The organism is Pseudoalteromonas sp. R86517 (genome assembly GCF_042466295.1).
GTDB lineage: Bacteria > Pseudomonadota > Gammaproteobacteria > Enterobacterales > Alteromonadaceae > Pseudoalteromonas > Pseudoalteromonas atlantica.
In genome coordinates this window covers 1,506,784-1,622,126 of record NZ_JAXHCB010000001.1, presented here as the reverse complement: position 1 = coordinate 1,622,126, position 115,343 = coordinate 1,506,784, and the positions used below count along the sequence as shown (strand labels likewise).

The window sequence follows — 115,343 nt, the reverse complement described above, 5'->3', positions numbered from 1 at the left end:
GCAAACGATGCTATTAAGTCAACTGGTCTTGATTGGCAACGCATAATGAATAGCGTAGAGCCAGATAAAATTGGTACTTATTCAGCCTCGGTTATTGGCCAAATGGACGACAAAGGATTAGGCGGTTTAGTTAAAGCACGCCAGCAGGGCGATCGTGTTAGTACAAAACAATTAGCACTTGGCTTAAACACGATGTCGACTGATTTTATAAACGCCTACGTTACAGGTAATGTAGGTACTACGTTTTCTACCTCGGGTGCATGTGCCACATTTTTATATAACTTACGCGCTGCAGTAAACGATATTCAAGCAGGGCGCACACGTGTTGCGGTGGTAGCAAGTGTTGAATGCGCTATTACGCCTGAAGTAGTAGAAGGCTTTGGTAATATGAGCGCCCTTGCTAATGTTGAAGGTCTGCGCCGTTTAGATAATTTAAGCAGTGAACAAGAGCCAAATTACCGTAAAAGTAGCCGTCCATTTGGCGAAAACTGTGGTTTTACATTAGGTGAAGGCGCACAAGTGGCCATTTTAATGGACGATGCGTTAGCACTTGAACTAGGTGCAGACATTATGGGCTCAGTACCGGATGTATTTGTAAATGCCGATGGTATAAAAAAATCAATCACCTCACCGGGCCCTGGTAACTACATTACAATGGCCAAATCTGCAGCGCTTGCAACAAGTTTATTAGGTAAAGAGGCGTTACAAAAGCGCAGCTTTATTTTAGCGCATGGTTCTAGCACGCCGCAAAATAGAGTAACAGAGTCACTTATTTACCATAAAGTGGCACAAACGTTTGCCATTGATAGCTGGAAAGTGACGGCGCCAAAAGCTTATGTAGGGCATACAATTGCCCCCGCCAGTGGCGATCAGCTCGCTATTGCGCTGGGTGTATTTAGCCATAATATTATGCCGGGTATTACTACCATAGATAAAGTTGCCGACGATGTTTATGCTGATCACTTAGATATACGTAACAGTCATTACGATTGTGGCGAGATGGACATAGCCTTTATAAACTCAAAAGGTTTTGGCGGTAATAACGCCACTGCTACTGTACTTAGCGCTAAAGTAACACTACAAATGCTTGCTAAGCGTCATGGTGAAAAAGCGATGAGTGATTACGCTGATAAAAACACATCCGTTGTTGCTGCGCAAAACACCTATAAAGCGCAAGCTGACCTTGGTAAGTACGAATTAGTATATCGTTTTGGTGATGGCGCCATTGACGATAACGACATTGTAATTGGCGAGGACGGCATAGAGCTTCCTGGTTTTGATAAAGCAATTTCGTTTAATGCAACCAACTCCTATCAAGATATGTTTTAAGCACACATACTTGAATCCAAAGGCGCTGTTTAAGGCGCCTTTTTTTATGCCTATGATTTTTTATTATAAAAGCCATAATAATACCAATCCGTAATACTGAATCATTTTGCGCGGCTAAACATGTCACTACCTGCGTTAAAATTCTCAATTAGAATAATTAAATAGCGAATTTTTTACCTAGCTACAAACACGTTTTCCAACCTTAAAATAGATCACTTAATGAAGCGGATTGGTATAAAGTTGATTAAAAAATGACGTGTTTTTTATGGATTAACTTGCATTTATGGAGTACCTTTGTTTTTATAATAGAAACATAATCTAGGATGGATATATCGATGAAAAAACTTTTACTAGCACTTTCTCTCGCTTCAACCTTTACTCACTTATCAGTATCAGCAGATGATTTTGTAGCTGCTGAAATTATTAATAAAAACTACGACCAGCTTACTAATACCTCGCCGCGTGCATCGAGGTTAGAAGGGATTAATTTAAGTAGCTACGTGGTTGATGAAAACGGCCAGGTGAGTGATATCGAAATTGTGGCTTCGCTTGGTCAAAAAAAATATCAACGAGAAGTTCTCGATTATGTTTCTAAGCTTAATTATAAAAGTGCACAGATAAATGGCAGTGCCGTGCCTACGGCGAAAACTATTACGGTAAGCTCGCAAAATGTACATGCTAGTTTTTCTAACGATCAGGCATCCCCGGCGTTTTTTGACGATTATGAGAAAGCCAGCCAGCTTATTGATGATAAAAAGTACGATGAAGCTAAAACGTATATTACTGAGCTTGAAAACGAACACACTAAAAACACAGTCGAAATAGTTTTACTGGCTTGGCTTAAAAGCCAACATAGCTACTTTGTGCAAGATTGGAAAAGCTTTGATAAGTCTATTTATGAAGCCTTTTTGTTTAGAGATAACTTACCGGATCAAATAAAAAAACGCGTTATTAAAAATGCCTTACAATGGTTTATTTCAAAACAAGACTACGTACGTGCTTACGATGCAATTGATGCATTAGGCGATATTGAATCAATAACGTTTAGCGAGGAAAATAGAGCGCAATTACTTGCACAAGTGAATGACATTTATAAAAATTCTGGCGCTATAAATCAGCAAATAACGCTTGAGTCTGAAAAAGCGGTTTTACCTTTACTTTCTAAAGGTACGGTTGAACTTAGTGCGAGTAAACCGTTATCTAAAGTACAACTTCGCTGTGAAAACAAAGTCGTTGATTATAATACCAACGAGATTGATAAAATATTAATTTCAAAAAATGATATTCGTTGTGGGCTATTAATTAAAAGTGCACAGGCGCAAACGGTTACTTTAAAACAAACTGGTGAAAGCTTTTTATAAAAAGTATTTTATTGGTAATAAACACTTAAATAAAAACCCCACATTATTATGTGGGGTTTTTGTTATATATATTTAGCAATTAGGGTGTGCTTATTATTGCGCTTCCAGCCTAAATAGCATTTTGCAAGTAAAGTGGTTAAGCCTATAACCACAGCTATAAATAACAAAGTTGCGCCATAACTCATACCGTAACCCGGTGGAAGGCCTACTAATGTGTCGCCGTAAGTCATATCGCTAAAACTAAGCCCTAAAACAGGGATAAGCAACCAAGCGACAGCGTGCAATAAATACAAATGTGCAAGGTATGAGAACATACTGGTTTTACCAAGCACTTGTAAAAAGTTGCGAGAAAAGTCGGCTTTAACATGGCTTAAAAGTTTAAGCGCAATTAGCCCAAGGCCCACGGTTAGCAACATAAATTGTAATGAGAGTGGGTATTTAGTCGGGTTTAAAAACGACATAACAGTATTAATAGTATTGGTATGAATAGTAAATACTGAAGTGTCGCCGTATAAATTAAAACCGCGCAGCACAGTATATAAAGCAAGGCAGCTTGCACCTAATATAGCTGCATAATTCATCACCTGAGCTTTGTACTGGTGTTTTTTATAATATACCCCCGCGCAGTAAGCTAAAGCCATTAAACCTACAATGGGCGCAACTGGGTAAGTTGTTCTCATTTTTATGCCCAAAGGTAGTTCAAGTACATTTTTTTGATGTGCAATAGACCAAAGAGTATGTGCAAACGTATTTGGCTCAAAGCTTACGCCATCAAATAGGTTATGGCCAAACACCAACAATAAAGCACTTATTAGCACTGCATAAATGCCTAATAAACGTAATAAGCCTAATATGACAAATCCCCAGCCTATTGCCCAAATGACCTGTGCGTACAACATTGGAAAAGCGGGGTTAAAGCTCCATGACCACGAAACAATGGTAAATTCAAAAATGATGAGCACCAAACCACGGATAATTAAATTGTAAGAAAATGCTTTAGTTGAAGCGTATTTATGCTCGGTAACAGCTGCTGAAAGGCCTGCTAAAAAAACAAATAAAGGGGCACAAAAGTGCGAAATAAAGCGGGTGAAAAAAGTAACAGGGCTGGTACCCGGAACCGCCATAGGATCGGTTACTGAGTAATTAAGACAATAATACATACCATGGTCAATCACCATAAATATAATGATAATGCCACGCAATAAATCAATATGATGTAACCGAGGGGCTGTAGAGTGAGACGACATCATTAAGCTCAAATACGTTGTATAAATTTGCCGATATTATATGTTATATAGTATCGTCATGCGAGCTTGAGCGCTTTTAAGCGCCTTGATTTATTACATTAATTTAGGTTGCAGTAGTTACTCACAATTTATCTTCTTTTTAGTAATTTCATAATGGTACACCTTAGCATTACTTAAACTTTTTAATGTACCTCAGTGTTATAAAATTAATGATAGCTAATAAAATAGCAATTTCGTAACGGCTGTAGGCAACCGCTATACCAATTAAACCCATATTCCATATGCTTGCTGCTGTTGCGGTACCCGATGTAGATTTATTATTTTTTAAAATTGCACCACCGCCAATAAAGCCTATGCCGGTAATAATCCCTTGTAGCATTTTAGATTGCGCTTCTGCACCTTCTAGCACTGACATAGCAATTACCGCATAGCCGCATGAGGCAACTGCCACAAGTGGAAAAGTCCTTAACCCTGCGCCATGGTGGCTTCGCTCCCTGTCGTAAGCCATAGGCAGTGCGAGTATGTAGGCAATGCCAAGGTGTACTAAATTATCGATGATTTCGTTCCACTGTAAATCAATTTCCATAATGGTCTCTATTGGTTAAGGGTGTAAACTAATAGCAACCTATAGGCCAGCTTATTTTATTATATAAATTCAATGTGTTAAATCTAAATGTGAGATGCATTCATTAATTAATTGGTAACATTTACATAGTTAATTTACGCTTTTACAGATAAACCCTGCCTATGCGTTTAATTAATTATGCAAAGTGCGTATTATTTTATTATTAAACATAAATAAACAGTATTTCACTTGCCTTTACATACAACCAAGCTTGAAAAAACAGCGTTATTACTTTGCCTTACTCTTTGTGCTATTGCATTTTTGGCGCCTCAATTACTCACCAATCATTTGCAACCGCTTATAAATAACGCTTTAAGTTTTTTAGGGGCGCCGTTTTTTTTATTAGTAAATTTTTTATTACTTGCAGTTATCGTTATTGCCATAAGCCCGCTTGGGAGGCGAAAAGTAGGCGGTGACAATGCCCATATTGAATTTGGCTTATTTGGTTGGCTTTCTATGCTTTTTGCCGCAGGGATGGGGTCGGGTTTAATTTTTTGGGGAGTTGCAGAGCCTGCGTTGAATGTAGTCAACTCTCCTTTAAAACATACACTTTACCCTGACAAAGTAAGTAGTGCTTTAGCGCTGACGTTGGTTAACTGGGGGGCGCATGCGTGGGCTCTTTATGCAGTATTTGGGCTTGTGTTAGGTGGCTTAACAAAAAACAGTCATTGCAGTGGTGATATTAGCGCACCGGTAATCAGTGCATTAAAAGGCGCAATAAATATAAAATACCAAAACAGGCTTACCTTTATTGTTAAATTAGTGGCCGTGCTCGCCATTTTTTTTGGTGTGGTTGGGACAATTGCAAACTCTACGTTATTGCTACGCAAGGGAATTGAAATAAACCTAGGGATAGAGTCCGCGCTTGTATCTGGTTTTATCATAATCAGCTTAATTGTATTGCTGTATACAATATCGGCCAAGCTTGGGCTTAAAAAAGGTATTCAAACGCTGAGTAAGTTTAATGTTTGGCTAGCTTTTTTACTTTTATTGTGGCTGCTTTTGTTAATGCCCATACAGCCTATAATGGCTATTGCCATTGAGGGTACTAGGGATTACCTACGGCTTATTTTTACAGGGGCATGGCAATTACAAAGCCAACTTAATAACCCCGAGTGGGCAAATGGCTGGACCTACAATTATTATTTTTGGTGGTTAGCGTGGGGACCTTTTGTTGGCGTGTTTTTAGCTAAAATTAGCCAAGGTCGACCAGTGTGGCAATATATATTGAGCGTAGTGTTGCTACCTACGCTTGTGACTATTGTGTGGTTTAGTGTGTTTTCGGGCTCAGCTATCGCATGGGATAAAACCTACCATGCCGGTATTTTAGATGCCATTAAAGCCGACTATACCCAAGGGCTATTTATATTTTTTCAGCAGTTAGGCTGGCAAGGCGCCGTACTTATTTGGTCAAGCTTGTTATTGTTACTTATTTTTGTGGTTACCTCAGCCGATTCGGCGATATTAGTAATACGTGATTTAACAAATAGCAAAAAGGCAAAAGCATGGAGTATTTATGGTTGGTCACTCGCGCTTGGGCTTTGTGCCTTTATATTACTGGTACAAAATAATGAGCCACTAAACAGAACTATTGCTATTATTGGCGCTTTACCGTTTTTAGTTATTTTTATTTTACAGCTGGTGGGCTTTATAAAAGAGTGTATAAGTGAATTTAAGTATTAGGGCTTAAACCCATTTTATTAATAAAAGGATGACGCACTGTATTAAATTGTACGCTCACGCCGTTCAAAATTAAGTATATAGAATAGGTATACATATTTTTACAATACTATTTTTAAAGATGTTTATAATTTAGGTAATATTTTTGATCAGGATGAGCCATGAGAGCGCTAACTTTATGTTTATGTGTTATTTACCTAAGTGGCTGTACAGTCGCTGGTGTTATAATTGATGGGCAGGCACAGTCAAATGCACGCGCCAATAAATATAGTAATAGCCCTGCTCGTTCAGATCCTTATAAAAATCCACTCGAACCTGTACCGAAAGACAAAAATGGGTTTAGTTTTACCGATATAGGGTTAAAAATAGATTCATTGCTGATCAATTTAGTAAAAGGTGAGGGCAATACGGTACAAGTGTGTAGGCAAGTGAGTAAAGTATTGAAAGAGTGTGTAGAAGTAGATAAATCTGATCTACACACTAATGAGATTACACAGTTAAAAACTGATTATGAAATGATAAGTGTTGGTCAATAAAGCTGCTTATAAAAAAGTAACTATGATCGTAGCCAGCTTGCATTTCAATACTAAGCGGGTAACCTTTATTTTTAGCAACAGCCGCTAAATTTTGTGGCTTAAGTTGCTCCTCTAAAAACCCATCGGCATCGCCTTGTGTAACAAGCATAGGGAGAAAATCAGCTTGCTGCGCTTTTTTCATCAACTCGCACGAATCGTATTGAGCCCAAAGCTCTTTGTCAGTACCTAAGTAACCCGTAAATGCTTTCACGCCCCATGGGCAGTCAATTGGATTAACAATAGGGCTAAAGGCCGAAGCGCTAACAAACGCTTTAGGGTTTTTAAGTGCCACCATTAAAGCGCCGTGCCCGCCCATAGAGTGACCGCTAATTGCTTTAGTACTGGTTACTGGGAAGTGTTGCTCAATAAGCATAGGTAGTTCATCAACTACATAGTCATACATATTAAAATGTGTATTGAACGGTGCTTGTGTTGCGTTTACGTAGAAGCCTGCGCCTTGGCCAAAGTCGTAGCTGTCATCATCAGAGACATTATCACCACGTGGGCTTGTATCAGGCGCTACAATTGCAATACCCAGCTCAGCCGCTTTTTTAAATGCGCCGGCTTTTTGCATAAAGTTTTCGTCTGTACAGGTTAAACCCGATAGCCAATAAAGTACCGGCACTTTGTTTGTTTCGCTTGCGCCAGGGGGTAAAAATACCGCAAAACGCATTGTGCAATGGGTACTTGTTGCAGTGTGGGTATATTGTTTGTGCCAACCACCTGCTACTTTTGTACTTGAGATATTTTCTAACATAAAAATCCTTAAAAGCCGCAAACAATTAAGTATTACGGCTTTTTAATACATAGGTTACCAATAACGTATTAGTAGTGAATTACTGTACGAATACTTTTACCTTCGTGCATTAAATCAAACGCATCGTTAATTTCTTCAAGGCTCATGGTATGCGTAATAAAGTCGTTAAGAGCAAATTCGCCTGCCATGTAACGCTCAACTATTTCAGGTAATTGTGAACGGCCTTTAACGCCACCAAATGCGCTACCACGCCATACACGCCCTGTTACTAGTTGGAAAGGACGGGTTGAAATTTCTTGGCCAGCACCGGCTACACCAATAATTACCGACTCACCCCAACCTTTATGACAACACTCAAGTGCTGAGCGCATTACATCAACGTTACCAATACACTCAAACGAGTAATCAACACCGCCATCGGTCATATCAACAATCACTTCTTGGATAGGCTTGTCGAAGTCTTTAGGGTTTACTAAATCTGTTGCGCCAAGTTTTGTTGCAAGGTCAAATTTGCTGGTATTAATATCAACACCAATAATGCGACCCGCGCCTGCCATTTTTGCACCAATAATAGCCGATAAACCAATGCCACCTAAGCCAAAAATAGCCACGGTATCGCCAGGTTTTACGTTTGCAGTGTTTGTTACCGCGCCCATACCTGTGGTTACGCCACAGCCTAATAAACAAATTTCTTCAAGCGATGCTTCTTTGTTTACTTTTGCGAGTGAAATTTCTGGAAGTACTGTGTACTCAGAAAAAGTAGACGTACCCATGTAGTGATAAATTGGTTGGCCGTCTTTAAAAAAGCGTGTAGTGCCATCTGGCATTAGGCCTTTACCTTGTGTTTCGCGCACTGCTGAACACAGGTTAGTTTTGCCTGAAGTACACATTTTACATACGCCACATTCAGCGGTGTAAAGTGGAATTACGTGATCGCCTACTTCAACACTGGTTACGCCTTCGCCCACTGCATACACAACGCCTGCACCTTCGTGGCCTAAAATTGCTGGGAAAATACCTTCAGGATCTTCACCTGATAAAGTAAATGCATCAGTGTGACAAACACCAGTAGCGGTAATTTTTACCATTACTTCGCCTTTTTTAGGCATCATCACATCAACTTCTTCAACGCTTAATGGTTGGTTTGGACCCCACGCAATAGCTGCTTTTGATTTTATAAATTCAGACATGTGTTTATCCTTTGTAGTGGTTTTAAATAACAGTTGTAGACCCAATTTGTTTGGGTGATGGCTCTATTGTATTTGTTTCTCAAATAATGATAATCTCCGATTTATTAAAACACTTTTACAGTATGGTAATAATGGCTCGTTGGGATGGCATAGACGAATTTATAGCAGTGGGTGAAGAGGGTAGTTTTACAGCAGCGGCTAATGTACTTGGGTTGTCGGTTGCTCATATAAGTCGCCATGTAACGGCGCTGGAGCAGCGTTTAAATACCCAGTTACTCACCCGTACCACCCGCAAAGTGGTATTAACCAAAGAAGGTGAAGCCTTTTTACATCAAACTAAGCAATTACAACATGCTATGGACGATGCCACGCAAAGCTTAGCAACGCAGCAAACAACGCCTAAAGGTAAAATTAAATTAACAGCACCAGTTATGTATGGTGAAACTTTTATTATGCCCATTGTGCACAATTTTATGCACGCTCATCCTGAGGTCGAAGTAATTGCTACGCTTTCTAACGAGCAAGAAAATTTACTCGAAGGCGGGTTTGATTTAGCCATTCGGTTAGGGCATTTAAAAGATTCAAGCCACAGAGCACGGCGTTTAAGTGCTAGGCGCTTTATAATGTGTGCCTCCCCAGATTATTTATCCCGAGTAGGTGAGCCCCATACCCTAGGCGAGCTAAACCAACATCAATGTTTAATTGGTAACAGCAGTTACTGGCGAGTAAACGAAAATGGCCGCGATAAACATATTAAAATTGCGGGGCGCTTGCGCTGTAATAGTGGTTGGGCATTAGTTGATGGTGCAAAAAAAGGCCTAGGAATAGTGCAGCTGCCTAATTATTACATTGAAAATGAGCTACGAACGGGCGAGCTTGTGCCAGTATTAACTTCTTATCAGCCGGATCAAGAAGGCGTGTGGGGAATTTACCCACCGCGTCAGTTTGTTGCCACTAACGTAAGAGTATTACTTGATTATTTAGTGACTGGGCTTGAATAAAGCGCGTTTAAAATATAGCCAAGTATAAGATTTATAAATTATTTCTTACATTTATGGTCATATTCAATTCATCTTAGTTCGTGCTACTATAGCCGCACACTTTTAGCATAAATGTTTTAAATAATATGTTTCAACCGGTTAGCTTATTTATAGGGCTCAGATATAGCCGCTCCTCCAAAGGAAATGCGTTTATATCGTTTATCTCGTTTTTTTCTATTGCCGGAATAGCCATAGGGCTAATGGCCTTGTTCACTGTAAGCAGTGTAATGAATGGCTTTGAAAACAGTTTAAAAACAAATATGTTAGGGCTCATTCCCCACGTAGAAGTACAAGCCAATAAACACACCAGCGAACAAATGACAGCGTTAAAAGCCGATTTAGAGCGCTCAGATTATGTAGATCACGTAAGCCTTTACCGCCACGGCGAAGCCATTTTGCAAACCAATAAAGATTTACACGGCGTATTACTGCAAGGCTTGTATGGCGATAACGGATCGCTATATAAAATTACTGATAAAGTTGTGCAGGGCAATTGGCAAAACGTTTTAAATAATAGCTACAACATAGCTATTAGCCGTTACTTAAGCCGAAAACTTGGCGTTGGTATGGGAGAAAAACTGCGCGTAATTATGCCTAATGCCTCTACTTACACGCCACTTGGGCGCATACCTAGTCAGCGTTTATTTAAAATAGCCGCAATATACGAAACCGGCTCAGAGATAGATATGAGCCTTGCATTTACCAGCGGTGCTTCTTTACAGCGGGTATTAAAGCTTAGCAAAAATACCGCGCCTAACTTAAGTGTGTCGTTACATGAACCCTTTGAATTAGCGCAATTTACAACGGACAGCCAGCGCATTTTACGCGATTACCAAGTAAGTGACTGGCGCAGTAGCCAAGGTACTTTATTTGCCGCGGTTGCCATGGAAAAACGTATTATGTCTATGTTGTTAGGGCTGATTGTATTAGTGGCTGTATTTAATATTGTTTCGGCACTGACTATGATGGTGAGTGAAAAACAAGGCGAAGTGGCTATATTACAAACCTTAGGTTTAACGCCTTCACAAGTACAAAAAGTGTTTATGGTGCAAGGCTTGTATAACGGGGTTATTGGCACCGCGATAGGGGCACTTTTAGGTGTATTGTTTAGCTTATATATTAATGAACTACTCGCTGCTGTGGGGCTAAACCTACTTGCAGGTGTAGAGCTTCCGGTAAAATTTGATGTGTTAAGCCTCGTTATTATTGCGCTTAGCAGTATTGCAATGAGCTTTTTAGCCACTTTATATCCTGCGCGCAAAGCCGCAAAAGTAAAACCAGCAGAGGTATTGCGTTATGAATGATTTAGTTATTAGCTGTCAAAACTTAAGTAAAGTTTATCAAGATGGCCAAAACAAAGTAGAAGTATTAAAAGGGGTGGACTTATCTCTTAACCAAGGGGATATGCTGGCTATAGTAGGCAGCTCAGGCTCAGGGAAAAGTACCTTATTGCATATTTTAGGAACCCTTGATACGGCTACATCGGGTAGCGCTAAAATAAAAAATCAAGACGTTGCTAAATTATCGCGAACAGAGCAAGCGGCGTTTAGAAATAAAAACTTGGGCTTTATTTATCAGTTTCACCATTTATTAATGGAATTTAGTGCGGTTGAAAACGTGGCTATGCCGCTGCTAATTAAAGGGCTCAACGCAAAAGAGGCAAAAGAGCAAGCCTTGCAAATGCTAGATAAAGTAGGCCTAGCGCATCGCAGTGAGCATAAACCTTCGGCACTCTCTGGTGGAGAGCGCCAGCGTGTTGCTATTGCTCGAGCGCTGGTGACTAAACCCGCATTAGTGTTAGCCGACGAACCTACCGGTAACCTTGATAAGCAAAACGCGATTAAAATTTACGATTTAATTAATGAGCTAAATAAAAGCTTAAATACTAGTTTTGTGGTGGTTACTCACGACTTAGAGCTTGCAGACAAACTAGGAAAAATTGCGTATTTAGATGATGGGAAACTTGCCATTAAAGAGTCGCACCATGTTGCTTAGTTTATTTTTAAGTGAACGCTTTAGAGCGTATTCTGGCCATAAAGACGAAAAAAACGCATTTGTAAGCTTTATTGCCAAAGCCTCTACCGTTGGTATTTTATTAGGGGTGGCGGTGTTAATTGTTGCGCTTTCGGTTATTAATGGCTTTGAGCAGCAATTAGTGCATCGTTTATTAAGTGTGGTACCGCAAGTTGAATACGTAGCGCCTAGCCGCCCCATTGCTGATTGGCCTAACAAAGTAGAAAAACTTAAAGCAGAGCCTCATGTTACAGGTGCTGCGCCATTTATAGCAGTAAATGGTATGGCGCAATTTAAAAGCCAGCTTAAAGCGGTAGAAATACGCGGCGTTGAACCTAGCTATGAAGGGAATGTATCGGCCATAAATCAATTTACCAAAGGCACACTGGTTAGTCAGCTGCGCACGGATGACGTTATTTTAGGCAAGCAAATTGTAAAGCAATTAGGCGCTAATATAGGCGATAACATTACTTTACTCATTCCTAAAATTAGCGAGCAAGGCAAGTCTCTATTAGCCCCTAAACGCGTAACGTTAACACTTGCGGGCATTATAGAAATGGGTGGGCCAATTGACAGTAGCGCTGCATTTATTCACTTAAATAAAGCACAGTCAGTTTTAGGTTACGACGCCAGCCAAGTGACAGGTTTACGTTTGAGCGTAGATGATGTGTTTGCTGCACATCAAATTGCACTGCGAGTAGGGCAAACTATTAGTGATTATGTGTATGTCTCTAGCTGGTTTAGAACGCAAGGTAGCCTGTATCAAGATATTCAAATGGTACGCACAATTGTGTACATTGTGGTGTTTTTAATTATAGCGGTAGCTAGTTTTAACATTGTATCGTCGCTTGTAATGGAAGTGCGCGAAAAACAAGGCAACATAGCTATTTTAAAAACCATGGGCGCTAAAGACAGTACTATTTTAGCTACCTTTGTCATGCAAGGTTTAACGCAAGCCTTTGTTGGCGTGTTACTTGGCACACTAGTTGGGGTTATATTAGCGCTTAACATTAGTGAGCTGTTTACATGGGTTAGCCAGTTATTTGCAGCTAATCCGCTTGAAGGTGTTTATTTTATTGAGTTTTTACCCAGTAAATTAGTACTCAGTGATATTGGAATAACAGTTATTGTTACCTTTGTTTTAGCTGTACTTGCTACTATTTACCCGGCGTGGCAAGCAACTCGAGTCGACCCTGCCAAGGTGCTGGGTAATTAACAACTCTTTATAGTGTAAATATCAATAGGGCAGCGTGCCTTAAGCTGCTAAACTGCGCGCTCATTTAACGTGGGCGCTGTAATTTAGCCTCGCTCTCTACTCAGGAAATTACTTTGACAAATAACGATATTTTACGCCGTGTTCGCTATACCTTTAATTTAACCGATACTGCCATGGTCGGTATTTTTGCCGCCGCAGAGGCTACAGTTACCACTGAGCAAGTCGTTGCATGGTTAACAAAAGAGGGTGAGCAAGGGTTTGTTAAAATGTCAGACACTGAGTTTGCTACGTTTTTAAATGGCTTTATTAATACAAAGCGTGGCAAGCGCGAAGGCCCACAGCCTGTGCCAGAGGCTAAGTTAAATAATAATATTATTTTTATGAAGCTACGTATTGCTTTAAACATGAAAGCAGAAGATGTAATAGCAACACTTGCACAGGTTGACTTTGAATTAAGTAAACATGAGCTCAGTGCGTTTTCTCGCAAAGTAGAAAATAAACATTACCGTGTGTGTAACGACCAGGTTTTGCGCTTGTTTTTAACAGGTGTTCAGCAGCAGTATCGCCCTGCAGAGTAAGTAAATTATTTAACGCTAAAAGCTCAGCAATTGCTGAGCTTTTTTGTAATTAATGTTTGCGGTTAAGAAAAGGCCTTATCAGTAAGTGATTGCTGCATTTGCTCTCGCATTTTAAACTTTTGCAGTTTGCCTGTTACTGTCATTGGGTAACTCTCTACAAAGCGAATATAACGGGGCATTTTAAAATAGGCGAGTTTGTCTTTTAAAAATGCACGTATTGCTTGCTCATCAAGTACTGCATCTTCTTTTGGCTGGATCCACGCACACACTTCTTCGCCGTACTTCTCATCACTAATACCAAATATAGCGGCATCTTGAATACCTGGGTAAGTGTAAAGAACCTCTTCAATTTCGCGTGGGTATATGTTTTCGCCACCTCGAATGATCATGTCTTTAATGCGGCCAACAATACTCACAAACCCTTCGCTGTCCATTACCCCTAAATCACCAGAGTGTAACCAGCCTTCGTCATCTATAGTGGCTTTTGTTTTTTCTTCGTCATTCCAATAGCAGCGCATTATACCGGCGCCCTTACTGCAGACCTCACCAGGTACACCTATTTTTTGAATGTTACCCAGTTCGTCAATAATTTTAACTTCAGTGTGAGCAAGGGCTCGGCCAACGGTTGTTACTTGGCGCTCTATTGATGAGTCGGTTTCGGTTATATTGTTGATTGGGCTGCACTCAGTTTGCCCATACGCAATTAATACTTGATGCATGTTCATTTGTGTTTGGACTTTACGCATGACTTGCTCAGGGCACGTTGAGCCCGCCATTACACCAGTGCGTAAAGTGCTGAGGTTATAATTGGTAAAATTAGGCAGCTCTAGTTGGCTAATAAACATAGTCGGCACACCATGCAGCGCGGTACAGCCCTCTTGCTGGACAACATCAAGCGTGGTTTTTGCATCAAACGCATCGCTTGGGTATATAGCTGCGGCGCCTTTACTTACACATAACAGGCTGCCAAGCACCATCGCAAAACAATGATACAGAGGCACAGGTATGCACAGCTTATCTTGCGCTGTAAAATGCATAGCCTCTGCAACAAATAGCGCATTATTTAGTATGTTTTTATGGGTGAGTGTAGCGCCTTTAGGGTTGCCCGTGGTGCCAGAGGTAAACTGTATATTTATGTCTTGATCCGCGTTTAAATTTGCTGCAATCGCATTTAATTCAAGCTTGTGGGCTGGGGTGGAAAACTTCATCACATCAGCAAACGTAAACATACCAGGGCTTTTTTCATTGCCAATGCGTATTACATTTTTAAGGCTAGGTAGGGCATGTGCATTTAGCTCACCGGGTTCACATTGGGTAAGTTCAGGCGCCAAGCTGTTAAGCATATCTATATAATTGCTGCCTTTAAAATGTGACGCGGTAATTAACGTGCTGCATTCTACCGAGTTCAAAGCATAGGCTAACTCGTTTGGCCTGTAGGCAGGGTTAATGCAGACCATAATGGCACCTATTTTGGCGCTCGCAAATTGGGTTAAACACCACTCAATGTTATTAGGTGACCATATTCCTACTCTATCTCCTGGTTTAACGCCTATTGCTAGTAGCCCCATAGCGAGTTGATTAACTTTATTTTGAAATGCTTTATACGTTAAGCGTACATTTTGATGGCTAACAACGACAGCGAGCGAATCAGGGTGTTTGTCGACAATAAAATCAAAGTACTCGCCAATTGTTTTATCCGTTAGCGGCGTGCTTTGCGCACCTTTAAAATAGCTTTTTGTGAGCGGTAGTGTGTTTATTTGTTCTACTTCTTTTACCGAGCGCGATGGTGTGTGCATGTGCTTCTCCGTATTAATGTGTGTCAGTTACTTATATCAATCCGTGCTGATAAGTCAGTATTCATTTACTTAGCCACGAATAGCTGTGTAGCAAAATAAAAAATAGTTAAGCGAATTGTTTTAGGTTGTAGTTAAAATAAACACAAAATGTCGACAAAGAAAGGGTGGTTAGACTAATGTACTAAGCATAAAGAAAAGTTAAATGAAACGTTTTACAGATGGGCAATAAAAACTAACTTTAATAAAGGCATAAAAAAACGCCACTAAATGGCGTTTTTATAGTTTATTTTAATCGCTTTGTGACTTATAGCTCGTCACTGCGGTAGGTTTTTTTCATAATGTATACATAGGCATTAACAAAAGCGTTTTCTTGGTACTTTTTAAGGCCTGTGTCTTCAAACGCAATAGGTATAGGGTTGCGTTTAAGCTGCTCTTTAATTTCGGTCGTTGAGAACACGCGAACGTCTAACTCTTCAATTAATTGAATCGCTGTTTCCATTTTAAAGCCCTTTGCACTGCCTGCAAATTTACCTTTAGGTTGGCGCTCACGAATGGCAACAGAATCAATTTGGTAATCTTGCATTAGTTTTGCAAAATCAAATTGAAATTTACGCATTATTTCAGTGTCGTTACCGTTACCTAAGGTAAAGCGTGTTTGGCGCACATCGCGAATATCAAATACGTCGTTATCTTTACTTAAAATACAAAGTAGTACATCACTACCGGTAATTTCTACACCACATGTTCTCATTGCTGTTCTCTAATATAACTTAATTGCTTGGTATTATACTCAACATCTAATAAATTGCGAGAGCAAGGCGGTGCAGGTGCATTTTAATAATCAATAAACTCAAGTTGTCACATGCTTAATTTAAATTAGCGAACGAAAAACAAAAAAATGACAATTTTAGGTAAAATTTCAAGTAATGAGCGCGCTTTAAACTTGTAATTGATACTCTATCACGCGACAATATCTTTTTTGTAGTTGAGCAGACTCAGCATCTACATTAGTCATTTATGGCGAAAAATAGTCAATGCTTATTCGTAAAAGCGTTGTCGAGTCATTCTCATTTAATTTATTTAAAAATACACGTGATACATTGTAGGTGTCACCACTGTATGTAAGGATTTATAATGCCAGTTATTACTCTTCCTGACGGCAGTCAGCGTAGTTTTGAAAACCCTGTAAGTACTCTTGATGTAGCTAACGATATTGGTCCTGGTCTTGCTAAAGCAACCATTGCTGGTCGCGTTAATGGCGAGCGTGTTGATGCGTGCGATATGATCAACGAAGATTCGCGCCTTGAGATCATCACCGCAAAAGATGACGATGGCCTAGAGATTATTCGCCACTCGTGTGCTCACTTAATCGGTCACGCAGTTAAGCAGCTTTTCCCAGACGCTAAAATGGCTATTGGTCCAACTATTGATAACGGTTTTTACTACGATATTGATATGGAACACTCTTTGTCTCAAGAAGACTTAGACGCCATTGAAAAGCGTATGTTGCAACTTGCAAAAACAAACTACGACGTAGTGAAAAAAAATGTAAGCTGGCAAGAAGCACGCGATACGTTTGAAGCGCGTCGCGAAACATACAAAATGGAAATTTTGGACGAAAACATCGCAAAAGATGATCGCCCAGGATTATACCACCACGAAGAATACGTAGACATGTGTCGTGGTCCGCACGTACCAAACATGAAATTCTGCCAAAACTTCAAAATAATGAAAGTAGCTGGTGCTTACTGGCGTGGCGACTCTGAAAACAAAATGCTACAGCGTATTTACGGCACAGCGTGGGGCGATAAAAAGCAACTTAAAGCGTACCTTAAACGCTTAGAAGAGGCTGAAAAACGCGATCACCGCCGTATTGGTAAAGCGCTTGATTTATGGCACTGGCAAGAAGAAGCGCCAGGCATGGTATTTTGGCACAACGATGGTTGGAGCATTTACCGCGAGCTTGAAGAATTTGTTCGTGAAAAACTGCGTGAGTACAGCTACGAAGAAGTTAAAGGTCCAATGATGATGGACCGCTCTTTGTGGGAAAAATCAGGTCACTGGGAAAAATACTCAGACGCCATGTTTACCACAGAGTCAGAAAAACGCGAATACGCTATAAAACCAATGAACTGCCCAGGTCACGTGCAAATTTTTAACCAAGGTTTAAAATCGTACCGTGATTTACCACTGCGTATGGCTGAGTTTGGTTGTTGTCACCGTAACGAACCATCAGGCGCTTTACACGGCTTAATGCGTGTACGTGGCTTTACACAAGATGATGCTCACGTGTTCTGTACAGAAGAGCAAGTAATGGACGAAGTTTCAGCGTGTATTAAGATGGTTTATGATACATATGAGACATTCGGTTTTGACAAAATTGTAGTTAAGCTTTCTACGCGTCCTGAAAAACGCATCGGCGACGATGAAATTTGGGACAAAGCAGAGGTTGCATTAGCCGATGCACTTAAAGCAAACGACATTGAATTTGATTACCTACCAGGTGAAGGTGCCTTTTACGGACCTAAAATTGAATTTACTTTGTACGATTGTTTAGACAGAGCGTGGCAATGTGGTACAGTGCAACTCGACTTTGCATTACCGGGTCGTTTAGGCGCTACTTATGTAGCAGAAAACAACGAACGACGCACTCCAGTTATGATACACCGTGCTATTTTAGGCTCAATTGAGCGCTTTATCGGTATTTTAACTGAAGAATACGCTGGTTTATTCCCAACGTGGCTTGCTCCAAAGCAAGTGGTAATTATGAACATTACCGATAAACAAGCAGATTACGTGCACGAAATTGTACAAAAATTAAATAAACTTGGAATTAGAGCCGCTGCTGACTTGAGAAATGAGAAGATTGGCTTTAAAATCCGAGAACATACACTTAAGCGTATTCCTTACTTACTCGTTGTCGGCGATAAAGAAGTTGAACAACAGGAAGTAGCAGTACGTACCCGCACAGGTGAAGACCTAGGCAAATTTAATGTTGATGATTTTGTAGCTAAAATTAGCGAAGAAATTAAAAATCGACAGTAAAGATCGAGCGTGTAGGGCAATCACAAATAGCCAACTACACGCTTATATTATTGATATTCTTGGAGGAACGTACCATTAGAGGCGGCAAGAAAGGGCAACAAACAGCTCAAAAAAATCGTATTAACGAAGAAATTACAGCTCAAGAAGTTCGTTTAATCGACATCGAAGGCGAACAAGCTGGAATTCAGTCATTAAAAGACGCACAAGCTATGGCTGATGCAGCGGGTGTTGATCTTGTAGAGATTAGCCCAAACGCTGAGCCGCCTGTTTGTAAGGTTATGGACTACGGTAAGTTCATCTTTGAAAAAAGCAAAGAACTAAAAGAGCAGAAGAAGAAGCAAAAGCAAATCCAGATTAAAGAAATCAAATTCCGTCCTGGCACGGATGAAGGTGACTATCAGGTTAAGCTGCGCAACTTACGTAAGTTCTTAGAAGCTGGCGATAAAGCTAAGATTACTATCCGCTTCCGTGGCCGCGAAATGGCTCACCAAGAAATTGGTATTGAATTATTAAACCGTGTTAAGGCTGATTTAGAAGAACTTGCAGTAGTTGAGTCTTTCCCAAATCGTGTTGAAGGCCGCCAAATGGTTATGATGATGGCGCCTGTTGCTAAAAAATAATTTTTAAGCGATAATACGCACCGAATTTAGCTCAGGTACCCAAGTAATATGCAAATATTCACCTGTGCTAACCGGTTTTAAAGTAAAATTGCGGCATTTTTGCTGGGTTTTCACCGGAATATGGCAGTAAGTTAGGCCTAAAAGTGGAGCTATAGAAATATATCTCACGCCTGCTTACTAATTTTTAAGCAATACATTTGGAGTTATTGCAATGGCTTATAAGCTAAAAAGTCACAGAGGCGCTGCTAAGCGTTTCAAGAAAACTGCTTCTGGCGGTTTCAAGCGTAAACAAGCGCATCTTCGTCACATTCTGACTAAGAAAACTTCTAAGCGTAAGTTACACCTACGTCCTAAGATGATGGTTCATAAAAATGACCATGGTCTAGTTTCACGTATGTTACCATTCGCTTAATAGGGGTTTTTAGAAATGGCAAGAGTTAAACGCGGCGTTGTCGCACGTGCACGTCACAAAAAAGTTTTAAAGCAAGCTAAAGGTTACTACGGAGCACGTTCACGTGTTTACCGCGTAGCTTTCCAGGCAGTTACTAAAGCGGGTCAATACGCTTACCGTGACCGTCGTGCTAAGAAACGTACTTTCCGTCAATTATGGATTGCACGTATCAATGCAGCTTCACGTCAAAATGGTCTGTCTTACAGCCGTTTTATCAATGGTCTTAAAAAGACTTCTGTTGAAATCGATCGTAAGATCCTTGCAGATATCGCTGTTTACGACCAAGTTGCATTTGCAGCGCTTGTTGAAAAAGCAAAAGAAGGCCTAGCGGCAGCTTAAGCTTTTTTAAATAAGTAATAAAGAGGAGCCCTAGGCTCCTTTTTTTGTGCCTGTAATTTAAGACTCACTGAATAATATCCCCCCGCAATGATACTTTATTATTTTGATGGCTAAATGTGTCGCTATCTGCGTTAAAAAACTCTCGTTTAGAACAACTAAATAGCGAAGTTTTTCCTAGCTATCAACACGTTTATCAATTCTGTAAATAGATAACTTAATTAAGCGGATTGGTATAAACAACGAATTGCTTGCTAAGCTATTGACACTTTTCCCCAGCCTTAAAATTAACTACTTTAATAATCACTTTATTAAGTCCATGGGTATAAACGGGCTTTCTTTTTTGTTGAATCACCGCACTTTTATAATATCGCTATGTTTACTTGGTATAATTTATTTTATTAAAGCGTTTGTTAGAGAAAACTATGTTTGCAAGCCTGTTATTTTTATCTGCAATTGTGGCAGATAACAGTCATTTACCGCCTCTTATTCCTTGGCAAGGTGATAGCGTTTCGTTATTACAGCAGCAAGGCCCGTTAACCACTGATTTTGAGTTATCACAGGGCAAAGCCTCGCCAAACTATGCCGATACTATGGCGTTTGTAGATAGGCTTGTAGCGGCAAATCCCACGCAGTTTCAGTCTCAAATAATAGGCTACAGTAATAGTAATCGCGCTATTAAAATGGTGGTTGCCAGTGAACAAGGTTTTTTTGAAGCGGGGCAAATGGCCAACAGCACTAAGCCAACCGTTTTTATCCAAGCCGGTATTCATGCAGGTGAGATAGATGGTAAAGATGCCATGTTTATGTTGCTGCGCGATATTGCAACCGGTAAGCGCCGTGACATTTTAAAAAAGGTAAACATACTTTTTATTCCTATTTTAAACGTAGATGGGCATGAACGCAGCAGCGCATTTAATCGCATAAATCAGCGCGGCCCTGAAAAAATGGGCTTTAGAACCAATGCAAATAATCTAAACCTTAATCGCGATTTCACTAAGTTAGATACACCAGAGGTGAGAAGTGTTTTAAACGTTATTAATGATTACAACCCAAACTTATACATTGATGTGCATGTTACCGATGGCGCCGATTATCAGTACGATGTGACCTATGGTTATAACCCTGTATTTGCAAGCGAATCGCCTGCTATATCTGATGCATTAGATCAGTATATAAAGCCGGTTATTGACGAAACATTACAAAAGCAAGGGCATATACCTGGGCCATTGGTATTTGTTATGGATAAACGCGACTTTAAAAAAGGCCTTGCAGGTTGGGTGGCTACACCGCGTTTTTCAAACGGGTGGGGGGATTTAAAATCATTACCAACAATTTTAGTCGAAAACCATTCTTTAAAACCTTATCAACAACGCGTATTAGGCACCTATGTATTTTTAGATGGGGCAATAAACGCGCTTTCTCAATACAGTCATGAGCTTTCGAACGCCGTTAAAAAAGAGCAAGAATTTGTGCCTGAGAAACTAATTGTTAAACGAGGTTATGCTAAACAAGCAGACACAATCAGTGAGTTTAAAGGGGTAGAATACACATCAAGTGCAAGTGCGCTTTCGGGGCAAACTGAGGTTAAATATTTAGGTAAAGCCTATACCTATACTGATTTACCGATTTATTGGCAGAAAGAGGTTGAGCGAGTTGTTGATGTGCCAGAAGCGTTTTTTGTTCCGCCTGTGTATAGCGATATAATAGAAAAGCTTAAGTTACATGGGGTGTCAGTAAACAAACTTAAAGGCGCGAATACGCAACCTTTAAAGCTTGCCAAAGTACTTGATTACTCGTTCGATAAAGCCCCATTTGAAGGGCGCTTTAGAGTCTCTGCAAGTTTTGATTATGTACCAGCAATAAATGTTGATTTAGACGGATGGTATCAAGTAAATACGCAGCAAAAAGCAGGGGAGTTAGCGGTTCATTTATTACACCCAGAGGCTCCTGATTCATTTTTTGCGTGGGGTGAGTTTAATACAATTTTTCAACGAACAGAGTACATGGAAAACTACGCGTTAATCCCTTACGCAAGGAAAATGCTTAAAGACAACCCAAAACTTGCTCTCGAGTTTGATAAAAAACTTCAAGATAAAGCATTTGCGCAAGATGCCAATGCACGTTTGCACTGGTTATATTCACACACGCCATTTTATGACGAAGCGTATTTGAAATACCCAATTTTAATGTCGTATGAGCAAGTAGCCGTTATTCCCGATCAAAAAGATAAAGAAATTTAATATGCACGTTATTACGATACCCGTGACTGCTTTTTCTCAAAATTGCAGAATTATTAGCTGTACAGAAACAAAGCAAGCTGTGGTGATAGACCCAGGTGGTGATACACAAAAAATTATAGCCACGCTTAGTGAGCACAAATTAGTACTGAGCGCTATTTGGCTTACACACGGGCATTTAGACCACGTAGGTGCGGCCGATGAATTACGCTCACACTACAATGTGCAAGTTATTGGCCCGCAAAAAGATGAGTCATTTTGGTTTGATAACCTGCCTATGCAAGCACAAATGTTTGGTTTTTCAGCTATTGATGCTTTTTACCCTGACATTTGGCTTAATCATAATGATGTATTAACGCTTGGTAAACTTAGCTTTAGTGTTAAGCATTGCCCTGGGCACACACCTGGTCATATTGTGTTTTATGAGCCTAATCAGCAATGCGTTATTGTTGGTGATGTTATTTTTAAAGGTGCTGTAGGGCGTACAGATTTCCCTAAAGGCAATACTGAGCAGCTCATTGAGTCTATTAAAAGCCATATTTTAACACTTGATGACAACACGCGTATTTTAGCTGGCCATGGTGAAGATACCACTGTAGGCCACGAAAAACGCACTAATCCATTTGTAAGTGGCCAATTTGGTTAATTAAAATCCATGGAAATGCAAAATTATTGCAGACGGAATTTTAAATTGGCTGTATAATTTAACCAGTTTATTAGATAAATAAGAAATAAAATGTCTCTAAATCACGTAGATCGCCAAATTTTGGCACTTTTACAACAGGACGCAAGTCTTTCAACTGCTGAAATTGCAGACAAAGTAGGCTTATCTCAATCACCTTGTTGGCGACGCATTGCAAAGCTTGAACAAGATGGCTATATCAAAAGTAAAGTTGCGCTTTTAGATGAGAAAAAGCTTGGTTTTGACATGCTTGTATACGCACATGTGCGCTTATCAAATCATGGCAAGAAAAACTTAGCTGAATTTGAAAAGCTAATTATGAGCTATGACGAAGTGACTGAATGTTACACAATGGCCGGCACCATGGACTTTATGCTGCGTATAATCTCACAAGGTATAGAAGGCTATGAGCACTTTGTACGTGACAATTTACTCAGCTTAGAATACGTTCAAGAGGTACACTCTAACGTAACCATGACATGTGTAAAACGCAGTACATCTCTTCCTCTATAAAATAAACGACACAAAGTTAAGCTATACTAAGAAAGCTAATAACGGTGTGTGGGAATTGTTAAATGAGCGCTAATTTGGTAACATTTAGCGCTTTTTCGATCCTAACCTAATAACCCCCTGAGGAACTCAATGTTTAACTTACTCAGCAAAGCGCCTAGCTCTGCTAAAAACGATATTTTATCTGGCTTAACTGTAGCACTTGCTTTAGTTCCAGAAGCTGTTGCGTTTGCTTTTGTAGCAAATGTCGAACCTTTAGTTGGTCTCTACGCCGCGTTTATCGTTGGTTTAATTACGGCTATTTTTGGTGGCCGCCCTGGTATGATTTCGGGCGCAACCGGTGCATTAGCTGTTGTAATGGTAAGTTTGGTACTTGATCACGGTGTTGAGTATTTATTTGCCACGGTGTTGCTGATGGGGATACTGCAAATACTCGCGGGGATATTTAAGCTCGGTAAGTTTATTCGCATGGTCCCCCATCCTGTTATGCTCGGCTTTGTTAATGGATTAGCGATAGTAATATTTTTAGCGCAACTAGGGCAGTTTAAAGTGCCAGATGGCGCAGGTGGCCAGCAATGGATGACGGGTAACCCGCTTTACATCATGTTAGGTTTAGTTGCATTAACCATGGCTATCATTCACTTTTTACCTAAGCTCACCACTGCAGTGCCTTCTTCTTTAGTGGCTATTGTAACGGTAACCGCGTTAGTAATAGGCCTTGATTTAGACTCGCGCACTGTACTTGATTTCCTAAAAGGGATGACAGGTAATGAAGCGGCTACCATTGCTGGCGGCTTACCTGAATTTCACATCCCTATGGTTCCATTTACCCTGGAAACTTTTTATATAATTTTTCCGTATGCATTAATTTTAGCGGCTATTGGTTTAATTGAGTCGTTATTAACGCTTAGCTTGATTGATGAAATTACAGAAACCCGTGGTCACTCGAATAAAGAGTGTATTGGCCAAGGTGCTGCTAATGTAACCTGTGGTTTTTTTGGCGCAATGGGTGGCTGTGCCATGATTGGGCAATCAATGATCAACATTAATTCGGGCGGGCGCTCGCGCTTGTCGGGTATAAGTGCTGCACTAATGCTGCTTGCATTTATTATATTTGCTTCAAGTTTAATTGAAATGATCCCACTGGCTGCGCTTGTAGGTGTTATGTTTATGGTTGTACTTGGTACGTTTGAATGGGCAAGCTTTAAAATGATGAAGCGTGTACCACTGTCTGATGCCTTTGTAATTGTATTGGTATCTGGCGTAACCGTAGTAACCGATTTAGCAATTGCCGTGTGTGTTGGTGTTATTGTTTCTGCCTTGGTATTTGCTTGGAATCATGCAAAACATATCTACACAACTAATTACATTGATGAGCAAGGTGCTAAAGTTTACGAGCTTCACGGCCCGCTATTTTTTGGCTCAGTTAAAAACTTTTCTGAGTTATTCGATGTTAAAAACGACCCTAAAGATGTAATTATCGAATTTGAACACAGCCGTGTTGCGGATCACAGTGCCATAGAAGCCATCGACAGCTTAGCAGATAAGTACACTAAAGCAGGTAAACAGCTTCACTTACGTCATTTAAGTAAAGATTGTAAGCAGCTGTTACACAAAGCGCGTGACTTAGTTGAGGTAAACGTAATTGAAGACCCAACTTATAAAGTGGCGTCAGATAAACTTGCCTAGTTTATAAGGTGGCTTTGCCCATACGAGCTGATTGAATCGGCATTTTAAAAGCGAAAGGTTAAAGCCTTTCGCTTTTTTATTGGCGTAACTTTGCGGTAAGGCTCTTAAAAATTAAGACAGTTGGTACTGCTAACACTTTGTAATAATCGATATAATAACCAAACCAGTGGTTAAATTAGCTAACGTAATTTTAACTTATTGGCTAACTTATACGGAGTTGTATTTTATTTTGAATTGGCAATCTTTAGTTGATAACAGGCAACGCTTTTTTTGGCTATTGCAAATTGCAGGCTGGATTGGTTATGCGCTTGTAAATTATATCGGCTCTAAAGTATTTGAAATGCGTGATATTTACGTGTTCGTTATATTATTAAATGCCTATGCGGGCTGTTTAATGACAGTCCCACTTCGTTATATTTATAGAAAAACCTGGAATGCATCGCCTTGGATATTAATGGTGGTTGTATTTGGTGCCTCGTACATTACAGGTACATTGTGGGCAATTGTACAAAAATTTAATTTATGGGAAATATACCGCCATGGTTATCGCCCAGAAGATTGGTTTTACTATTTACAGCATGGCTTAGACTCTGTTTACATAATTTTATGTTGGAGTGGCTTATACTTTGGCATAAAGTATTACCAGCTATTACAAAGTGAGCGACAAAAAGCGCTTAAAGCAACTACAATGGCCCATGAAGCGCAATTAAAAATGCTCAGATATCAACTTAACCCGCATTTTTTATTTAATACGCTTAATGCTATTTCTACATTAGTTTTGGTAAAAGAAAACAAAGATGCTAACTTAATGGTGGCAAGGTTAAGCGACTTTTTGCGTTATACACTAAATACCGATCCCATTAAAAAAGTGCCTTTAGAGCAAGAGCTACACGCATTAATGCTGTATTTAGAAATAGAGCGGGTTAGATTTGATGAGCGCTTAAAAGTAAATGTAGATGTAAGCGAGCAAGCAAAAGAGGCACTTGTGCCAAGCTTAATTCTGCAACCGATAATTGAGAACGCAATTAAATACGCCATTGCGCATATGTCACAAGGCGGTGTGATAGACATAAAAGCACAGGTTTTTGCCAACGAGCTACTACTTGAAGTAGGTGATAATGGCCCCGGTACCGAACTAATAGACGGACAACTTGTAAATGCACAAGGGGTAGGGGTGGCAAATACCAAAGACAGATTAAAAACGCTCTATGAAAATAATTATTCGTTTGTATTATCACATAATACGCCAAGTGGATTGAAAGTTAATCTGCGAGTACCGTTTGAGAAGGCTGTGAAGAAATGACTAAAATTAAAACCATCATTGTTGATGATGAACCATTAGCAAGAAAGGGCTTAGCAGTAAGACTTGAAGAATATACTGATATAGAAGTAATTAAACTGTGTAGTTCAGGCTCTGAAGCAATAGAAGCATGTAAAGAGCACCCTATAGACTTAGTTTTTTTAGATATACAAATGCCAGGAATGAATGGCTTTGAAGTTGCCCGTGCCTTAAGCGAAAGCACTAAAGCGTTACCCGCGATTGTGTTTGTTACTGCATTTGATCAATTTGCAGTAAAGGCATTTGAAATACATGCTTTGGATTACATTTTAAAACCCGTTGACGATAACAGACTAAAACAGGCGGTAGAAAAAGTGCATAGTTACTTAAAAACACAGCAAGACAACGCCCATAAGAAAAAACTAGCGAGTTTTGTTGCCGGTATTACAGGTAATAACTGTGAAGAAATACTTAAAAAATTAGCCACAGGCGATACCCTAACCGACAAACGTTACCCAGAATCACTGGCGGTAAAAGAGCAGGGTGAAATTATTCGTGTCCCGGTTGCGACAATTCAGTGGGTTGATGCCGCCGGCGATTATATGTGTTTACATTGCCAAGATGGGCAAACACATATTTTGCGCAAAACAATGAAAGAGCTTGAGCAAGAGCTCGACCCACATTTGTTTGTGCGCGTTCATCGCAGTGCAATTGTAAATACAAAACAAATAAGCAAGCTGGTTACACAAGTAAGCGGTGAGTATTTATTAGTGCTTGAAAACGGACAAGAGCTTAAAGTAAGCCGAAGCTACCGCGATAAAGTAAAAGCAGCGCTAGCCAGCTAGTTTGATATTTTACAGGCACAAAAAATGCGAGCTTAGCTCGCATTTTTTATATAAGGCAGAAATTACGCAACAGTTACAATTTTCATTGTGTTCGTTGCGCCCACAGTTTCCATTGAGTCACCGTGAGTAATAATTACTGTATCGCCAGAGTGTAATGAACCTTGTGCTACAAGGGTATCAAGTGCGGCTTTAACCATTCCGTCTTTTTCAGTTTTTGTAGAATCAAAAAACACAGGGTAAACACCACGATAAAGCGCTGTTTGGCCTAGCGTGCTTGCATGGCGTGAAAGCGAGTAAATAGGTAAACCAGAGCTGATACGCGACATAAGTTTAGCGGTGCTACCTGACTCAGTTAAGGTAACAATGGCTTTAACCGAATCTAAGTGGTTAGCAGCGTACATAGCTGAAAGCGCGATAGATTCTGCATTGTTAGAAAAACGGCTGTCTAAACGGTGCTTAGATACATGGGTTTCTTTTTGCGATTCTGCACCTAAACAAACACGTGCCATTGTAGCGACCGTTTCTTCAGGGTAATCACCGGCAGCGGTTTCTGCTGAAAGCATAACTGCATCAGTACCATCAAGTACCGCATTTGCCACATCCATAACTTCTGCGCGTGTTGGCATAGGGTTATCGATCATCGATTCCATCATTTGTGTTGCAGTTACAACAGTACGGTTTAATGAACGAGCGCGACGAATAATGAGTTTTTGTTTACCCATTAGCGCAGCATCACCAATTTCAACACCTAAATCGCCACGAGCAACCATTACAGCGTCTGATGCTAAAACAATGTCATCTACGGCTTCTTGTGTTTCTACGGCTTCTGCACGTTCAATTTTTGCAAGTAGTTGTGCTTTAGAACCTGCAGCTTCTGCTAAAGAGCGTACATAACGCATATCATCGCCACTGCGTGGGAACGATACTGCAATGTAATCAACATCTATTTCAGCTGCAGTGATTAAATCTTCTTTGTCTTTTTCTGTAAACGCAGGGGCTGTTAAACCACCGCCTAAACGGTTAATGCCTTTATTATTTGATAATACACCACCTACGGTAACCGAGCAGTGCACTAAGTGACCTTCTACTTGCTCAACGGTTAGTTGAATAAGGCCATCGTTTAATAGTAATAAATCGCCAGGGCTTACATCTTGTGGTAATTCTTTGTAATCAATACCTACCGCGTTTACGTCGCCTTCACCTTTTTCCATTTTTGCATCTAGGGTGAATTTAGCGCCTACTTCAAGGTTTACTTTACCTTCTTTAAACGTTGAAACACGAATTTTAGGACCTTGAAGGTCTGCAAGGATAGCAACATGTTTACCTAATTTTGTGGCTATCTCGCGTACAGCTTGTGCACGGTCTTTATGATCTTGTGCAACACCATGTGAGAAGTTTAAACGTACTACATTAGCGCCAGCGCGAATAATTTTTTCTAGATTGTTATCTCGATCTGTTGCAGGCCCAAGTGTAGCGACTATTTTTGTGCGTCTTAGCATCAAATTCTCCTGTGTGCTTAGATGTGTAAGCAGGTTGACGGTTATTTTGTGACTTCAAAATACTTATAACTTATGTATAAACATTTTTAGTTATAGGCAAACTAGTTAGTATTGCCACTATTTTATACAAAACGAATATGTCATCATTATGACACCGGTGTCAAAATCCGTCAATGATCTTAAATTCAAAATACGCAGAGTATTTGTAACCGCACAGCACTTATATTTGATACAATTGCAGTGCTTTTTAATAGCGTAATAAAAAAGCATGCTGTATTAGCTCAACGTTCGCATTTTATGACGGTATGAGTATAATGCACGCGGTATTATTTAATGAATTACTTAGTTTACTAACCAAATAGTTGTTACCGAGGAGGACACTAAATGCAAGTTGCATTAGTCGGGTTAGGCGTTATGGGCAAAAATATTGCCTTAAACATGATTGAAAAAGGCATAACGTTAGTCGCATATGATAAAAACCCACATGCGGGTGAAGAGTTATTAAGTTGTGCTAAATCGCAAGGCATGGCCGATAGACTTCATATTGTTTCTGATTTAGGAGACATGGTAAGGCGTTTAGAAGCACCTCGCTCTATTTTATTATTAGTGCCTGCAGGCGAACTGGTTGATGCTGTGTGTAATGAGCTTGTTGAAGCTGGCGTACAGTGTAACGATATGATTGTAGATTGTGGTAACAGTAACTACAAAGACGGTATTAATCGTAAACTTAAGTATCAAAACAAATTTGAATTTGCCACCATGGGTATTTCTGGCGGTGCCGAAGGCGCTCGTCATGGTCCTGCAATGATGGCAAGTGGCTCAGAAGGCGGTTGGGAGCGTATCGAACCGTGGTTTGAAAAAGTAGCCGCTAGCTACAATGGCGAGTCGTGTTTTGCACGCGTTGGTCAATCGGCCAGTGGCCATTTTGTAAAAATGGTTCACAACGGCATCGAATACGCAATTATGCAGCTTATTGCTGAAGTGTATCAACTACTTCGTATTGGTACAGGTCGCTCACCAAAAGAAGTGGCTGAAATTTTTGATGACTGGTCTACCGGTCATTTAAATAGCTACTTACTTGCTATTTCTAGCCATATTTTATCTCTTGTAAACACCAAGCAAGAACCGCTTGTTGATTTAATTGATAATAAAGTAGGCGCAAAAGGCACAGGCCTGTGGACTGCGCAAAATGCACTTGAACTGGGTATTGCTGTTCCTTCACTGGTTGCCGCGGTGCAAGCTCGCCACTTAACCAATGTATGTGACACCACCGCTGCACAAGAAATGACGTATGCCGCTAAAGCTACAAACAAGGTTGATATTGACCTTGAAGAGCTAAAAGATGCATTTACATTGGCGAGCTTATTAGCGTATCGCCAAGGTTTAGCGTTAATTAAAGGGGCTTCTCGTACCCATCAGTGGAAAGTAGACTTGTCTAAAACGCTGCAAACATGGCGTGCCGGTTGTATTATTCGTGCTGACTACCTAGATAGCGTAGCGCAAGGCGTTGAATACATTGATACGCTTGAAAATGAATCTAATGCGCTTCGCAAAGTAACTGGGCAAGCTGTAATGACTGGCTTAGCGTTCCCTGTACTTGCATCAACACAAACGTATTTAGCCACATTAACCACACCAAGTAATGGGCATTTAGTACAAGCTCAGCGTGATTACTTTGGTGAGCATGGTATTAAAACTCACTCAGGTGAAGTGTGTCACTTAACTGACTTAGTGGGTATAGACGCGAAAGTAAGATAATTAACGCGTTTATAAATTAATAAAGGCACGCTATTTAGCGTGCCTTTTTCGTTTTGGTCACTAAAATTAGCGGCTTAATTCACCGCGTAAATTGTCTTGCATTAAATGGCGAATCGTTTCAATTTCTAGGTTTTGGCTAAACAAATAATGCAGCTTTGTTAAACACGCCTCTAGTGTCATATCGTAGCCACTTATTACACCAATATTTAATAACGCGTTACCCGTAGCATAGCCGCCCATATTTACATGGCCTTTTAAACACTGCGTTAAATTAACAATAACCATGCCGCGTTTACTTGCCTCACTTAGCACGTCTAAAAAGTCGGGGTCTTGTGGGGCATTACCTACGCCAAAGCTAAGCAATACCAGTGCTTTTATATTGTCATTCACCAAACTTTTAACCACGTCTTTACTAATGCCTGGGTATAAATAAAGTACACCAATTGGCTGAGGTGTAATGGTGGTTACCTGTAGTTCGTTTTCTACATAAGGGCTTAGCTGGCCTTTAATTAGCTGAATATTAATACCAGATAACGCTAAAGGCTCTAGGTTAGGAGATGCAAAAGCATTAAAACCATCGGCATGTGCTTTAGTGGCTCGGTTACCTCTAAATAATTGGTTATTAAAAAATAAGCTCACTTCAGCAATGGGGTAATTAGCCGCTAAAAACATGGCGTTTAATAAGTTAACTTGACCGTCAGAGCGTAATTGCGATAAAGGAATTTGTGAGCCAGTAACAATAACGGGTTTAGTTAAGTTTTCGAACATGAACGACAGGGCAGAGGCTGTGTAAGCCATTGTATCGGTGCCATGAAGGACCACAAAACCATCGTAATCGTGGTATTTGCTTTTAATGTCATCAGCTATTAGTTGCCAATGCGCTGGCGACATATCTGATGAATCGATTAAAGGGCAGTACTCGTGAATATCAAAAAGGGGCATTTCTTCACGGTTAAATTCTGCGTTATTAACCACTGTTTCTGTTAAAAAACCTTCAGCCGGAATGTAGCCACGGCTCGATTTTTTCATACCTATGGTACCGCCAGTGTATGCGATATAAATGCGTTTACGTTTCATAAAAAAAGCCCAGTAAAAAAACTGGGCTTAGTATAACGTTAAGTTGTTTTAAATACAGCTGCTTGAGTAAATACGTGCACTTTTATTGTGCAACGCTACACTCTAAACAACGTGCGTATACACCCTGCGGATCGTTATAATCTTTCAGATCAGCTACTTCACTACTTAGGCGCTTTATCACCGTATTAATATTAGCTTGAGTGGCTAAAACAGAGGCTGTATCTGTATTTAAGCCAAGCATAGATTTAACGGATGCACTACCAAAAATATCTTGTAGCATTTTTTCTTGCGGGCTTAGATCTTGCTTAATTGTTTTCACTTCGTAGTGATTAAGTTTGGCAAGCGCCGCTGCTGCATCAATCGCATCTTGTTTATCACCAAGCTTATCAACTAGGCCAAGCTCTTGTGCTTGTGAAGCAATCCACACACGCCCTTGTGCAATTTTATCAACTTGCTCTGGTGTCATATTGCGCGCATCAGCAACCACATCTATAAAGCGGCTATAAGCTTCTTCAACACTCATTTGAATAACTTGCGCCATTTTTTCATTAAGCGGGCGAGTAATAGAAAATCCAGCCATTTCTGACGTTGCAACACCATCTGAGTACACACCAATTTCAGATAAAGTATCTTCAAAAGTCATAAATGTACCAAACACACCAATAGAACCGGTGATAGTACTTGGTGCTGCCCAAATTTCGTTAGCTGCTGAGGCAATCCAATAACCGCCAGATGCGGCAACTGAGCTCATTGATGCTATTACAGGTTTGCCTGCAGCTTTAAGTGCTAATACTTCAGCACGAATAACCTCTGAGGCAAACATGCTGCCGCCACCTGAATCAATACGTAAAACAACCGCTTTTACTTTATCATCAAGGCGTGCTTTGCGAAGTAATGCTGCGGTAGAATCGCCGCCAATTTCACCTGCTTTGCGCTCACCATCAACAATCGTACCTTTAGCAACAACTACAGCAACTTTTTCTGTAATTGGGTTATCAAATTCGATAGGGGGCTTAACTAAGCTTAAGTATTCACGAAAAGACACTTGCTTAAATGTTTTACCGTCTTCTTGTGCGCCAACTAAATCAATGAGTTGTTGGCGAATTTGCTGAGTTGTTTTAAGCGAGTCGACCCATTGATGGTCAAGTGCATATTTACCTGAATCGCCATTTGCCGCCTTCATTTTAGCAAGGTAAGCATCCATGGTTTCGTCAAAGTTCGATTCATCAAAAGGGCGTACCGCAGCAACATCTTGCTTATATTCGCTCCATAATGCACCAAGCCAAACTCGGTTTGCTTCTTTAGCAGCATCAGACATATCGTTACGAATAAACGGCTCTACCGCCGACTTAAACGTACCTACACGGAAAATATGCTGCGTTACTTTAAGTTTTTCTAGTGCTTCTTTAAAGTAAAGTGGATACATTCCATAGCCTTCAATGGCTACCGAACCATAAGGATGCATTGCAATTTCATCGGCATGCGAAGCAATATAATATTGCGATTGAGTGTAATAGTAGCCCGATGCAATCACTTTTTTACCCGCTTGCTTAAAGGCATCTAACGATTTAGTAATACGTTTTAGCTTATTTAGGTGGGCTTTTGGCATTTCTTGCAAATCTAGTAAGATAACGCTGATGCGCTCGTCATTAGTGGCTTCATCAATCACTTTGACTACATCATCAAGTAAAATTTCACTAGGTGCTTCTGAATTAGACGTAGCATCGTTAATAGCTGCTTCAACAGGGTCTATATATGTTTTTTCTTCCACAATAGGCCCATTAAGATTAAGCCTAAGTACAGAGCCATCTTCTATTATTATTGTATCGTCATCGCTTGATAGCGACATAAAAAATACAACAACCAGTAATAAAAACAAAATGTTGAGTATTAAACGACGAGAAAAGTTTATTCCAGCCCAAATACCTCTAAATACCTTTGCTATCAAAATAGCTCCTTAATTTGGTACAGCTAATACATTAGTTCCATCTTAGCCTAGAATAAAAATAATTTTAACTGCTAAATCGTAACGAAGTGTTTATGAGGTTACATAAATATACGTTTTTAATAGTATTTTTAATTAAATGCAGGCACATATTGCTTATTACTTGCCATTAAAGCAGAATTAGCTAATGTATACAGGTTAGACCAGTTAACGGGGCACAGGATGTTAGAACAACAATTACAATTAAAACACACACAATTACGAAACCGCTTGGTAATGGGCTCAATGCACACAGGCCTTGAAGAGGGCTGGCACAACCGCAAAAGGTTAAGCGCTTTTTACGAGGCGCGCGCTAAAGGCGGCACGGCCATGATCATTACCGGGGGATACAGCCCTAACTTGCGCGGTAAATTAACGCCTATTTCTTCATCATTTAACAGTTATTATGATGTATTTAAACACCGTGCATACACAGGCGCCGTTCATAAACATGGCGGAAAAATATGTTTGCAGCTTTTACATGCTGGTCGATACGCTTATCATCCGTTTAACCAAGCCCCGAGCGCTATTCAAGCGCCTATAAATCCATACAAACCTAAACAAATGTCGTTAGGCTCGATTAAAAAAACCATTAAAGACTTTGCGCACTCTGCCTATATGGCAGAAAAAGCAGGTTACGATGGTGTTGAAGTAATGGGCTCTGAAGGTTACTTAATTAATGAATTTATGGCGCCACACACCAATAAACGCGATGACGAATTTGGTGGCAGCCTAGAAAATAGAATGCGATTAGCGCTTGAAATAGTTAAAGCCGTAAGGGCTAAAGTATCTGATACGTTTTTAATTATTTTTAGATTATCTGTTATGGACCTAATCCCGAATGGCTCAACCCCTGATGAAGTCACTATTCAGGCAAAAGCACTTGAGCAGGCCGGTGTTGATATTTTTAATACTGGCATTGGGTGGCATGAAGCACGCGTGCCAACAATCGCCAGTATGGTGCCTCCTGGAGCATTTAAAGAAGCTTCAAAACGATTAAAGTCAGTGGTGAATGTACCTGTTATAGCTGTAAACCGTATTAATACGCCGGATATAGCCAACCAAATCCTTAACGATAATGAAGCCGATTTAATTTCAATGGCGCGCCCTTTATTGGCCGATCCTGAGTTTTTTAACAAATATCAAAATCAGCAAACTAAACAAATAAACATTTGTATTGGCTGTAACCAAGGCTGTTTAGACCACGTATTTAAAAATAAACGTGCAACCTGTTTAGTTAACCCACAAGCCGCCTTTGAACTTGATTACCCGTTAGATAAAGCTTCTAACGCTAAAAATGTATTAGTTGTTGGCGCGGGCCCTGCTGGGCTTTCGGCAAGTTGTTATTTGGCTGAAAAAGGGCACACAGTAACGCTTATCGATCAAAAAACACAAATGGGTGGCCAATTTAATCTAGCCATGCAAATTCCAGGTAAAGAAGACTTTAACCATACGCTTAGCTACTTTACTAATGAACTTGAAAGGCTCAACGTAAATGTAGAGCTTGGTAAAGCCTACGATGATGCAATGTTACAAAAATACGATGACATCGTATTTGCCACAGGTGTACGCCCGCGTGAAGCTGCAATTGAATGCGCAGACTCTAAGCGTGTATTTGCTTATGATGAAGTTATACGCGGTGAGGTCGAACTCGGTAAATCAATAGCCATTTTAGGGGCCGGCGGTATTGGCTTTGATATGGTTGCTTTTTTAAGTGAGCATAAATCGCAATCTATTCCTGAGTTTAAAAAGCAGTGGGGTATTGAGTGCGAGGCAGAGCCGCACAAAGATGAGCGAGAATTATACATGCTAAAACGCAGTGCAGGGCGCTTTGGTAGCGGGCTTGGAAAAACCACAGGCTGGATACATCGTCAAGTTGCTAAGCAACATGGTGTTAAACAAATTGCTGATTGCCAGTACCACAGTTTTGATAAAAACGGCCTTACAGTTACTGTTGCCGGAGAAAAACAAGTACTGCCGGTTGATACGGTTATTGCGTGTATAGGGCAGGTTTCTAATAATGAAGTGCTTGAGCAACACCTCGAAAATGCAAAGGTACATGTTATTGGTGGCGCTAAATTAGCAGCAGCAATTGATGCAAAGCGTGCAATTTTTGAAGCGCTTCAAGTGGCCAGAGCTATTTAACAGTGTTAATAAAATGAAATAATTTACAGTACCCTCAGGTCTTGTGTGTATAGAGTCCATAACTTAAAACACTGACAAAGCAGGCCACACATGAGTAAATTATTTCGTTTGTATAATAAAATCATGGGTAATCTATCGTATGCCGACGGATTACCTGCGTTACTTTTTCGCTTAATTTTAGCCCCCGTAATGATTATTGCGGGCTTTAATAAATTAGCCCTAAGTGGAGAAACCGACGGCTTTTTTAGCTATTTTCTTGCTGATGCAAGCGTTGTGCAATGGTTTGGCAATAGTGAATGGGGTTTAGGTTTACCATTTCCAGACTTACTTGCCTTTTTAGCAGGCTGGAGTGAATTTTTAGGCGGGTGGTTTTTACTCTTTGGGCTATTTACCCGCTTAGTAAGCATTCCGCTGATGTTTACAATGGTTGTGGCAGCAACAACAGTACATTGGCATAATGGTTGGTTTGCTATAGCGCCATCAAACCCTACAACCAGTTCAGCTCAAGTACTTGATTGGTTATCAATTCCAGGGGCTAAAGAAAGCCTTGAAAACTCACTAGAAGTACAAGAACGTATAGGTAAAATTAGGGGTATAGTTGAAGAGCACGGATTTACTGATTACTTATATGAAAAAGGGAAACCTTCCATAATAAATAACGGTATTGAATTTTCTGCTATTTATTTTGCCATGTTACTTAGCTTGTTTTTTGTAGGTGGCGGTCGCTTTGTTAGTGTTGATTATTGGCTCAGGCGTGCAGTAGTAAAAGAGTAGCAAACAAATTGGTTTAAAAAGGGCGTATAAATATTTTTTATACGCCCTTTTTGTTTGTAACGTGTGTTAAACGCATCGCGCCTCTCTCGGATTTATACAGTGGTATATGAATATTGTTTACGCAGTAATGGCGCTGTAATACGAAAGAATAAGTAGGGTTTTAATAAAATTGATAATTACGCAGAGTTTATTTTTTAAAGGCATAAATGGTACTCTAACGTTTTGAATTATGAGAGTACGCTATGGATGCTATTGAGCTTTTACTAACCCGCCAATCTGACGCTAAATTAACCGCCCCAGGGCCAAATTCAGAGCAGCTCGATATAATAAAGCAAGCCGCGTTACGGGTGCCTGATCACGGATGTATTGCGCCTTGGCAGTTTATTGTTGTTCAAGGTGATGCCCGCCATAAATTAGGTGAGATATACCATCAAAGCGCCGTTGCTGAGCAGCAAGAAGAAAAAGTGATTAAACGCGCAAAAGAGCTTGTGCTGCGCGCACCGATGATCATTATTGCTATTGCTAAGTATCAAGCCCATCCAAAAGTGCCGCGTATTGAGCAAGTACAAAGCGCCGGTTGCAGTGTACTTGCCATGCAACAAGCCGCATTTGCACAAGGTTTAGGTGGTGTATGGCGTACAGGGTATTTTGCACAAAGCACAGCAGTCAAAAATGCCCTTAATTTAGACGAGCAAGATGAAATTGTTGGGTATTTATATTTAGGCACCCCAGAGATTGAGTGCAAAAAGGCAGCTAAGCATAAACCAGATGATTACTTCACTTATTTATAATAAATAATGAACTATTGCAGTTCTGCGCAGTCATATAGCATTAAGGTTGCTGCTGTTAGGCTCGTCCTTTTTTGATTTAGCTGTGAGAAGCGCACGGAAGCAATATAGGTTAACTTTTTCTTCTTCAGTTTGTTTTTTAATCGGTTGTTTTTTGTTAAAGTATGGAAAGTCTTAATAAAAATAACGATAAAGAAGACGAAAACGATGGGAAATTTATTTTTACAAGAAAAAGAGAATTGGCTGGCATGGTCAATTTGGGGAATAGTGGGTGCTTTTATTACACTTTATGTGGCAATGAGCACGAATACTGCACATTTTATAGCTGGCTCTGCTATGGGAATGCTTGTTTTATTAACCTGGTGGATGCAGCAGTCTAAAAGGTTTGATTTTGGTCGGGCCTTTAAAATTTGTTTTTATGTGTTATTGCTTAGTGTATTACCAGCATTTTTATTTGTGGTTGTACCAAGTGATGATTTAAACCGTTTTGATTTAATATTTCAAAGCGTTACATTTTTAGCACTTAGTTTATTACTGTGCTTAATTTGTTCGTGGATTGCACGTAGGCCAAAGCAATATTATTAATAGGGCAATGAGCAATGTAGGTTTTTAGCTATTTGTGGTGGTTTTTTGAACCAAATGCTGTTTTTAGCTAATTATTTACATTTAGGTCTTTACAAGTTGCTCAATACCCCCTATTATTCGCGCCGTACGGAGAGATGGCAGAGTGGTCGAATGCACCGGTCTTGAAAACCGGCATAGGTTTGTAGCCTATCTAGGGTTCAAATCCCTATCTCTCCACCATTATTTAAAAAAACCGCCTTATGGGCGGTTTTTTGCTTTGTGGAGTTTAATAAATGTCAAAAGAAGCAAACCTTACAACATCGCAACGCTTAGTAAAGCATGTACTACTGTGGATTGTATTTGGCTACTGTTATCAAAGCGCGATTAATTTATTAATAAAAATGGCAGCAGATGCACAACCAGACGCAACGCTTATCACCGCCTTTGTGTATGGCATTGGCTTTAACGTATTAACTGCGCATCTTATTACTAAGTACGATACGCATTGGCCTGTCATTGGCGCAGCTTTTATTGCTTTAGTTGGTTTAGTATTAGTGCCATTGGTGCTGTTTGGCAGTGGCGGTTTACTAGCGTGGCCATTGCTTGTTGGATTTTTATTCAGTTTACCCCTTTGTAGCTACATAGTTGGCAAAATTAAGGTAAAACACAGTAAAAACTAGCCCCAAACCGGTTTTATTTTATGTTAGCATGTACGCGTCTTTTAACTAACAAAACGTGAAAAACACATTATGTCAGATAATTTTACTACAGATGCTGAAAAAGCAAGTTACGGTATTGGCTTACAAATGGGTGAGCAACTTAAGTCTAACCCTTTTGAAGGCTTAAACCTAAATTCAGTATTTGAAGGCATGAAAGATGCGTACGCTGGTAGCGCTTTTCAAGTTGAGATCCCTGAGATCCAAGCTGCATTTGAAAAAATTAACGAAGAGATCCAAGCGCGTCGTGAAGAAGAAGCAAAAGTACTTTCTGCTGAAGGTATTGCATTCTTAGAAGAAAACGCTAAGCGTCCTGAAATCACTGTTACCGAGTCTGGTTTACAATACGAAGTACTAGCAACAGGCGAAGGCGAAAAGCCAACTGCTGAGTCTACAGTACGTGTTGATTACCACGGTACATTAATTAACGGTACAGTATTTGATAGCTCTTACGAGCGCGGTCAACCAGCTGAATTCCCAGTAGGTGGCGTGATCAAAGGTTGGACTGAAGCTTTACAAATGATGCCAGTTGGCACTAAATGGCGTATTTACGTTCCTCATGAGCTTGCTTATGGTGAACGTGGTGCAGGTGCTGCAATTGCACCTTTCTCAACGCTTGTATTTGACGTTGAGCTACACGAAATCCTTTCTTAATTTAGTTATTAAGTCAGTATTTAAAAAGCCGTGGTCTTGACCGCGGCTTTTTTGTGTCTTGTGGTTTTATAGCAAGCTTTAAAAACGTTAAGAATTTAGGACAATCCGCATAATTAAGTGAGTTATTTTAGGGATAGATAAACGTGTTGCTACCTGCGCTACAAAGGCCTATTACAACAAGTAAATAACCTAGTTAATTAAATGAGTAGGCATAAAAAAACCGCATATAAAATGCGGCTTTAAAAGTAACTAAATAAATGCCAAAGCGTTATTAAAAATAACCTCTAATACCAAAGCGGAAGTTTCTACCTGGTAGTGGGGCTTTATCTTTTATAAACGAGCTGTGAACAAAGCCAAGTTCGTCTGTAATGTTATCTATATTTAAGTATAACTGCGTATCTATAGCGCCTAAACTTAACTGATAATTAGCTTGAGCATCAACAATTGTGTAGCCATCGGTTTTAGTTTCATAGGCGCTAATATTATCTTGCTCAAAGTAGTGCGTACCTGTGAGTGTTAGTTGTAAATCGCCTACATTGTATTGTAATTCAGATCCTAATTTATTTGCTGGTATGCGCGGCAAGTTACCTTCGTCGTCTTTTAGCTTAGCGCGTGTTGAATCACCAAATACTTTAACCATGGCATTAGGGTCAATTTGATAGTGTACATCAAATTCTACACCATAGAGTTCAGCATCTTTACTGGCAAACTGATATACGGCAACCGCATCATCGTGAGCGCCAATTGCAGACTCTAAACCATCTTCTTCGTCATAAACTAATCCAGTGTTTTGTTGATAATAAAAGTTTTTAATATCGTTATAGAAAAAGTTAACTGTGTAACCAAAGTCACCGCTAAAACGTCTAAAGCTAAAATCTAAATTGGTCGATTTTTCTTGTTTAATGTCTTCTGGCTCAAAGTGAACCTCGTTATCTTCAATATGATAGCCAAGGCCTAGCTCGTAAGTACCTGTAGCAATGTGTAATCCGTTTGATAAAAGCTCAGCAGAAAGGGGCGCACGCTCAGAGTGAGATAAGCTAAGTGCTACGCTTTGCCCTGGTGTGTATTGCCAAATAGCACCGGCAGAGGCGCTTACATTAGTAAAGCTTTCGCTGTATGCAATGCTTTCTTCTTCGCCTTCGTCATGATCTTCTTCTTCATCGTGATCATGTGCGTGCTCGCTGTCGGTAATTGTGCTTGTTATTTCATAATCTTCAATACGCGCACCAAGCTCTAGTGTAACATCACCAAATTCACGTTCTTCAAGTAGATATAACGCATGTGTAGTGGTCACACTTGCAGGAGTAAATGCTTCTTCGCCAATTGCGTCGTAGTCCGATTCGCTATAATGATAGCCCATCATACCGTGCCACTGAGCTAACTTGTGCTCTACATTTAAGCGTGCTTCGGTTGTTTCATTTTTAAAGGTGGTGCCAATTTCACCGTCTTCAATTTCACTGTGTTTGTAATCAGTGTAGCCAACACGAAGATTAATATTTTCAATCCAGTTGTTATCGAGCGCATAGCTTATAAGGCCTTGCCAACGATCTTGCTCTAGATGTGCATAAACAGACTCTTCTTCCTCTTCATCTGCGTGCTCATCGTGTTCTTCTTCGGTTTCACCTTCATGGTCATGATCATGATGCTCATGCCCAGGAATACCGTAATCGGTTTCAATGCTACCGTAAGAAAAGCCAACCGTTAAATGATCGCCCACATAACTCGTACCCACATTAAATGTGTCGCTATCAATAAAAGTGTTTTCTACAGAGTTATGAGTTTCAACATCACCATCTTCATCTGTAATGTTAAATGTAGGCGTTTCATAGTCATCGCCGCTGCGTTTAGTCCCATCAAAATGAAAGTTAAATCCGTCATTTCCGGTTTCTAGTTTTGCAGCCACGGTATTTGAGTTAGAAACCGTGTCATGGCTGTATTCAGCAGCACCGGTTAAATCATCTAAATTGCTCGTTGGAATACGGTTATCAACCACATTTACCACACCACCTATTGCGCCTGAGCCGTAAAGTAGGGTGCTTGGTCCGCGCAATACTTCAATTTGTTCCGCTGCTAAGCTGTCGCTTGAGGTTGCATGGTCAGGACCAATGCGCGATGCATCGCTGGCATCTAAACCGTTTTGGGTAATTTTAACGCGAGGGCCATCTAAACCACGGATAATAGGGCTTGATGATACCGGACCAAAGTAACTGGCATTAACACCTGGTAAGCCCTTTAGTGTTTCGCCAAGGGTCGCCTTTGATTTGTTTTTAAGCTCATCACCTGATAAAACGCTCACCGGCGAAATCATTTCTAAGCTATTTTTATGCAGTGCAGAGGCATATACAACGACGGTTTCTACCGAGGTAGGGGTAAGCGACACCGTCACATTGTTTGAGTTTTCATTTACCGCAATACGCGAGTCTATAAAGTTGTCTTTACTTACATGCAATTGACTTTGAGAGTCTACATCAATAGAAAATTCGCCCTGTGCGTTGGTTTTTACACCTTGGTCTTTACCATGTACGTGTACAGCTGCGTTTTCAATAGGTTGGTTTTTATCGTCTGTTATTTTACCGGTAACGGTAGCAGCAAGTGCTGAATGAGAACATAAAACAGAAAAAACTGCAGAGGAAATTAATGTTAACTTTGTCATTATCTTAAAGGTTCGCGGTTACTATGTTGTGATATAATATAACACCGCGTTTTTGACTTATCAACAATGTTATACTATAGCTTAACGTTTTTCGATGAATAAACACGCAAATAAGATAAGCTGATTAAGAGCGGCTATCAAGCATAATTATATTAAGCTTATGTTGTGCTCTAGTTTGGTTTTTTACATCGATAGGTTCTATCATTTCGCATTCATCACGTATCATTTCTGACACTAGGCTTGGATAATGGCGGCAATCTTCTGGCCTATCTAGGTAAATGCTACAGGTATACATTGTTTTATGGGAGGGCTCTTTTTTGGGCGCTATTTCTAAAAAGGGGCAAGTGGAGAGTCGCATTTGCGTTTTTGGATCAAACCAAATTTCATCATCTTTAACATATTGATAAATCTCTGGGTTAAACAGTGCCCACATTTCAATTTCTTGTACGGTTGCACTTAAATCGCCCCCACCGTATTTAATACAGCATTTACCGCATTGGTTGCACTCTTTCATTTTTAGCCAGTATATTAGGTAACGATTAGTTTCTCAGTGTATCACTGTAATTAACGTGGATTACTTTTTTATATATAATTTTAAAACCGCACTTTTAATTCCAACCCGCTATCTATTATTAATGTATTATTACACCTAAATAATTAGCCGTTCTAATAAGATTAGGACGCCTCTAAATAGTTAGTTTAGTGACCAGTTAAGGATAGTTCCTGATGATGAACACCAAAGTATATAAAGCAGTACATGATTTAGCAGAGCAACTGATGGAAGCTGCAAATAGAAACGACCGTAAAAGGTTTGAATTATTATTTTCTAGGCTCAAAGCTATTTGTGAAGAAAACGAGAATACTTCAAAAGATCACCCTGTACAGTGGGAAACCTTAGCCGACTTTACCGAAGAACTTGAAGAGGCAATTACCACATATGAAAAAGCGCTACAGAAGTCGGTTGCAATCAATAATAAAGATCATATGTCGTCGGTTGCTTATTCAATGGCAACTCTACAAATAGAGCTTGGACAAAAAAACGAAGCGATTAAAAACTTAAAAAATGCCAAGGTTAGTGCTAATAAAATTGAAGATAAAGCGCTTAAAGCCGAAATTCATGATTTACTTGAGTCACTGACTGAAGAAGAAGGTTAATTAAGCCTAGTTAGTCGCGATTGTAATGAGGTTTGGAATATGGATATATTAACCGCAATCGAGCAATGGATTGATGAGGTAAATCATAAATATAAATACAAACGGGTGTGCTGTACTCAATTTGCAGCACAGTTTGCAGGTTTTTACCCAACTGAATTTTTGGAAAATGCCTTTTATGTTGTGATCGATGAAATACCCAAGCCCGATTTTGCTGCTTTACGTGCCATGGGGCTGGGTGATTTTATTGATATGAAAGTCAGCGGCATAACTTATAAAAATACTTACTACTTGTTGCCGACAAGTGTTGATAACTTGCGCGTACATTTTCATGAATTAGTGCATGTATTGCAGTGGCAAAATCTTGGTGCTTTAGCCTTTATAGCGCGCTATATGAATGAAATTAAGCACTTTGGTTATCACAATGCACCGCTTGAAATTATGGCTTATTCGCTCGATACTCACTTTATAAATTCAGGCGAGGAAATAAATGTGCCTGAGTATGTACTGGATGCATTATAAATTTTTTTACAAGGAACAGAATATGGCTAATGTATGGTTATATTTTAGTGTATTAGCGCCTTTTAGTGCGTTAGCAAATTCATTTGAAGAAGACATAACTGCTGCATTAATACAGCGAACAACACACCAAGTTACGTATGATGGGAGTTATCGTTCAATAAGTTACCCAGGTGGTGACGTGCCAAGTAATATTGGGGTGTGTACCGATGTGATTATTCGTGCTTATCGCCAGTTAGGTATAGATTTACAACAGTTAGTACACGAAGACATGCGTGACAATTTTACTCTATACCCCTCAAAGCGTATTTGGGGACTGAGCAAACCCGATAAAAATATAGACCACCGCAGAGTGCCTAACTTACAAACCTACTTTAAAAGACAGGGTCGTGCGTTAGTATTATCTGATAGCCCTGAAGAATATAAAACAGGTGATATAGTGACTTGGATGTTACCGGGTAACCTGCCACATATAGGGATGGTAGTTAATGAGCGTTCAGTACAAACTGGCAATCCATTAATTGTACATAACATTGGCCGCGGGGCAGAAAAAACCGATATGCTTTTTGATTATAAAATCACGGGGCACTACCGGTTTGAACCACAGCATTTGAATAAAACGCAGTAAATTTATTTTAAATTAATACTTATATTGCCGTTTGGCTTACAGCAACACAGCAGTATTTCCCCCTCGCGTACAAACGCTAAAGGCTCTTCGTTATAGTGCACTTGGCCTGAAACTAACGTGGCTCTGCACGCGCCACAATAGCCTTCGCGGCATTGATACGCTACGTCTATTTTTTGGTTTTCTAAGCAATGTAAAACAGAAGGGCAGCCAGTGCTAAATTCTATACACTGGCTGTTATCTGCAAGCGTTATACTTGCAGTGGGTTTGTCACTCATTATAAATCAAAGTCACCAAATTCTGAGGCATCTACTTGTGAGTCAATTTGACCTACAAGGTATGAGCTAATTTCTGCTTCTTGCGGTGCAACTTGCACGTTGTCAGACACAAGCCATGAGTTGATCCATGGAATTGGGTTACTGTTGTTTTCAAATTGTGCAGGCAGGCCAATGGCGGTCATACGTGCGTTGGTGATGTATTCAACATACTGACATAAAATGTGTTTGTTTAAGCCAATCATAGAGCCATCTTTGAATAAGTATTCTGCCCATTCTTTTTCTTGCTCTGCGGCTTCAACAAACATTTTAATGGCTTCTTCACGGCACTGCGCGGCAACAATCGCCATTTCAGGGTCGTCTTTACCATCTTGCATAATGTTTAAAATATGCTGCGTACCCGATAGGTGAAGCGCTTCATCACGTGCGATTAGCTTGATGATTTTAGCGTTACCTTCCATTAATTCACGTTCAGCAAAGGCAAACGAACACGCAAAGCTGACATAAAAACGAATGGCTTCAAGAATATTTACCGACATCATGGCAAGGTAAAGTTTCTTTTTAAGATCAAATAAGCTAATTACAACGGTTTGACCGTTAATTTCGTGCTTGCCTTCGCCATACAGGTTATAAAGCGACACGCCATTGATTAAATCATCGTAGTAGGTGGTTACCGCATCAGCACGTTCGCTAATTTTTTCGTTACTTACTATGTCATCAAAAATAAGTTCTGGTGACTGTGTAACGTTACGAATAATGTGGGTGTAAGAGCGACTGTGAATAGTTTCACTAAATGCCCATGTTTCTATCCATGTTTCTAGCTCAGGAATAGATACAATGGGGAGTAGGGCAACGTTTGGTGAGCGGCCTTGTACACTATCAAGCAGCGTTTGATATTTTAAGTTACTTAAAAATATGTGCTTTTCGTGCTCTGGTAATGCTTGAAAGTCTAAACGGTCTTTACTTACGTCTACTTCTTCTGGACGCCAAAAAAACGAAAGTTGCTTTTCAATCAATTTTTCAAAAATAGGGTATTTTTGTTGATCGTAACGCGAAACGTTAACGGTTTGGCCAAAAAACATTGGCTCTTGCATTTGATCATTATGGTTACGACTAAAAGTAGTATAAGACATGTCTATCACTCAAAAAACTATCACTAAAACTATCAGGACAAAGCGGGCAAAGAGCCCGCTTTAAGTTTAACTATTAAATTTTACACGCGCCGCCTGCACAATCATCATCTTCCACTTCTGGAGTGTCGTCTTGTGCATCTGATGCGCCATCACGGGTGTTATGGTAGTAAAGTGTTTTAACACCAAGCTTGTATGCACCTAGTAAGTCTTTTAATAAGACTTTCATAGGTACTTTACCGCCTTCGTATTTGTTTGGATCATAATTAGTATTGGCCGAAATAGTTTGGTCAATAAACTTTTGCATTATGCCCACTAACTGTAAGTAACCATCGTTTGATGGAATATCCCACAGCAGCTCGTAGTTATCTTTTAAGCGTTCGTACTCAGGAACTACTTGTTTTAAAATACCGTCTTTACTTGCTTTAACGCTAATGTGACCACGTGGTGGCTCAATACCGTTAGTTGCGTTAGAGATTTGCGACGATGTTTCTGAAGGCATTAATGCGCTAAGTGTTGAGTTACGCATGCCGTGCTCTTTAATGCTGGCACGTAACGAATCCCAGTCTAAGTGCAGTGGCTCATCACAAATTTTATCTAGGTCACGTTTGTACGTATCAGTTGGCATAATACCTTGAGAGTACGTTGTTTCGTTAAACTTAGGACACGCGCCACGCTCTTTAGCCAGCTCGTTTGATGCCTTCATTAAGTAGTATTGAATTGCTTCAAACGTTTTGTGAGTCAGTGCATTAGCACTGCCATCAGAGTAACGCTTACCATTTTTAGCAAGGTAGTACGCGTAGTTAATTACGCCTATTCCTAACGTACGACGGCCCATAGTGGCATTACGTGCAGCCGGTACTGGGTAGTCTTGGAAATCAAGTAGGTTATCAAGTGCACGTACTGCAAGCTCAGCAAGCTCTTCAAGTTCATCAAGTGACTCAATAGCGCCTAGGTTAAATGCAGATAGCGTACAAAGTGCAATTTCGCCTTCTTCATCGTTTACGTTATTTAACGGCTTAGTTGGCAATGCAATTTCTAAACATAAGTTAGATTGGCGAATTGGCGCCACTTTAGAAATAAACGGGCTGTGCGTATTACAGTGATCCACGTTTTGTAAATAAATACGACCTGTGCTGGCACGCTCTTGTGCGAACATTGAGAAAAGCTCAATCGCTTTAATACGCTTTTTACGAATAGACTCGTCTTGTTCGTATTTTACGTATAACGCATCAAACTCGTCTTGGTCTTCAAAGAATGCATCGTAAAGGCCAGGCACATCTGATGGGCTAAATAACGTAATGTAGTCGTCTTTAATTAAACGAGAATACATTAGTTTATTAAACTGTACGCCGTAATCTAAATGACGAACACGGTTATCATCAACACCACGGTTATTTTTAAGTACCAGTAGGTTTTCTACTTCTAAATGCCAAAGCGGGTAGAATAACGTTGCAGCACCGCCACGTACACCACCTTGCGAGCAGCTTTTAACCGCTGTTTGAAAGTGCTTATAAAAAGGAATACAACCAGTGTGGTACGCCTCGCCATTACGGATATGGCTACCTAATGCACGAATACGGCCGGCGTTAATACCAATACCTGCACGTTGTGAAACGTACTTAACAATGGCAGATGATGTGGCGTTAATTGAATCAAGGCTGTCGCCACATTCAATAAGTACACACGAGCTAAACTGACGCGTAGGGGTACGCACACCCGACATAATTGGCGTAGGTAAAGAGATTTTAAACGTTGATACTGCATCGTAAAAACGTTTGATGTAGTCAGTACGTGTTTCGCGCGGGTAGTCAGAGAATAAACTCGCAGCCACTAAGATATATAAAAACTGGGCGCTTTCGTAAATCTCACCCGTTACGCGGTTTTGTACTAGGTATTTACCTTCAAGCTGCTTTACTGCTGCGTAGCTAAAGTTAAGATCGCGCGAATGATCAAGATAAGCATCTAGCTCATCAAGCTCTTGCTCTGTGTAATCAACGAGTAAATGAGCGTCGTAGCGTTTGTCTTCAACCATTTTTGTAACATGATCAAATAAACGTGGTGGCTCAAACTGGCCATACGCTTTTTTACGTAAGTGGAATACAGCTAAGCGGGCAGCTAAGTACTGGTAGTCAGGCGACTCTTTTGAAATTTGATCGGCTGCTGCTTTAATGATGGTTTCGTGAATGTCTTTTGTACGAATACCGTCGTAAAATTGAATGTGTGACTTTAATTCAACCTGTGAAACCGATACGTTGTTTAAACCTTCGGCGGCCCATTCAATAACGCGATGGATCTTATCAAGATCTAAAGGCTCTTTACGCCCGTCACGCTTGCTTACAGATAACTGTTGGTTCATAGCTTTGCCTGTATTCCTTGGAAATTGTGTATTTTGACCAATGCTTTATACCTCGCTAAAGCAAGGTACGTATTCATTTATTATAAGTTTCACCGTATTGGCGAATTTAATTGAATAACATTTGGCCACAATATCTGGTGTTGTTCAATTTAGAGATCACAAGATAGTGTGGTCTGAGCTGATTTGCAAGGGACATAATTGCCCCTATTTGTGGATAACTTTGGGATAACGTATTTGTGTTAGTAGTCACTCACCTTCGAACAATCATTTAAGTTGAAATAGCTAAAAATCAACTAATGATCTGCTAAATTTATGCATTTTGAAAATAAATTTCGACTGCTTTTTTTATCAACAAGCTTTGCATAAAAACTAACACAATCACAATATATAGTGTTTAATAATTTACATGGCACTATATATGGTTAAAAGCATCAATAGGGCTGTGCCAGTTAAAATCGGCTTCCCAGCCCTTGGCCTCATCAATACTTGGTATATAGCCCCAAAGCGCTGTTGCTGTGTGCATACCTGCGGCTTTACCTGCTTCTATATCACGTTGAGCATCACCTATGTATAAACAACGCTTAGGATCTACGTTCATCAGTTTTGTACAGTGTAGTAAGGGTAAAGGTGATGGTTTAGCCTCGGTGAGGGTATCGCCACTGACCACAACGTGTGCATTTTTTAAAGCGGGTATAGCAGCCACTAATGGATCGGTTAAAAACCCGGGCTTATTAGTCATTATTCCCCATTTTATACCTTGGTTATCAAGGGCTATGAGTAATGATTCTATGCCTTCAAAGCAGCGGGTGTGTGTAGCTAGGTTTTGGCTGTAGTGGCTGACTAACTGTTTTATTCGTTCAGTTTGTGGTTGCGATGCCCATTGCGCTTTAAAGCCAAGTTCAAGCAATGCGCCGGCGCCATTAGACGCTACTTTTCTATAAGCCTCAGGCGTAACTTGCGCAACACCTTCACTTTTAAGTACGGCATTTAAAGCAGCACCTAAATCGTCTGCTGTATCAAGCAAGGTGCCATCTAAATCAAATAAGAAAGCGTCGTACTCAAAAGGAGTTAAGGGGGTATGAGAGCTAGCCATTATGCTAACTTCTCAAAATGAAGAATGTAATTAACACTCACATCTGTATTTAATGAATACTGCTTAGAAAGCGGGTTGTAGCCTAGGCCAGCACTGGCACGTACTTTTAAACCGGCTTGTTCAGCCCATGCAATAAGTTGTGCAGGTTTGATAAATTTGTTGTGATCGTGTGTGCCCTCAGGCACCATTTTTAACAGCTTTTCAGCACCTACAATAGCAAACAAGTAAGCTTTAGGCGTTTTATTTAGGGTTGAGAAAAAAACATCAGCCCCTGGCTTGGCAAGCTCTGCGACTGCATGAATAATAGAAGCAGGGTCAGGTACGTGCTCTAGCATTTCCATACAGGTTATTACATCAAAGCGAGCAGGGTGCTGGGTTGCAAATTCTTCTGCAGGTACTTTTATATAGTCAACATTTACACCGGTTTCTAGGCTATGAAGCTTTGCTACGGTGAGTGGCTCTTGGCCCATGTCTATACCGGTTACGTGTGCGCCCATGCGTGCCATGCTTTCGCTAAGAATGCCGCCACCACAGCCTACATCGAGTGTTTCTTTATCAAATAAGCCTTGGGTTTTGTTAGCCACAAAGTCTAATCGTAATGGGTTAATTTCGTGAAGAGGTTTAAACTCTCCGTCTTGGTCCCACCATCGCTCTGCAATGGCTTCAAATTTTGCTATTTCTGCGTTATCTACATTTTGATGTTCGGTCATAAAATACTTCCTCGTCAATCTGAGGCCATTATATAGGGCTAAATTGATAAATCGCAAAGTTTTGCGCCTGTAAATTTAAATTAATTGTGATAGCATGGTCGCTTAGAAATAATAACAAATACTCTTGGCGCCTAATACCGGGTTGCTAAGAGCTGATACTGAAGGAATGTGATATCAAATGACTGATCTCGCCAATGAAATTCTGCCAGTCAATATTGAAGACGAGTTAAAAAACTCCTACCTTGATTACGCAATGAGCGTAATTGTAGGACGTGCATTACCAGACGTACGTGATGGTTTAAAACCTGTTCACCGCCGCGTTTTGTTTGCAATGAACGAGCTTAGTAATGACTGGAATAAGCCTTACAAAAAATCGGCCCGTGTGGTCGGTGACGTAATCGGTAAATACCACCCACACGGCGACAGTGCAGTTTATGACACCATCGTGCGTATGGCACAGCCATTCTCACTACGTTATATGCTTGTAGATGGCCAAGGTAACTTCGGTTCGGTTGATGGTGATTCAGCAGCGGCAATGCGTTATACAGAAGTACGTATGGCAAAAATGTCGCATGAGTTATTAGCCGATCTTGAAAAAGAAACGGTTGATTTCGTTCCTAACTACGACGGTACCGAACAAATTCCTGACGTTTTACCAACCAAAGTGCCTAACTTACTTGTTAACGGTTCATCGGGTATTGCGGTAGGTATGGCAACAAACATTCCACCTCATAACTTAACTGAAGTGGTTAATGGTTGTTTAGCGCTTATTCAAAACCCTGATTTAACGATTCATGAATTAATGGATTACATTCCGGGTCCTGATTTCCCAACGGCTGCCATTATCAATGGTAAAAAAGGCATTGAAGATGCTTATTTAACCGGCCGTGGTAAAGTGTACATGCGTGCACGCGCCGACATCGAAACCGATGAAAAAACAGGCCGCGAAACCATTATCGTGCACGAAATTCCTTATCAGGTTAACAAAGCACGCTTAATTGAAAAAATTGCTGAGCTTGTTAAAGATAAAAAAATTGAAGGCATTAGCGCACTACGTGATGAATCAGATAAAGACGGTATGCGTATCGTTATTGAGATCAAACGTGGTGATGTAGGTGAAGTTATCCTCAACAACTTATATTCACAAACTCAGTTACAAACTGTGTTTGGTATGAATATGGTTGCATTAATTAACAACCAACCTAAGTGTTTCAACTTAAAAGAAATGCTTGAAGAGTTTGTTATTCACCGCCGTGAAGTGGTTACACGCCGTACCGTATTTGATTTACGTAAAGCGCGCGACCGTGCTCATACCCTTGAAGGTTTAGCAATTGCGCTTGCCAACATCGACCCAATTATTGAGTTAATTCGTAAATCGCCAACCCCAGCTGAGGCTAAAGTAGCCTTAACAGCTCGCCCATGGGATTTAGGTAACGTACAAGCTATGCTTGAAAAAGCAGGCGAAGACAATGTAGCACGCCCAGATTGGCTGGCAAGTGAGCTGGGTATTCGCGATGGTCAGTACTATATTTCTGAGCAGCAAGCACAAGCAATTCTTGATTTACGTTTACACAAACTAACCGGCCTTGAGCATGAAAAAATCTTAGCAGAGTACCAATCGCTGTTAGATTTAATTGCTGAGCTACTACACATTTTAGGTAGCCCTGAGCGTTTAATGGAAGTTATTCGTGATGAGTTAGTTGAAATTAAAGAGCAATATGGTGATGAGCGTCGTACAGAAATTAACGCTGCAGCGCACGATATTAGCCTTGAAGATTTAATTAACGAAGAAGATGTTGTTGTGACCTTGTCGCACGAAGGTTACGTTAAGTATCAGGCATTGTCTGATTACGAAGCGCAGCGCCGTGGTGGTAAAGGTAAGTCAGCAACGAAGATGAAAGATGAAGATTTCATTGAGCGTCTTTTAGTGGCTAATACCCACGATACCATTTTATGTTTCTCTACTGCGGGTCGTTTGTACTGGCTTAAAGTATACCAGTTACCACTGGCTAGTCGCGCCGCTCGCGGTAAGCCAATTGTTAACTTACTGCCACTTGAAGATGATGAGCGCATTACTGCTATCTTACCTGTACGCGAGTACGAAGAAGATAAATACATTTTCATGGCAACAGCATTTGGTACTGTGAAGAAAACACCACTAACGGCATACAGCCGTCAACGTGCAAGCGGTATTATTGCGGTAAACCTTAACGAAGGCGATAGCCTAATTGGGGTTGATATTACCGACGGTAGTAACGAAATTATGTTGTTTACTGATGCAGGTAAAGTGGTACGCTTTAAAGAAGCGGAAGAGTCTGCTGTTGTTGATGAAAACGGCAACCCGGTACTCGACGAAGAAGGCAACCCTGAAATTCGTTTCAAAGGTGTTCGCCCTATGGGTCGTACTGCTACCGGTGTTCGTGGTATTAAGATGGCCGACGACCAACGCGTAGTGTCGTTAATTGTGCCTAAGTCTGATGGTGCTATTTTAACTGTGACTGAAAATGGTTACGGTAAACGTACTCAACTTGAAGATTACCCATCTAAGAGCCGTGCAACACAAGGTGTTGTATCTATTAAGGTGAGTGAGCGTAATGGCGCAGTAGTTGGCGCTGTACAAGTTGACGACAACGACGAAATAATGATTATTTCAAACCGTGGTACGCTAGTACGTACCCGCGTTAATGAAGTATCGACGGTTGGACGTAACACCCAAGGTGTTATTTTGATCAGAACTATTGACGAAGAGCAAGTAGTTGGTTTACAACGTATCGAAGAGATTGAAGTTACAGACAGTGACTTAGTTGATATTGAAGACGTTGAAACGGTTGATACAGTAAATGAAGAAGCAACGGATGATAATCCACCTTCTGAATAACTGAAATTGAAAAAGCGGCTAAGGCCGCTTTTTTTAATCATGTTGAAAAAAATTAATAATCCTCTTTTGTTTATCAAAAGAGTTTAAATTACTGGAATGAGGCAAAGGTAATGAGTAAATATAATTTTTGTGCGGGGCCAGCTATGCTTCCACAAGCTGTTATGCAAAAAGCACAAAAAGAATTTTTAGACTGGCAAGACTTAGGCGTATCTGTGATGGAAATAAGCCATCGTAGTAAAGATTTTTTAGCGCTTACTGCAAAATGCGAAGCCAGCCTTCGTCGTTTAATGAACATTAGCGATGAATTTGAAGTGTTATTTATGCACGGTGGTGGCCGCGGTCAATTTAGCGCTGTGCCATTAAATTTACATCAAAATGGTAAAACGGCGGTTTACTGCGAGAACGGCGTTTGGTCTAAAAGTGCCACTGATGAAGCTAATAAATTTACTCAAACCCACTCAATCAACGTTAGAAATGACGCAAACGGGCTGTTTTCTATAAAAGAAGTGGCGCAGTGGGAGTTACCTGCAGATGCATCTTACATTCACTACTGCCCAAATGAAACAGTAGACGGCTTAGAGATTTTTGATGTGCCGAGCCACCCAACGGCACCTATTATTGCTGATATGTCATCGACTATTTTGTCGCGTGAAATTGACGTAAATAAATTTGATTTAATTTATGCCGGTGCACAAAAAAATATAGGTCCATCAGGTATAGCTATTGTTATTGTGCGCAAAACATTACTTGAGCGTGAAGGTTTAGCTAAACCTGGCATTTTAGATTACGCACTTGAAGCAAAACAAGGCAGCATGTTTAATACACCGCCTACTTTTGCATGGTATTTAGCGGCTGAAGTGTTTGAATGGCTAGAGCAAAACGGTGGCGTTAAGGCAATGGAAGCACAAAATATTGCTAAAGCTAAGCTGCTTTATGACTTTATTGATGAATCGCCTTTTTATACTAATAAAGTAGCGACGCATTGTCGGTCGCGTATGAATGTACCGTTTTGGCTAAACGATGAAAGCTTAAACGAAAAGTTTGTAACGCAATCTAAAGAAGCCGGCTTACTTGCCCTAGAAGGGCACAGAATTGTAGGCGGTATGCGCGCAAGTATTTATAACGCAATGCCACTTGCAGGTGTGCAAGCCTTGGTTGACTTTATGGCGGCATTTGCACAGGAGCACAGCTAATGGAACAACTTCGTTTAGAGCCTATTTCTCGTGTAAATGGCAGTGTTACCTTACCTGGGTCTAAAAGCCTATCAAACCGTATTTTATTATTAGCAGCGCTGGCTCAAGGGACTACCGTTGTTGAAAACCTGCTAGATAGCGATGATATTCGCCATATGTTGGGTGCATTAAAACTACTAGGTGTTAACGTAACGCTTAATGATGATCGCACTGTAGCAACCGTAGAAGGGGTTGGCGGTGTATTTAAAACCCCAAGTGAACCTTTATTTTTAGGCAATGCAGGTACTGCTTATCGTCCTTTAACCGCGGTACTCGCAGCTGTAGCTGGGGAGTATGAGCTTATAGGTGAGCCGCGCATGGAAGAGCGCCCAATAGGGCACTTAGTCGATGCGCTACAAGCACTTGGCGGCGATATTACCTACACAAAACATAAAGACTACCCACCACTAAAAATAATTGGTGGGCAAATTAAAGGCGGTACTGTTGAAATTGATGGCAGTATTTCTAGCCAATTTTTAACAGCATTGCTAATGGCTGCCCCTTTATTTAGTGGTGATACGCAAATTACCATTAAGGGTACTTTGGTATCTAAGCCTTACATTGATATAACGTTAGATGTAATGGCGCGTTTTGGGGTGACTGTTGAGCACAGCGACTATACAACATTTAAAGTTAAAGGCGGCCAACAATACCAATCACTAGAGCGTATTATGGTGGAGGGGGATGCATCATCAGCGTCTTATTTTGTTGCGGCAGCGGCCATTGCCGGTGGCGAAATTGAAATTAAAGGCGTGGGCGCTAAATCAGTTCAAGGTGATATTGGTTTTGCTAAAGTGATGGAACAAGTTGGCGCTGAAATAAAATGGTATGACGAGCGTTTAGTTGTTCGCAAAGGTGAATTAAAAGGTGTAGATATTGACGCTAACGCTATCCCTGATGCGGCAATGACACTTGCTACGGTCGCTTTATTTGCTAAAGGGCCTACGGCTATTCGCAATATTTATAACTGGCGTGTAAAAGAAACCGACCGTTTATATGCTATGGCAACTGAACTTCGTAAAGTGGGTGCCGAGGTTGTAGAGGGTGAAGATTTTATCGAAATTACACCACCGAGTGCATTCAATGATGTGGCTATAGATACGTATGACGATCACCGTATAGCGATGTGTTTTGCAATGGTTGCCGTAGGCGGAAAGCCTATTACAATCAACGATCCTAAGTGTACATATAAAACTTTTCCAACCTTTTTCAAGGTTTTAGCATCAGTGAGTGAGTAGGCTTTTTATAAATAAATATAAAAAGTTTCACACTAAAGCGGATCTATTTGCAGAAGTGACGTATAATATCGCGGTTTTATTTAGGTGTGCATTGCAGGAGGTTTTAAATGCAGGCGTTATTAATGCCCGTAATCACCGTTGATGGCCCAAGTGGTTCAGGTAAAGGAACTGTTTGTCGCTTGTTAGCCGACAAATTGGGGTGGGATGTATTGGATAGCGGCGCAATTTACCGTGTATTATCCCTTGCCGCACTTCATCACCAAATAGCATTAGACAACGAAGAAGCGCTTGTCCCGCTTGCTGCAAACTTAGATGTGCAGTTTTTGGTTGATAGCCAAACTAATGCTGGAAAAGTTATTTTAGAAGGCGAAGATGTAACCTCGACAATTCGTAATGAAGAGGTTGGGGCAGCTGCTTCAAAAGTGGCTGCATTACCGCGTGTACGTGAAGCGTTACTTCGACGCCAGCGTGCGTTTAAAACCGAACGGGGCTTAATTGCTGATGGCCGAGATATGGGCACCGTGGTTTTTCAAGACGCACCATTAAAAATATATTTAACCGCTAGTGCACAAGAACGCGCGCGCAGACGTTATGTTGAGTTGAATGAGCGCGGCCTTGATGTTACACTAAGTGGTCTATTACAGGACATTCAAGCTCGTGATGAGCGCGATATGAATCGCACCGTTGCGCCGCTTGTTCCTGCTGATGATGCAATTGAAATAGACACAAGCGAGCTTAACGCTCAGCAAGTGTTTGATAAAGTTATAACTTTAGTAGATATTGCTATCTCACAAGGCAAGCTTCCTAAACGAAGCTAAACACATTTTATGCACCAGCAGGACGCCAGTGCTATTTTAACAACCCCATGCAGCATGGTTGCTTATTGGTATTAATATATGAGACGTATATTCGTATGTCAGAAAATTTTGCGCAGTTATTTGAAGAAAGCTTAAAGGGTTTTGAAGCAGAGCAAGGCTCTATTGTTAAAGGTACAGTAATCTCAATCGAGAATAACATTGTACTTGTAGATGCTGGTCTTAAATCAGAAAGTGCTATCCCTGCAGAGCAGTTCAAAAATGCTGCTGGTGAACTAGAAGTTGCTGTAGGCGACGAAGTAGATGTTGCACTAGATGCAATCGAAGACGGTTTCGGTGAAACTATCCTTTCTCGTGAGAAAGCGAAGCGTCACGAAGCGTGGATCCGTCTTGAGAAAGCATGTGAAGAGCAAGAGACTGTTACTGGTGTTATCAACGGTAAAGTTAAAGGCGGTTTCACAGTTGAAGTTGATTCAATCCGTGCTTTCCTACCTGGTTCACTTGTTGATGTTCGTCCAGTACGTGACACAACTCACCTTGAAGGCAAAGAGCTTGAATTTAAAGTAATCAAGCTTGACCAAAAACGTAACAACGTTGTTGTTTCACGTCGTGCAGTTATCGAATCTGAAAACTCACAAGAACGTGAAGAGCTTCTTGCTAACCTTGTTGAAGGTCAAGAAGTTAAAGGTATCGTTAAGAACCTTACTGACTACGGTGCATTCGTTGACCTTGGTGGTGTTGATGGTCTACTACACATCACTGATATGGCGTGGAAGCGTGTTAAGCACCCTTCAGAAATCGTTAATGTTGGCGACGAAATCGCAGTTAAAGTTCTTAAATTCGACAAAGATAAAACTCGTGTATCTCTAGGCCTTAAACAGCTTGGCGAAGATCCATGGGCAGCTATCGCTGGTCGTTACCCAGAAGGTTCTAAGCTTTCTGGTCGTGTAACTAACCTTACTGATTACGGTTGCTTCGTAGAAATCGAAGAAGGCGTTGAAGGTCTAGTTCACGTTTCTGAAATGGATTGGACTAACAAGAACATCCACCCTTCAAAAGTTGTTTCACTAGGTGACACTGTTGAAGTTATGGTTCTTGAAATCGACGAAGAACGTCGTCGTATTTCTCTTGGTCTTAAGCAATGTATTGCTAATCCTTGGCAGGAATTTGCTCGTCTACAAAACAAAGGCGACCAAGTTACTGGTAAGATCAAATCAATCACTGACTTCGGTATCTTTATCGGTCTTGACGGTGGTATTGATGGTCTTGTACACCTTTCAGACATTTCTTGGAACACGCCTGGCGAAGAAGCTGTACGTGAATTCAAGAAAGGCGACGAAATCACTGCTATCGTATTGCAAGTTGACCCAGAGCGTGAACGTATCTCTCTAGGTGTTAAGCAAATCGAAGCTGACCCGTTCAATAACTACCTTGATGCAAACAAAAAAGGTGCTATTGTTAAAGGTAAAGTGACTGAAGTTGATGCGAAAGGCGCAACTGTAGAGCTTATCGAAGGCGTTGAAGGTTACATCCGTGTAGCTGATATCGCTCAAGAGCGCGTTGAAGATGCAACGACTGTTGCTTCTGTAGGCGACGAAATCGAAGCTAAATACGTTGGCGTTGATCGTAAGAACCGCACTTTAAGCTTATCTGTTAAAGCTCTTTTCGAAGCAGAAGAGAAAGAAGTACTAGAGAAGCTTAAGAAAGAAGAGCCAGTGTTTGAAAACGCAATGGCAGCTGCTTTCGCAAATGCACAAAAAGACTAATTACTAATTAGTTTTTAATTGGAAGGGCAGTTTTGCCCTTCCACTATTCTCTTTAAGGAAACGCTATGACTAAGTCAGAACTGATAGAAACACTTGCCGAACAGCACGCACACATTCCAGTGAAAGATGTTGAAAATGCAGTAAAAGAAATTCTTGAACAAATGGCCGGCTCATTATCTACTTCAGATCGTATTGAGATCAGAGGTTTTGGTAGTTTCTCTTTGCATTACCGCGCTCCTCGCACAGGTCGTAATCCTAAGACTGGCGATACAGTAGAGCTTGATGGTAAGCATGTACCTCATTTTAAACCAGGCAAAGAATTACGCGACCGCGTAAATGAGAGTATTGCCTAGTTAACCAGTTGGAGTAGTTACTTGTTTAAGGTATTAAAAATTATTCTGGTTGTACTATGCCTATTTTGCGCATTTTTATTGGGTTCTCAAAATCCACAATTAGTACAAATCAATTATATTATTGCCAGTAATACCTTGCCACTCGCTGTAATAATAAGTATCTGCTTTATACTGGGTGTAATAATAGGGTGTTTTATTAGCTTTAAATTGTTTTCTAAATTAAAGTGGCAAAATTACCGCTTGAAAAAACAATTAGCGCCAGAAAAAAATAATAGTAAGCTTATTGCTAATAAAGACACCTAATCATGATTGAGCTTTTGTTTTTACTACTGCCTGTTGCTGCCGGTTATGGCTGGATTATGGGCAAAAATAGTGCAAAAAACCAAGCTCATCAACTCAATCGCCAAATCACTTCAGAATACAGTAAAGGCTTAAAGTTTTTACTAGACAGAGAAGAAGATCAGGGCTTAGAGCATCTAATAAACCTATTAGAAGTGGCTGCTGACTCTGTTGACCATTATTCAACCCTTGCTACTATGTTTCGCCGAAGAGGCGAGCTTGACCGCGCAATAAAAATTCATGAACTCCTTTTAAAACACCCAAGCTTAAATGAACAACAAGCTGCCGCTAGCCGTTTAGAATTAGCTGAAGATTATATTATGGCCGGCTTATTAGACGGTGCAGAAGAGCATTTAGTGTGGCTTGTTAAAGCTGGGCATGAACAAGCACTTGACCCAATTATTACATTATACTCGCAAACCCGAGAGTGGGAAAAGGGCATTAATATGTTCGAAGCCCATAGTGAGTTATTTGTTAAAGAGCAGCATTTTAAAGCAATTGCTAATTTTTACAGCGAAGCTGCCCTAAGCGAAAATAAACCGCGATTAATGAACAAAGCCATTAGTTTAAATTACAAAGCGGTTCGCCCTTTATACGAATTAGGGTTATCGGCTTACACAAGTGAAGACTACGTAAAAGCAATTTACTATTGGCGTGAACTCGTTTGCCAATTTACGTTATTTGCACCTTTGTTTATTGACCAGCTTGCACATAGTTATAAGCAGTTAAATTTAACACATCAGTTTCATGATTTATTATGTGACTTGCTCGATAAAGGTGGGGTGCTAATAAAAATAAAACATTGCCAAGCACTGTTAGAGCAAGGAAATACTAAACAGGCATTTGAGTTTTTAACTGACAGCTTAAAACGGCAGCCTACGATTCGAGGTTTTAGCTTTTTACTACAGCTAATGGGTGATAAAAATCCAAATACCAAAGAAGTACTTGATGAAATTGATAAGCTAGTTACGTCGTATATAGCAACAAAACCAGACTTTCAATGCCAACATTGTGGTTTTACAAGCCACACTATTTATTGGAACTGCCCATCTTGTAAACATTGGGAAACCATTGTGCCAAGTAGAGGCCTAGACGGATTTTAATAACCCCCAACTATTTATAACTTTACTGCCATTCATTAGGATAGTTATGTCTTTAGAAGATACAAAAAAAGTTCTTATTGCCCTAGATTACGATTCACAAGACGCGGCTCTTAATTTTGTAAAAAAACTCTCACCAGATACGTGTCGCTTAAAAGTAGGCAAAGAAATGTTTACTTATTTTGGTCCTGCATTCGTTAAACAGTTAATCGATTTAGGCTTTGACGTATTTTTAGATTTAAAATTTCATGATATCCCTAATACAGTGGCAAAAGCGGTCACCGCAGCGGCTAATATGGGCGTTTGGATGGTAAACGTTCATGCATCAGGTGGTTTTGAAATGATGAATAAGGCAAAGCAGGCACTTGAAAAGTTTGGTGATAAAGCACCTTTATTAATTGCAGTGACAGTGCTAACCAGCATGGACGAAGCTGAACTAAAGCGTTTGGGTGTTGAAAAATCAGCGCAAGAACAAGTTATTCATTTAGCTAAATTAACAAAAGAAGCAGGGCTTGATGGCGTAGTATGTTCTGCCCAAGAAGCGAAAGCGCTAAAAGCACAATTAGGTAGCGCGTTTAAGCTAGTTACTCCAGGCATTCGCCCTGCTGGTAGTGATGTGGGTGACCAAAAACGCATTATGACACCTAAGCAAGCTATTGAAGCGGGTAGCGATTACTTAGTGATTGGTAGACCGATCACACAATCGTCAGATCCGGTACAAACTTTATCCGATGTTAATAAGTCGCTGGTTTAAGTTAACAAAAAGCAATTATTTAGTGCTAAACCCCTTTTATGAATACATTTTTATGCTACATTAGTACTAAGAATGCAGTAAGGGGTTTATTTTGAAGTTAATTTTTGGATCTATTTTAATTGTTGTTGCAGGTTTTTCAGTAAATAAATATGTTTTTTCTAGTAAAGCTTATGATGGAGTAGCGACGATTACTGACTTAGTCGCAAATTACCCTGTCGATTTATTTGAATTTAAGCAAACCATGCATGGCTACGCACACCACTTATGCTATAAAAATGAAGAGCGCTTAACGCGCCAAAACGTAACTACGTCAGATTGCATTTCAAATCACGACGACAAACAAAGTGAATGTGAAAATAAAGTATTTAGGTTGGCGCCACTAAGTTTAGAAACCAAAGCTGAGATACTTGATTATTCAAAGCAATATACAGAATGTACGTTGCCGTATAAGCGTATTATGGGCTAGTGCCTATTAGCAATTCCCTAATTATTTTTGAAGGGAAAACCAAGTGTTAGCTTTGTTTAAAAATTTCATTTGCGCGAAGGTGAGGGCAGAGAATAGGGCAATATAAGTGCCGTTAGTGATAATAGCTAAATAACGTTTTTTATTCATCAAAACGTTTTATCATCTTTGAATAAGCATTTAATTAGACTATTTAGAAAAAATTTAACTATAAGCGCCAACATAATATTAGCGCTTATAAATAGGTTTACGACTATTTTAAGCGGATAGATTTGGCTTCTATGTCTATCAAGCCTTGCTTAAATAAACCACCAATGGCTTTTTTGTAGTTAGCTTTACTGGTTGAAAATATTTTTTTGATAAGCTCAGGATCAGATTTATCACCAATGGCTAGTATGCCGCCTTCGTTTTTAAGCTTTTCCATTATTTTATCGCCAAGTTCACTTACTTTACCCATGCCTGGCTTTTCAAGTATAACGTCGATTTTTCCGTCTTCACGTACTTTTTGAACAAACCCTTTAAGCTTTTGCCCTACAAATAAGTTTTTAAATACCATGTTGTAAAACACAACACCAAAGTGAGACTCTTCAATAAGCACTTTGTAGCCAATATCTGTTTTACCAGCAACAATTAAATCAACTTCTTGAAGATGTGTGTACTCAGGTTCATCTTTTGATAAAAAGCGATTAAAGTTGCTTGATGCACAAATACGTTGGCTCGCATTATCTAAATATAAGCGAACTAAATAAGAATGACCTTCTTGCATACGTGGTTTTTGCTCGTTAAATGGAGCTAAAACATCTTTTTCAAGTCCCCAATCTAAAAAAGCGCCGATGCTATTTATTTCTTTAACACGAAGCAGTGCGTATTCACCTACTTGGGCATGAGGTTTTTTTACTGTTGCTGTAGGTAAATTGGCGTTATCTAAAAAGATAAAAACGCTTATGCTATCGCCAGCTTCAAGTTCATCTTTAATTTCGTGTTTTGGTAAAAACACTTCCCCTAAATCGTGGCCATCAAGGTAAGCACCTTCATTGCTCACTTCTTTTACAAATAAGGTTTGTGTTGTTCCTAGGTAACTCATAATTATTCCTGCTCAGGCTTTTTTTTACGGCGCATTGGTGAATTGCCATCAATATTTATCGGGGCTTTTATAGGTGCAGCTGGTTTTTTAGGTTTTGCCTTACGTTTAACTTGCGGCTTTTTCACCTGTGCAACTTTTTTAGTTTTTACAGAGGCTGTTGCAGGCTTTTTCTCTTTTACACCTTTAAATTTAGCTTTAAGGCCTTCAACGCTTGCAAAAACCAGCTCGTCGTTCAAAAACGACTTAATTGCTAAGTAGCTTGCCCAGTCTTTAGGGCCTACTAGCGATAATGCATTACCTTTAAATCCGGCGCGGCCTGTACGACCTATACGGTGTACATACTCTTCAGCGTGTTTTGGTAAATCAAAATTGATTACGTGCGTTACACTTAATAAGTCCAATCCTCGCGAAGCAACATCAGTGGTGATCAAAATTTTAAAGTTTTCGCGGCTAAACGAGTCCATGATCTCTAGGCGTTTGCTCTGTGTTAAATCGCCAGCTAAAGCCACCGATTTAAAACCTTTTGCATTTAATGCTTCACTTAAACGGCTGGTATCGGCACGGGTTGCTGTAAATATAATACATTGGCCAACATCATCTTGTTTTAAAAAATGCTCAAGTAACGCTTCTTTATGATCAAGGTGATCGGCTAAATAGAGCGTTTGTTTAATATCACTGTGTTGCTCGTTAGCGGCGCTCAGTGTAATTTGTTTTGGCTTTTTTAATAAATTACGCGATAGGGCATCTACTTGAGCGTGATCTAGTGTCGCTGAAAACAACAATGTTTGGCGCAAGCGGTGATTAGCTTGCTCGTTAATCATTTTCAGCTGTTCAGTAAAACCTAAGTCTAAAATACGGTCGGCTTCATCAAAAATTAATAGCTCTAACCCACTTAATTGTAATGAGCGTTTTGTGATGTGATCGGCCAAACGCCCTGGGGTTGCCACAACAAAGTGCGGGTCGTTACGAAGGGCTTTAATTTGATCGTTAAAGTTCTCGCCACCGAGTATTTTTACAGCTTTAATGTTTGTGCCCGCAATTAATAAACGCAATTGCGTAAATACTTGCGTTGCAAGCTCACGGGTTGGTGCAACGATGAGGACACGTGGATCGCGTTTACTGAGCGCTTTTTGTTTCATAACTCGCTGAACAGCAGGTAATAAAAACGCTAATGTTTTGCCCGACCCAGTTTTAGACTGAGCAAAAATGTCATGCCCTGCAAGTGCGGTAGGCACTGCATGTGCTTGAATATCTGTGGGCTGGGTGATCCCTTGATGTGCTAATTGTGTTTCAAGGCGAGTATCAATCCCAATATCAGTAAAGTGCAAAGTCGTGTTCTCCAATGTGCAACTTAAATTAATGGCCGCATTATAGCTTACACAAGGGTTATGCCGACAGTAAAAACCATTCTAACGCGCTATTTTTTGCAATTAATTATAAAAAGCGTAAAATACGCGCCCCATATGCGCCGGATTTACGATTCGGTAAACGCCACTTAAGGCTATCAAAGCAAAATAGGAAGTAAAATGACTGCTGTTCATAAAGATGATGTAACAAACGAGCACTTTGTAGTGTGTGCAATGTACAAATTTGTAGGTTTGCCAAATTTTGAAGCGCTACGTAAACCTCTTTTAGATGTGATGGAAGCAAACGAAGTACGCGGTACTTTATTGCTTGCGGCTGAAGGTATTAACGGTACTGTATCAGCTAAGCGCGAAGGAATAGATAACTTACTTGCGTGGTTAGACACACAAGAAAACCTAAAAGACATAGTGACTAAAGAATCATTCGATGATGAATGCCCGTTTTACCGCACTAAAGTAAAGCTAAAAAACGAAATTGTTACTATGGGCGTTGAAGGGGTTGACCCACTAAAAGTAGTGGGAAGCTATGTTAAGCCTAAAGAGTGGAATGCATTAATATCAGACCCTGAAGTGATTTTGATTGATACACGTAACGATTACGAAATTGAAATTGGCACTTTTCAAAATGCAGTCGATCCTAATACCAAAACTTTCCGAGAATTCCCTCAGTGGGCTAAAGAAAATTTAGACCCAGAAAAACACAAAAAAGTAGCCATGTTTTGTACCGGTGGTATTCGCTGTGAAAAATCAACGGCTTACATGAAAGAGCAAGGGTTTGATGAGGTTTACCACCTTGAAGGCGGTATTTTAAAATACCTAGAAGAAGTGCCAAAAGAAGACACAATGTGGGAAGGCGAGTGTTTTGTTTTTGATAATCGTGTAGCAGTAAATCATGATTTACAAAAAGGCTCTTACGATCAATGTCATGCGTGTCGTATGCCGATTACAGAAGAAGAAAAGCAAAAGCCAGAATACATGGAAGGTGTTTCGTGTCATCACTGTATTGATAATGTAACCGATGAGCAACGTGCTCGTTTTGCTGAGCGTCAAAAGCAAATAGAATTAGCACAAGCACGTGGTGAAGGGCACATTGGTAATGAAGCGCAAGCGGTTTTACAACAACGTAAAGAAGCTAAAAAAGCACAAAAAGAAGCCCAGCGCGGTAAATAATCTTTAACTACCTATTATCTACATAGCCCAGTTTATACTGGGCTTTTTTATTTATATAGCCACTTTTTAGTTTAATCCTGCCTGTATTTGTATAAATGCTTAGTCATTAGGCGCCTTTTTCAAAAATTAATTGGTATTACCAATTTAATTTCATCTTATAGTTTTGCTAATTTATCGTTCTATCCTACCTATTGATCAATCAGCTGTTAGACTTCGTAAGGTAATGGAAATAATAATTAATTAAGGTGTTACTTTGAAATCGCAAAACTTTTTAATCGGTGTGCTTAGTTCGCTGCTGTTTTTCAGCCTTCCTGCAATGAGCGCGAACGTTGTTGTACAAAAAATTGCCCTCGAAAGTGCTAAACAACAAGTGCAAGCGGTAGGAAATACAGAGGCAATACATTCGGTTGTAATGTACCCCGCAGTAGGCGATAGAGTAACAGGCGTTTTTTTTAAGCCAGGTGATAAAGTAAAAAAAGGCGATACTTTACTCGAACTTGATTCTCGTAGGCAAAAAGCAGCGCTTGATGAGGCTAAAATTAAACTTGCCGACACCCAGCGAATACTAAAACGATTAGAACAAAGTCAGGCCAAAGGCGCAGTGCCTAAAAGCGATGTTGATGATGCTAAAACCGTTGTAGAGCTTGCCAAAGTCACCCTCATACAGGCCCAAACTGAGCTTGAAGATAGAAAAGTAATTGCGCCGATAAATGGCATTATGGGTTTAACAGATGTTGAGGTAGGCGATAGAATAACCGAGCAAACGCCCATTGCCACAATAGATGAGACAACAAGCCTGTACATAAATTTTAACGCACCTGAGTCGGCTATCAGTATGCTGCGTAATAAAAGCAGCTTAACGGTGTTTCCTTGGCAATCAGACACTGCCATTAACGCTGATATTGCTTATTTAGACTCACGCGTAGACCCACAAACCCGTACTTTACGTGTTAAAGCCAAGCTAAATAATGAAAAACAACAATTTTTACCTGGTATGAGCTTTAGAGTACATATTGAAGTGTTAGGCGAGCGTTTTGCTGCAGTTCCTGAAGCTGCATTACTGTGGGGGGCAACAGGCCCGTATGTATGGAGCAGCGTTGCTAAAAAAGCCACACGTGTTGATGTAAAAATAGAGCAGCGCTTGGCGGGGCGATTATTGGTTTCTGGGCCGTTAAATAAAGGCGATACTTTAGTAATTGAAGGGGTACAACGCTTACGTGCAGGCCAAGAGCTAAGCTTTAATTTACCCTTACAAGATTCGCAGGAGTAGGTATGAAACAGCAACCTATGATGCAAGATTTACCCTCAATGGCGATTCGCCGCCCAGTACTTATTGTGGTGCTTAACTTATTAATTATTATTGCAGGTATTGCTGCTATTGCGGGTGTTGAAGTAAGAGAGCTTCCTGATGTAGATAGACCACGTATTACGGTTTCGGCGCCATTTCCTGGCGGCTCGCCTGAGACCGTTGATACCGAAGTAACCAGCAAATTAGAAGGCGCAGTATCGCGTGTAAGTGGCGTTAAATCAATACGTGCACAAAGTGAAGAGGGAAATGCACGTATTGTGGTCGAATTTAGACCAGGCATAAACTTAGATGACGCCGCGAATGAAACGCGTGAGTCTATTGCACGTGTAGAGCGAGACCTTCCAGAGGAAGTAGAACGTGTTTCTATTATTAAAGCCGACAACGACGCCGAAGCAGTTGTATCTCTGACTGTTTCAAGTGAAAGTTTATCGCTTGAAGCACTTACCGAGCGCGTAAATGTTGACTTAGCGCCGCAATTTTTAACTATTCCGGGTGTCGCAGATGTACGCTTAAACGGTGATAGAGAACGCGTATTAAGAGTACGAATAGACCCGCTAAAACTAAGTAGCTTTAATTTAACAGTGCCCGATGTAGCACAAGTGCTTAGCCAAGCGCCGTTTGATGTGCCAGCAGGGAGTTTAAAGTCAAACGATCAGCAAATTATTGTACGTGCCGATGCAACCTCTATTACTCCAGAGCAAGTTGGGGATATTATAATACAAGGCGATACCCGAATTAGTGATATTGCGGCTGTGTATTTTGGCCCTGCCGATCCGCGCTCTATGGTAAGGCTAAACGGTAAGCCCGTAATTGGTATGGAAATTATTCGACAAGCACAATCAAATACAATTGAAATATCAGATGAAGTGCTCAAGCTTATTACAAGTATGCAAACACGCTTTCCAGAAATGGAATTCACACTTACCTCCGATGACGCACAATTTATAAGAAGCTCAGTAGATGAAGTAATTTACTCTTTATTACTTACAGTATTGTTAGTGGTTGTCACTTTGTGGGTATTTATTGGCTCTTGGCGCGCCACTTTAGTGCCTGCTTTTGCTATTCCTGTTGCCTTAATAGGTTCTTTAGCACTTATATGGGCACTGGGTTTTTCAATAAATATTTTAACCTTGTTGGCGCTTGTATTAGCCACAGGCTTAATTGTTGATGATGCCATAGTAGTAAGTGAAAATATTCAGCGCCAGCGGGGGCTAGGTTTAGGGCGTCGGGCAGCTGCTGTAATAGGCACGCGCGAGGTGTTTTTTGCTGTTGTAGCAACCACGGCTGTACTTGCCGCTGTATTTATACCTATTGCGTTTTTACCCTCTACTGCCGGTCGCTTATTTAGAGAGTTTGGTGGAGTACTTGCCGGTGCGGTAATTATATCAAGCTTTGTGGCACTTTCATTAGTGCCTGCTCTTACCTCCAAATTAAAGTTAAAGCAGGGCGGTTTTCACCCATTTGCTAAACTAGGCCATTGGTTGGGTGGTATTTATACAAAAACAATTCATAAAGTGCTTAACCATGCATGGCTTACGTTTGCGCTCTGTTTATTGGTTGCAGCAGGCTCAGGGGCGTTGTACGCCAGTTTAGACAGCGAGCTTTTGCCAACAGAAGACCGAGGAAAAATTCGTATATTTGCACGTGGACCAGATGGTGTAGGGCTAAACTTTATGGATAGGCAAGCGATAAAAATGGAAGATATTTTACTTCCGTTTGTCGATAGCGGCGAAATTGAGTCAATTTATACTGTGGTAGGCCAATGGGACCCTAATATTGTGTTTATTACTGTGCCATTAAAGCATTGGGATGAGCGCCATTTTAGCCAACAAGAAATTATTAATAAGATACGCCAGCCACTTGGCGATATTCCAGGAGCACCGGCTTACCCAGGTGGGGCTAATAGTTTAAATCTACGTGGTCAAGGGGGAGGCGTTGAAATCGCGCTGCTTGGGCAAGATTATTTGCAAATATTTAAAGCGGCTCAGCAGTTTTCTGCTGCATTAGAAAAAGCCGTTCCTGAGGTGGCACCTGTGCGTATTTCTTATCAGCCATCGCAACCACAACTTAGAGTAAATATAGACAGACACCGTGCACAAGAGCTCGGTGTATCTCTAGACGACATTGCCATTACCTTGCGCGCAGCAATAAATGGCGACGATGTAGAAGATTTAAACATTGGCGATCAGTCTGTGCCAATCATGCTACAAGCGCAAAACCAAACCATAAACAGTCCAAGTGATTTGGCTAATTTATACATCAGAGCGGGTAATGGCAGTTTAGTACCATTAAGTAGTGTTGCGTATATTTCTGAAGAAGGCGTGGCTGCAGAGCTTGAGCGCCATGCCCAGCGCCGCTCAATAGAGCTCAGCATGGAGTTACCAGAATCGTTAACCATTGCTGCTTTAGTAGAGCAAATAAAAACGGTATCTGAGCAGTCGTTAGAGCCAGGTATTGCACTTGCGTTTAAAGGCGAAGCGCTAACGTATGAAGAAACATCCAGTGAAGTACTTGTAACTTATGTACTTGCTTTTTTAATTGTATTTTTAGTATTGGCTGCTCAATTTGAAAATGTAAATAGTGCCATTGTGGTTATGATAACCGTTCCCTTTGGTATTACCTCGGCCATATTAGCGCTTTATTTAACCGGCACGTCGTTAAATATTTACTCTCAAATTGGTTTAGTGATGCTGATAGGCTTAATCGCTAAAAACGCAATTTTGCTTGTTGAATTTGCAGACCAATTACGCGATCAAGGCTTAACGGTCAGAAAAGCCGTCGAGCAAGCTGCGCTGGTACGTTTACGCCCAATTACGATGACCCTTATATCTACATTACTTGGCGCATTGCCGTTAATCCTCTCTACAGGCGCAGGGGCTGAGGCCCGAAATGCAATTGGCTGGGTGGTGTTTGGCGGCTTAGCACTTGCGGTGTTGTTTACGCTTTATCTTACTCCGGTAATTTACTTAGGCTTAGCACGCTTTACCACGCCAAGGGGGGATGAATCTAAGCAGCTCGCACAAGAGCTTGAAAAAATAGACTAACCTTAAAGCCATGCCCAGCAACGTTTTTAAATTAAAAGTCTGCTGGGTGTGGTTATGGCTTGATTGGCACTACTTGTTTGTTAAGATAGCCACTTAAGCATATACATGCCTTTTTGTGTGGCCACAAGGAATTCCCAATGCAAGCCGAACAAGTTGAAATTGCGCAGTTTTTAGCGCAGCACCCGCCATTTGATGACTTACCGACAAACGCTTTAAACGAGCTTGCGCAACAAGTTGAGGTAGCTTACTACCGCTCGCAAACTGATATTTTAACGTTAGGCCAAGACATCGCTGATTTATTTATAATTCGCAGTGGCTCTGTGGAAATTTATCGTCGTAATAACGAGCTTTATAACCGCTTAGATGTGGGCGGTATTTTTGGCCAAATGGGCTTGTTGATGAATCGTAAAGTGCGCTTTCCTGCAAAGGCACTCGAAGACACCCTAGTGTATTGTATTAACTTTACGCTGTTTAACCGTTTTTGTGACGAGTTTGACGGCTTTGCTGATTATTTTGAAGCTGATGGCAATGTGCGCCTTCGCCAAGCGTTAGTTGAGCAAGCCGACAGCAACGATTTAACAACCGCCAAAGTTAAGTCGCTCATTCATCGCGATGTGGTAACGCTAAGTACGCAAACCACCATACAAGATGTTGCTAAAGTAATGACAGAAGAAGCGGTTTCCTCTGTGTTAGTTACCGATTTAGACAAACCAATAAGCGACGACCCAGAAGAAGACGATGGGCAAATTGTAGGCATTATTACCGACCGCGATATACGCACAAAAGTGGTAGCCGAAGGCTTAGGGCTTGATGTTACCGCAGATAAAATTATGTCGACTAATCTTGTACTGCTTGATTCAAATGCCTATGTATTTGAAGCCGTTCTTGCCATGCTGCGCGATAACTTGCACCACTTACCTGTGGTACAAAAGCGCCGACCTATTGGGGTTATTTCACTATCCGACATTTTAAGGTACGAGTCGCAGAGTAGTTTACTCTTGGTGCGCGGTATTTTAGCGCAGCAAACCATTGAAGATTTAGCACATTACGCGCGCCAGCTGCCCAATGTATTTGTACGTATGGTAAACGAAGATGCTAATTCACATATGATTGGTACGGCAATGGCGGTAATAGGGCGTACTTTTAAACAGCGCTTATTAGTACTGGCTGAAGAAAAATATGGCCCGCCGCCAGTACCTTACTGTTTTATAGCGTTAGGCTCTATGGCGCGAGATGAACAACTTATTGTAACAGATCAAGATAACGCGCTTATTTTGGATGACAATTACGATGATGAAAAACACAATGAGTACTTTCAAAATATTTCTGATTTTGTGTGTGATGGCTTAGCGCAATGTGGTTATACCTATTGCAGCGGCGAAATTATGGCCTCGTTCAAAAAATGGCGTAAAACACGTTCGCAATGGTTTGATCAATTCTCACAGTGGATAGCCTTACCTAAACCACAAGCACTGCTTAACAGCTCAATATTTTTTGATTTAGATGGGGTGTGGGGTAAAACAAAATGGGCCGACGAGCTTAAAATTTTTATTGCTAAGCAAAGTAAACAAAACCGTGTGTTTTTAGCTAATATGGCCGCCAATGCCCGAAACCGCACACCGCCACTTGGGTTTTTTAAAGGCTTTGTGCTTGAGCATAACGGCCAGCATAAGCGTTCAATGAACTTAAAACGCAGAGGCACTGCACCGCTTTCTGATGTGATAAGAGTGCATGCACTGGCGATAGGCTCTCGTAAGCAAAATTCGTTTGAACGCCTTGAAGATATTATTGAATCGCGCCTGTTACCTGAGGGTAAAGCACAAGATTTACGTGATGCGTTAGAATACATTGCCATGATGCGAATTCGCCATCAAGCATGGCAAATAGAGCAAGAAGAAGAGCCCGATAACGACATAGACCCGCATTTACTTTCGCCGTTTGAGCAACGCAACTTAAAAGAAGCGTTTGCCATACTCGAAAAAGCACAAAGCTACTTAAAGTTTAGTTACTCAGCCAATGCGGGTGTTAAGTAACGAATGGCTAAGCAATCGTATTTTGACTGGCAGGCTCATTATAAAACACTGGCTAACAACGCTAAAAATGAGCATTTAAAAGCGTTTTATCAGCACGCTTATGGTGATACGCACACGCCTATAAAAGACATTTCGTTTGTGGCTCTTGATTTTGAGACAACCGGTCTAAATAGTGAGGTGGACGATATAGTCAGTATTGGCTTAGTCCCTTTTACTATGCAAAGAGTGTATTGCACACATGCTAAGCATTGGGTAGTGCAGCCTCGTAAAAGCTTAAGTGAGGAGTCGATTGTTATTCATGGTATTACGCATTCAGAAGTGGATGACGCTCCCGATTTAAACTCTCGACTAGGGCCGCTACTTAATGCACTTAGTGGTAAAGTGGTGGTGGTGCATTATGCAGCGATAGAGCGGCACTTTTTAAACAATGCATTACTTGCGAGAATTAACGAAGGGATCCAGTTTGCATTAGTCGATACCATGGAAATTGAGCAACGAGCGTTGCGCGCCCGCCAAGGCTTAATAGGGCGTTTGTTTAATCAAAAGGTAGGCTCACTTAGACTCACAGATTGCCGCAGTCGATACTCTTTGCCTGCTTATCATAATCACAATGCGCTAACTGATGCATTAGCCACAGCAGAGCTGTTGATTGCACAGCTGCAATACCATTACCGCGATGATACGCCACTGGCTGAATTACTAAGTTAAATTTATTTTAAATTCTAGCGAGGGTAATACAGGTTTAAACTTATTAACCAAAGTTTAGCTTAGCCAATAAAAACGCCGCATATTATGCGGCGTTTTTTAGTTTACTGGCAAGCGACTAATTATTTAACAGCGCGAGGCTCAGTACGTAATCCTAATAATAGGCTTACACACATTAGTAGTAACACTAAAGTAAACGGAAGACCTGTTGAAACAGCACCCGCTTGTAATGCTTGAATCGCCTCTGTACCGCCAATCCATAATAGAGCAGCAGCAATAGAGCCTTCAACCGTAGCCCAAAAGATGCGTTGTGGTACTGGCGCATCCACTTTACCGCCTGCTGTAATTGAGTCGATAACTAACGAACCCGAGTCAGAAGAGGTAATGAAAAACACTAATACTAAAACCACAGCTAGGAACGAAAGCACGCTCGACATAGGCAGTTCGTCTAGCATTTGGAACATCGCCATAGGTACATCGGTTAAACCGTTTACGCCTAAGCTACCAACACCTTGAACAACTTGGTCTATTGCAATGCCGCCGTAAATAGACATCCATAAAATAGTAACCGCAGTAGGAATTAATAATACAGCGATTAAAAACTCTCTAATTGTACGACCACGAGAAACACGCGCAATAAACATACCTACAAACGGTGACCACGAAATCCACCATGCCCAGTAAAATACAGTCCAACCGTGCATCCATGTTTCGTCTTCACGGCCATGTGGGTTGCTCAGTGGAATAATATTTTCAACATAACCCATAACCGTATTTGGTACGTTACCGATTGCCACAGCAAAGCCAATTAAACCAACAAACAGAAGTAAGGCAAATGCAATGAGCATGTTTATATTACTAAGGACCTTTACGCCGCCATCAATGCCGCGTACTACTGAGATAATAGCTAGTAAGGTAACGCCAATAATAACCAATAATTGTGCGCCTACGCCGCCATCAGTTCCAAATACATGGTTAATACCTGCAGAAGCCTGCTGCGCGCCTAAACCTAACGAGGTTGCAAGGCCAAACAAAGTGGCAAGCACGGCAAGAATATCAATAATATGACCAGGCCAGCCCCAAGCTCTGTCGCCTAATAGTGGATAAAAAATTGAACGGATTGATAAAGGAAGGCCTTTATTGTAAGTAAAAAACGCAAGTGAGAGCGCTACAACGGCATAAATAGCCCACGGGTGAAGGCCCCAGTGAAACATGGTTGCACCCATGGCCACTTTTGCAGCCTCTGGCGTATTTGCGGTTACATTAAGTGGGGTTTCGTACCAGCCGGTAAAGTAAGCTACAGGCTCTGCAACACCCCAAAACATTAACCCAATACCCATACCTGCGGCAAATAACATAGCAAGCCATGACATACGCGAGTGCGTTGGTTTAGCTCCTTCTCCGCCTAAACGAATATTACCATAGGGCGATACAATTAATGCCAAACAAAATATAACAAAGAAGTTTGCTGCCCACATAAAAAACGCATCAAAGTTATTTATTATATCGAGCTTAATACCATCAAGCGTTGCTTTGGCTGTTTGCGCATCCGAAACGAGAATGGCGACTAAAAAGATGACAATCAAACCGGCACTAATACCAAAAACAGGATTATGTATATCAAATCCCCATTTTTGCACGTTATCTTGACCTACGGTGTAGTCCGTATTATCAATACTATACTTGTCATGATTTTCGCTCATGAATACCTCTTATGTTGTCCTAACAAGCCAGAGAGTTCCGGCATAACACTAAGTTAATTAGCCACACAGTAAGTTGCATTATTTACAATAAAACTTATTTGAGGACTAACTAAATTAATCGCTGATCATACCCTTAATAGTGTATGAGTTAAATCGTAAATGTAAAACTATTTGGTTATATATGCCTGATTACTTAGCGCTAAAAGCTATTTATCACTAAAAAGATAAGCTATTGTTAATTCAGTGAGTGTTAAAAATTAGTTTGTTATTAAACTAAAATTAAAGCAGCGCCACCAAACTCGTTTAGTCGTTAATACATTAGTCTACGTTTTAAATGGGTAGAGGGTTCGATTTAATCATCATGTAACATGCATAAAGGTAAAATCTGGGGTAGGCTTTATTTAATCGCAAAGAGTGAAAAGGACTAACTTTAATATGCTAAACACGAAAACGAATGAAGCGCACAGTACTGAAAAAATACACGCTCAATTTCAGTCAATTCGCCAACATAGTCTTACACTTACAAAAAACCTCAGCGCAGAAGATTGCCAACTACAAGCAATGGATGATGCAAGCCCAATGAAATGGCACTTAGCTCACACCACGTGGTTTTTTGAAACATTTTTACTTGCTAAGTATCTGCCTAACTACACGCTCTTTGATGAACAATTTAAAGTGCTTTTTAACTCCTACTATAACGGCATAGGTGAGCAGTTTAAGCGTGCTAATAGAGGATGTTTATCTCGCCCCAGTTTAGAGGTGGTGTTGCGCTACAGAGCCTATGTTGATAATGCGCTAAACGAGCTGCTTCAATTAGGCACTAACCAAACACTGTGCAATATAATAGAACTTGGGCTGAATCATGAGCAGCAACATCAAGAGCTCATGCTAATGGATATTAAATATAATTTTTCGGTTAATCCAAGCTTTCCTGCCTACAGCCAAACCCCAAATGACTTAATAAAGGTGAGTGATTCGCTAGGCACTTTAAAATATACCGAATTTAGCCAAAGCATAACCAATATAGGGGCTGATGCTAAAAACGGCTTTTCGTACGATAACGAACAACCTAAACATCAAGCCCTTATCCATGCGTTTAGTTTTGCTAATCGATTAGTGACTAATAGAGAGTACTTACAATTTATAGAGGCGGGCGGGTATAAAAACCCTTCATTTTGGTTAAGTGATGGCTGGACTAATATAAACACCGAGCAACTTAGTCACCCTTTATATTGGCAGTATATTGACGGGCAGTGGTTTGAATTTACTCTCTACGGACTGCAGCCTTTAAATTTAGATGCGCCAGTGAGCCATGTAAGTTATTTTGAAGCGGCAGCCTACGCTAATTTTGTGAATGCGCGCCTACCTACTGAGTTTGAATGGGAGTATGTAGCGCAGCAGCAAGCACTTAAGCAACAGCAAAACGATTTGCTTACGCCATGTGTATGTAAAAACCCAGATGTTATCTCGCAGTTAAACGATACATGCTGGCAGTGGACTAATAGCGCCTATTTACCTTACCCAGGCTTTAAACCCTTTAGCGGAGCCGCAGGGGAATACAATGGTAAATTTATGAATAATCAAATGGTTTTGCGTGGTGGGTGTGTGTTTACCCCAAAAGATCATTTAAGACAGACCTACCGTAACTTTTTTTATCCGCACCAAGCGTGGATGTGCAGCGGCATTAGACTAGCAAAGGACATACTATGAGCCAAGTAACAGCAATTAATCAGCAATCAATAACCGATCTAGACTTTTTAAATGATGTATTACATGGACTTGCTCAACAGCAAAAGTCGCTGCCGTGTAAGTATTTTTACGATGATAAAGGGGCGGCTTTATTCGAGCAAATAACCTCATTGCAAGAGTACTATGTTACCCGCACTGAACTTGCCATATTAGAAGATTACTCAAAAGCTATCGCTAATAGGCTGCCCGAGAACCTATCAATTATTGAGCCTGGTTGTGGCTCGGGTAAAAAGGTCGCGTATTTACTCGCCCATATGAGCAATGTAAAAACCTTTGTTCCTTTTGAAATATCATCAGAGATGCTTAATTACTCGTTAGCGCATTTATCACCGTTATTTCCGGAGCTGGCCATTACGCCATTGCTAGGTGATTTTACCCATAGCCAAATGGTTAAGCAGTTAACAAAAGACACCGCCTTAGACAGCCAAACAAATTTAGTTTATTTTCCAGGCTCCACACTGGGTAACTTTGCGCCAGTAAAAGCCATTGAAATAATGAATAATTTCCACCGTTTATGTGGTGTTGATGGCTATGTATTAATAGGTATTGATTTAGTAAAAGAGCGACAAGTGTTACTTGATGCTTACGATGACAAAGCCGGCATTACCGCCGCCTTTAATAAAAACTTGCTCCAGCGTATAAATAACGAATTAAATGGCACGTTTATTTTAGATAATTTTAAACACGAATCGCGATTTAACGAAGTGCACAGCCGCATTGAAATGCATTTAGTGAGCAAGTGTAATCAAAGCGTAGTTATTAACGATAAGCAAATAGACTTTGTAGCGGGAGAGAGCATTCACACTGAAAACTCGCACAAGTATACGCTTGAGTCGTTTAAAAATCTTGCTGCTCAGGCTAATTTATCGCTTGAACAAACATGGCAAGACGAGAAAAGCTACTTTGCACTTTGCCTACTAAGGCCAATGTAATAGCTTAACTTACAACTACCTGATTGCTGCTAAACGTATAGTTTAGCAGCGCGCCTTTTGGTGACTGCTGCAAAAGGGTTACTTTATTTAAACCATGTAGTCTAAAAATAAGTGGCGCAATAACCGACACGGCAGAGCCTGTAGCAGTATCTTCATTTACCCCAAATTGCGGCGCAAAATACCTAAAATACGCACTTGCGTTGTTTTTATTAATACTATGTATTTGCAGTGCAATTACCGCATTGTTATGCACATTTACTAAATGTGCAAAATTAACCTCTAAATGCTTTAAATCAGCCATGTTTTTAAACTGTACAACGGTATAGCCATTTTTATAAGCTGTTGAGTAAGTTGCTTTTATAGAGTGCGAAAATACATCACTAAGGCTGTTAACCTCATCACTCTTTTTTAAATTAATAGCCGCTAGCTGAAGTTGTACCCGGCCTGTAGCTCGCTTGATTTTAAACCGTTCTTTATCGTTTGAAACAAAGTGTGAAGGGCAAAAACCATAGTGTGCTAATAAACATTTTGCAGCAGCAAGGGTGCCATGGCCGCAGCGCTTAATTTCTGATGTTTGGTTAAACCAGCGAATGTTACATACACGGTGAGAAATTTCATTTTCATTTAAAAAAACGCTAGCAGGGTGCTGCGAGTTTGATGCAATTTTTTGCATTACACGCGTACTTAACCCTTGCGTATAAATAACAATTAACGCACTTGAACCGGCTAAGTTATGCTGTGAACTAGAAAATACAGGAACTGAATAAAGGTGCTTTATATATCGCAACCTAGGCTGTTGTAGCCTACGTTGCGATAAAAGGGTGCGTTTAGCCTTTGCTTGCATACGCGTCGTTGTGAACGCCAGCAGCACGGCCTGAAGGATCAGCATTATTTTGAAATGATGCATCCCATGCAAGTGCTTCAGGGGTTGAACACGCAACCGACTTACCATGTGGTACACATTTAGCTGATGCATCACCTGGGAAGTGTGATTCAAAAATAGAGCGATAGTAATACGCTTCTTTAGAATCAGGCGTGTTAATAGGGTACTTAAACTTAGCGTTAGCAAGCTCTTGGTCGCTTACTTGCTCGTTTACAAACTCTTTTAACGTGTCTATCCAGCTGTAGCCAACACCGTCTGAGAATTGCTCTTTTTGACGCCACAGTACTTCTTCAGGCAGGTAGCCATCGAAGCCTTCGCGTAAAATGTGCTTTTCAATTTTGCCATCTTTACACATTTTTGCTTCAGGGTTGATACGCATAGCCACATCAACAAACTCTTTATCAAGAAACGGTACGCGTGCTTCTACGCCCCATGCAGCCATTGACTTATTGGCACGTAAACAGTCAAACATATGCAGCTTTGACACTTTACGGTTTAGCTCTTCATGAAACTCTTGTGCGTTTGGCGCTTTATGGAAGTATAAATAGCCACCAAATAGTTCATCAGCGCCTTCGCCTGATAATACCATTTTAATACCCATAGCTTTAATTTGGCGCGCCATTAAATACATTGGCGTTGAGGCACGGATGGTGGTTACATCGTACGTTTCAATGTGGTAAATAACCTCACGAAGCGCATCAATACCTTCTTGAATGGTAAAGTGAATAGGGTGATGTACTGTGCCAATCATATCCGCTACTTTTTGCGCAGCGGCTAAATCAGGTGAACCCTCAAGCCCAACAGAAAATGAATGCAGCTTAGGCCACCATGCGTCGCTTTCATCGTTATCTTCAATACGTTTAGCAGCAAAACGTTGCGTAATAGCCGAAATAACCGACGAGTCTAAACCGCCCGATAGCAATACGCCATACGGTACATCACACATTAGCTGGCGTTTTACAGCGCTTTCTAGCGCTTCTTTTACGTCTTGCGCTTGTGCACTGTTATCTTTAACTGCATCAAAGGTTTCCCAATCGCGCTTATAATAAGGCGTTAGTTCACCATTTTTGCTGTATAGGTAGTGCCCTGGTGGAAACTCTTCAATGTGCTTACAAATTGGTGAAAGCGCTTTAAGCTCTGAGGCAACATAAAAATTACCATGCTCATCGTGGCCAGTATAAAGCGGAATAATACCAATGTGATCGCGGCCAATTAAGTACGCATCGTTTTCTTCATCGTATAAACAAAATGCAAAAATACCATTTAAGTCATCTAAAAACTCAGGCCCTTTTTGTTTGTATAACGCTAAAATAACTTCACAGTCTGATTGAGTCTGAAATTCAAAATCTACCTCTAGCTCTGCTGCCAGCTCTTTGTGGTTATAAATTTCACCGTTAACCGCTAAAATATTTGTCTTTTCAGGGTTATATAATGGTTGTGCGCCGCTTGATACACCAACAATGGCTAAGCGTTCATGCACTAAAATCGCTTTTTCAGATGAATACACACCAGACCAATCGGGGCCACGGTGCCTTAGTAGTTTTGACATTTCAATTGCTTGGGTACGCAACTGAGTGGCGTTAGATTTAATATCTAATACACCAAAAATTGAACACATAGTAACTCCTCATTCCTATTATGTGTGCAGCAGGGCAACTTTGCTGTGCTGCGAAACCTTGTTTTATCAGAAATAATTACTCAAGTCACACTGCTTTTACAATTAATTAAGAATAATTTATGCACCAACTGAAAAGTGCGCGCACCAAAGTAGTGCGCCACGCACAAGTGCGGCTATATTAACAACACTTTTGGTGTGAAAAGTGGCGTTAGCAAGGCATTTAGTGCAGTGTTTGCAAAAAAGCACACTGCACAAATGCACCAAGTGTGTGCGAAAATTAAAGCAGAGCTTAAATTGCCTTATTATAATTTTTTTGCGTTAGCGTGTTTTAATTTTATGCGCTTAATTAACCAATCTACACTTACTTATTGCAAGTTAAGTAGAGCGCCGCTTGTACTTTTATTAGCTCCTTGTAATAGGTTTATTTCTCACCTTAGAGTTAACTGTATTTAAGCGCTAAGCTTAGCTGATGTAAGTGACCTTTAAGCTTTTGTTTTGCTAAGCTAGCTTGCTCATGGGTTACTTGCTTAAATTCAATTGAGTCACCGGGTCTAAATTGCGCAAATTGATGTAAATCAGCCTCTATTACCGTGCCAAGTAATGGGTAGCCACCGGTTGTTTGAGCGTCGTTAAGTAATACAATAGGCTCACCACTGGGAGGTAATTGAATAGAGCCCGGGCCTGTACCAAGAGAGGCAAGTGAGTGACTATGAGTTAGGGGGCTTTCGTTTGTTAGCCTAAGGCCCATTCTGTTGCTGTTATGGCTTACTTTAAACGCCGTTGAAAAAAACTGTTTAAGTAGCGTATCACCTAATAGTTGCGCATGTGGGCTTGCATGTACCCTAATCACCTTTAGTTTAGGCGGAGTAATAGCGCCGCGCTGTATAAAGCGCGTTATTGGCACGGGCGATGTTTTAATAGGAATAATGTCGCCCTCGCTAAGTGCTTTACCTGCTAAACCACCAAAGAGCGCGTTTAAATCGGTTGATTTTGAGCCCATGATATCTTTAACATCAATGCCACCTTGTACGGCTACATAGGCACGCAAACCAGCGCGGCCTGTATCAAAGCTTAAAGTTTGTTTGGCTCTTACTTGGTAACTCCAGCCAGGGTACAAGGGCGTTTCATCAAGCGCAGCGTTTAAATCAGCACCTTGTAGGGCAATAACAGTATCGGTTTCAAACTGTAACTCGCACAGGCCTAACGTAACTTCAAGCACAGCTTCATTATCTTTGTTACCCACTAATTTATTGGCAATTATTTGTGCGTAAGGGTCTAAACAACCCGCTTTGCTTACACCTAAATGACGATAACCGCAGCGCCCGCCATCTTGAATTGTAAGTTGTACACCAGGTTTAAGAACTTTTATCACTTTATGCTCCTTGCATTGTGTTTATTGAAACGAACGATAGCGTGTCGCCGGGTTTAAATAAGCAAGGATCTGAGTGTGTGCTATCAAAAAGGGGCGTGTTTGTGTGGCCAATGATATGCCAACCGCCAGGTGTTTCTGCGGGGTAAATGGCAGTTTGCTCTGCGCCTAAAGCAATGGCACCTTTAGGTACTTTAGTACGTGGCGTGTCTCTGCGTGGGATATGCAAGCGTGAATCTAATCCATGTAGGTAGGCAAACCCGGGCTGAAATCCTAAAAATAAAACGTGGTAAGTGGCTTGGCTATGTATTTGAATAATTTGCTGGGGTGTTAAATTAGTTTGTTTGGCAACAAAATCTAAATCTTCTCCTTCATAAGTAGTGCGTATTTTATGGTGAGTGCCTTTAAATGTTGTTGCTTGTACTTTGTCCCATAAATCAGGCAAGGCGTTTTGCCATTTTTCTAAATTACTTGCCGATTTTAAATAAAGCGTTAAAGAGTTCATGCCTGGGACTAAATCAATAAATTCGTTACTTTGCTTTAGCTGCTTAGTGAGTGCCCAAATTTTTTTTTGAGTGTCTAACACATTGTTTTGTTTATGCTGTGTGGCATCTAATAGCAAACTGTTATTTGTTAAAGTAAATACCTGTAAAAATGCAGTCATAATTTAATCTTTTTATACAACGTGCAGCAAAGCTAACATAGTTTTGTCAATTTATTCAGTACCTAGCCATAAGAAAAATAAACGAAAAAGAAATGCAGACTCAAACTGTATTCAAATTTAGCACGTATTTATTTACTGAAATTAAAACAAGGGATGTTGGGTCTTAATTAAAACACGTAGGTATTAAGAGGTATTTATGACATTTTCTCGCTCAGTTTATTTATTAGGCGCCGCTATTACATTTAGCGCCGGCTGCTTTGCTTTATCAACCGAAAAAATAGAGCACAGCAACGTAGAGGCCACAATGCATATAAAAACCATTGTGTTAGGTTCTGGCTGTTTTTGGGGAGCCGAAAAGCGCTACGAAGCACTAGAAGGGGTTATTGATGCAGAGTCAGGCTATGCAGATGGGCACGGCTTTAAAGCAACCTATAAAAATATCACCGACCAATCTCGCCGGTTTGACGAAAACAACTACGCTGAAGTAGTGCAAGTGATGTACAACAGCAATATCATTTCTTCTAAATCGCTTTTACAAAATTACTTTGAAAGCCACGACCCTACACAATCGAATCGCCAAGGTAATGATATTGGCACGCAGTATCGCTCAATTATTCTTACTACCACTAAAGAGCAAGCGCAGCTTGCAGAGCAAGTTAAAGCCGAGTATCAGCCGTTATTAAGTGAAGCCGGTTATGGGGCAATTAAAACAGTAATAAAACCGCTTGAGGGGTTTGTATCTGCTGAGGAGTACCATCAAAATTATTTACAAAAGAACCCAAATGGCTATTGCCCAGATCACGCCACGGGTGTGGTATTTAATAAAACTAAAAAAGCAGATGTAGATAATAGTGTTTTACTCACGGGCAAGCAGATTGTGGTACTTGATTCGCGCGAATACTGCCCTTACTGTGAAAAATTTAAAAAAACAGTCGCTAACAATTACAAAGGTTCAATCCCACTGACATTTCGCCATGCTGATGAGCTTAATGGCCTAACTATAAAATCGGCAACTTGGGCAACCCCCACCATTTTGTTTTTAGAAAATGGAAAAGAGGTGTACGCGCGTCAAGGCTATGCAAGCCCCGCTGAATTTTACAAAGCGCTTGGTGCCTTTAAACTAGGCGATAGTGATGCTTACGAAGTCGCATTTAATGAGCGCACCGACAGACCTTACTGTAAAGAGTATAAAGAATTTAAAAACACTCCCGACGGCGTATTTGTTGATAAATTAAGTGGTGAGCCATTATTTGATACCCGAGATAGATTTAATTCGGGCACGGGGTGGCTGTCGTTTAAACATCCGGTTAAAAATAGTGTTACTAAGCATAAAGATACCAGCTGGGGGATGACTCGAATAGAGCTCAAATCAAAAAGCACAGGTATACATTTAGGGCATTTATTTAAAGGTGAGGGGCCAAGAGGCACAGATAGATACTGTATTAATGCTACTGTGTTAGAGTTTATACCTCGTGACAAAAGCTAATTTATAAGAGCGATTAATTCGCTCTTTTATATTTAATAAATCTAAACTTTAATTAACTGTGATTATGATATATAAATTAGTAATCCAAACGATATAAACGGCATTTTACTATCAAATTGATTAACACGTTAGCACTTGTAGCAGGGCTTATAACTATAAGCCCTGTATTAGCACAGCCAACCGAAAAATATGTAATAGGGGTAGAGAATATAGAATACCTGCCTTATTACGATGGCAGTGGCACTAATAAGCGTGATTATTTTGGTTTTAGTAAAGAGTTACTGGAACTATTTGCAAAACAACAAAATATTAAATTTGAATTTTACACTTTGCCTATCCCGCGCCTTTATAAAGAATTTATAGAGCATCACCATGTTGACTTTAAATACCCCGACAACCCTAATTGGCAAGTAAGTTATAAAAATCAGCATCAACAAGATATTAATTATTCTGTGCCTTCATTAGTTACACATACAGGTATAGCGAGCTTAAAGGACAATATTAAACTTGAAGATTGTAAATCACTTGCAAAAGTGCGTGGCTTTACATTGCAAGGGCTTGAAAAGTTAACCTCAATGCCAGGCTTGCAAGTACTCGAAAATGATAACGTTATTGAGATGATTTATTTGCTGCATAAAGAGCGAGTTGATTGTATATATATTTCACACGATGTACTTAAATACAATATAGAAGAATTTTTTGATACTCCCGTCCCTGTGTTTTTTCAGCATCAGTTGCCTGTTGATCACCAAGCATTTATGTTATCGAGCATTAAACACCCACAGCTCGTTAAAAAGTTTAATGTATTTTTAAAAGACAATGAAAATGTTATTGAAGAGCTTAAACAAAAACATAACTTTATAGTTGAATAATACTAAATTTAAGCGAATTGGTATAAAACGGTGGGGCAGGTAATCGTGTTTATAAAACAAAAACGGCCCATATAAGGTCACCACCTCACATGAACCGCTTTTCACACTGACAACATCTTACACACACAATATAAGATTTAGTTGCTACATAGTAGCTAATTACGTTATTGCTGCGTACTGTTGGTGGAATAAAAAACAGTTCAAACCAAGTCACCACCTAACTTGAACCGCTTTTCACACTGACAACATCTTACACACACAATAGAAGATTTGGTTTGCTACAAAGTAGCTAATTTAGTTATTGCTGCGTGTTGCTGGTGGAATAAAAAACAGTCCAAACCAAGTCACCACCTAACTTGAACTGCTTTTTCACACTGACAACATCTTACACACACAATATAAGATTTGGTTTGCTACACAGTAGCTAATTTAGTTATTGCTGCGTGCTGCTGGTGGAATAAAAAACAGTTCAAACCAAGTCACCACCTGACTTGAACTGCCTTTTCACACTGACAACATCTTACACACACAATATAAGATTCTTTTCTTACCTTGTTAGAGCTATCACATCTAAAAAGGTTGCATTTATTTGGTGCAAAACAGTAAATAATGTCTAATTAGTAAAAACGTTTAGCTGTTTGCTTGCGATGGGTTAACTTTAAAATAATCGTAAAAGTCAGACAAACGATAAAAATAAAACCAATAAGTGAAAAAAATTAAGCTATAGACTTTAGTCTATAGCGTTGTGTTATTTTATTGATTTAAAGAGATAAATTTTTATAGGTTAGCTTGTAGGGAAAAAACGAGTGATTAAATAAAAATATTTAATTAATAATAAATCACTAAACGGTATTGTTAGGCTACAAGAAAGTAAAAAAGAAGGAGCTTTACAGTTTACTGTGTGCAGCTTTAGCACTGGCTACGTGCTACACACATTAAAATTTGCGTATTCAAACCAAAATGTAAATTGCATTTACTAAGGCAGCACTAACCTTGAATGTTGCTAAATGTGGATACAACCCATTTGGCAAATAAATCTAGCGCGGGATTTGGCGAATTAGCTTCATGCTGTACTAAATAGTATTTATCTTTGGTGGTAAGGGGCTGTTGAAATAATTTATAAAGCCATTTTTCATCAAACCAGCTTTGGCTAATAGGCAGCGGTATAAGTGAAATGCCAATGCCCTGTTGCGCTGCACGAGCGACCCCAAACATACTATCAATTTGTATAATTTGCGTAGGCGAAAAGTCATCTATACCCGCTTTTTCAGCCCATTGGTGCCATGCCCACGGCCTTGCTTTGTGAAGGATTAATGGTACTTGGTTTAATGCTTGGCAGTGATCGTCTTTCCACTGTTTTAACAGTTTTTCGTTACACGCCGGTATATATTCAAGATTAAATAGCTCTGTAGTAAGGCCCTCAGTGGGTTTACTTGAGGATAAAACAATCGATAAATCACTGTGACGGGTTAGCTCTTTACGGGTTTTAAGCGTATCCATTTGTAAATTTATATTAGGGTGCTCAGATGTCCACTCACTTAATTTAGGCATAAGTAGTTCACTGGCAAAAAATTCAGGCAGCGTAATGGTTATATTAGTGTTTTGCTGCAATTGACTGAATTCGTTGATGGTGTTTTCAAGCGTATAGATAATAGGCGAAATGGCATCAAAAAAGTTTTTACCCGCAGCCGTTAAACTAATGGATCGGGTTTGGCGTTGAAAGAGTTCAATGCCTAGTTGTTCTTCAAGTTGTTTTATCTGATGGCTTACCGCAGAGGGCGTTAAGTACAGCTCTTTAGCTGCATGTTTAAAACTTAGGCTTTTTGCTGCAAAGCAAAAAGAGCGGAGGCCTCGAATAGGAGTTTGCATGTTTTCCAGAATTGTTTAATTAATTTAAGACGCCTTTAATAGGCAATAATCGAACCAATAATTTAATACAATAATATCAATAGTTTAATTTTAAATATAGCACTAGTTCACAAAAAAGGTGCAGACAATCCACAAATTAGTGCAAATAATCTAAGCGCTTACATTAAAAGCTATTTGTATTATAGATAATATTTACTACAACTGTATTAAAACTGAAAAAAAGTTTATGGCAGGCAAAAAAAATCCCTCTTGCGAGGGATTTTGGGTAACTCAGCGCCATTGGCACTGGGAATGAGGTCGGTACATGGTAAAGCGTTAAAAAACCATTTCTGGTACTTCACCGTCAACAAGTAATTTACCTGCTGTTTTACTAATGATTTCATCAACCGATACGCCCGGAGCGCGCTCGAGTAAATGAAATGCGCCGTCTTTAACTTCAAGTACGGCCAAATCTGTTACTATTTTTTTTACGCAATTAACGCCCGTTAGCGGTAATGTGCACGACTCTAATAATTTAGAATCACCATGCTTACTGGCATGGGTCATAGTAACAATAATATTCTTTGCCCCAGCGACTAAATCCATTGCGCCCCCCATGCCTTTTATCAGCTTTTTGGGGATCATCCACGAGGCAATGTTGCCGCTTTGGTCTACTTCAAATGCACCCAGAACGGTTAAGTCTACATGACCACCCCGTATCATGGCAAAACTATCTGCACTATTAAATATGGCTGCACCTGTGGCAGCTGTCACGGTTTCTTTACCCGCGTTTATCATATCTGCGTCTAGCTCGGCTTTTGTTGGGTAGGGACCCATACCTAAAAGCCCATTTTCTGACTGTAACATAACTTCAATACCATCAGGTACATAGTTTGCGACGAGTGTCGGAATTCCTATGCCCAAATTAACGTAAAAGCCGTCTTGTAGTTCCTGTGCAACGCGCATTGCAACTTGTTCACGTGATAATGCCATAACCTATGCTCCTGCTTAATCTCGTGTTGTTACACGTTCAATGCGTTTTTCAAAGTCGCCTTTTATAACGCGATTTACAAAAATGCCGGGGGTATGAATTTGGCTTGGCTCAAGTTCACCGGGCTCTACTATTTCTTCTACTTCGGCAACGGTAATCTTACCTGTTGTTGCGGCCATTGGGTTAAAGTTCATGGCAGTGTGCCTAAATACTAAATTACCGTATCGGTCGGCTTTCCACGCTTTTACAATGGCAAACTCACCGGTGATCGACTCTTCTAAAATATAAGGGCGACCGTCAAACTCTTTTACATCTTTACCCTCTGCAACGGGCGTACCGTAACCTGTAGCGGTATAAAATGCAGGAATACCCGCGCCACCAGCACGCATTTTTTCAGCCAAGGTGCCTTGCGGGGTAAGCTCTACATCTATTTCACCGCTTAGTAATTGCTGCTCAAATAGGGCGTTTTCGCCCACGTAGGAGGCAATTACTTTTTTAATTTGTTTATCTTTAAGTAAAATTCCTAATCCAAAGTCATCTACACCACAGTTGTTAGAAACCACGGTTAGCTCTTTGGTGTTCATTGCCTTAATTTGTTTAATTAAGCCCTCAGGAATACCGCATAAGCCAAAGCCGCCAGCAATAACGGTATCGCCGTCTTTCAACCCTGCCATTGCAGCTTCGTAACTAGAAACCACTTTATCAAAACCGGCCATGAGACTCTCCTCATTGTATTAACTGCCATTTGGCAAGTTAAGCTATTATTTTTGTGTGTTGCCTAATGCAATTGAAACTTTGCTTACAGGCGTTTTGCCAAGTGCTTGTGTAATTTTCCAACCAGCGCTACTTAACCTTTGTAAATCAATTCCATGTTCAATGCCAAGCCCATTGAGTAAGTAAACCACATCTTCGGTGGCAACATTTCCTGACGCCCCTTTGGCATAAGGGCAGCCGCCAAGGCCTGCAACAGCGGCATCAACCGTTGCTATACCTAAGCTTAACGCTGCGTAAATATTTGTGAGCGCTTGCCCGTAGGTATCATGAAAATGCACAGCCAGTTTTGATTTATCAATATGTTCAAGCAAAAGTGTTAAAAGCTGGGTAACTTTATTTGCAGTGCCAACACCTATGGTATCGCCAAGGCTTATTTCGTAGCAGCCTAAATCTAAAAGCTTTTGCGAAACGCTAAGTACTTTATGCGGGTCTATTTCTCCCTCATAAGGGCAACCGAGTACACAACTTACATAACCGCGTACACGTATGTTATTGGCTTTTGCAAATGCCATAACGTCGCTAAAACGCTCAATACTCTCATCAATACTGCAATTTATATTTTTTTGACAGAACGATTCGCTTGCCGCGGTAAATATGGCAAATTCTTTTATGCCAACGGCATGGGCCGCTTGAGCGCCTTTTAAGTTGGGTGTAAGCGCACTTAAATTTACATGGGGTAAATTAAGCGCTGTTATCACCTCGGCCGAATCGGCCATTTGTGGCACCCATTTAGGCGATACAAAAGCACCGGCTTCAATATTTTTTAAGCCCGCGTCACTGAGTGCATTTATTAATGAAATTTTATCAGATGCAGTGACTGATTTTTCGTTTTGTAGGCCATCACGCGCGCCTACTTCAACAATTTTAAATTCAGTTGGAAAAGCAGCCATCACGATGCCTCCTGCGCCGTGGTGTCTTCTACGATTGCTAATAAAGCGCCGTGCGAAACTAATTCGCCTTCATCAAAGCAGTAGCTTTGTAAAATACCATCATGAGGTGCATTGAGCGTGTATTCCATTTTCATGGCTTCAATAATCACTACGGCATCGCCTTTGGTAATGGTGCTGCCTACATCAACTAAATGCTTAACCACAGTGCCATTAAGTGGCGCCGCAAGGGGCAGGGCGTCGCTTTCATGGCTGCTAATGTAATGTTTAGTGTATAAAGCAAGCTTAATTTGCAGCGCAGCAAACATCACGCTAATACTATTATCAACGAGGCTAACATGGGCGGTAAATTTTTCCCCATTAATAAACACATTACATACGTTTTGGTTTACAGAGCCTGCTATATCGAACGACTTATTATTATGCGTAACAACATAACCCGTTTTAGTTTTAACGGCGCTTATAGCTAAGTCTGTAAATGGTACATCCACTTTTTGGGGTGCGTTAAGCGTAAAACCACTGAGTTGCTGCCACGGGCTTGCGCTTTGCTGAGTTACTCTTTCAGCACTAAGCGATTCAAGGTAGACAAAGGCTGCAATTAGTTGTGCTTTTTCAAGCGCGGCGCTATCAACACTTACCAATGCATCGCCTTGCTCGGCAATAAAGTGGGTGCTTGGCGCACCTTGAGCAAATGTAGGGTGGCTTGCTAAGTTGTGTAAAAAGCCAATATTAGTGCTAAAACCCGCTAAGTGAAATTGCTCAAGTGCTTGGCGTAAACGCGATAATGCTTGCTCTCGGTTATCATCATGCACAATCAGTTTTGCAATCATCGGGTCGTAAAACGGGCTTATTTCATCGCCTTGTGCAATACCGGTATCAATACGTACAAACTCACTGTTAAGCGGTGTGCTTAACGCTTCTATTGTGCCCGAGCAGGGGATAAAGTCGTTACTTGGATCTTCTGCATAAATACGCGCTTCAAAGCTGTGGCCTTGGAGTTGTATATCTGATTGCGTTAACGGCAGTGTTTGCCCAGCAGCAACATTAATTTGCCAATTAACTAAATCTACACCAGTTACCATTTCGGTCACTGGGTGCTCTACTTGTAGGCGCGTGTTCATTTCCATAAAGAAAAACTCATCGCCACACAGTAAAAACTCAACCGTACCTGCACCTCTGTAGTTTATTGCAAGGGCACAGCGTACTGCGGCTTCACCCATTTCTTTACGCAGTTCATCAGACAAACCAGGCGCTGGGGCTTCTTCAATGACTTTTTGATGACGGCGCTGTAATGAGCAATCACGATCCCCTAAATAAACACAGTTACCGTGGTTATCGGCAAAAACTTGTACTTCAACATGGCGAGGCTGGTTAACATAGCGCTCAAGCAGTACTAAGTCGTTACCAAAGCCCGCAATTGCTTCACGCTGTGCGCCCTCAAGTGCACTTATAAAGTCTTTGGCATGCTCAACAACGCGCATGCCTTTACCGCCACCACCAAAGGCCGCTTTAATTAGCACGGGGTAGCCAATTTTTTCAGCTTCAGATTGTAAAAAAGCAGGGTCTTGGTTATCACCGTAATAGCCTGGCACTAATGGTACATTTGCCGCGGCCATTATTTCTTTGGCGCGGGTTTTAGAGCCCATGGCTTCTATGCTGCTTGCAAGTGGGCCAATAAACGCAATGTTGTTAGCTTCACAGGCGTTAGCAAACTCACTGTTTTCAGATAAAAAACCGTACCCAGGATGTATACAATCGGCACCGCTTGTTTTTGCAACCTGTAAAATTTTATCTGTTACAAGGTATGAGTCTTTACTTGGTGCAGGGCCAATGTGGTAGGCCTCATCAGCCATTTTTACATGTTGTGCGTGTTTGTCGGCGTCAGAGTAAACAGCGACCGTTGTTAGGCCCATTTGCTTTGCACTTCGCATTATACGGCATGCAATTTCACCACGGTTGGCAATGAGTATCTTTTTTAATGTGTGTGTGTTCATAATTAGTCCTACAGTTGCCAAGCGGGAGGGCGTTTATCAAAAAAGGCGCTTAGTCCTTCTTGGCCTTCGTCCGATACCCGAATATTTGCAATACGTTCGGCCGTGAGTTCAATAAGATCATCATTAATAGGCTTATTTGCTACATCGTTAATTAATGATTTAGCGGCTTTTACAGCTACTGGGCCGTTATCGATTAATGTTTGCAGCATGTTATCAAGGGCACAGTCTAAATTACCGGTCACCTGATGAACCAAACCAAGTTGTTTTGCTGTGTGGGCATCAAACACCTCGGCAGTTAAAAAGTAGCGGCGCGCAGCACGCTCACCAATGGCTTTAATTACATACGGGCTAATTACCGCAGGAATAAGCCCTAGTTTTACTTCGCTTAAACAAAACTGCGCATCGTCTTTACTTAGGGCAATATCGCAACATGCAATTAAGCCTAACGCTCCTCCAAATGCAGCGCCTTGTACAGCACATATAGTTGGGTGAGGAGAGGCGGCTAGTACCTGCATTAATTTAGCGAGCTGCATAGAGTCGGCCAGGTTATCAGCGTAGTTGTTATCAGCCATTGATTTCATCCAGGCTAAATCGGCACCGGCAGAAAAGTGCTTGCCTTCAGTTTTTAAAACCAAAGCGCGAATATCGAGCGTATTTGCATGCTCTATGCACTGAATTAGCTCGTGTATTACTTCACTATTAAATGCGTTACGTTTTTCAACTCGGCTTAAAACAAGTACAGCCACATTAGATTTTGTTATTTGTAGTGTTACTGACATTTTTGCGCTCCGGTTACATTCTAAATACGCCAAACTTAGAGTCTTGCTGTGGTGCATTTTTAGCTGCACTTAAGGCAAGGCCTAATACGTTTCGGGTATCGGCAGGGTCAATAATGCCGTCGTCCCACAAGCGTGCGCTTGCGTAATACGGATGGCCTTGCTCTTCGTACTGATCAATAATTGGCTTTTTAAAATCGCTAACTTCTTGCTCACTCATACTATGGCCTTTACGTGCTAAGCCATCTTGCTTAACTTGCGCCATTACACCGGCGGCTTGCTCACCGCCCATTACCGAAATACGGGCATTGGGCCACATCCACATCATGGTAGGTTCAAATGCGCGGCCACACATACCGTAGTTACCCGCGCCGTAAGAGCCACCAATTAGTACCGTAAATTTTGGCACATCGGCACATGAAACCGCCATTACCATTTTAGCGCCGTGCTTTGCTATGCCTTCAGCTTCGTATTTTTTACCCACCATAAAGCCGGTTATATTTTGCAAAAACACTAAAGGAATATTGCGCTGTGCACATAGTTGAATAAAGTGCGCGCCTTTTTGTGCCGACTCACTAAATAAAATGCCGTTATTAGCCACTATGCCTACAGGGTTACCGTAAATGCTGGCAAAACCTGTGACCAGCGTTTCACCAAAGTAGCGTTTAAATTCATCAAACGATGAATCATCAACCGTACGGGCAATAACTTCAAGCACATCAAACGGCTTTTTAAGGTCAGTGCCTACAATGCCGTAAAGCTCGTTTATATCGTAACGTGGCGGTTTTACATCCTCTAAAAGAGGGGCTGTAGGGCGCGTGTAATTAATACGCTCAATACATTGGCGGGCAATAGACAGCGCATGCTCGTCATTTTCTGCAAAGTGGTCAGCCACACCCGATGTTTTACAATGTACATCGGCGCCGCCTAATTCTTCGGCGCTTACTACTTCACCGGTCGCTGCTTTTACAAGCGGCGGGCCGGCCAAAAATATAGTGCCTTGCTCTTTTACTATTATGCTTTCATCGGCCATAGCGGGTACGTAGGCGCCACCTGCGGTACACAAACCCATTACCACAGCAATTTGAGGAATACCTTTACCCGACATACGGGCTTGGTTGTAAAAAATACGACCAAAATGTAATTTATCAGGAAATACATCGTCTTGCTCGGGCAGGTTGGCACCGCCCGAATCAACTAAATAAATACAGGGTAAGTGACAGCGCTCGGCTATATCTTGCGCGCGTAAATGCTTTTTAACGGTAAGCGGAAAGTACGTACCGCCTTTTACCGTGGCATCATTTGCAATGATCATGCATTCAATGCCTTTAACACGGCCAATACCGGCAACTACACCTGCACAGGCAATTTCTTGCTCGTACACACCAAAGGCCGCAAATTGTGAAATTTCTAAAAACGGTGAGCCTTCATCTAATAAAGTGCTAATACGGTCGCGTACAAATAACTTACCTCGGCCTTCGTGACGCTCTTTTAACGCAGCGCCGCCACCTAAGCTAATGGTGGCTACTTTACTGTGTAAATCATCAACCAAAGCTGCCATGTTTTTGTGATTTTGCACAAAAGTAGGATCGTGAGGATTAACGCTCGATTTTAATATCGTCATAATTTAATCCTTAACGGCTTTCGGTAAAGAGTTCGCGGCCAATAAGCATGCGGCGTATTTCTGATGTACCAGCACCAATTTCGTATAGTTTGGCATCACGCAATAAGCGCCCTGTGGCGTATTCGTTTATGTAGCCGTTACCCCCTAAAATTTGAATAGCATCAAGCGCCATTTTAGTGGCAAGCTCAGCGGCATATAAAATGGCGCCGGCGGCATCTTTACGGGTGGTTTCGCCGCGGTCACACGCTTTTGCAACGGTATAAACGTATGAGCGCGCTGCGTTCATTTGCGTATACATGTCGGCCACTTTGCCTTGAATTAACTGAAATTGGCCAATAGGGGTGTCGAACTGTTTACGTTCATGAATGTACGGTACAACAATATCCATACAGGCTTGCATTATGCCAAGGGGGCCTGCAGCAAGTACTACACGTTCGTAATCTAGGCCGCTCATTAGTACCTTAACGCCTTCGTTTAGGTTACCTAAAATGTTTTCTTCTGGTACTTCGCAGTTTTCAAACACCAGCTCACACGTGTTTGAGCCACGCATACCAAGCTTGTCTAGCTTTTGCGCGGTAGAAAAACCAGGGAAGTCTTTTTCAACAATAAATGCGGTAATGCCTTTAGCGCCGGCTTCTAAATCTGTTTTTGCATAAATAACAAATGTGTGTGCATCGGGGCCGTTGGTGATCCACATTTTATTGCCATTTAAAATGTATTTATCGCCTTTTTTTTCAGCTTTAAGTTTCATTGATACCACGTCAGAGCCTGCATTTGGTTCGCTCATGGCAAGGGCACCAATGTGTTCACCACTAATAAGTTTTGGTAGGTATTTTTCTTTTTGTGCTTGGTTACCGTTACGGTTAATTTGATTTACACACAAGTTTGAATGCGCACCATAGCTTAAGCCAATTGATGCACTCGCACGGCTAATTTCTTCCATTGCAATTACATGCTCTAAGTAACCTAAGCCTGCACCGCCAAAGTCTTCAGAAACGGTCATGCCTAGTACACCCATTTCGCCCATTTGCGGCCAAAGCTGATTAGGAAACGAGTTATCTATATCGGTTTGTTCAGCCAGTGGCGCAATTTCTTGGCTTGCAAAGCTATTTACATGGTCGCGGATCATATCGGCGGTTTCGCCAAGGCCAAAGTTCATCTCTTTATAAAGTGAAATAGTGCTCATGATTCATTCCTGTGTGTGTTGTCAGTGTGTTTTTATTATTAAAATAGGCTACTCGTCTATTTTATTAAGTGTGTCTCTGCAGCGCCGCTCCGCTGTCACTAATTCCATAAGCACAACTTTTATGTCGTCCATTTGCTGAGAAAGGTCGGCTTTTTTCTCTGCTATTAAATCGAGCATAGTCACCAGCTGTTTAGCGCTTGATTTATCAGCGTCGTACAGTTCAAACAAACGGCCTGTTTCAGCCAATGTAAAGCCTAAGCGTTTGCCACGCAGTATTAGTTTTAAGCGAACTTTGTCGCGTTTTGAATAAATACGGGTTTGGCCATTGCGCTCTGGGCTTACTAAACCTTGGTCTTCGTAAAAACGAATAGAGCGGGTGGTAATATCAAACTCTTTAGCTAAATCGCTAATACTAAAGGTTTGATCGTTACTGCTTGGCGCTTTTGCAGAACTTGCAAAGTTTGTTTGGTTATCTGGTTTCATAGTTGTGTTTACCTCATTCGAATAACTCCAATATAAGTGAAGTTTACGTAAAGGTAAAGCTTGGTGTGGTATGAAACTATTTATAAAGGAGTGTTGATGTGAAATGTTAAGTTATACTATTAATATTCAATAGTTTATTTTTATTAATTGTTCACTTCGCCGTTACTGGAAAATAATGCTTACACTTTTAAAACTAAAAATTAAACGCTTTTTAGTTGACGTTAGCGTAAACGTTAGTATTGTGTAAGGGTGTTAAACAATAAATGAATACTAAATTAATAGAGCAAATATTCTAACAACTATTTGCATATAAATACAACGGAGTTAATTATGACTTTAGAATCAGTGGTAATTGTAGCAGCAAAGCGTACGCCAATGGGTGGGTTTATGGGCGCATTGACCGATGCACAATCTACCGAGCTTGGCGCAACTGCCATTGCAAGTGCGCTTGCACAAACTGGTTTAGCAAATGATGCAATAGATGAAGTAATTATGGGCTGTGTATTGCCAGCGGGCCTTGGCCAAGCGCCAGCACGCCAAGCAATGTTAAAAGCAGGCCTTGCTCTGGGCACGGGTGCTACCACCATTAATAAAGTATGTGGCTCTGGTTTAAAAGCCGCCATGCTCGCAAACGACTTAATTAAAGCGGGCTCAATTAGCAGTGCAATTGCTGGTGGCATGGAAAGCATGAGTAACGCACCGTATTTTATACCTAAAGCACGTGGCGGTATGCGTATGGGCCACGGCGAAATAAAAGATCATATGATGAGCGATGGCCTAGAAGATGCTTACGATAACAAAGCAATGGGCTGTTTTGCACAAGATACTGCCGATGAGTACGGCATTGGCCGTGAGCAAATGGATGAGTTTGCACTTAGCTCTTTAAGTAAAGCTAATGCGGCAATTGAAAACGGCAGCTTTGAAAACGAAATTGCGCCGCACACCATAAAAACTCGCAAAGGCGATGTAACCGTATCGGTTGATGAGCAACCCGGTAATGCCCGCCCAGAAAAAATACCAAGCCTGCGTGCTGCCTTTAAAAAAGACGGCACCATCACTGCGGCTAATTCATCGTCAATTTCTGATGGTGGCGCAGCGCTTATATTAATGAGCGAATCAAAAGCTAAAGAGCAAGGCTTAACACCGCTTTGTAAAATTGTAGCGCACAGCACGCACTCTCAAAAACCAAGCGAATTTACTGTAGCACCTGTGGGCGCTATGAACAGTGTGCTTGAAAAAGCAGGCTGGACAACTGCTGATGTTGACCTGTGGGAAATTAACGAAGCCTTTGCCATGGTTACCATGCTTGCTATTAACGAATTAAAACTTGATGAGAGCAAAGTAAACGTAAACGGTGGGGCGTGTGCACTTGGCCACCCAATTGGTGCCAGCGGCGCGAGAATTTTAGTCACGCTTATTCACGCACTTAAAAACCGTGGCCTTAAAAAAGGAATTGCGTCTTTATGTATTGGTGGCGGCGAAGCTGTAGCCATGGCTGTAGAGGCTTACTAACAAAAAAGTTAATTAACGAACAGCAACTAAAATGCACCGTACTCATACTAATAACAAAACGGTGCCATTTTTTAAAAGAACACACTAACAACAGGATTTACCCATGCACCAAGTTCCACTACTTATAAATGGCGAATTTGTTCAGTCGGCTTCAAACGAGCTTATTGATGTAATTAACCCAGCAAACCAAGAAGTACTTGCGCAAGTTCCATGCACTACCGACTCAGAAATGGATGCAGCGATTGCCTCGGCCTCAGAAACATTTAAAACATGGAAAGATGTGCCCATTACCGAGCGTGCCCGCATTATGATGAAATACGCGGCGCTGTTAAAAGAGCACCACGATGAGCTTGCAACCATTATTTGCCACGAACTAGGTAAAACGTTTGAAGATGCAAAAGGCGATGTATGGCGCGGTATTGAAGTAGTAGAACAAGCAGCTAACGCACCGTCACTAATGATGGGCGAAACAATGGAAAACGTTGCCCGTAAAATCGATACCTATTCTTACATGCAGCCCCTTGGCGTATGTGCAGGCATTACGCCGTTTAACTTTCCGGCGATGATCCCACTTTGGATGTTTCCGCTAGCTATTGTATGTGGTAACACCTTTATTTTAAAACCCTCTGAGCAAGACCCGCTCACTCCAATGCGTTTAGCTGAGCTATTTATTGAAGCCGGCGCACCAAAAGGCGTATTACAAGTGGTTCATGGTACAAAACCGCAAGTAGACCGCTTATTAGAAGACAAAGCCGTACGTGCAATTTCGTTTGTGGGCTCGTGTGGTGTAGGTGCATACATTTATTCTAAAGGCACACAAAACCTTAAGCGCGTACAAGCGTGTGTGGGTGCTAAAAATCACATGGTTATTATGCCAGATGCGAGTAAATCGCACGTGGTAAATAACCTAGTTGGCGCATCGGTTGGTGCAGCAGGCCAGCGTTGTATGGGTATTTCGGTGGCTGTGTTTGTAGGCCAAGCAAGTGAGTGGGTAGATGAAATAAAAGCAGGCTTTGAAACCGTACGCCCAGGCGTGTGGGATGACAAAGACGCAGCCTACGGCCCACAAACATCAAAAGCAGCAAAAGAGCGTATTTTATCGCTTATAGCAAGCGGTAAAGAGCAAGGCGCCACCTGTTTAATTGATGGCTCAAACTACACAGTAGAGGGCTTTGATCAAGGTAACTGGGTTGGCCCAACTCTATTTACCGATGTGACAAAAGAGATGGACTTATACAAAGAAGAAATCTTTGGCCCTGTGCTTGCCTGTATGTTTGTAGATACGCTTGATGAGGCAATTGCCCTTATTAACGAAAGCCCGTACGGCAACGGTACCTCGTTATTTACCTCAAGTGGCGCTGCGGCTCGTAAATTTCAACACGAAATAGAAGTGGGCCAAGTGGGTATTAATGTGCCTATTCCGGTGCCGCTGCCGTTTTTCTCGTTTACGGGTTGGAAAGGCTCGTTTTACGGCGATACACACACTTATGGTAAGCAAGGTATACGTTTTTACACAGAAACTAAAACCATTACCTCACGTTGGTTTGAAGACGACATCGCTTCAGGTCCAAACATGAGCATTAATTTAAAATAAACACACTCAAAAATAATAATAAAGAAGGGCGCAAAGGCTAAACCCGCTGACAAGCAACTAGAACACACACATCAGCCTTTGCCGCTCTTCACTCATTTACCCTAATGGGACACACTAACAACACAATTAAAGAGGTCTACCATGGACTTTAACTTATCAGAAGATCAACAAGCCTTTGCAGAAACTGCACGCCAATTTGCAGAATCAGAACTTGCTCCACATGCAGCAAAGTGGGATCGCGAGCATATTTTTCCTAAAGATACGATTAAAGCGGCGGGCGAGCTTGGCTTTTGCGGTTTATACACGCCAGAGGAAGCCGGCGGCCTTGGTTTATCACGTTTAGATTCAAGCATTATATTTGAGCAGCTTGCGATGGGCTGTACAGCTACAACGGCCATGCTAACTATTCATAATATGGCTACGTGGATGGTAGCTAGTTTTGGTACAGATGCAGTTAAAGATGCATACGTAGAGCAACTAGTAATGGGCGAGCTACTTGCCTCTTATTGTTTAACTGAGCCAGGGGCGGGCTCAGATGCAGCATCACTAAAAACAAAAGCTGTGCTTGAAGGTGATGAGTACGTTATTAACGGCTCAAAAATGTTTATATCGGGTGCAGGTGAAACTGAAGTTTTAGTGGTTATGGCGCGTACCGGTGGCGAAGGTGCTGCGGGTATTTCGGCATTTGTAGTCCCTGCCGACGCACAAGGCGTTGAATACGGTAAAGCAGAAGAGAAAATGGGTTGGAACGCACAACCAACACGCTTAATTAGTTTTGAAGATGTACGTATTCCGGCGCATAACTTATTAGGTAAAGAGGGCGAAGGCTTTAAATTTGCCATGCAAGGCCTAGATGGCGGGCGCATTAATATTGCCACATGCTCAATTGGTACAGCACAAGCTGCGCTAAACACGGCAAAAGAGTACTTAAAAGAGCGCACTCAATTTGGTAAACCCTTGGCTGCGTTTCAGGCTTTGCAGTTTAAAATTGCAGATATGAACACTGAGCTTGTAGCTGCGCGCCAAATGGTAAGGCTGGCGGCATTTAAACTTGATACCGGCGATAGTGAAAAAACTACCTACTGTGCCATGGCTAAACGTTTTGCCACCGATGTTGGCTTTAACGTGTGTAACGAGGCACTGCAAGTACATGGTGGTTACGGTTACATAAAAGAATACCCGCTTGAGCGCCATGTACGTGATGTACGCGTTCATCAAATTTTAGAAGGCACTAACGAAATTATGCGTGTAATTATAGCGCGCCGTATTTTAGCCGAGTCTGCAAGCGACGTTTTATAAGGAGCAAGTTATGTCACAATCTAACCCAAGTATTGAACTGACTACCGAAGGCCATGTTGCTATTTTAACTATGTGTAACCCACCAGCTAATACCTGGACAAAAGACACCTTAATTGATTTAAAAAACAAAGTTAACGAGCTTAATAACAACAAAAACATTTATGCCTTAGTGCTTACTGGCGAAGGCGAGAAGTTTTTTAGCGCCGGGGCCGATTTAAACGTATTTGCTAGTGGCGATAAAGGCGTTGCCGCTGATATGTCGCGTGTATTTGGTGAAGCCTTTGAAGCACTGACTAATTTTACAGGGGTGTCGGTTGCGGCCATTAACGGTTATGCCATGGGCGGCGGGCTAGAAGTAGCGCTTGCGTGTGATATTCGTATAGCAGAAGAGCAGGCACAAATGGCACTGCCAGAGGCAAAAGTGGGTTTATTACCGTGCGCGGGTGGCACACAAAATTTAGCATGGCTTGTTGGCGAAGGCTGGGCAAAACGCATGATTTTATGTGGCGAGCGCTTAAAAGCCGATAAAGCCTTACAAATTGGCTTAGTAGAAGAAGTAGTCCCACAAGGGGAAAGCTTTGCAGCGGCATTAAAACTTGCCAATCAAGTAAGCGAACAAAGCCCAAGCTCGGTAGCTGCATGTAAAACGCTTATACAAAAAGGGCGCCATCAACCTATGGCAAGCGTATTGCCTCTTGAGCGTGAATTGTTTGTTGGGCTGTTTGATACACAAGATCAACAAGAGGGCGTTAATGCCTTTTTAGAAAAACGCCGCGCAAATTGGGTAAATGGCTAATGAGTAATTTAACGTTATTAAATAATGCCGATGACCCCGTGCTATTTGAAACGGCAAGTGCAGCAAATGGCAGCTTAATTGGGCTTATTACACTCAACGTACCTAAAGCATTAAACGCCCTTAATTTTGACATGATCAAATTACTCGAGCCGCAGCTGCTCGCTTGGCAAAGCGATGATGCAATTGCAATGGTATTGTTAAAAGGCGCAGGGGATAAAGCATTTTGCGCTGGTGGCGATGTAGTTAGCCTTCATCATGCAATGGCGCAAGGAAAACCAACAAGCTTAGTGGAAGACTTTTTTACCCTAGAGTACCAGCTGGACTACCTTATTCATTGCTACGAAAAACCACTTTTAGTATGGGGGCACGGCATAGTAATGGGGGGCGGTTTAGGCCTAATGGCCGGTGCTAGCCACCGCGTAGTAACCGAAACATCGCGCATTGCTATGCCAGAGCAAACCATAGGCTTATACCCAGATGTAGGCGGTAGTTACTTTTTACATAAAATGCCACAAAGCGTCGGGCTATTTTTAGGGCTAACATCGGCCTCTATTAATTGTGAAGATGCACGCTTTGTATCGCTAGCCGATTACTTTATCGACAGCACTAAATATGATGCCATGCTAGCGCAAATTTTAGCGGCTAAGTGGGGCAAAACCGCAAGCTTAAATCATGAGCGTTTGACTAAATTATTAACCGATTTAGATAACCAATCTGCGCGTATGCCCAAAGGCAATATTAAAGCTAACTTAGCAACCATTCAAAAATTAGCTGAATTTAATACGCTACAAGAACAAGTTGATTATATTTTAGGCCTAGCTACTGACGATAAATGGCTGCAACGCGCCCAAAAATCACTTAAGCATGGTTGCCCACTAAGTTGCGCGCTAGTAAGTGAGCAGCTAAAAGCCAGTAAAGGCAAAAGCTTACTAGCGTGCTTTAAAATGGAGCTGGGTATGTCGGTACGCGCTGGCGAAGTAGGTGAATTTCAAGAAGGCGTAAGAGCACTATTAATAGATAAAGACGGCGCGCCTAATTGGCAATACAAAACACTGAGTGATGTACCACAACCCATAATAGAGAGCTTTTTTGCTAACCGTTTTAGCGAAAACCACCCTCTCAATGGCTTAGACACCCCCAACACACACATAAAGGAAAGACGATGACTAAACTAAATATTGGTTTTATCGGCTTAGGTAATATGGGCGGCCCTATGGCGGCTAACTTAATTAAAGCCGGCCATAATGTTACAGCATTTGATTTAAACCAGTCGGTCTTAAATGAACTCGCAAGTAAAGGCGCACACGCAGCTGAAAATGCAAAAGCATGTGCAACCAATGCCGATATACTTATTAGTATGTTACCTGCGGGCAAACATGTTAAATCACTTTATTTAGGCAATAACGATGATAGCGGCTTAATTAATGTGCTTAGCAAAAACACCTTAGTGATAGATTGCTCAACAATAGATGCAGAGTCGGCCCGTGTGGTTGGCAGCGCACTTGGCGAGCAGGGTATTAGCTTTGTAGATGCACCGGTATCGGGCGGTGTTGCTGGGGCAACCGCAGGCACGCTTACGTTTATTGTTGGTGGTAGTAAAGCCGCGTTTAATACCGCACAACCTGTGCTTAATGATATGGGTAAAAACATATTTCATGCAGGTGATATTGGCGCAGGACAAGTTGCAAAAATATGCAACAACATGTTGTTAAGTATTTTAATGGCAGGTACGAGCGAAGCCCTGCAAATGGGTATTAATAATGGGCTAGATGCAAAAGTACTCAGCGACATTATGACTGCAAGCTCTGGCCGTAACTGGACGCTTGAGCTTTACAACCCATGCCCAGGCGTAATGGATACAGCCCCTGCAAGTAACGATTACAAACCGGGCTTTATGGTCGATTTAATGGCTAAAGATTTAGGGCTTGCCATGGAAGCCGCGCAGCAAAGTAATTCTTCAACCCCAATGGGTTCAATGGCTAAAAATTTATACACTATGCTACAGCACCAAGGTGCTGGCAGTGATGATTTTAGCGCCATTTTTAAACTGTTTTCTAAGTAGGAGCAAGGCGTGGAAATTAAAAATAACACGGTAGTAATAACCGGTGGCGCACAAGGTTTAGGCTTTGCAATGGCGCAAAAATTTGCCCTTATGGGCGCTAACATCGCACTTATAGATATGGCGCAAGAGTTATTAAACACAGCGTGCGAGAAACTAACACAGCTTGAAGGTGTATCTGGCACTATTAAAGGCTACGCCGCAAACGTAACTGTTGAGAGCGAAGTAGAAAACGTATTTAATACTATTAACAGCGATTTTGGCCACATTGGCGTGCTTATAAACAACGCTGGCATTTTACGCGACGGCATGTTTATAAAAGCAAAAGACGGCAAAGTGGTTAAAAAAATGTCACTTGAGCAATTTCAATCAGTGATTGATGTAAATCTCACTGGCGTATTTTTAGCAGGGCGCGAAGCTGCAAGCCACATGATTGAGTCAGGCAAAGGCGGCGTAATAGTGAATATGTCGAGCGTAGCGCGCGCGGGTAATATTGGGCAAACAAACTACGCAGCTTCAAAAGCAGGCGTAGTGGCACTTACCACCACGTGGGCTAAAGAGCTTGGCCGCTTTGGTATACGCGTAGGCGCTATTGCACCAGGTGTAATAAGTACCGCTATGACCGACGCCATGAAACCCGAAGCCAAACAGCGCATGCTTGCAGTAACACCCGTAGGGCGTTTAGGCGAAAGCGACGAAATTGCCCATACTGCACAGTACATAATCGAAAACGACTTTTTCACCGGTCGCGTGGTTGAAATAGACGGCGGTATTCGTTTGTAAACCGAACTAGGTTAAGATTGATTTAAAAAGCATGGCACTTGTGGGCTGTGCTTTTTTGTTTTAAAAAATGCCTAATAAGAGTGGCTTTTGAATCACCTCTTTAAATAATAAGCTCAACGCATTTAAAGCTTGGTTTGAGTGTTAGGAGCCACTTTTATTGGTTGACTAAGTGATTCAAAATAAGTTCGGCCTCATTATTTCCCATTGTTGTTGGGTGCCTCATAGAGTTAAATCGAATAAACGAAGCTATCCAGTATAAATACGCTTTAATGGTACTTTTAGCAAAACGCTTTAGATACATTTGTTCGGCTATCATAGTTAAAAAAGATGATTTCATGATATGAATCTCTAGTAAAAATCAACTGTATATATAGACAGTGCTTGTTGTTTTGTCCAATATTACTGATCTCCACCATTTCGGTGTATTTGTGCATTGATTAAAAATATTCTCCAGTTAACTAATTGTTTACAGGTGTTTATTTGATGGTTAAGATAAATGCACTGTAATATATGGACATTTGTCGGTTTATAAAACGACAAATGTCGTAGACAAAATTGTTAAGTGTTTTGGTCATATCAACCTAAGGGGTTTATGAAAAAGTTATTTTGTGTTGCTCCAATCTTTTTGTTTTTGAGTGCTTGTTCAAGTATGTCGCCAATTCAAAAGGAAAGTGAAAGCACTTCACATTTTGAAGGTGCAGTATATGAAGGCAAAGATTTTTATACCTTAGATGAAGAAGTTCAAGGTGAAAGATATAGAGTCTTTCATCAAGCATCTACAGGTTTTAGTGGAACGTCCGGAATTAGGAAGTCTGCGACCAAAAGAGCAAATGATTTTTGCCGTAAAAAAGATCGCAATAAAAAAATGTTAACTGTTTCAGAGCATACTGCTGCCCCACCATATATCCTTGGAAACTTCCCAAGAATAGAAATAATTTTTGTATGCGTTGATAAAGAGCTTACACAAACAACTGTAGCGGTAACCGACAAATATGAGCGCCTAATAAAAATCAAAGAGCTTCTAGATACCGGTACGCTGACCCAAGCAGAGTTTGAAGCTGAAAAGAAAAAAATATTAGCTGAGAAATAACACTTAACAAGGCCATTAAACGGACACGTAACAGTCGGCTCGCGACTTATTATAGCCAACGTTACTTAGCCGCTTATGGCGGCGTTATAAGCCACGGGAAATTGTGAAATGGATTCTCTTTTTATTTACTCTGCGTTAGTCACATACTTAGTACTTAGCATTGCAGTATCAGTATTCTTAGCCAAAAGAGAAGACTTAGACTCTGTTCAAAAAATTGCTCAAATAATTATTGCTTGGTTAATTCCAATCATTGGAGCAGTTGCTCTTTGGCAGTTTAATAAAAGTCAGGATCAACCAACTAAGAAGTATTCTGAATTTGGTGGTGGCAACAGAGACAGTAGCGGAGCTGGGTCAGATGGTAGTCATTAACAATGGCATATAACAACTCAATAAACTCACTCACTTCGTTCGCTGGGACGCATACACGCGGGGCGGCTTCGCCATTATGCCCCACTTGCCTGCGCCCGTTACTGAAAAGTTAGAAGACTAGCGATGATATATGAGCCTAAGGTTGTAAAAGTAGAGACTGATTTCGAATCAGACACTACAGTAGACATTGACGAAATTACATTCGACAAAGAATGCTTAACCATTGTTGTCAAATCGAAGTGTTGGAGTTTAAAAGTTCATTTCGATGCTATTTATGGTTTCAGAGTGCTTGATGAAGGTGATTTAGGCGAGTTTTGGAGTAAATGTAACTTAAAGACTGGTTGGTGTTTTGAAGTAATCGACGGCGGCTGGAATGCTCTGGAAAAAACTAGAGATCACTTCGTTACGGGAAAGCTATATCAGCCAAAGGAATATCTAATTATTGGTTTAAACGAGTGTGTTTCGGTTTTAGCTTTTGAGCAACCAGAGGTAGTAGAAACATCGTCTTCTAACAAACCACTGTAGTCGCCCGCAAGCGGGCTGGGACAAATACACGTAGGCTCAGTCGCTTCGCTCCAATTTTAGCCTACGTGTATTTGCCCCTAAGTGGGGCGTTAGGGTTACAAGGATAGTTAACATGTATAAATCTGGCCAAAAGGTACTCAATAAAGGATTAAGTCCCTTTTCCAGAATCTTGCTTGGTAGCACTTCTGGCCTTTTTGGCGTTGTCATGATTTTAATTGCGCCCGATATGAGTAAGCCAATAGCTATTTATGGGTTTGGTTTTTTTTGCTTTATCATCTTTGTAATGTGCGTCACTAGTGGCAAGATACGTAACTATTTAGGACGCGTAATCGGACTTATCGCATTTTGCTTATCCATTGTATATTTTCTGAGTCAATTGGGTGAGGGCCAATTAATATCAGGGCATAGATCCAAGCCATCTATTTTCAATGCTGTATTGTTTTTCTTTGCTTTCGGCTTCCCTGGTATTTGGTTCGCAGTTAAAGGTAAGTTCCGTGTTGATCATAAAGGATAAGCTCCTGAGCAGTTGTAACCCTAACAACCCAATCAACACACTCACTTCGTTCGCTGGGACGCATACACGCGGGGCGGCTTCGCCATTATGCCCCACATGTCTGCGCCCGTTATTGGGAAGTTATGTGTATCTCAGGTGTATTTAAAAATGGATGAATGGCTACAAGAAACAGAAGAATCTCTTTTATCTGCAATTACAGCCGTAAGTAGTGGTGAGATCCCTAAAGAAAATATGTATAAATTGGCTCCACTATTTTTTGCAGAAAGGCAAAATATAAAAAGAGTCAGTTTACTTGAGGAAATGTCTGAAGCTAATGAACAACAAGTTCAAACAGATTGCTCTTTCGATCCTAATTCTATTAAACAATATAAATTTAATTATGTTTCTTCTTATCTATTTTGTTTTGTTGTTGCAGGTAAGATTGACGAATTTAAATACGATGAAATAATGGAACACGTCAATCAAAAAATAGATTTGTTTTAAATACACATAACAAGCTGTTCAAGCGGGACTTTTTACAGTTTGCCGAGTTTCGCTTCGCTACACAATTATGGCAAACTAATAAAAAGCCCCTTACCGAGGGCGTTAGGCAGCTGGTTAAGTTGTGCCTCAGTCAAGGAAGAAGAAATAATGCAAAAAATTATAACTCAAGTTTTTCTGTTTTTACTTATCTATTTAGCAAGCACACCTGTAATTGGTGTTGTACATTCTCAAGATAAAAGCGCTCTTGTAGATAACTTAAATGTAATACTTTCAAAGCAAAAAGAAGACCAGCCAGGTGTTAGTGTTTTAGTTAAAAAAAATAATGAAATTATTTATCAGTTAAGTAAAGGGCTTGCTAATAAAGTTAATAATAATTCGATTAGCTCTCATACAGGGTTTAGAATTGGCTCAATTAGTAAACCTTTTACTGCACTGGCAATTATGAAGTTAGTTGAGCAGAAAAAGCTTTCTCTAGACGATCAAATAACCAAATACATTCAAGAGCTACCCACAGGTTGGGAAGATATTACGATAAAGCATTTACTATCTCATAGGGTGTATATTTCTGATGACTTCTTCTCTGATTCAAACCTGAACTTAGTAAATTCATCAACAAATCAGGATGTTATAAAGTTTATTTCCTCAAATATGATTAAGGTTAAACCACAAGCTTTCGATAAAGCGATTTATTGTAATAGTTGTTACGTATTGTTAGCTGAGGTTATAGCAAAGGTTAGCGGAGTTAGTTTTTCAGAATATTTGAGTGAGAATATCTTTGTTCCTGCAAATATGAAAAATAGCTACATTGTCGAGAAAGGCGTCACTATTAAGCCTAATGACGCTCTTAATTATGCTAAAACGGAATCTATTTTTGGTATTCGTCAATATACCACAGGGGCAATGGCTCAAGTCAGTAGTATTGAAGACCTGAACAACTTTATTGTCGCATTGAAAGAGGGACAAATTATTAGTCAAAAATCGTTAATTTCGATGACAAAAGTGCATAGTGATGCAGGTAATGATGGCACCTTTGGTTTAGGTTGGATTATAGGTTGGGGTGATGAGCCTTTTTATTCTCATGGCGGTTCACAAGATGGCTATCAAGCAGAATTATTTTTTTATCCGAAGCATGATCTAGAAATTGTTATTTTGACTAACGGCGGTGATGAGACTTATGAACTTCAATCGAAGGTGATGAGAGCAATTATTACTCACTATAATTAAGTTTGTTTAATGCTGCCTAACAAGGGTTTTCAAGTCGGACAAATTACAGTTGGCTTTTTGTTCGTGCCTCACTTATTTTAGCCAACTGCAATTAGCCGCTTAAAACGGCGTTATATACCCCAAGGAGTTTGTGTTTATGGATATAGATCAAAGTATAAAAATTATCGAGCAACAAAATCGAAAACTTTTCAGTGCAACCCACACATGGCTTATTGTCATTGGAATTTCCACAATCGCGCTCATCCTTACTCTAACTATTCCACCTATACCAGCCGCTTTAATAACAGGTATATCAGCATTTTTTGTTCTTTATTATTATGTTGCTCATGCGATTAAAAAAGTTAATGCTCGTATCACGTTAATGGAAACAAGAAATAAAACAAAGTAAGGTTATATAACAAGCGCCTAAACTCCGACAATGTTACGTTATCATGTTTTTGGCAAACAACGCAAAAAGCTATGCCAACACATTGCGTGTTAGGCGGGCGTTAGCAAGCAAGGAAAGCTCGGTGAAATACTCACTATTATTTTTACTACTTTGTAATCTGGTCTCATTCAACAGTCTTTCCTGTTCAATTGCTGGTTGGAGAATGTTTACCCCAATTCCCGATAGTTGGAATGCGGTTACCCTTGAACAATCCGAAAACGGTTACTTTTGGGAGCTAGTGCCAGAGCCAGTAGTGGAATTAAGTAGTTTGTCTCGGGGATCAGGCAAACGAAGTTCAGCTTGTTCTGATTTCGGAATTATAGAGTTAAGCGTATCTCTTCCAGAAAGCAGTTCATATAAAATTTCAGATTTTGGTGTTTACGTTAGACTCACCGAAGGAAAACAACCTGATTTAATATTTCCGGATACGCCCATGACTGGACGTATAGATAATGGAGTAATGAAATTGGTATTCCCTTGGCTAGAGCCTCAAAAATCAGAGATAGAGCCATTAAATTTAACATTAGATATATTTCTGGTATCACACAGACTTAATGTAGGTAAATCCGTTAAACTTGTGGTTAAATAGCTTGCTAAAAAGCTAATTAATAAGGACAAAAAACAGTTGGCTGTTTTCGTTCCTCAACATATTAGCCAACAATTTTTTGCCCATTATTAGGGCGTTAGTGAGCAGGAGGCTTAACATGAATATTTGGTATATTTTAATAACTTTATCGAGTTTAGTTGGTTTGTTGGTCGCCAAGTATATGAGGCACAAATTAGCAATTTTTGTTGCAGGTGCAGTGCCTTGGTTGGGCCTATTAGGTTCACTGTTATATACAGAGTATTTTGTTCCTTACCAAGGTGGTGGTGCTTCTATGTGGCCGGTCGCACAACTTTTCGGCGGAACTGCCGCTGCAGTAATAGGCGTTGTAGTGTTTTTCGTGGCTCGTAAGTTCATCTGGCCAATTAAAGATGCTCACTAACAAGTTGCCTAAGTTCGCCGCAAAAAGCGCGGCATTAGCAAAGTAAGCCATCAGCAATTAAAAAAGGTAGAGGAGCAACTAAATAATCGCCTTAGAAAATGTTTAGGATTTAAAACACCAAATGAAGTCTATAATGAATTAGGTGGTGCACTTCCAATTAGAATCTAGGTAGTGGGTGTCAGATTTAATAAAGTGGGTGTCAAATTTAATAATTTACTCAGAAGCCTTCACCACTTTTTTGCCATTGTCTCTTGAATAACATCAGATTTTAACCGCTCTTCAGCATACATTTTCTTTAAACGACGATTTTCATCTTCAAGTTCTTTCATTCGTGTCATTAAAGACGCATCCATACCGCCGTATTTAGCGCGCCATTAATAAAAGGTTGAATTACCCATGCCATGTTCGCGGCACAGCTCAGAAATAGGCACGCCGCTTTCTGCTTGTTTTGAAATGGCAAGGATTTGGCTGTCTGTAAAATGTGTTTTTTTCATAATTTTCTCCTGTGTTTACAATAAGAGAAAATTCTACATTTGGCTTCTATTATTTTTTGGGGAGATTACCCCCATTTACCCTAAATAAAAGCCACTCAAACACTCGTAACCCCTTCAAAACGCCAATTAAAACAATATCAAACACTTCAATCTTCTGCGTAAAAATACAGTAATCAATTGAACCAAAATAGGAACTCAGCTATGGTTTGTTAATCAATAAAAACAAATTTAATAACGAGTTAATCTACAGGCTCATCATATGCCTAAAAAGGAGTTTTAAACAATGAAGCTTTTTCTAATACCATTATCAATAGTTGTTCTTTGTTCTTGCGCTACAAAATCAATTCCAGAAGCTACAAAAACGGAAATGGATAGTGATATAAAAAGATATCTAAATTATAGGAATCAGAAAGCTTATGCAGTTGCCGTGGAAAAAGACGGCGCATGGGTAAGTGGCTATGGGTATGGATATCCGAATCAAGAACTCGCCAACAAAAGAGCTTTACTAGAGTGCGAAGTACAAAAACAGTCTCGTAAAATTAGTGCAGACTGTTTTGTTCTTTATGAAGATGGACGTAGAAAAAACGGCATATAACAAAACGCTAAACACGTTCACTGGGACAGTAACGCAGCGGCTCTTCGCAATTATGCAGCTACGTCACTGCTCGTTAGCTTTACAAGGAAAATTTGGTGTTTGATAGGATAAAAATAGCGATGTCAAAGGGGGTTTAGCACGCTTTGGCGTTAATCTTAGTCATGCTGTTAGCTGGGCCAGAAATAGTGGTAAGTATTGAACTTATGGCCATGCTAGAAGTGCTTGGGGCTTCAACCTTTGTATTGATGTATCTCTCAGGTATCAAGCTGTTTTTCTCAAAGGTGTGGGATAAATATAAAAATTTTGAAAAGCATTCAGTTTTCTTTTTTCCAACTTTTCCTGTTTTAAAAAAAATGCCATCACTGATAGTTCATTCTATTCCTGAGCGGACTGTGGTTATTGGAGTTCTTACGTTTATTACTGTTGCAATGATAATATTTTACATACAAATTTTAATTTAATTTAGTAAAGCTAATTAGCACCCTGAATCAACTTTGCTAAACATACGCTTGAGCTTGCAATCCCCTTTGTAGCTATACGTATTAGTAGCTATACGTATTAGCGCACTTAATTTTAAAATAAGTGCGCAGGTTTTAATTACATAGCTAGTTTTTAAAGCAAGCTTTACTGCACTAATAGCTCTTTTCTTACTATTTCCGCGCCTTTACTCAATGCATTAAGCTTAGCGTTCGCAACTTCGCGCGAAAGCGGGGCCATGCCGCAGTTGGTACAGGGGTAGAGTTTGTCGGCATCTACAAACTGTAGGGCTTTGCGTAAAGTAGCGGCTACTTCTTCAGGTGTTTCTATTTCATTGGAGGCAACATCAATAGCGCCTACCATTACTTTTTTACCTCTGATCAGTTCAAGTAAGTCCATAGGTACTTGTGAGTTGTGACACTCAAGTGAGATAATATCAATATTTGATTGCTGTAATTTAGGAAAAGCTTCTTCGTACTGGCGCCATTCATTGCCAAGTGTTTTTTTCCAATCGGTGTTGGCTTTAATGCCGTAGCCATAACAAATATGCACAGCAGTTTCGCATTTTAACCCTTCAATTGCGCGCTCTAAACAGGCAATGCCCCAATTGTTTACTTCATCAAAAAATACATTAAACGCGGGCTCATCAAATTGGATAATATCTACGCCTGCGGCTTCTAGCTCTTTGGCCTCTTGGTTGAGTATTTTGGCAAATTCCCAGGCTAGTTTTTCGCGGCTTTTGTAGTGGTCGTCATAAAGTGTATCTATCATGGTCATTGGACCGGGTAGTGCCCACTTTATAGGTTGGTTAGTTTGCGAGCGCAAAAACTTAGCGTCTTCTACAAATACAGGTTTTTGGCGGCTAACAGGGCCCACTACGCTTGGTACACTTGCATCGTAACGGTCGCGTATTTTTACCGTTTTTCGTTTTTCAAAATCAACACCGTTAAGGTGCTCTATAAATGTAGTTACAAAATGTTGGCGTGTTTGCTCGCCATCGCTCACTATGTCAATACCAGCGAGTTGTTGTGAGTGAAGTGCAATGCACAGGGCGTCTTTTTTGCCTTCAATAAGTTCGTTGTTTTGAAGCTTCCACGGCGACCAAAGTGTTTCTGGCTCTGCAAGCCATAAGGGCTTTGGTAAACTGCCTGCTGTAGATGTAGGTAATAATGTTTTCATAATAAGAGTGACCCTTTATTAAAATAAGGTTAGACGTTTGCTGATGTAAATTGCTCAAGCACTGATTTATACGGTTTTATAAAATGCTCTTCAGCAAACTTGCCTTGTTCTGCGGCTAATTTACTGCGCTCATCTCTGTCGTAAATAATTTGCGTGAGTGAGTGGTCAGCATTTTTTAAATTAGGCTTAAAGGCGTTACCCGCTTTGGCATTGGCGTTATAAATTTCTGGGCGATAAATTTTTTGAAAGGTTTCCATTGTGCTAATGGTGCTTATTAGCTCAAGGTTGGTGTAATCGTTTAGTAAGTCACCAAAGAAAAACAAGGCAAAAGGTGCGGTACTATTTGCAGGCATAAAGTAACGCACCTGTAGGCCCATTTTTTTAAAGTATTGCTCTGTTAACGAAGATTCGTTTGGTTGGTATTCAATACCTAAAATAGGGTGCTGGTTGGCAGTGCGATGATAGGTTTTGTTATCTGACACACTGAGGCATATAACCGGTGGCTTTTTAAAGTGTTGCTTATAGGTGTTTGAGCTTACAAACGATTGAAATAACTTACCATGCAGCTCACCAAAATTATCGGGAATACTAAATTGTGGTTTATTTTTATTATGTTGCTGCAGTAACACGCTAAAGTCGTAGTCGCGAACGTACGATGAAAAGTTATTACCAACAATACCTTCTATGCGCTTGTTTGTTTTGGTATCAATAATATTCGTTTTTAATATTTCTATAGAAGGAAAGCTTTGGCTGTTTTCATCTAAACCAATATCTACAGAAATAATCTCAAGCTCTACGCTGTAGCGCTCAGCGGTTGGGTTATCCCAATTAGCAAGGGTGTTAAAGCGGTTGTTGATCATATTTAGCGCTTTTCTTAAGTTTTGTTGGCGGTGTTCGCCTCGTGCTAAGTTTGCAAAATTAGTGGTAATACGGGTGTTTTCAGCGGGTTGGTAGTTTTCATCAAGGCGCTGACTTTTAATATTAAATGTAATGTTTTTACTCATGGTGACTCTATCCATATTGTATATTTAAAACCTGAGCCTTTAGCGTGCTCAAAGGGTGGTTCTGTAATAAACAGGCTTAATGCTTATAAGCGCTGGCCGATAGATAATTTATACGTTGATTGGTGCTTTAATAAAAACGGTTTAATTTCACATAAAACATGAGTTTGATTCATTTATATAAATTAAATGTGTTACTGAGAGAACATAAACCTGTTTTTAGGCATGTAAAAAAATAGTGCAGCGTATAATATATAGGTGTTTAGACGTCTAGATGTGTTTGTTGTGGTAAATTCACGTTAAGCATTAATAAAATTCAGGCACGGCTGTAACCCTTATTTTAATTAACGCTTAAAGTTACAGTTTTAAAAATTACTGTAGTTTTACGGCGAGTTATAGGCACTTATTAATTAAGAAAGCGGTTAAAAGGGAGTGGTTTTAATGCAACAACTAACAATAATACCTGCAGGCATCTATGTGTTGTTCATCTACGCTTAGTTACACTGATTTAGCTAACTTGATAATAATAAAGTACATTATGTACGGACACTAAAATAAATGAACAAACTAAAAAATCTCATTACTCAATTTATAGTGGCAATGCAAAAGCGACCAGGGCTATTGGCTGTATTGGCGTTTTGCTCAGGTGTTGCAAGCTATGTAATGGTTGATAGAAAAGAGTCTTTCTCGCAGGTTATTGCCATTGTTTTACTGGTGAGCTGGTTTTGGTTGATCATCGACAACTGGCTACGCGATAAAGTACAAGAGCGCTTTGGGGTAGCCGTATCTCCTAATGTAATGCGCTTTGCACTGCAAATGGTGCAACAAGAAAGCCTATTTTTTGCGTTACCGTTTTTTTTAGCGGTTACCCAGTGGGATCACCCACAAGCGCTATTCACATCGCTGATTATTATATGTGCCTTCATATCGGTAATAGATCCATTTTACTATAAAAAGTTAGCTAAAAACCGCACGCTGTTTACAGTATTTCATAACTTTGCATTATTTGTGGTTTTGCTTGTTACGTTACCTATTTTATTAAACCTAACTACGAGCCAAAGCTTAGCAATTGCGCTTGTAACCTCAGTGCTTATTACTTTACCTAGCTTAACAAACTTAATGCCTGATGCGCGCTGGTGGCGTTTTCCTATTTTAGTTTTAATTTTATGTGTAATAAGCGCCGGGGTTTGGCAGCTTCGCAGCTTTGTACCGCCAGCAGCTCTGCGTTTAACCGATATTACCTTGGCACACAAAGTAGATGTTGAGCATAAAAAACCACTAGGAAGTATAGATACTCTTGATTTATATACACTTCATCATGAAGGGTTATACACATGGACCGCAGTAAAAGCGCCAAGAGGTCTAAACGAAAAAATATTTCATGTATGGATACACAATAAAAAAGAGGTCGACAGAATTACGCTCAATATTAATGGCGGGCGAAAACAAGGCTACAGAGCATGGACTCATAAAGTAAATTTTCCGCATAATGCTAAAGGTAAGTGGCAAGTAAAAGTGGTAACTGAGTCGGGGCAATTAATAGGGCTTACGAAATTTATTGTTACACCTTAACGCTATAAATTCGCTGATAATCAACTATAGATTTGATACGCTGTTTTTACATTACTTAATGGATGAGTGTTATGAGCATTGCTTTAGATATTGTTATGTGGCTAATGATAGAAACCATTTTAGGGTTTATTTTGTACTCTACCGGCTGTGCAATTTTAAACGTATTCACCTTTGGTAAGTTTAAAGCTGACATTAAAGATTACATGAGCTTTAAGGCAAATAAAGCTAAAAACGTTTACCTAATATGTTTACTTGGCTTTAGCTTTTACGCAGCGTTAATTGGTTTTGTTGCTTACATAAGCCAATAACTTAGGTTTATAAGTATATGAAGTTTAATAAGCTATTGGTTATAGCGGGGGTTTTAAGTTTTATAGCGTCACTTTTACATATTGCCTGTATTTTTGGCGGCCCTGATTGGTATCGCTTTTTTGGTGCTGGTGAGCACATGGCGCAGTTGGCTGAGCAGGGAAGTACGTATCCTACCTTTGTTACTTTAATTATATCAGCCATACTTGCTATATGGGGCATGTATGCGCTCTCTGGTGCGGGTGTTATTTTAAAGCTGCCTTTATTAAAAACGGCTTTGGTATTAATAACAGGCGTTTATATACTAAGGGGGATAGCAGGATTAATCGCTCCTTTTGTAACAACCAGTCAGTTAATTCATCACAACTCCATTGTATTTTGGATTGTAAGCTCAATTGTATGCAGTATTTATGGGCTGTTTTATTTATTAGGTACGCTTAAACTTTTCCGAACACATACCTCATTAACTGTATAAATTAAACACAGCGAGCGCTAAAAATAGATTTTTCACAGCTCAGGTTAATCAAGTTATTTACTATGTAAGGAGCAACATGAGTCACGATCACAGCCATCATATTAGTCACTATAATCGCGCGTTTGCTATAGGCGTTTTACTCAATCTTATATTTGTCGTGATAGAAGCAGGGTACGGTTTTTTTGCCAACTCCCTCGCGCTTTTAGCCGACGCAGGGCATAACCTAAGCGACGTGGTTAGTTTATTACTTGCGTGGGGGGCAAATGTTTTGGCAAGTAAAGCAGCTACCGACAAGCGCACCTTTGGCTATAAAAAATCAACGGTGTTAGCGTCTTTAATGAGCTCTGTTTTACTTATGGCTGCCCTTGCTAGCATAGCTTGGCATGCCATAGAACGTTTTGAAAACCCTCAGCCGGTTACAGGCATGACGGTTATAGTGGTTTCGCTTATTGGTGTAGTAATTAACACATTAACTGCGTTGTTGTTTGTGCAAGGGCAAAAGCACGATTTAAATATTAGAGGTGCTTTTTTACATATGGCGGCCGATGCTGCGGTGTCTTTAGGTGTGGTAATTGCCGGCATTGTTATTTTATTTAAAAACTGGCAGTGGGTAGACCCTGTTGTAAGTTTGAGTATTGTAGTGATTGTGTTTATTGGCACATGGGGATTATTTAAAGACTCGCTCAATTACGCCACAGACGCCGTACCCAAAAATATTAGTATAGAAAAACTAAAGCAGTATTTTTTAAGCATTGAGCATGTAACAGGTGTGCATGGGCTACATGTGTGGCCACTAAGTACCACAGAGTCTGCGCTTATTGTTCACTTAGTAACTGACAACAACGCATTAAATAACGACTTTTTAATTGAAGTACAGCACCATTTACATGACCACTTTGACATTGAACACGCCACCATTCAAGTTGAAAGCAGCCAAGGCAGCGCAGGTTGTATGTTTAACCATGGGCATGCTCATGGTTAAACGTTAATTGGTTTTAAAAAATTAACCCAGATAGCTTGTAACAACTTAACGAAAAAATGAGTAGTAGCACGGGTAATATAACCACATTTAAAAGTGTTGAGTTGGTGTATTTTCCCATGACTGATTTTTGATTCACTAACCACACCAAGTACGCGGTAATGATGGGCAGTAGTAATCCATTTGCAGCTTGTGCAAATATAATTACTGCAACAGGGTCAAGCCCCAGTGAGGCCACAAATGCACCAAAAGCTAAAATAGTAATGGCGACTGTTTTAAAACGGGTGTTACTCATTTCGCTTGACCAACCAAGCATGCCACATACCGCATACGCGCCTGCTAATGGGGCTGTTATTGCGCTTGTTAATCCTGCGGCAAATAAGCCAATAGCAAAAAAGTAATGCGCTGCTTCGCCAAGTAATGGCTCAAGTTGCACGGCCATATTTGCTGCACTAATTTTACCGGCATCGGTGCCATAAAAGGCAACAGACGCGGTTGATAAAATGGCAAGGGTGATCACCCCACCGAGCGTAATTGATAAACCTGTATCTAAGTTAGTTTGTTTAATAACAGTGTCTTTATCACTTTTAGAATGATCTTGCGCTGCTAAAACTCCAGAGTGCAAAAATAAGTTATACGGTACAATGGTTGTGCCAATGAGGGCCAATACCGTTGTAATTGAGCCACTTGGCATTGTAGGTATAAACCCAGCGAGGACTTTAGCCATTGGTGGCGCAGCCATAATTAGGGTAGATATAAATACAAGGCTCATAAGGATCACCAGCAGTATTAATGCATTTTCTACCACTTTGTGCTTACCACTGTATAAAAGAATAGCGCTACATACAGCAATTAACGGCGTCCAGATTTGTGCACTTACCCCTGGGAAAATACCAACCAACCCCATACTTGCACCACTGAGATTTCCGGCTTCATATGCAGCGCTACCCACACCAATTGCACTTATTACTAAAAAACTAGCAAGCGCTTTAAGATAAGGGGTTTTAATGTGTGCACGTAACGCTTGTGCTAAATCTTGCCCTGTTGCTACTCCTAATCGAGCAGCCATAGACTGCAACAAAATAGTGGCAATAACCGAAAATAGTAATGTCCAAATTAATGCAAACCCAAAGTTTGCACCGGCAACACTTGCCGTTGTGATTGTTCCGGGGCCAATAAATGCGGCTGTTACAAGTAATCCTGGGCCAAATCGCATACTGTTACCTTAATATTTGCTTTTAAATTTAGAACAACGTTTTATTACGTTGAACCTAGATTGCTGCCACTTTACGTGCCATGCAGCGAGAGCCCCACCTTGGCTAATTAACCTTAAACTCTGGGTAATTATTTTAATATGATTATCAAAAAGCCGCGTAGGATACCAACTTATATATAGATTTAAAGAGCCAAACGATTACCTGCTTGTTAATTGCACAGTATGCGAGAGTTATATTTATAAATCAGCCATGTGCATTGTTGGTTTCTCATTTTTATCCTACCTTATAGATTGTAAAATGAGCAAGTTACTTAGTTTTTTAA

General features: G+C 40.6%; 106 protein-coding genes, 1 tRNA gene and 1 pseudogene (1 of these 108 running past the window's edge). 71 read left to right on the top strand and 37 right to left on the bottom strand.

Annotation, left to right across the window (positions count from 1 at the left end; all coding sequences use genetic code 11):
- Positions 1-1,329, top strand: partial view of a beta-ketoacyl synthase gene (locus SJY38_RS07290; RefSeq protein ID WP_377109497.1) — the 3' portion only. Its footprint begins 579 nt before the window's first position; only the last 1,329 of its 1,908 coding nucleotides appear in the window; its start codon lies off the left edge, out of view; the stop codon is at positions 1,327-1,329.
- A gap of 335 nt (positions 1,330-1,664) precedes the next feature.
- Positions 1,665-2,690 carry an energy transducer TonB gene (locus tag SJY38_RS07285; RefSeq protein WP_064385484.1) on the top strand — a complete coding sequence of 342 codons (1,026 nt, stop codon included), beginning with the start codon at positions 1,665-1,667 and terminating at the stop codon, positions 2,688-2,690.
- Positions 2,691-2,752: 62 nt separating this feature from the next.
- On the opposite strand, the gene SJY38_RS07280 is transcribed toward SJY38_RS07285, so the two are convergent.
- Both SJY38_RS07280 and SJY38_RS07275 read right to left on the bottom strand, forming a co-directional pair.
- A complete protein-coding gene (locus tag SJY38_RS07280) occupies positions 2,753-3,937 on the bottom strand; it encodes a DUF1624 domain-containing protein (RefSeq protein ID WP_377110200.1) in 1,185 nt (394 codons plus the stop codon).
- Positions 3,938-4,106: 169 nt separating this feature from the next.
- Positions 4,107-4,523 carry an MgtC/SapB family protein gene (locus SJY38_RS07275; RefSeq protein ID WP_004587826.1) on the bottom strand — a complete coding sequence of 139 codons (417 nt, stop codon included), beginning with the start codon at positions 4,521-4,523 and terminating at the stop codon, positions 4,107-4,109.
- A gap of 228 nt (positions 4,524-4,751) precedes the next feature.
- Between SJY38_RS07275 and SJY38_RS07270 the strand changes: the two genes are divergently transcribed.
- Positions 4,752-6,245 carry a BCCT family transporter gene (locus SJY38_RS07270; protein WP_377109496.1) on the top strand — a complete coding sequence of 498 codons (1,494 nt, stop codon included), beginning with the start codon at positions 4,752-4,754 and terminating at the stop codon, positions 6,243-6,245.
- A gap of 158 nt (positions 6,246-6,403) precedes the next feature.
- Complete coding sequence (locus SJY38_RS07265; RefSeq protein WP_004587828.1) at positions 6,404-6,778, top strand: hypothetical protein; 375 nt, start codon at positions 6,404-6,406, stop codon at positions 6,776-6,778.
- Here SJY38_RS07265 and fghA read toward each other — a convergent pair.
- Together fghA and SJY38_RS07255 are read right to left on the bottom strand one after the other, a co-directional pair.
- A complete protein-coding gene (gene fghA, locus SJY38_RS07260; RefSeq protein WP_273605923.1) occupies positions 6,732-7,574 on the bottom strand; it encodes an S-formylglutathione hydrolase in 843 nt (280 codons plus the stop codon). The two genes, SJY38_RS07265 and fghA, sit on opposite strands and share 47 nt — an antisense overlap.
- Before the next feature lie 68 nt (positions 7,575-7,642).
- Complete coding sequence (locus SJY38_RS07255) at positions 7,643-8,764, bottom strand: S-(hydroxymethyl)glutathione dehydrogenase/class III alcohol dehydrogenase (RefSeq protein ID WP_004587830.1); 1,122 nt, start codon at positions 8,762-8,764, stop codon at positions 7,643-7,645.
- 131 nt (positions 8,765-8,895) lie between these two features.
- On the opposite strand from SJY38_RS07255, the gene SJY38_RS07250 reads away from it, so the two are divergent.
- The 5 genes from SJY38_RS07250 (at position 8,896) to SJY38_RS07230 (ending at position 13,611) form a co-directional block, all read left to right on the top strand.
- Positions 8,896-9,765, top strand: a complete 870-nt coding sequence (locus tag SJY38_RS07250; RefSeq protein WP_064385636.1) for a LysR family transcriptional regulator — start codon at positions 8,896-8,898, stop codon at positions 9,763-9,765.
- Between the two features lie 125 nt (positions 9,766-9,890).
- A complete protein-coding gene (locus SJY38_RS07245) occupies positions 9,891-11,108 on the top strand; it encodes a lipoprotein-releasing ABC transporter permease subunit (RefSeq protein WP_377109495.1) in 1,218 nt (405 codons plus the stop codon).
- Positions 11,101-11,799, top strand: a complete 699-nt coding sequence (lolD, locus tag SJY38_RS07240) for a lipoprotein-releasing ABC transporter ATP-binding protein LolD (protein ID WP_377109494.1) — start codon at positions 11,101-11,103, stop codon at positions 11,797-11,799. Before SJY38_RS07245 ends, lolD begins: the two co-directional genes overlap by 8 nt.
- Positions 11,789-13,033 (top strand): lipoprotein-releasing ABC transporter permease subunit, encoded by a 1,245-nt coding sequence (locus SJY38_RS07235; RefSeq protein WP_024034069.1) that lies wholly within the window; start codon positions 11,789-11,791, stop codon positions 13,031-13,033. Before lolD ends, SJY38_RS07235 begins: the two co-directional genes overlap by 11 nt.
- A gap of 113 nt (positions 13,034-13,146) precedes the next feature.
- Positions 13,147-13,611 carry a DUF1456 family protein gene (locus SJY38_RS07230; protein WP_054982440.1) on the top strand — a complete coding sequence of 155 codons (465 nt, stop codon included), beginning with the start codon at positions 13,147-13,149 and terminating at the stop codon, positions 13,609-13,611.
- 62 nt (positions 13,612-13,673) lie between these two features.
- Here the strand turns inward: SJY38_RS07230 and SJY38_RS07225 are convergent, their stop codons facing one another.
- Together SJY38_RS07225 and SJY38_RS07220 are read right to left on the bottom strand one after the other, a co-directional pair.
- Positions 13,674-15,407 (bottom strand): AMP-binding protein, encoded by a 1,734-nt coding sequence (locus SJY38_RS07225; RefSeq protein ID WP_377109493.1) that lies wholly within the window; start codon positions 15,405-15,407, stop codon positions 13,674-13,676.
- Between the two features lie 304 nt (positions 15,408-15,711).
- Positions 15,712-16,158 carry a DUF3010 family protein gene (locus tag SJY38_RS07220; protein ID WP_004587837.1) on the bottom strand — a complete coding sequence of 149 codons (447 nt, stop codon included), beginning with the start codon at positions 16,156-16,158 and terminating at the stop codon, positions 15,712-15,714.
- Positions 16,159-16,541: 383 nt separating this feature from the next.
- Between SJY38_RS07220 and thrS the strand changes: the two genes are divergently transcribed.
- The 10 genes from thrS to SJY38_RS07170 all read left to right on the top strand — a co-directional run bounded on the left by thrS (position 16,542) and on the right by SJY38_RS07170 (position 27,104).
- Complete coding sequence (gene thrS / locus SJY38_RS07215; RefSeq protein WP_377109492.1) at positions 16,542-18,452, top strand: threonine--tRNA ligase; 1,911 nt, start codon at positions 16,542-16,544, stop codon at positions 18,450-18,452.
- Positions 18,453-18,511: 59 nt separating this feature from the next.
- Positions 18,512-19,072, top strand: a complete 561-nt coding sequence (gene infC, locus SJY38_RS07210) for a translation initiation factor IF-3 (RefSeq protein ID WP_024034072.1) — start codon at positions 18,512-18,514, stop codon at positions 19,070-19,072.
- A gap of 211 nt (positions 19,073-19,283) precedes the next feature.
- Positions 19,284-19,484: a 50S ribosomal protein L35 gene (gene rpmI / locus SJY38_RS07205; RefSeq protein WP_004587840.1), complete on the top strand. Its 201-nt coding sequence runs from the start codon at positions 19,284-19,286 to the stop codon at positions 19,482-19,484.
- A gap of 15 nt (positions 19,485-19,499) precedes the next feature.
- Entirely contained in the window at positions 19,500-19,862 is a 363-nt protein-coding gene (gene rplT / locus SJY38_RS07200) for a 50S ribosomal protein L20 (protein WP_004587841.1), read from the top strand.
- A 422-nt stretch (positions 19,863-20,284) separates the two neighbouring features.
- On the top strand, positions 20,285-22,102 hold the full coding sequence (locus SJY38_RS07195; RefSeq protein ID WP_377109491.1) for a M14 family metallopeptidase: 1,818 nt from the start codon (positions 20,285-20,287) through the stop codon (positions 22,100-22,102).
- A gap of 1 nt (position 22,103) precedes the next feature.
- A complete protein-coding gene (locus SJY38_RS07190) occupies positions 22,104-22,745 on the top strand; it encodes an MBL fold metallo-hydrolase (protein WP_248451456.1) in 642 nt (213 codons plus the stop codon).
- Between the two features lie 90 nt (positions 22,746-22,835).
- Positions 22,836-23,294 (top strand): Lrp/AsnC family transcriptional regulator, encoded by a 459-nt coding sequence (locus SJY38_RS07185; RefSeq protein ID WP_002960703.1) that lies wholly within the window; start codon positions 22,836-22,838, stop codon positions 23,292-23,294.
- A 129-nt stretch (positions 23,295-23,423) separates the two neighbouring features.
- A complete protein-coding gene (locus tag SJY38_RS07180; protein WP_004587844.1) occupies positions 23,424-24,980 on the top strand; it encodes a SulP family inorganic anion transporter in 1,557 nt (518 codons plus the stop codon).
- 229 nt (positions 24,981-25,209) lie between these two features.
- The gene (locus SJY38_RS07175; RefSeq protein WP_024034075.1) at positions 25,210-26,283 is read left to right on the top strand and encodes a sensor histidine kinase; all 1,074 of its coding nucleotides are present in this window, start codon (positions 25,210-25,212) and stop codon (positions 26,281-26,283) included.
- Positions 26,280-27,104: a LytTR family DNA-binding domain-containing protein gene (locus SJY38_RS07170; RefSeq protein ID WP_121637422.1), complete on the top strand. Its 825-nt coding sequence runs from the start codon at positions 26,280-26,282 to the stop codon at positions 27,102-27,104. The genes SJY38_RS07175 and SJY38_RS07170 overlap by 4 nt, the downstream gene beginning before the upstream one ends.
- 62 nt (positions 27,105-27,166) lie before the next feature.
- On the opposite strand, the gene pyk is transcribed toward SJY38_RS07170, so the two are convergent.
- The gene (gene pyk, locus SJY38_RS07165) at positions 27,167-28,603 is read right to left on the bottom strand and encodes a pyruvate kinase (protein WP_004587847.1); all 1,437 of its coding nucleotides are present in this window, start codon (positions 28,601-28,603) and stop codon (positions 27,167-27,169) included.
- A gap of 384 nt (positions 28,604-28,987) precedes the next feature.
- Between pyk and gndA the strand changes: the two genes are divergently transcribed.
- Positions 28,988-30,361, top strand: coding sequence for an NADP-dependent phosphogluconate dehydrogenase (gene gndA / locus SJY38_RS07160; protein WP_377109490.1), 1,374 nt, complete (start codon positions 28,988-28,990; stop codon positions 30,359-30,361).
- Positions 30,362-30,427: 66 nt separating this feature from the next.
- On the opposite strand, the gene ansA is transcribed toward gndA, so the two are convergent.
- Both ansA and sppA read right to left on the bottom strand, forming a co-directional pair.
- On the bottom strand, positions 30,428-31,438 hold the full coding sequence (gene ansA / locus SJY38_RS07155) for an asparaginase (protein WP_024034079.1): 1,011 nt from the start codon (positions 31,436-31,438) through the stop codon (positions 30,428-30,430).
- An 82-nt stretch (positions 31,439-31,520) separates the two neighbouring features.
- Entirely contained in the window at positions 31,521-33,386 is a 1,866-nt protein-coding gene (gene sppA / locus SJY38_RS07150; protein ID WP_377109489.1) for a signal peptide peptidase SppA, read from the bottom strand.
- Between the two features lie 219 nt (positions 33,387-33,605).
- Between sppA and SJY38_RS07145 the strand changes: the two genes are divergently transcribed.
- From SJY38_RS07145 to SJY38_RS07115, 7 genes are all read left to right on the top strand, one after another.
- Positions 33,606-35,567 carry an FAD-dependent oxidoreductase gene (locus SJY38_RS07145; protein ID WP_377109488.1) on the top strand — a complete coding sequence of 654 codons (1,962 nt, stop codon included), beginning with the start codon at positions 33,606-33,608 and terminating at the stop codon, positions 35,565-35,567.
- Between the two features lie 90 nt (positions 35,568-35,657).
- Positions 35,658-36,341: a DoxX family protein gene (locus SJY38_RS07140; RefSeq protein ID WP_055253459.1), complete on the top strand. Its 684-nt coding sequence runs from the start codon at positions 35,658-35,660 to the stop codon at positions 36,339-36,341.
- 242 nt (positions 36,342-36,583) lie between these two features.
- Positions 36,584-37,132 carry an NAD(P)H nitroreductase gene (locus SJY38_RS07135; protein ID WP_004587853.1) on the top strand — a complete coding sequence of 183 codons (549 nt, stop codon included), beginning with the start codon at positions 36,584-36,586 and terminating at the stop codon, positions 37,130-37,132.
- A gap of 204 nt (positions 37,133-37,336) precedes the next feature.
- Entirely contained in the window at positions 37,337-37,714 is a 378-nt protein-coding gene (locus tag SJY38_RS07130; RefSeq protein WP_024034084.1) for a hypothetical protein, read from the top strand.
- 128 nt (positions 37,715-37,842) lie between these two features.
- Positions 37,843-37,933, top strand: a tRNA-Ser gene (locus tag SJY38_RS07125).
- Between the two features lie 53 nt (positions 37,934-37,986).
- Positions 37,987-38,373, top strand: a complete 387-nt coding sequence (locus SJY38_RS07120; RefSeq protein WP_029772511.1) for a hypothetical protein — start codon at positions 37,987-37,989, stop codon at positions 38,371-38,373.
- Between the two features lie 69 nt (positions 38,374-38,442).
- Positions 38,443-39,063 carry an FKBP-type peptidyl-prolyl cis-trans isomerase gene (locus SJY38_RS07115; protein ID WP_004587856.1) on the top strand — a complete coding sequence of 207 codons (621 nt, stop codon included), beginning with the start codon at positions 38,443-38,445 and terminating at the stop codon, positions 39,061-39,063.
- A gap of 271 nt (positions 39,064-39,334) precedes the next feature.
- On the opposite strand, the gene SJY38_RS07110 is transcribed toward SJY38_RS07115, so the two are convergent.
- Positions 39,335-41,716, bottom strand: coding sequence for a TonB-dependent receptor domain-containing protein (locus SJY38_RS07110; RefSeq protein ID WP_248451447.1), 2,382 nt, complete (start codon positions 41,714-41,716; stop codon positions 39,335-39,337).
- A 124-nt stretch (positions 41,717-41,840) separates the two neighbouring features.
- On the bottom strand, positions 41,841-42,230 hold the full coding sequence (locus tag SJY38_RS07105; protein ID WP_004587858.1) for a YkgJ family cysteine cluster protein: 390 nt from the start codon (positions 42,228-42,230) through the stop codon (positions 41,841-41,843).
- A gap of 212 nt (positions 42,231-42,442) precedes the next feature.
- On the opposite strand from SJY38_RS07105, the gene SJY38_RS07100 reads away from it, so the two are divergent.
- From SJY38_RS07100 to SJY38_RS07090, 3 genes are read left to right on the top strand one after another with little or no spacing between them, the layout of a single operon-like run.
- Positions 42,443-42,871: a hypothetical protein gene (locus tag SJY38_RS07100; RefSeq protein WP_054982450.1), complete on the top strand. Its 429-nt coding sequence runs from the start codon at positions 42,443-42,445 to the stop codon at positions 42,869-42,871.
- Positions 42,872-42,910: 39 nt separating this feature from the next.
- The gene (locus tag SJY38_RS07095) at positions 42,911-43,390 is read left to right on the top strand and encodes a hypothetical protein (RefSeq protein WP_286741222.1); all 480 of its coding nucleotides are present in this window, start codon (positions 42,911-42,913) and stop codon (positions 43,388-43,390) included.
- A gap of 22 nt (positions 43,391-43,412) precedes the next feature.
- Entirely contained in the window at positions 43,413-44,015 is a 603-nt protein-coding gene (locus SJY38_RS07090) for a DUF1287 domain-containing protein (RefSeq protein ID WP_286741220.1), read from the top strand.
- A gap of 2 nt (positions 44,016-44,017) precedes the next feature.
- On the opposite strand, the gene yfaE is transcribed toward SJY38_RS07090, so the two are convergent.
- The 5 genes from yfaE to ubiG all read right to left on the bottom strand — a co-directional run bounded on the left by yfaE (position 44,018) and on the right by ubiG (position 49,579).
- Complete coding sequence (gene yfaE, locus SJY38_RS07085) at positions 44,018-44,290, bottom strand: class I ribonucleotide reductase maintenance protein YfaE (RefSeq protein ID WP_004587862.1); 273 nt, start codon at positions 44,288-44,290, stop codon at positions 44,018-44,020.
- The gene (gene nrdB, locus SJY38_RS07080) at positions 44,290-45,420 is read right to left on the bottom strand and encodes a class Ia ribonucleoside-diphosphate reductase subunit beta (RefSeq protein ID WP_004587863.1); all 1,131 of its coding nucleotides are present in this window, start codon (positions 45,418-45,420) and stop codon (positions 44,290-44,292) included. The genes yfaE and nrdB overlap by 1 nt, the downstream gene beginning before the upstream one ends.
- A 73-nt stretch (positions 45,421-45,493) precedes the next feature.
- Complete coding sequence (gene nrdA / locus SJY38_RS07075) at positions 45,494-47,776, bottom strand: class 1a ribonucleoside-diphosphate reductase subunit alpha (protein ID WP_054982452.1); 2,283 nt, start codon at positions 47,774-47,776, stop codon at positions 45,494-45,496.
- A gap of 412 nt (positions 47,777-48,188) precedes the next feature.
- Entirely contained in the window at positions 48,189-48,869 is a 681-nt protein-coding gene (locus SJY38_RS07070) for an HAD family hydrolase (RefSeq protein ID WP_377109487.1), read from the bottom strand.
- On the bottom strand, positions 48,869-49,579 hold the full coding sequence (gene ubiG, locus SJY38_RS07065; RefSeq protein ID WP_004587866.1) for a bifunctional 2-polyprenyl-6-hydroxyphenol methylase/3-demethylubiquinol 3-O-methyltransferase UbiG: 711 nt from the start codon (positions 49,577-49,579) through the stop codon (positions 48,869-48,871). Before ubiG ends, SJY38_RS07070 begins: the two co-directional genes overlap by 1 nt.
- Positions 49,580-49,757: 178 nt before the next feature.
- Here ubiG and gyrA point away from each other — a divergent pair, with 178 nt between their 5' ends.
- The 10 genes from gyrA (at position 49,758) to SJY38_RS07015 (ending at position 60,520) form a co-directional block, all read left to right on the top strand.
- A complete protein-coding gene (gene gyrA / locus SJY38_RS07060; protein WP_024034094.1) occupies positions 49,758-52,457 on the top strand; it encodes a DNA topoisomerase (ATP-hydrolyzing) subunit A in 2,700 nt (899 codons plus the stop codon).
- A gap of 110 nt (positions 52,458-52,567) precedes the next feature.
- Positions 52,568-53,650 (top strand): 3-phosphoserine/phosphohydroxythreonine transaminase, encoded by a 1,083-nt coding sequence (gene serC, locus SJY38_RS07055; RefSeq protein ID WP_024034095.1) that lies wholly within the window; start codon positions 52,568-52,570, stop codon positions 53,648-53,650.
- Positions 53,650-54,927, top strand: coding sequence for a 3-phosphoshikimate 1-carboxyvinyltransferase (aroA, locus tag SJY38_RS07050; protein WP_004587869.1), 1,278 nt, complete (start codon positions 53,650-53,652; stop codon positions 54,925-54,927). The genes serC and aroA overlap by 1 nt, the downstream gene beginning before the upstream one ends.
- A gap of 107 nt (positions 54,928-55,034) precedes the next feature.
- Entirely contained in the window at positions 55,035-55,745 is a 711-nt protein-coding gene (gene cmk / locus SJY38_RS07045) for a (d)CMP kinase (protein ID WP_004587870.1), read from the top strand.
- Positions 55,746-55,840: 95 nt separating this feature from the next.
- The gene (gene rpsA, locus SJY38_RS07040; protein ID WP_004587871.1) at positions 55,841-57,508 is read left to right on the top strand and encodes a 30S ribosomal protein S1; all 1,668 of its coding nucleotides are present in this window, start codon (positions 55,841-55,843) and stop codon (positions 57,506-57,508) included.
- Positions 57,509-57,573: 65 nt separating this feature from the next.
- Entirely contained in the window at positions 57,574-57,861 is a 288-nt protein-coding gene (gene ihfB / locus SJY38_RS07035; protein ID WP_286741209.1) for an integration host factor subunit beta, read from the top strand.
- 21 nt (positions 57,862-57,882) lie between these two features.
- On the top strand, positions 57,883-58,164 hold the full coding sequence (locus tag SJY38_RS07030) for a lipopolysaccharide assembly protein LapA domain-containing protein (protein WP_004587873.1): 282 nt from the start codon (positions 57,883-57,885) through the stop codon (positions 58,162-58,164).
- Between the two features lie 2 nt (positions 58,165-58,166).
- The gene (gene lapB, locus SJY38_RS07025) at positions 58,167-59,303 is read left to right on the top strand and encodes a lipopolysaccharide assembly protein LapB (RefSeq protein ID WP_286741194.1); all 1,137 of its coding nucleotides are present in this window, start codon (positions 58,167-58,169) and stop codon (positions 59,301-59,303) included.
- Between the two features lie 46 nt (positions 59,304-59,349).
- A complete protein-coding gene (pyrF, locus tag SJY38_RS07020; protein ID WP_288421397.1) occupies positions 59,350-60,054 on the top strand; it encodes an orotidine-5'-phosphate decarboxylase in 705 nt (234 codons plus the stop codon).
- A gap of 91 nt (positions 60,055-60,145) precedes the next feature.
- Positions 60,146-60,520 carry a hypothetical protein gene (locus SJY38_RS07015; RefSeq protein ID WP_004587876.1) on the top strand — a complete coding sequence of 125 codons (375 nt, stop codon included), beginning with the start codon at positions 60,146-60,148 and terminating at the stop codon, positions 60,518-60,520.
- A gap of 250 nt (positions 60,521-60,770) precedes the next feature.
- Here the strand turns inward: SJY38_RS07015 and SJY38_RS07010 are convergent, their stop codons facing one another.
- The gene (locus SJY38_RS07010) at positions 60,771-61,601 is read right to left on the bottom strand and encodes a S1 RNA-binding domain-containing protein (RefSeq protein ID WP_004587877.1); all 831 of its coding nucleotides are present in this window, start codon (positions 61,599-61,601) and stop codon (positions 60,771-60,773) included.
- A gap of 2 nt (positions 61,602-61,603) precedes the next feature.
- A complete protein-coding gene (locus SJY38_RS07005; protein WP_377109485.1) occupies positions 61,604-62,929 on the bottom strand; it encodes a DEAD/DEAH box helicase in 1,326 nt (441 codons plus the stop codon).
- Between the two features lie 198 nt (positions 62,930-63,127).
- Between SJY38_RS07005 and SJY38_RS07000 the strand changes: the two genes are divergently transcribed.
- From SJY38_RS07000 to SJY38_RS06980, 5 genes are all read left to right on the top strand, one after another.
- Positions 63,128-64,135: a rhodanese-related sulfurtransferase gene (locus SJY38_RS07000; RefSeq protein WP_377109484.1), complete on the top strand. Its 1,008-nt coding sequence runs from the start codon at positions 63,128-63,130 to the stop codon at positions 64,133-64,135.
- Positions 64,136-64,388: 253 nt separating this feature from the next.
- Positions 64,389-65,405: an efflux RND transporter periplasmic adaptor subunit gene (locus tag SJY38_RS06995; protein ID WP_377109483.1), complete on the top strand. Its 1,017-nt coding sequence runs from the start codon at positions 64,389-64,391 to the stop codon at positions 65,403-65,405.
- A 2-nt stretch (positions 65,406-65,407) separates the two neighbouring features.
- Positions 65,408-68,488 carry an efflux RND transporter permease subunit gene (locus SJY38_RS06990; protein ID WP_377109482.1) on the top strand — a complete coding sequence of 1,027 codons (3,081 nt, stop codon included), beginning with the start codon at positions 65,408-65,410 and terminating at the stop codon, positions 68,486-68,488.
- A gap of 137 nt (positions 68,489-68,625) precedes the next feature.
- On the top strand, positions 68,626-70,521 hold the full coding sequence (locus SJY38_RS06985; protein ID WP_004587882.1) for a DUF294 nucleotidyltransferase-like domain-containing protein: 1,896 nt from the start codon (positions 68,626-68,628) through the stop codon (positions 70,519-70,521).
- Between the two features lie 3 nt (positions 70,522-70,524).
- On the top strand, positions 70,525-71,229 hold the full coding sequence (locus tag SJY38_RS06980; RefSeq protein ID WP_288421403.1) for a 3'-5' exonuclease: 705 nt from the start codon (positions 70,525-70,527) through the stop codon (positions 71,227-71,229).
- A 119-nt stretch (positions 71,230-71,348) separates the two neighbouring features.
- Here SJY38_RS06980 and SJY38_RS06975 read toward each other — a convergent pair whose 3' ends face one another.
- Positions 71,349-72,929 (bottom strand): BCCT family transporter, encoded by a 1,581-nt coding sequence (locus SJY38_RS06975; protein ID WP_286740708.1) that lies wholly within the window; start codon positions 72,927-72,929, stop codon positions 71,349-71,351.
- A gap of 435 nt (positions 72,930-73,364) precedes the next feature.
- On the opposite strand from SJY38_RS06975, the gene egtB reads away from it, so the two are divergent.
- The gene (gene egtB / locus SJY38_RS06970) at positions 73,365-74,639 is read left to right on the top strand and encodes an ergothioneine biosynthesis protein EgtB (RefSeq protein WP_286740711.1); all 1,275 of its coding nucleotides are present in this window, start codon (positions 73,365-73,367) and stop codon (positions 74,637-74,639) included.
- Entirely contained in the window at positions 74,636-75,610 is a 975-nt protein-coding gene (gene egtD, locus SJY38_RS06965) for an L-histidine N(alpha)-methyltransferase (RefSeq protein WP_096041797.1), read from the top strand. The genes egtB and egtD overlap by 4 nt, the downstream gene beginning before the upstream one ends.
- A gap of 4 nt (positions 75,611-75,614) precedes the next feature.
- Here the strand turns inward: egtD and SJY38_RS06960 are convergent, their stop codons facing one another.
- The 4 genes from SJY38_RS06960 to pxpB form a co-directional block, all read right to left on the bottom strand.
- On the bottom strand, positions 75,615-76,454 hold the full coding sequence (locus tag SJY38_RS06960) for a PhzF family phenazine biosynthesis protein (protein WP_377109481.1): 840 nt from the start codon (positions 76,452-76,454) through the stop codon (positions 75,615-75,617).
- A complete protein-coding gene (gene asnB / locus SJY38_RS06955; RefSeq protein WP_024034109.1) occupies positions 76,438-78,111 on the bottom strand; it encodes an asparagine synthase B in 1,674 nt (557 codons plus the stop codon). The genes SJY38_RS06960 and asnB overlap by 17 nt, the downstream gene beginning before the upstream one ends.
- Positions 78,112-78,550: 439 nt before the next feature.
- Positions 78,551-79,483: a biotin-dependent carboxyltransferase family protein gene (locus tag SJY38_RS06950; protein WP_286741281.1), complete on the bottom strand. Its 933-nt coding sequence runs from the start codon at positions 79,481-79,483 to the stop codon at positions 78,551-78,553.
- A 1-nt stretch (position 79,484) separates the two neighbouring features.
- Positions 79,485-80,144: a 5-oxoprolinase subunit PxpB gene (pxpB, locus tag SJY38_RS06945; protein ID WP_286741279.1), complete on the bottom strand. Its 660-nt coding sequence runs from the start codon at positions 80,142-80,144 to the stop codon at positions 79,485-79,487.
- Between the two features lie 196 nt (positions 80,145-80,340).
- Here pxpB and msrA point away from each other — a divergent pair, with 196 nt between their 5' ends.
- Together msrA and SJY38_RS06935 are read left to right on the top strand one after the other, a co-directional pair.
- On the top strand, positions 80,341-81,630 hold the full coding sequence (msrA, locus tag SJY38_RS06940) for a peptide-methionine (S)-S-oxide reductase MsrA (RefSeq protein ID WP_286741278.1): 1,290 nt from the start codon (positions 80,341-80,343) through the stop codon (positions 81,628-81,630).
- 116 nt (positions 81,631-81,746) lie between these two features.
- Positions 81,747-82,502 (top strand): ABC transporter substrate-binding protein, encoded by a 756-nt coding sequence (locus tag SJY38_RS06935; protein WP_286741277.1) that lies wholly within the window; start codon positions 81,747-81,749, stop codon positions 82,500-82,502.
- Positions 82,503-83,489: 987 nt separating this feature from the next.
- Here SJY38_RS06935 and SJY38_RS06930 read toward each other — a convergent pair.
- The 9 genes from SJY38_RS06930 to SJY38_RS06890 form a co-directional block, all read right to left on the bottom strand.
- Positions 83,490-84,371 (bottom strand): LysR family transcriptional regulator, encoded by an 882-nt coding sequence (locus SJY38_RS06930; protein ID WP_004587893.1) that lies wholly within the window; start codon positions 84,369-84,371, stop codon positions 83,490-83,492.
- 315 nt (positions 84,372-84,686) lie between these two features.
- Positions 84,687-85,343: a 3-oxoacid CoA-transferase subunit B gene (locus SJY38_RS06925; RefSeq protein ID WP_004587894.1), complete on the bottom strand. Its 657-nt coding sequence runs from the start codon at positions 85,341-85,343 to the stop codon at positions 84,687-84,689.
- Positions 85,344-85,358: 15 nt separating this feature from the next.
- Positions 85,359-86,057 carry a CoA transferase subunit A gene (locus SJY38_RS06920; protein WP_377109480.1) on the bottom strand — a complete coding sequence of 233 codons (699 nt, stop codon included), beginning with the start codon at positions 86,055-86,057 and terminating at the stop codon, positions 85,359-85,361.
- Between the two features lie 45 nt (positions 86,058-86,102).
- Entirely contained in the window at positions 86,103-87,005 is a 903-nt protein-coding gene (locus SJY38_RS06915; protein ID WP_377109479.1) for a hydroxymethylglutaryl-CoA lyase, read from the bottom strand.
- Positions 87,005-88,996 (bottom strand): acetyl/propionyl/methylcrotonyl-CoA carboxylase subunit alpha, encoded by a 1,992-nt coding sequence (locus tag SJY38_RS06910; protein WP_377109478.1) that lies wholly within the window; start codon positions 88,994-88,996, stop codon positions 87,005-87,007. The genes SJY38_RS06915 and SJY38_RS06910 overlap by 1 nt, the downstream gene beginning before the upstream one ends.
- A gap of 8 nt (positions 88,997-89,004) precedes the next feature.
- Positions 89,005-89,775 (bottom strand): enoyl-CoA hydratase/isomerase family protein, encoded by a 771-nt coding sequence (locus SJY38_RS06905; RefSeq protein WP_004587898.1) that lies wholly within the window; start codon positions 89,773-89,775, stop codon positions 89,005-89,007.
- A 13-nt stretch (positions 89,776-89,788) separates the two neighbouring features.
- A complete protein-coding gene (locus SJY38_RS06900) occupies positions 89,789-91,396 on the bottom strand; it encodes a carboxyl transferase domain-containing protein (RefSeq protein ID WP_377109477.1) in 1,608 nt (535 codons plus the stop codon).
- Between the two features lie 10 nt (positions 91,397-91,406).
- Positions 91,407-92,582: an isovaleryl-CoA dehydrogenase gene (locus tag SJY38_RS06895; RefSeq protein WP_377109476.1), complete on the bottom strand. Its 1,176-nt coding sequence runs from the start codon at positions 92,580-92,582 to the stop codon at positions 91,407-91,409.
- A gap of 48 nt (positions 92,583-92,630) precedes the next feature.
- Positions 92,631-93,065: a MerR family DNA-binding transcriptional regulator gene (locus tag SJY38_RS06890; protein WP_004587901.1), complete on the bottom strand. Its 435-nt coding sequence runs from the start codon at positions 93,063-93,065 to the stop codon at positions 92,631-92,633.
- Positions 93,066-93,395: 330 nt separating this feature from the next.
- Between SJY38_RS06890 and SJY38_RS06885 the strand changes: the two genes are divergently transcribed.
- The 7 genes from SJY38_RS06885 (at position 93,396) to SJY38_RS06855 (ending at position 101,108) form a co-directional block, all read left to right on the top strand.
- Positions 93,396-94,577, top strand: coding sequence for an acetyl-CoA C-acyltransferase (locus SJY38_RS06885; RefSeq protein ID WP_064385417.1), 1,182 nt, complete (start codon positions 93,396-93,398; stop codon positions 94,575-94,577).
- 103 nt (positions 94,578-94,680) lie between these two features.
- Positions 94,681-96,171: a CoA-acylating methylmalonate-semialdehyde dehydrogenase gene (locus SJY38_RS06880; protein ID WP_029771902.1), complete on the top strand. Its 1,491-nt coding sequence runs from the start codon at positions 94,681-94,683 to the stop codon at positions 96,169-96,171.
- Positions 96,172-96,312: 141 nt separating this feature from the next.
- Entirely contained in the window at positions 96,313-97,470 is a 1,158-nt protein-coding gene (locus tag SJY38_RS06875) for an acyl-CoA dehydrogenase family protein (protein ID WP_138611235.1), read from the top strand.
- Positions 97,471-97,480: 10 nt separating this feature from the next.
- Positions 97,481-98,266: an enoyl-CoA hydratase gene (locus tag SJY38_RS06870; protein WP_058549150.1), complete on the top strand. Its 786-nt coding sequence runs from the start codon at positions 97,481-97,483 to the stop codon at positions 98,264-98,266.
- A complete protein-coding gene (locus SJY38_RS06865; protein ID WP_377109475.1) occupies positions 98,266-99,432 on the top strand; it encodes an enoyl-CoA hydratase/isomerase family protein in 1,167 nt (388 codons plus the stop codon). Before SJY38_RS06870 ends, SJY38_RS06865 begins: the two co-directional genes overlap by 1 nt.
- On the top strand, positions 99,429-100,328 hold the full coding sequence (gene mmsB, locus SJY38_RS06860; protein WP_377109474.1) for a 3-hydroxyisobutyrate dehydrogenase: 900 nt from the start codon (positions 99,429-99,431) through the stop codon (positions 100,326-100,328). Before SJY38_RS06865 ends, mmsB begins: the two co-directional genes overlap by 4 nt.
- Positions 100,329-100,337: 9 nt before the next feature.
- Positions 100,338-101,108, top strand: a complete 771-nt coding sequence (locus SJY38_RS06855) for an SDR family oxidoreductase (RefSeq protein WP_024034127.1) — start codon at positions 100,338-100,340, stop codon at positions 101,106-101,108.
- Between the two features lie 154 nt (positions 101,109-101,262).
- Here SJY38_RS06855 and SJY38_RS06850 read toward each other — a convergent pair whose 3' ends face one another.
- Positions 101,263-101,409 carry a phage integrase N-terminal SAM-like domain-containing protein gene (locus SJY38_RS06850; protein ID WP_377110199.1) on the bottom strand — a complete coding sequence of 49 codons (147 nt, stop codon included), beginning with the start codon at positions 101,407-101,409 and terminating at the stop codon, positions 101,263-101,265.
- A gap of 291 nt (positions 101,410-101,700) precedes the next feature.
- On the opposite strand from SJY38_RS06850, the gene SJY38_RS06845 reads away from it, so the two are divergent.
- From SJY38_RS06845 to SJY38_RS06805, 9 genes are all read left to right on the top strand, one after another.
- Entirely contained in the window at positions 101,701-102,198 is a 498-nt protein-coding gene (locus tag SJY38_RS06845; protein WP_273606989.1) for an SHOCT domain-containing protein, read from the top strand.
- A 108-nt stretch (positions 102,199-102,306) separates the two neighbouring features.
- Positions 102,307-102,567 (top strand): hypothetical protein, encoded by a 261-nt coding sequence (locus tag SJY38_RS06840; protein ID WP_239636872.1) that lies wholly within the window; start codon positions 102,307-102,309, stop codon positions 102,565-102,567.
- A 123-nt stretch (positions 102,568-102,690) separates the two neighbouring features.
- Positions 102,691-103,092, top strand: a complete 402-nt coding sequence (locus SJY38_RS06835) for a hypothetical protein (protein ID WP_377109473.1) — start codon at positions 102,691-102,693, stop codon at positions 103,090-103,092.
- A 112-nt stretch (positions 103,093-103,204) separates the two neighbouring features.
- Positions 103,205-103,606, top strand: a complete 402-nt coding sequence (locus SJY38_RS06830; RefSeq protein ID WP_377109472.1) for a hypothetical protein — start codon at positions 103,205-103,207, stop codon at positions 103,604-103,606.
- A 147-nt stretch (positions 103,607-103,753) separates the two neighbouring features.
- Entirely contained in the window at positions 103,754-104,089 is a 336-nt protein-coding gene (locus tag SJY38_RS06825) for a hypothetical protein (protein WP_096042692.1), read from the top strand.
- 147 nt (positions 104,090-104,236) lie between these two features.
- The gene (locus SJY38_RS06820) at positions 104,237-105,313 is read left to right on the top strand and encodes a serine hydrolase domain-containing protein (protein WP_377109471.1); all 1,077 of its coding nucleotides are present in this window, start codon (positions 104,237-104,239) and stop codon (positions 105,311-105,313) included.
- Positions 105,314-105,449: 136 nt separating this feature from the next.
- Positions 105,450-105,701, top strand: coding sequence for a hypothetical protein (locus SJY38_RS06815; protein ID WP_289107823.1), 252 nt, complete (start codon positions 105,450-105,452; stop codon positions 105,699-105,701).
- A 121-nt stretch (positions 105,702-105,822) separates the two neighbouring features.
- Positions 105,823-106,329 carry a hypothetical protein gene (locus SJY38_RS06810; RefSeq protein WP_377109470.1) on the top strand — a complete coding sequence of 169 codons (507 nt, stop codon included), beginning with the start codon at positions 105,823-105,825 and terminating at the stop codon, positions 106,327-106,329.
- A 115-nt stretch (positions 106,330-106,444) separates the two neighbouring features.
- Positions 106,445-106,726, top strand: coding sequence for a hypothetical protein (locus tag SJY38_RS06805; RefSeq protein WP_029772267.1), 282 nt, complete (start codon positions 106,445-106,447; stop codon positions 106,724-106,726).
- 233 nt (positions 106,727-106,959) lie between these two features.
- On the opposite strand, the pseudogene SJY38_RS06800 reads toward SJY38_RS06805, so the two are convergent.
- Positions 106,960-107,220 (bottom strand): annotated as a pseudogene (locus SJY38_RS06800) (transposase); the annotation flags it as partial.
- 283 nt (positions 107,221-107,503) lie between these two features.
- Between SJY38_RS06800 and SJY38_RS06795 the strand changes: the two are divergent.
- Complete coding sequence (locus SJY38_RS06795) at positions 107,504-107,815, top strand: hypothetical protein (protein WP_029772268.1); 312 nt, start codon at positions 107,504-107,506, stop codon at positions 107,813-107,815.
- A gap of 143 nt (positions 107,816-107,958) precedes the next feature.
- Positions 107,959-108,276 (top strand): hypothetical protein, encoded by a 318-nt coding sequence (locus SJY38_RS06790; RefSeq protein ID WP_377109469.1) that lies wholly within the window; start codon positions 107,959-107,961, stop codon positions 108,274-108,276.
- Between the two features lie 163 nt (positions 108,277-108,439).
- Here SJY38_RS06790 and SJY38_RS06785 read toward each other — a convergent pair whose 3' ends face one another.
- Positions 108,440-109,471 (bottom strand): methionine synthase, encoded by a 1,032-nt coding sequence (locus tag SJY38_RS06785; protein WP_377109468.1) that lies wholly within the window; start codon positions 109,469-109,471, stop codon positions 108,440-108,442.
- Between the two features lie 29 nt (positions 109,472-109,500).
- Positions 109,501-110,475: a DUF1852 domain-containing protein gene (locus SJY38_RS06780; RefSeq protein ID WP_377109467.1), complete on the bottom strand. Its 975-nt coding sequence runs from the start codon at positions 110,473-110,475 to the stop codon at positions 109,501-109,503.
- Positions 110,476-111,030: 555 nt separating this feature from the next.
- Between SJY38_RS06780 and SJY38_RS06775 the strand changes: the two genes are divergently transcribed.
- From SJY38_RS06775 to SJY38_RS06760, 4 genes are all read left to right on the top strand, one after another.
- Complete coding sequence (locus SJY38_RS06775) at positions 111,031-112,044, top strand: DUF5924 family protein (protein ID WP_377109466.1); 1,014 nt, start codon at positions 111,031-111,033, stop codon at positions 112,042-112,044.
- 71 nt (positions 112,045-112,115) lie between these two features.
- Positions 112,116-112,352 (top strand): hypothetical protein, encoded by a 237-nt coding sequence (locus SJY38_RS06770; RefSeq protein WP_377109465.1) that lies wholly within the window; start codon positions 112,116-112,118, stop codon positions 112,350-112,352.
- Between the two features lie 17 nt (positions 112,353-112,369).
- A complete protein-coding gene (locus tag SJY38_RS06765; protein WP_377109464.1) occupies positions 112,370-112,825 on the top strand; it encodes a hypothetical protein in 456 nt (151 codons plus the stop codon).
- 76 nt (positions 112,826-112,901) lie between these two features.
- On the top strand, positions 112,902-113,807 hold the full coding sequence (locus SJY38_RS06760; protein ID WP_029772275.1) for a cation diffusion facilitator family transporter: 906 nt from the start codon (positions 112,902-112,904) through the stop codon (positions 113,805-113,807).
- Between the two features lie 13 nt (positions 113,808-113,820).
- On the opposite strand, the gene SJY38_RS06755 is transcribed toward SJY38_RS06760, so the two are convergent.
- Positions 113,821-115,020, bottom strand: coding sequence for an Nramp family divalent metal transporter (locus SJY38_RS06755; RefSeq protein ID WP_024032231.1), 1,200 nt, complete (start codon positions 115,018-115,020; stop codon positions 113,821-113,823).
- Positions 115,021-115,343 lie beyond the last annotated feature (323 nt).

Bases quoted from the DNA above. Each gene is read 5' to 3' on its own strand.
- SJY38_RS07285 (WP_064385484.1), top strand. From the start codon at position 1,665: ATGAAAAAACTTTTACTAGCACTTTCTCTCGCTTCAACCTTTACTCAC.
- SJY38_RS07280 (WP_377110200.1), bottom strand. From the start codon at position 3,937: ATGTCGTCTCACTCTACAGCCCCTCGGTTACATCATATTGATTTATTG.
- SJY38_RS07275 (WP_004587826.1), bottom strand. From the start codon at position 4,523: ATGGAAATTGATTTACAGTGGAACGAAATCATCGATAATTTAGTACAC.
- SJY38_RS07265 (WP_004587828.1), top strand. From the start codon at position 6,404: ATGAGAGCGCTAACTTTATGTTTATGTGTTATTTACCTAAGTGGCTGT.
- fghA (WP_273605923.1), bottom strand. From the start codon at position 7,574: ATGTTAGAAAATATCTCAAGTACAAAAGTAGCAGGTGGTTGGCACAAA.
- SJY38_RS07255 (WP_004587830.1), bottom strand. From the start codon at position 8,764: ATGTCTGAATTTATAAAATCAAAAGCAGCTATTGCGTGGGGTCCAAAC.
- SJY38_RS07250 (WP_064385636.1), top strand. From the start codon at position 8,896: ATGGCTCGTTGGGATGGCATAGACGAATTTATAGCAGTGGGTGAAGAG.
- SJY38_RS07245 (WP_377109495.1), top strand. From the start codon at position 9,891: ATGTTTCAACCGGTTAGCTTATTTATAGGGCTCAGATATAGCCGCTCC.
- lolD (WP_377109494.1), top strand. From the start codon at position 11,101: ATGAATGATTTAGTTATTAGCTGTCAAAACTTAAGTAAAGTTTATCAA.
- SJY38_RS07235 (WP_024034069.1), top strand. From the start codon at position 11,789: ATGTTGCTTAGTTTATTTTTAAGTGAACGCTTTAGAGCGTATTCTGGC.
- SJY38_RS07225 (WP_377109493.1), bottom strand. From the start codon at position 15,407: ATGCACACACCATCGCGCTCGGTAAAAGAAGTAGAACAAATAAACACA.
- SJY38_RS07220 (WP_004587837.1), bottom strand. From the start codon at position 16,158: ATGAGAACATGTGGTGTAGAAATTACCGGTAGTGATGTACTACTTTGT.
- thrS (WP_377109492.1), top strand. From the start codon at position 16,542: ATGCCAGTTATTACTCTTCCTGACGGCAGTCAGCGTAGTTTTGAAAAC.
- rpmI (WP_004587840.1), top strand. From the start codon at position 19,284: ATGGCTTATAAGCTAAAAAGTCACAGAGGCGCTGCTAAGCGTTTCAAG.
- rplT (WP_004587841.1), top strand. From the start codon at position 19,500: ATGGCAAGAGTTAAACGCGGCGTTGTCGCACGTGCACGTCACAAAAAA.
- SJY38_RS07195 (WP_377109491.1), top strand. From the start codon at position 20,285: ATGTTTGCAAGCCTGTTATTTTTATCTGCAATTGTGGCAGATAACAGT.
- SJY38_RS07190 (WP_248451456.1), top strand. From the start codon at position 22,104: ATGCACGTTATTACGATACCCGTGACTGCTTTTTCTCAAAATTGCAGA.
- SJY38_RS07185 (WP_002960703.1), top strand. From the start codon at position 22,836: ATGTCTCTAAATCACGTAGATCGCCAAATTTTGGCACTTTTACAACAG.
- SJY38_RS07180 (WP_004587844.1), top strand. From the start codon at position 23,424: ATGTTTAACTTACTCAGCAAAGCGCCTAGCTCTGCTAAAAACGATATT.
- SJY38_RS07170 (WP_121637422.1), top strand. From the start codon at position 26,280: ATGACTAAAATTAAAACCATCATTGTTGATGATGAACCATTAGCAAGA.
- pyk (WP_004587847.1), bottom strand. From the start codon at position 28,603: ATGCTAAGACGCACAAAAATAGTCGCTACACTTGGGCCTGCAACAGAT.
- gndA (WP_377109490.1), top strand. From the start codon at position 28,988: ATGCAAGTTGCATTAGTCGGGTTAGGCGTTATGGGCAAAAATATTGCC.
- ansA (WP_024034079.1), bottom strand. From the start codon at position 31,438: ATGAAACGTAAACGCATTTATATCGCATACACTGGCGGTACCATAGGT.
- SJY38_RS07145 (WP_377109488.1), top strand. From the start codon at position 33,606: ATGTTAGAACAACAATTACAATTAAAACACACACAATTACGAAACCGC.
- SJY38_RS07140 (WP_055253459.1), top strand. From the start codon at position 35,658: ATGAGTAAATTATTTCGTTTGTATAATAAAATCATGGGTAATCTATCG.
- SJY38_RS07135 (WP_004587853.1), top strand. From the start codon at position 36,584: ATGGATGCTATTGAGCTTTTACTAACCCGCCAATCTGACGCTAAATTA.
- SJY38_RS07130 (WP_024034084.1), top strand. From the start codon at position 37,337: ATGGGAAATTTATTTTTACAAGAAAAAGAGAATTGGCTGGCATGGTCA.
- SJY38_RS07120 (WP_029772511.1), top strand. From the start codon at position 37,987: ATGTCAAAAGAAGCAAACCTTACAACATCGCAACGCTTAGTAAAGCAT.
- SJY38_RS07115 (WP_004587856.1), top strand. From the start codon at position 38,443: ATGTCAGATAATTTTACTACAGATGCTGAAAAAGCAAGTTACGGTATT.
- SJY38_RS07110 (WP_248451447.1), bottom strand. From the start codon at position 41,716: ATGACAAAGTTAACATTAATTTCCTCTGCAGTTTTTTCTGTTTTATGT.
- SJY38_RS07105 (WP_004587858.1), bottom strand. From the start codon at position 42,230: ATGAAAGAGTGCAACCAATGCGGTAAATGCTGTATTAAATACGGTGGG.
- SJY38_RS07100 (WP_054982450.1), top strand. From the start codon at position 42,443: ATGATGAACACCAAAGTATATAAAGCAGTACATGATTTAGCAGAGCAA.
- SJY38_RS07095 (WP_286741222.1), top strand. From the start codon at position 42,911: ATGGATATATTAACCGCAATCGAGCAATGGATTGATGAGGTAAATCAT.
- SJY38_RS07090 (WP_286741220.1), top strand. From the start codon at position 43,413: ATGGCTAATGTATGGTTATATTTTAGTGTATTAGCGCCTTTTAGTGCG.
- yfaE (WP_004587862.1), bottom strand. From the start codon at position 44,290: ATGAGTGACAAACCCACTGCAAGTATAACGCTTGCAGATAACAGCCAG.
- nrdB (WP_004587863.1), bottom strand. From the start codon at position 45,420: ATGTCTTATACTACTTTTAGTCGTAACCATAATGATCAAATGCAAGAG.
- nrdA (WP_054982452.1), bottom strand. From the start codon at position 47,776: ATGAACCAACAGTTATCTGTAAGCAAGCGTGACGGGCGTAAAGAGCCT.
- SJY38_RS07070 (WP_377109487.1), bottom strand. From the start codon at position 48,869: ATGGCTAGCTCTCATACCCCCTTAACTCCTTTTGAGTACGACGCTTTC.
- ubiG (WP_004587866.1), bottom strand. From the start codon at position 49,579: ATGACCGAACATCAAAATGTAGATAACGCAGAAATAGCAAAATTTGAA.
- gyrA (WP_024034094.1), top strand. From the start codon at position 49,758: ATGACTGATCTCGCCAATGAAATTCTGCCAGTCAATATTGAAGACGAG.
- serC (WP_024034095.1), top strand. From the start codon at position 52,568: ATGAGTAAATATAATTTTTGTGCGGGGCCAGCTATGCTTCCACAAGCT.
- aroA (WP_004587869.1), top strand. From the start codon at position 53,650: ATGGAACAACTTCGTTTAGAGCCTATTTCTCGTGTAAATGGCAGTGTT.
- cmk (WP_004587870.1), top strand. From the start codon at position 55,035: ATGCAGGCGTTATTAATGCCCGTAATCACCGTTGATGGCCCAAGTGGT.
- rpsA (WP_004587871.1), top strand. From the start codon at position 55,841: ATGTCAGAAAATTTTGCGCAGTTATTTGAAGAAAGCTTAAAGGGTTTT.
- ihfB (WP_286741209.1), top strand. From the start codon at position 57,574: ATGACTAAGTCAGAACTGATAGAAACACTTGCCGAACAGCACGCACAC.
- lapB (WP_286741194.1), top strand. From the start codon at position 58,167: ATGATTGAGCTTTTGTTTTTACTACTGCCTGTTGCTGCCGGTTATGGC.
- pyrF (WP_288421397.1), top strand. From the start codon at position 59,350: ATGTCTTTAGAAGATACAAAAAAAGTTCTTATTGCCCTAGATTACGAT.
- SJY38_RS07010 (WP_004587877.1), bottom strand. From the start codon at position 61,601: ATGAGTTACCTAGGAACAACACAAACCTTATTTGTAAAAGAAGTGAGC.
- SJY38_RS07000 (WP_377109484.1), top strand. From the start codon at position 63,128: ATGACTGCTGTTCATAAAGATGATGTAACAAACGAGCACTTTGTAGTG.
- SJY38_RS06990 (WP_377109482.1), top strand. From the start codon at position 65,408: ATGAAACAGCAACCTATGATGCAAGATTTACCCTCAATGGCGATTCGC.
- SJY38_RS06985 (WP_004587882.1), top strand. From the start codon at position 68,626: ATGCAAGCCGAACAAGTTGAAATTGCGCAGTTTTTAGCGCAGCACCCG.
- SJY38_RS06980 (WP_288421403.1), top strand. From the start codon at position 70,525: ATGGCTAAGCAATCGTATTTTGACTGGCAGGCTCATTATAAAACACTG.
- SJY38_RS06975 (WP_286740708.1), bottom strand. From the start codon at position 72,929: ATGAGCGAAAATCATGACAAGTATAGTATTGATAATACGGACTACACC.
- egtB (WP_286740711.1), top strand. From the start codon at position 73,365: ATGCTAAACACGAAAACGAATGAAGCGCACAGTACTGAAAAAATACAC.
- egtD (WP_096041797.1), top strand. From the start codon at position 74,636: ATGAGCCAAGTAACAGCAATTAATCAGCAATCAATAACCGATCTAGAC.
- SJY38_RS06960 (WP_377109481.1), bottom strand. From the start codon at position 76,454: ATGCAAGCAAAGGCTAAACGCACCCTTTTATCGCAACGTAGGCTACAA.
- asnB (WP_024034109.1), bottom strand. From the start codon at position 78,111: ATGTGTTCAATTTTTGGTGTATTAGATATTAAATCTAACGCCACTCAG.
- pxpB (WP_286741279.1), bottom strand. From the start codon at position 80,144: ATGACTGCATTTTTACAGGTATTTACTTTAACAAATAACAGTTTGCTA.
- msrA (WP_286741278.1), top strand. From the start codon at position 80,341: ATGACATTTTCTCGCTCAGTTTATTTATTAGGCGCCGCTATTACATTT.
- SJY38_RS06930 (WP_004587893.1), bottom strand. From the start codon at position 84,371: ATGCAAACTCCTATTCGAGGCCTCCGCTCTTTTTGCTTTGCAGCAAAA.
- SJY38_RS06925 (WP_004587894.1), bottom strand. From the start codon at position 85,343: ATGGCATTATCACGTGAACAAGTTGCAATGCGCGTTGCACAGGAACTA.
- SJY38_RS06920 (WP_377109480.1), bottom strand. From the start codon at position 86,057: ATGGCCGGTTTTGATAAAGTGGTTTCTAGTTACGAAGCTGCAATGGCA.
- SJY38_RS06915 (WP_377109479.1), bottom strand. From the start codon at position 87,005: ATGGCTGCTTTTCCAACTGAATTTAAAATTGTTGAAGTAGGCGCGCGT.
- SJY38_RS06910 (WP_377109478.1), bottom strand. From the start codon at position 88,996: ATGAACACACACACATTAAAAAAGATACTCATTGCCAACCGTGGTGAA.
- SJY38_RS06905 (WP_004587898.1), bottom strand. From the start codon at position 89,775: ATGTCAGTAACACTACAAATAACAAAATCTAATGTGGCTGTACTTGTT.
- SJY38_RS06900 (WP_377109477.1), bottom strand. From the start codon at position 91,396: ATGACGATATTAAAATCGAGCGTTAATCCTCACGATCCTACTTTTGTG.
- SJY38_RS06895 (WP_377109476.1), bottom strand. From the start codon at position 92,582: ATGAGCACTATTTCACTTTATAAAGAGATGAACTTTGGCCTTGGCGAA.
- SJY38_RS06890 (WP_004587901.1), bottom strand. From the start codon at position 93,065: ATGAAACCAGATAACCAAACAAACTTTGCAAGTTCTGCAAAAGCGCCA.
- SJY38_RS06885 (WP_064385417.1), top strand. From the start codon at position 93,396: ATGACTTTAGAATCAGTGGTAATTGTAGCAGCAAAGCGTACGCCAATG.
- SJY38_RS06880 (WP_029771902.1), top strand. From the start codon at position 94,681: ATGCACCAAGTTCCACTACTTATAAATGGCGAATTTGTTCAGTCGGCT.
- SJY38_RS06875 (WP_138611235.1), top strand. From the start codon at position 96,313: ATGGACTTTAACTTATCAGAAGATCAACAAGCCTTTGCAGAAACTGCA.
- SJY38_RS06870 (WP_058549150.1), top strand. From the start codon at position 97,481: ATGTCACAATCTAACCCAAGTATTGAACTGACTACCGAAGGCCATGTT.
- SJY38_RS06865 (WP_377109475.1), top strand. From the start codon at position 98,266: ATGAGTAATTTAACGTTATTAAATAATGCCGATGACCCCGTGCTATTT.
- mmsB (WP_377109474.1), top strand. From the start codon at position 99,429: ATGACTAAACTAAATATTGGTTTTATCGGCTTAGGTAATATGGGCGGC.
- SJY38_RS06850 (WP_377110199.1), bottom strand. From the start codon at position 101,409: ATGTATCTAAAGCGTTTTGCTAAAAGTACCATTAAAGCGTATTTATAC.
- SJY38_RS06845 (WP_273606989.1), top strand. From the start codon at position 101,701: ATGAAAAAGTTATTTTGTGTTGCTCCAATCTTTTTGTTTTTGAGTGCT.
- SJY38_RS06840 (WP_239636872.1), top strand. From the start codon at position 102,307: ATGGATTCTCTTTTTATTTACTCTGCGTTAGTCACATACTTAGTACTT.
- SJY38_RS06835 (WP_377109473.1), top strand. From the start codon at position 102,691: ATGATATATGAGCCTAAGGTTGTAAAAGTAGAGACTGATTTCGAATCA.
- SJY38_RS06830 (WP_377109472.1), top strand. From the start codon at position 103,205: ATGTATAAATCTGGCCAAAAGGTACTCAATAAAGGATTAAGTCCCTTT.
- SJY38_RS06825 (WP_096042692.1), top strand. From the start codon at position 103,754: ATGGATGAATGGCTACAAGAAACAGAAGAATCTCTTTTATCTGCAATT.
- SJY38_RS06820 (WP_377109471.1), top strand. From the start codon at position 104,237: ATGCAAAAAATTATAACTCAAGTTTTTCTGTTTTTACTTATCTATTTA.
- SJY38_RS06815 (WP_289107823.1), top strand. From the start codon at position 105,450: ATGGATATAGATCAAAGTATAAAAATTATCGAGCAACAAAATCGAAAA.
- SJY38_RS06805 (WP_029772267.1), top strand. From the start codon at position 106,445: ATGAATATTTGGTATATTTTAATAACTTTATCGAGTTTAGTTGGTTTG.
- SJY38_RS06795 (WP_029772268.1), top strand. From the start codon at position 107,504: ATGAAGCTTTTTCTAATACCATTATCAATAGTTGTTCTTTGTTCTTGC.
- SJY38_RS06785 (WP_377109468.1), bottom strand. From the start codon at position 109,471: ATGAAAACATTATTACCTACATCTACAGCAGGCAGTTTACCAAAGCCC.
- SJY38_RS06780 (WP_377109467.1), bottom strand. From the start codon at position 110,475: ATGAGTAAAAACATTACATTTAATATTAAAAGTCAGCGCCTTGATGAA.
- SJY38_RS06775 (WP_377109466.1), top strand. From the start codon at position 111,031: ATGAACAAACTAAAAAATCTCATTACTCAATTTATAGTGGCAATGCAA.
- SJY38_RS06770 (WP_377109465.1), top strand. From the start codon at position 112,116: ATGAGCATTGCTTTAGATATTGTTATGTGGCTAATGATAGAAACCATT.
- SJY38_RS06765 (WP_377109464.1), top strand. From the start codon at position 112,370: ATGAAGTTTAATAAGCTATTGGTTATAGCGGGGGTTTTAAGTTTTATA.
- SJY38_RS06760 (WP_029772275.1), top strand. From the start codon at position 112,902: ATGAGTCACGATCACAGCCATCATATTAGTCACTATAATCGCGCGTTT.
- SJY38_RS06755 (WP_024032231.1), bottom strand. From the start codon at position 115,020: ATGCGATTTGGCCCAGGATTACTTGTAACAGCCGCATTTATTGGCCCC.